Genomic DNA, 115,343 nt, shown 5'->3' with positions numbered 1-115,343 from the left:
GAGAACGGCTACTGGCAGAGCCGTTTCGCGGGGCGATGCACCACCAATTGGAGTCGATCATGCCAGAGCGAAGAACAGTGCAGAAGGCCAGACGGGATAAACGCGCGGGCAAATCGCCAACCACCCAGGCGGGCGAATTTGTGCATGAGGAGATTCGCAAAGTCCGCCGTGGCCAACATGGAGCGAGATCGCCGCAGCAGGCGATTGCAATCGGCCTGTCCAAGGCGAGGCGTGCGGGTGTTCCGCTCCGTCCGCCGGCAAAAGGCAAGGCCAAGGCAAGGACCCGCAGAAGTGCCGAATACGCCTATGAGGCGGGGCAGGGCAAGCGAAAGACCCGACGCCGGCCGCGCGTTTCACGTGCTGTATCGCAGACCCTCAAGCGTGAACCACGCGGCACGGCGTCACGTGCAGCACTGTCGAAACAAGCACGAAGCGCCGCCTCGCGTCGCTCCGCCTCGGCCCGCTCAGCGGCGGCTCGGAAGGCCGTAAAGACCAAAGGCCCGGCGCAGCGATCTGCGGCAGCCAAGAAGGCAGCCCGGACCAGAACGCGTCGTCGGCGATAGCCTTGCGCCGCAGATCAGTTTTACAGCTAGCACAATGGCGAGAAGAACACAGTCACGGAAAAGCAAAGTCGTCAGGACCCGCCCCCCGAGGCAGTCTCAGAACGCACAACGGAATTACGAGCGCTACGTAGAGTTGGCGCGCGCTGAAGCGCTGAAGGGCGATCTGATCGCAGCCGAAAACTATCTTCAGCACGCCGAGCACTATTTGCGGTCGATGCACGAAGAGGCCCACGGCGGGCGCCTGTCGCCGCAGCCGGCAATTTTGCCCAAGCCGCGGCTGAGACACAGCGGATGATGGAGCGATCCTTCAATAATCGCGAAACCTGAGGACGGACGTGCCCTGCTCTCGGCGGGACCGCTCCACTAACCTTTGCGCCCGGAACTAATGCGGGCCGCGCGGAGTTCTTCATTTTGAGCGGCCGCTTTACACGAACCAACTCGCAAGCCCTTTGCTCCACGAGGGGCGCTCATCATGAGGAGGCTGGCCGTGATTCGGGATATTGTCGTCAACTTGGCGACCGGTAACTCTCGCGATCCTGCAGCAGCGTACGCGATATCCGTCGCCAGGACGTTCGACGCCCAGATTGCAGGGATCGCAATGTGTCACTCCCCAGCGATTGTGGCCGGCGGCATGGAGGGTGTTCCGGCCGACGTAATCGAGTCCCTGCGCGAAGAGAGCGCCAGGGCGGCCAACGGGGCCATCGAAAGATTCAAACAGGCGGCGGCGCAGGCTCATCTTCCTGCCGAGGCGCAGATGGTCGAGACCAGCATCGAAGGAATCCCAAGGACGTTTGGACGTATTGCGCGGACGTTCGATCTTGCAATCGTTGCGCAGACCGAGCCGGAAGCGACGACCTCCGCCGGTCCTGCCGCTGAAGCAGTGATGTTTGAATCCGGACGGCCTGTCGTCGTCGTACCCAGTATCCAAAAGGACGGCATCAAGCTCGGCTGCATTCTCGTCTGCTGGGACGGAAGCCGTACCGCCGCGCGGGCGCTCGCGGACTCGATGCCGTTATTGGAGCGCGCAAAATCGATTGAGGTGATCAACGTAGGTAGTGGCCGTCGGGAAGCCGAAGAATCCTTGGCGGCCGTTGGCAGACACTTGGCGCGCCACGGCTTGAATAGTAGCAGCAAAGCGCTTATCGCCGATCGGACCGATGTCGCAAACGTAATCCTGTCACACGCGGCAGATCTATCAGCCGACCTTATCGTAATGGGCGGCTACGGCCATTCGCGGCTGCGCGAGTTCATCCTCGGGGGCGTGACGCGCGGCATTCTGGACACGATGACCGTTCCGGTACTGATGTCGCATTAAAGGCCGACGTGAGAGCTTCTTGCCTTCGGCACTGATGCCCTTGATTTGAGCGAAGTTCCTGCCCCGGAACCTGACGTGCGATCATTCAGCGCGTGAAACACGCGCCGAAAAAAGCGAGGGCTGCTCCGTACAAATCCGAAGTCATCTTAAGCTGAATGTTAATCCCTCGCGCTATCCGTCGCACAGGGGCGGGGTGTGCGGGTGGCAAGCATTTTCGAGGTTCAGGGTTTTGGCGCATTGTCCGAATGGAACGGACAGTTCTCAAGCGTCTCGGCCAGGCAGGCATTTCAAAAGATCGCGTCGCTCGGATCGAATTCGATCGAGCTCACGGCGCGGATATGGACACAGACTGGAACGTCCAACGCGGTCTTTGCCGAACCTACCAAGACCGAAAGCGACGCCAGCCTCTTGTCAGGCTTCAAGGCCGCGCATGATGCCGGCCTATCGGTGCTGTTCAAGGCTGCGCTCTCGACGTTGAACGGAACCAGGGTATCCAACCTGGCGCCGGCGGATGTCGCGGGCTTTTTCGCGTCCTACAAGGCCGAGATCGTGCACCTCGCTACCGTCGCGCAGGCCGGTGGCGTGGAGATGTTCGCGATCGGCAACGAGATGAGCAGCCTGTCTGGCGAGCCGTATCGCGGCTACTGGATCGATCTCATTGCGGCCGTCCGCGAGGTCTATCACGGCGAACTGACCTACGCAGCGGCGACCGACGAGGCCTCGCATGTCAGCTTTTGGGATCAACTCGACACCATCGGCGTCAACACCTATCCGCCGTTGACGGCCAGCGATGCGCCAACAGTGCAGGATCTGGTCGACGCTTGGACTGCCGTTCCGGTCAATCCCTATTACGCGGCAGCGTTCGACTACAAATCACCGGTCGATTTTCTCCACTTGCTCGCGACCAAATACGACAAGCCGCTGCTGATGACCGAGGTCGGCTATCGCAGCATCGATGGCACCGCGATCTCTCCGGGATCGTGGACGAGCAATGGTACGCCCGACGTGCTGGAGCAGGCGGACGCCTTCAATGCCTTCTTCCAGGTCTGGACCGCCCATGGCGGCAGTTGGTTCAAGGGCGTCGAGCTCTGGCAATGGGATCTCAATAATCAATTTTCGGGCACGGGCTATTCCGTCATGGGAAAGCCGGCCGAGGCGATCGTCTCGCAGTATTTTCATGGCGACGGGGCCGTGCCCGATCTTGCGATGAGGGGATCGGCTGTCGCCGACCTGATCGACCTCGGCCGGGGGGATGACACGATCAATGCCGGGCTGGGCGATGACATCATCCATGGCGGTGCCGGCGCGGATGTCATTGTCGGCGGGCCCGCAAGCAGCGGCAAACTGGCGGTAACAACGATTACCCTCGTGGGCTATGGCTCCGCGGTTGGCAGCGTTGGCGCGCAGGCCCAAATCAAGTTCAACGGCGAGCCGGCATCCGGACTAATGGAGTTCAAGCCGGCCGCGGATCCATCTGAATACCAGACCTTCACGATAAGCTTCGTCGATTTCGGCCCGATCGCCTCCATCGACGTCAATCTGGCAAACGCCACACCGGGACGGGCGCTGCATATCAAGGGTTTCCTGATCAACGGCGTCGCGCTGACACCAGCCGACGCCGCCAATGCAAGCTCGCCCGGCACGTTCGATCTCTACGTCCACAATATCCATGTCGACATGACCAACCACCAGGATTGGCTTTCCGGCGCGGCGACGGACAACGACGTGATCGATGGCGGCGCGGGCAACGATCTCATCACAGCGGGCGCCGGCGACGACATCATCGATGGTGGAGAGGGCATCGATACAGCGAACTTTTCCGGCGATGTGCGAGACTACGACATCTCGATTGTCGACGGCCAACTCGTGGTGAACGACCGGATAGCGGGCCGCGACGGCACCGATCATCTCACGCGTCTTGAATTCCTGCAGTTCGCCGATGGCGTCGTCGACGCCAGCGGTCTGTTCGCCAGTCCGGCGCAGAGCTCCGGCAGCACGCTGAAAATGCCCGCGACCGATGGCAACTCCGCCTCTCCGCCACCGGTCGACGGCCATGATACGGTCGAAAGTATCAGCCCTAACGCGGAGGGACGCCTCCTTGGGTGCTTGAGGCCGTTTATCGGTGGCACCCGCGAGCGGCTCACCTTCGACAATCATGACGGCTTACCTATCGGGAACACCGATGAGGCTCGAGTCACATTGACCTCAAGGGTTGTCAGCGACGCGCTGAACAGCGCAAGCCGCGATACGTTCATTTTCAGCGAGATGGTCAGACATGATGTGACAAGGGATTTCAAGGCAGGGGAGTCAATCGGGGACCGCGTGATCCAGATTGATCTCGGTCATGATGTGTCCATGACGCACCTGATATGGGACCACCTGCTCCTCACCTGATCGGGCAGATGCCGGGTTTCGTCGGCTGAGGCCGATCTCGCCAACCAGGCGGCGCGAAACGCGCCGGCTGCAAGGCTTTCGACAAATCCTAAAATTTGGTCGAAACAGCAGGGCGGGTTTGTGCGTTGCGTTCTCGCAAGCCCTCACGGTGGCATCTGGCTGCAGCTTCCTGCGACATCCAATTGCAACCATCCGAATTGTTCCCGGTCCCGCATTGTTGCGCCGTCGTTGCATTCGAAATAGCATCGATTGCGAACCATGACCGGGGCAGGGCAGAAGAAATGACATATGAGGTCCTTCTTTGCAGCTTTCTGCCGTCGATCATTCGGTAGCGAATACGGAACCCGCGCACTGGAAAAGGCGTCTTCGCTGTCCTCGCTGCTCGTCGCCGCTGCGCAACGTGTGGTCACAGCCAACCTGCTCAAACCGTGCCTGCGATTATAGCAGAGCCGGGTTTCCGATGATCGGCGCGCAGCCGGTGCTGATCGATTTCGCAGCCAGCATTTTTGAACGCAGGATGTACGAGGCCGAGAATGGCTCGGCGCTGCAGCGCGACGTCAGTCGCCGTTCCCTTGGATCGCGGCTGCATCGCCTTACCTTTGGAGGCAATCCGGTTGCGGTCACCAACAGCGCAACGTTCATCGAGCTCTTGAAGCGGGAGTCGAGGCGGCCGGTTGTACTCGTTGTCGGAGGCGGGACGATCGGTTTGGGCGCTGATGAACTCTACCGGGACGATTCCATCGAGCTTGTCGGCACCGACGTCTACGCTTCGCCGCACACCATGCTGGTGGCTGACGCCCACAGCCTGCCCTTCGAAGACGGCGTGTTCGACGGCGTCTGGGTGCAGGCGGTGCTGGAACATGTGCTGGAGCCCGCAACGGTCGTTGCCGAACTGCATCGGGTGCTGCGGCTGGAAGGCCTGGTCTATGCTGAGACGCCCTTCATGCAGCAGGTGCACGAGCGGGCCTATGACTTCTCGCGTTTCACGCAGAGCGGTCACCGCTGGCTGTTCAGGCGATTTTCCGAGATCAACGCCGGACCGGTCGGCGGCGCCGGTGTGGCGCTTGAATGGTCGATCCGCTATTTCGCGCGCGCACTCGGCGCGGGCAACAAGCTGTCACGCCTGATCGTGCTGCCGTTTTTCTGGATCAGATATCTCGATGCGTTCGGTCGCGGCCGGGCCGCAGCAGACGCCGCCAGCGGCTTCTTCTTCCTGGGGCGCAGGGCCGAACAGGCGATGGATCCACATGACATGCCGGATTACTACAACCGGCAGAAGTGAGGCGGACTGCGCGCGGCTCTAGGAAACGCCTTTAATCTTCTTGCAGGGCGTGGACGAGGTCGACGACATCCGTGCGACGTCGGTCACGGAGCGGATCGAAAGCCTTTCCTTGCTGGTGATGAAGCGGAGCACGCCGCGCGGGTAGGCGTCGCAGAACTGAGCCAGCGTGGCTGCCGTCGCTGAAACACTGTCCTGTTTGGGGACCACGGCGATGCCGCCATCGCGCAGGATATACGCATCCTTCACGTTGGGCATGGCTGATGCCGCGACGCAGATCTTGAACAGGTCGTTATAGGCCTGCGGCGTCAGGGACAGGTCCCCGCCCGGCGTTCCCAGGAGATACTCGCGGCTCTTGCGGCAGTTCTCGTTGTCCGCCCGCGCTGCACCGCTTGCGAGCGTCAGCAGCATCGCGGTCGCGACCAGCAGCCTCATGCCGTTATTCCGATGGCGCGGTCTGCAGATGCCGGCTTGCCGGTGTAGGGCAGGCCATAGGTCATCGCCGCGCATCGTTCCCATGAAAGGGCGCGGGCATGGGAGGATGCGCCTGCCGCGAGAATGGCGCGCAGGTTCCGATCGGCGGCCAGCTCTGCAATCGCCTGCGATATGCTCTCGGCCGACGGCGGCACGAGAATTCCAGTCTCGTCGGCGAGCACGGCGTCAGGCACGCCGCCGACGTCGGTCGCGACGCTCGGCAGGCCGGCGGCGCCGGCCTCGAGATAGACCAATCCAAATCCCTCCACCCGGCCGGTGGTGTCGGAGAGACCCGTCAGGCAAAAGAAATCCGAGGCCGCATAGAGATCGCGGATGTCTTCGTTCGATTGCGGGCCGAGGAAACGAATGTCGCAGGCCGCCGCTTCGGCGTCGCGCCGCAGAGTATCGACATAATCGGCTTCGCCGTCCGGGCCGATCACGAGCCACGTGATGCGATGGCGCAGATCGTCCGGAACCTGCGACAAGGCGGCCAGCGTCAGATGATGTCCCTTGCGGCGCGTGATGCGCGCGACCGTGATCATCACCAGCCGGTCTTCCGGCAGACGATGGCCTAAGCGAATCTCCCGGCGCGTCCGTCGGCCGCCGAACCAGAACTCCGATACACCGAGACTGATCGCGCTGATCTGGCGCGGGTCGACGGCAAACCGCTCGCGGAACAGCGTCTCGGTAAAACCGCTGTTGGCGACGATCTCCGTCCGCGGTCCGAACACGCCGGCGCCGCGGATCGCCATGCGCTTCAGCGGCGTCTGCGTTTCGTTGATCTCGGTGCCATGCACCGTCATCAATACCCGCGCCTGCGTTCGCCATCTCGAAAGCGCAACCGGAATGAAGAACGGCCAATCGGCGGCATGAACCACGTCATACCGGTCGCCGCGAACGCCGCGGCGTGCCAGCATGATCTTGCGCGGCATGTCGCGCATGGAGTGGAGGCCGCCGCTGTAGCGGACGACCTCGAAGGGCAGGGCGCGGTCGTCGTCCGCAGTCTGCCGTGCGTAGTCCGGCGCCACCACGGTGACCTTGGCGCCGAGCCGGCTCGCCGCCGCCGCAATTTCGCGCGCGTAAGTCCCAATTCCTCCCATCGCGGGGGCGAACTCGCTGGTCAACAGAAGGATGTTCAACCCGGCGCCCTCAGTAAGTCGGCGCCGCGGCGGCAAGTCCGCGGGCATCCTGAATTTCCTGATGATAGCGGAAGACTCGCGCAAGCTGTGTGCCCGGAGTGAACGCGCGGATGGAGTCGGCGACTTGTACCGGGTTCACCGTGCCTGCGTCGATGGCATTCCGGACGTCGACGAACCGCTGCGCGAGCGCATCGGCCATGTCGTCGCGGCTGCCGCTTCGCGCTACCAGATGGCCGCTGACGCCGGAATGAATCACGGGTTCGAGCTGCGGCAGGTGCATGGCGACGACGGGCCGGCCGACCGCAAGGGTCTCGAGCACGCAGCGCGGCATGCCTTCGAACTCCGATGTCAGGATGCCGGCATGCGCGCTTGCCAGCGTCTCCGCCATGCCGGCGGCGTCCTTGAAGCCGTGGCGGACGGTGATGTCTTCGATCGCGGCGAACTCTTCGAACCGGTGCGGGTCGCTGGTGCCGATATAGTGAAACCGTACGTCGCCGTTCAATCGCCGCCGCAGGCGGTCGATGGTGCGAAACATCAGCGGTGGATCCTTGAACTCGTCGAGCCGGCCGGCGAACACGATCTGGAATGGCGACGAGTTCAGCGGCCAGAGTTGCGGCTTGAAGATATCCGTGTTGACCCATGTCCAGAGCGTGTCGATCTTGTCCTTGCGGCGCGGATAGGTCCGCTGCAACCGCTCGGTGATGAACGGATTGACGCAGAGAAATTTCTCGCTCATGGCGACGGCAAACCGCTCGCCGGTATTGTGGACGAAGGCGTATTTCCGCAGCAGCGAATCCATCTGCAATTTCGGCGCGCCCTCGCCGTGAAGCATCTGCACGAACGGCAGCCGCAGGATCGCCGGTAACCAGGAGAATTCCACCCGCCGCAGATCGACCGAGCACCGTCTGGCGCGGATCAGCCTTGCGATCGGGCCGAAGTGGCGAAGCAGTGCCATGAAGAATTGCCCGGTCAGCGAGGTACGGACGCTGCGGGCCGCTTCGCGCGCCTGCTGGTCCGAATAGTGCAGGATCGGCAGGAAGTCGAAGCCGCGACCTCGGAACGTCATCCGATGCAGCCGGCCGAGCTCCAGCTCGCCCGTCGAGTCGACGCCGATGAAGAGAATGTCGGTGTCGGTTGGATGGAACGTAATGAAATCGCGGATGTATGTTTCGAGGCCGCCGACCTTCTCGCCGCGCGGATCGAACGGATGGATCAGGCAGATCTGGTAACGTGGCTTTACCCGGTTGGCATTTCGCGCCCGTAGCGCCAGGGTCAATGTTGAAGTCATGCCGCTTTCCTCATGCGTGCTTCGACGATTTGCGGAATGGTTCGCGCAACGAGGCGCGGAACTACTGTCATGCATCTGATATAGCGGGGGCCGAGCCGGCGCGGCTCGCGCAGCATGCGCCACGCCCATTCCAGCCCGGTTCTGCGCGCGATGGACGGCGCGCGGCTTTGCGTGCCGGCGATGAAGTCGAGTGCGGCTCCGATGCACAACACGCCGGTTCCATCGAGTTCATCGAGGCATCGCGCCGCGAACAGCTCCTGCCGTGGCGCACCCAGCGCGACGAAGCAAATTCTGGCGCCCGAGGCTCGGATGCGTTCGATCGCAGCATCAGCTTCGCTGGAATAGGGATCAAAACCTGCTCCCGGCGCAAAGCATCCCGCGATTTGCAATCCCTTGAATCGTTCCGACAAACGCCGTGCCGTCGTCTTGAGCGTGAGATCGTTCGCCCCTAGCAGAAAGACCGGGAGTCCTTTCTTGCGGGCTTCCGCGCAAACAGGCTCGACGAGATCGGCGCCGGTCGTGCGTTCGATTGGCACGCCCATGAGGCGGCTCAGCACGACAATGGGGAACCCGTCGGCGGTGACAAATCGGGCACGACGATAGGCCGCGCGAAAATTGGCGTGGTGTTGAAGCTGGACAATGTGGTCGAGATTGAGCGTGCAGACGCTGAAGTTGTCGCCATGTTGCGCGGCCGACACGATCGAAGATACGGCTGCCGGAAGCGAGGGAACATTGATCGCTATCCCATCGACAGTGAGGCTGGACTGCAACTGCGTTGGTGGTTCCAACATGTCGACTCCTTGATGATGTAATCGAGAGACGCACTTGTGGGGGACGATCGACAGACGCGTGCTTCGCGGCGGGAACTGCGTGCCGAAAATTTTCTCGACGGACATTCGTCACGAAATCGAACTAATGCGACGCAACGATGGCGATGCCGCGTTGCGAACGACGAGACATCGCGGCGAATCATTCACATGATGGAGATCAGCTATGCAGCAGTGGTCGAGGCGAGATGCGCTTGCTCTCATCGCAGGAGCAAGCGTCGCTTCGTGCGGGAAGGAAGCATTCGCCGCGCAGCCTGCGCAGAGTCTCGGCGTCATCGCAGCTCGTAACGGAATCGTGTTCGGCGCGGCTGCAGGCCCGGTGATCGACAAGGACCTTGCGTATCGCGAGCTGTACCAGACGCAGGTGCGCATCGTTACGACGGACATTGCAATGAAAATGGGAACCATCGCGCCGCAACCGGGGCCGAAGCGTTTCGAGAGTGCAGATCGTCTGCTGCAATTTTGTGCGAGCCACAACATTCCGATGCGCGGTCACTGCCTGATCTGGAACGAATGGGTTCCGCAATGGATCAAGAGCATGAGCGGTGCCGAGCGTGAGAGGTTCTTCGATTCCTATGTCGACGAAGTGGCTGCCCGCTATGTAGGCAAGCTGCATTCATGGGATGTCGTCAACGAGCCGTTCTGGCCCGGGCACAAGGCGCCCGGCGGCTACCGGCTCGGTCCGTGGTACGACACATTCGGTACCGGCTATGTGCGTCGCGCCTTCGAGCGCGTGGCGAGGATCGACCGAAAGACAAAACTGGTTCTCAACGAGGCGCAGAGCGAGCGCGACGACGATGTCGGCCTCGCCGTTCGTCGCGGCCTGCTGCAACTGGTCGACGAACTGAAGCATGCCGGCGTGCCGCTGCATGCCGTTGGATTGCAGAGTCACCTGCAGCCTCGCTACCCGCACGATCCCGGACGGTTTGCCGAATTCCTTCACGCGCTAGCCGGACGTGGCGTCGATATCTATCTGACCGAATTCGACGTGCGCGACGACACGTTTCCGGACGACATCGCAGCGCGCGATGCCATGATCGCCGAGACGGCGGAGAAGTTTCTGACCAACGCGCTACGGGTGCCGGCCGTCAAAATGGTGATCGCGTGGGAACTTGCCGATAACTACTCGTTCTATACCGACGCGGCAAAGAAGAAGGATCCGCTCGCGCGACGGCTGCCTCGGCCGCTTCCGTTCGATTCGTCGATGCAGAAGAAGCCGCTTTGGTTCGCGATGGCGCGCGCGTTCGAGAATGCCAGGAACTCGTAGGCGCCGATCGTCGAATGCGCTCACGCACCTGAATGCTGTGGGCGCGGCCGAAGCATCCGCACCAGCGACGGTGCATAGAGCAGGGCAAGCGCTGCGAAATAGGTGGCAGCGCCTGCCGCAATGTGGGCTCCAAGAATCGGAATCGTTCGGGCCTCCGGAAATATCCGCAGCACGCCCGCCATGGCGATGGTGGCCAATACGATGCGCACGAGATGGCCGACCGGAAGGCGCAGGCCAAATCGTGTGAACCCGATCGAGAAACTCACGGTGGCGGCGGCCAGTGCCGCCAGCACCGTGGCGCCGGCGACGCCGGGCAGTCCCCATCGCGGCAGGAACAAGGCGCTCAACACCACGGTCATCGACGCGTCGATTGCGGCAATGGCCATCATCCAGCGCGTGCGGTTTTGCAGGAGAAAGACCTGGTCGCCGAAATGGGCACGCAGGTTGCGGATTGCGCCGGCGAGCGTGGAAAGCGGCAGGATGGCGAGCGTCACCGTTTGGAACGGCGCTGCGATCAGGAGATGCACGATCTCGTTTCTCAGTATGATGATGCCGGCGAGGCTTGGCGCCAGGATTGCCACAAGGAGAGCGCTGTTGTTGGCGAGCTGGCGCATCCCGGCCTGGTCGCCGTGCTGCTCCATGCTTTTCACCGCCAGCGGGAACGCTGCTGCCGTCACCAGCATGGCCGCGACCGCCGCGGCCCGCTGGCCGAGGCCATAGCCGACGGCGAACAGACCGGCGGCGGCCACTCCGGACATTTCGTTGACGATGAAGCGCGATGCGTTGAGCCCGACCCAGCCGAGCGCGCCGCCGACAATCAGCGGAATGCCGTAGCGCAGGGCGTGGACCACGATCTCCCGGTCGATCGGCCACAAGCGGTGACCCCAGCCGATCCAGGGCAGGACGATGAGCGCGGCCGTCAGTTGCGCGGCCGCGTAACCCGCAAGTGGCCAATCCGGGGACTGGCCAAGCAGTTTGATCAACACCAGGCCCACGACAAATCCGATGGATGGCCCGAACACCTGCTGGATCGTGTAGACCCGGATCTGCTGCCGCGCGCGGGCGCGTTCACCGATATAGAGGTTGAGCGACCGGGTTATCACATAGGCGATTGCCACCAGCAGAAGGCCCGTTCCGGCGCCGGGCGCGATGACCAGATGCAGAATTCCGACGACGGCCGCGCTTTGCAACGCGAGGGACGCCAGCAAGACCACGTTTTCGGTGCGATAGAAGCGCGGCGCGTCATTGACGTCCTGGTACCGTCCGAGGAAACGCAACGCAAATTGCGACCACCAGGCGAGAAAGCCGATCTGCAGCAATTCGTGCGTGGCCGTAATCAGCGTGATGACGCCAAGCGTGTGCTCGTCGACGACATGCGTCCATACGATCATCGCCAGAAGCTGGAACAGCGGTCCGACGAATTGCGCGGGCAGATAGAGCAGAGTGTGCTTGAGGAGCATCGCTCAAGCCCCCAGCCAGCGGCAGATTCGGGGCGAGGCGAGTTGCCGTACGGCGAGCAGCGCCGCGGTAGAGATGAGGGCCGTCAAGACGCAGGAAACGGCAAAGCTCGCGACGCCGCCGAGTTGGCGTAGCGCGGTATGATCGCGCAGCGCCATCACGATGAATATGTGCCAGAGATAGATGAAGTAGCTGCCCGAGCCGATCCACCCGAGTAGCAGGGATTTCGGCTGGATGGCGAACAGCGAAACGCAGAACAGGGCCGCATAGAGGAAGAAGGCGGTCGAATCGTAAGTGGCGGCGTCGCCGAGGCCGAGAATGCGCACGGCGGCATAGAACAAGTAGGCGGCCAGCATGGCGCCAAGGAGCGCGCGGCGCATATCCTGTTCGAGCAGGTCTCTGAACATCGCAGTCAGCGCGCCAAGTGCGGCAAACGAGAACCAGAACGGAATGTCGCGCAGGCGGATCTCGTCGAGCAGCGCTTCCGACGCTCCGAGCCTCGACATGGCGGGATCCAAATAACTGCCGGCAAGCAAACCGCAGCCGATCGTGAGCAGCAGAAGAGTGGTGATCCGTTGCCTTGAAGCGGTTTGTCCGTCCCCGCCGGCCGCAAAGACGAGCCACAGACCGAGCGTGCAGCAGACATAGACGAAGACGTAATAGTAGACGAGCACATATCCCAGCCCGAACCGGGCGAACGTCGTGCCGATGCGATGGTCCATCGCCGGATTATGCAGCGCCATGTAGATGTAGGCGGCGGCGAACGCGATCGCGTAAGGGACCACGGCTGCCCTTAACCGCTTTGCCAGCGGAACCCGGCCGGAAAGCGCCGTGAGATATCCGGAGGCGAACAGGAACACCGGCACGCAGGGCCGTAGCGCTGCATCGAGTGATCTTGCCCAGATGGCGTCGAGCGGCTGTGGCAGCGAATGGATTCCGATCACCATCATAATGGCGATGCCGCGCATGGTGTCGACGACGCTATCGCGGCTCTGGGCCGTTGCGCGCGAGACGCTCAAAGATGGCGGGTTTGCTGATACGCGTTCGACGATCGTCATCATGTGCTCTCCTGCCGCGAGATCGCTGGAGACGGCACATGTTTGAGGGCGCGGCGGTCGTAAGCCTCGGTCAGATATCGCCGCAGCGGCGTTTCGAACGTGCGCAGCGAGACGACGCTCGCAAATGCAAGAACGATGATCGCCACCGGCGCCAGAATCAGTCGTTCATGCTCCGACAAGGGAATCAGGCGCGATCCAAGGGTGATGACGACGGTCGCAACCGGAATATGCAACATGTAACACGAATAGGTCAGCGCCGACCAGCGATCGAAGCCGAGCCGCGACAGCAGCGTCTCACGCCCGGCGCAGTCCACCTGAATCGCAAGCATCGCGATGGCGTAGATCGCAAGCAGCGCGGTCATCGTCGGCAGCAGGGAACCGAGTACGATAAACGCCGCTAGCGACGCCGCCAGCGCGCCCGGCATCGCGGGCCAACGCGCGATCCGGTCGCGAAACAGATAGCAGGCCATACCGAGGTTGAAGGCAGGCAGCGCCCTGAAGGCGCCGCCTTGGTTGATCCAGTCGGCCCACGGCTCCGTTCCGGCAGCCGATGCCCAAAGCGAATTGGCGAGCGCGGCAAGGACCACGAGCGCAATGAGCACCTCCTTGCGACGTTGCGCGATCAGGGCGACCAGCGGGAAAAGCAGATAACAAAACATCTCCGCCGAGAGCGACCAACTCGGGAAGTTGAACGTCAAGCGGTCGCCAATGAACGCGTGAAGCAGCAGGAATTGCGCGGGCAGATCGGAAAGCGGATAACGGGCCGGGTTGTCCGTTCGGGCGGCGCCGAAATGGAGTGCGCCGGCAAGCGCCACATAGAAGGCGAGTGTAGCGAGATGTAGCGGATAGATGCGGGCGAGGCGACGCCAGAGGAAGCGGCCGATTGATGCGACATCGTCGACGCGGCCGAAATATTGACGGGCGATGACAAAGCCGGAGACCACAAAGAACAGGTCCACGAACAGATTGAAATGCCAGGTGTGCGCGACCATGAAACGGCCGATGGGCAAGTCCTTGAAGTAGTCGGAATAGTGAAGGATCACCACGGCGCCGGCCGCGATGATCCGTAATCCATCTTGGTGCCTTGTGGCGCTGGTGTCATGCAAGGCGGCGGCACTCCGAAGTAGCGTTTCCCTGGAGGTGAGCAAGGCGGGCGATCAGGATGATGACGTTCTCGCGGTCGCCGCGGGCCAGATCGTTCCAGCGCGCCAGATTTCGTATTGCCTGCGCCACGTATCGGGCGCGCCAATCCTCGGTCGAGAGCGCAGCCGCGATCCGCGCGGCCGCCGCAGCAGGATCGGCGGTATCGATGTAGATACCGGACTCGCCGAGCACCTCGCGAAAGATGGAGGCATCGGGGGCGATGATCGGCAGGCCGGCGTACTGCGCTTCCAGCAGCGGCAATCCCAGGCCTTCGTCATGGGAGGTGCAGATGAACAGGTCGGCGGCGTCGAGCAATTGATTGAGGCGGTCGGCGGACTGATATCCGTGCAGCGTGACGCCCGGCTGCTTCTCGAGGGCTTGCCAGTCGTTACCCCATCCCGGCCTTCCGACGATATCCAGCGTAGCGTCGGGAAATCCCTGCATGCGCAGAGCGTCGAGGATTTTCGCCGCCGCTGTAAAATTCTTGCGCGGCTCGACCGTGCCCAGCGCGATCAGCCGCAGCGGTTGGGGCCGCGCGCTCCGTTCGCCGCGCGGTCCGGGGTCGAGGCCGAACACATTGCGCACCGCGGGACGATAGAGCGTCACTTCGGCGTCCGACCGGCAATGCGCGGCAAGTTTGCGCCTGGTATCGCCGGAGTTGGCCAGAAAGCGCGGATAGTGGCGCAGCGCGAGCCTGAAGGGGCCGGCCATATAGAGACGCGCCCGCATGTTGAGCTCGGAGCGCCGCGTGATCAGGAAATCATCGTGGATATAGGGTAGCACCCGCGATGCGAACGGCCGGAGCAGCGGACTGGGCGGAAAGCCGGGACAGAGCAGGATCGAGGACGACGCGGCGAGCCGCATCGGCAGGCCCAGGGTCTGCGTCGTCAGCATCTGGCGAAGACCCGTCGCCGTCACCGGCACGACATCGAGCGGCGCAAGCGCCGCGGCGGAGAACAGCTCCAGGGTGATGCGTTCGAGACCGGTGACGTGGCGTCCGAGGTGGGTGTTGTCGACGTAGATGGGCATACGAAAGGGATTCCTGAAGTTATGCCGGAACGGACCGGTAGGTGACAGGCGCGCGGACTTGCGCCGATGCGGCGATGCGCCGCTGCTCGCGCGGCAGCATGACCGAAATGAGGATCACGAATTGCGCGAGCTGAATGTTCTTCGACGAGAAGCTTACTGAACTCGCGGCGATGACGATCATCAGCAGCACGATGGCCCATGCCGCAGGGCTCGAACGGCGCAGCAATTCGACGAAGAAGCAGATCAGTCCGATCGTCAGAACGACGGTATGGATGAGGCCGAACTGGACGATGGCGGCAATCCAGAAGTTCTCGATGCCGTAGTTGAGGCCGAGCTGCGACTGCAGCGCATTCACCCGGACCGGGTTGGGGCCGAGGATCAGTTCGTTCCAATCGAAATGCGAGAGCAGGTCGAACGTGGCGAAGCGCGCGAGCGCGCTGCCCTTATCGGAGGAGAAGCGCAGCAGCATCTTGTCGAAAATGCCGAGGTCGAGCGCGGCGAAGACGATGGCGCCGGTGGCAAACGAGACGCAGATGGCCAGAATGGCTGCGGGAAGCTGCGTTCGCTTTCCCTGTATCAGGCGCACCGCCTCGAAGGCTCCGATCAACCCGAGGACCCCCAGTACCGTGACCAGCGCCGTTCGGCCGCCGAACGCCATCAGTGATCCCAGGCAGAACGCGATCAAGGGCAGCCGCAGCAGGATCGGCGGACAAATCGCCGGACGAAGCGCCAGCGCCAACACGTAGCCGCCGACGATACCGGATGCCGTGAGCGGGTGACCCAGCAGTGCCGCGGAGCGCCATTCGCCCATCACCACGACGTCGCCGAGCGTCAGCGGGATCAGCCGGTGGCCGGAGAAATATTCATAATATCCGAGTACGACGTTCAGCAGGATCGTGAGGTGAATGGCCCAGGCCAGCGGGCGCCTTTGCACCGGCGACAACTGCCACATCACCATCGCGATCAGGATCGGCAGCAGAAACGTGTCGATGATGACTGTGAACGGGCGTCCGAGCACGATCACCTGGACCAGCAGAAACAGCCAGCAGAGCAGATAGGCCAGCAGCAGCTTCGATTCGGAAAACATCCGGTTGATTTCGCCGACCGGTCCGCGGCTGCGCATCAGCAGCAGGGAGAATGCCAGCAACGTGAAATAGGTCGCCGGGTGCAGCTTTTCGTAAAAATTTCCGCCCGCCGTCAAATAGTGGATCTTCCAGTTGGTCAGCACGGAGGACGAAAGCGTGAATGTCGCCATGACGGCCAGCAGCATCAAGCCGGTCGCGATCCGTTCGATGAACGCGTCGGCATTCGCGACGCGCCCGCCGCCAGGGGAAGCTGCCCGCACCGCCGGTGAAGCAGGGTGGCGAGGATGCACCCGTGCGACACCGGACGATCCATTCAGCGGTCCGCGCGCTCTCACCGCGCCGCTCCGGCATGCAGGCCCGCGGTGCCGTATGGCTTCAGGTAGGCCGAACTGCGGTAATAGTCATAGAATTGCAGGCGGCTGAGATCGACGCGGGTCAGCACCGTTCCCATGATCCGGTCACCGACGGGGGACAGCAGGTCCATGGCATGGGACAGCACTTCGCGGGGGGTCTGGTCCCACGCGAGCGCCAGGATGATGCGATCAGCCAGTTCGGCGAGCGCGCGGCCATCGACCAGGGGCACGAGCGGCGGCGAGTCGATCACGATCAATTCGTAGCGGTGGCGGAAATAATCGAGCACGTCGACGATCCGGTCGGAGAACATCAGTTCGGTGATGAACTCGACCTGCTTGATCCTGGTCGACGGCAACACAGAGAGCCCGGTGCTTTGATCCACGAGGACGGCGCGTTCCGGGGCGACGTGTCCGATCGCGACTTCCAGCAGTCCGGCGTCGGCGCGCGGACACAGGGAGCGGGTCACTTGTGGATTGCGGAGGTCCCCATCGATGAGCAGCGTTCGGATGCCAAGGGTCGCCAGCGACTGCGCCAGGTTGATGGCAAGCGTGGTTTTGCCCTCGCTGTCGAGTGCCGAGGTGACCTGCACGACCTTCACCGGCTGCGACCGCATCGTCCGTTGCAGCGACAGGCGGACCGCGCGGATGGCCTCCGCGAAGAACGTGCCAGGCTCGTCGATCGCGTAACGCGTCAAGGGCGGCTGCAACGCTGGCGGCAGCAGTTTCGTGGTCTTCGGATCGTAGCTGTCCAGTTCGCTGCGTCCGCGCCGCGCGAGACGGGCCAGCTCGCGCGTGCCGATCAACGGAACCGCGGCAAGGGCCGGGACACCCGCAATGGATTCGGCCTGTTCGAGTGTCTTGACGCGGCCGTCAAGATAGTCGGTGAGGAAGGCCAGCACGCTGCCCGCCCCGAGCCCGAGCATCAGGGCAAGCCCCAGGATCAGCATCGTCTTGGGTGACGACGGCCTGATCGGGATGCTGGCCTTGGTCACGATCCGGGAATCCGGCATCTCCAGGCTCTCTTGCGCGGTGGTTTCCTTGGAGCGCGCCAGATAGGATTCGTAGAGTGTACGGCTGGCTTCGGCCTCGCGCTGCAGTTCACGTAAACGTACCTGCGCCTGGCCGGAGGACGTGGACACGCCCTGGAGCTGGTCCAGATTCTGCTGCAGCGACACCTCGCGGGAACGCGCGACGTCATAGTCGTGCTTCGTGCTCTCCAGTATCCGCCGGATTTCGTCGTTGATCAGCTTCTGGGTGTCGCGCCGCTGCGCCCGCACATTGGCGACGAGGGGATGACGCGCGCCGTATTTGCTGGACAGATCCGCTTCGTTCTTGGCGATGTCGGCATATTGCGTGCGCAGTTTGGTGATCATTTCCGAGGAAATGGCCGCGTTGATGCCGCCGGGATCGCCGCCTGATTTCGCGATGTCCTGGACCTGCTCGTACTTTGCCCGCGCCTCCGCCGTTTGCACGCGCGCGGCGATCAGCTTGTTGTTGAGGTCGGTGAGCTGCTGGTCGTTGAGGGTTACGCCCTGCGAGACCATCAGGTTGTTGGCCGAACGATAATCCTCGACCGCTTTCTCGGACGCAACGACTCGCGACTTCAACTCGTCGATCTGGCCGTTGAGCCAGTTCGCGGCAATACGCGTGGCGTCGTGTTTGGCGCGGACCTGTTCGTCGAAATAGGCGTCCGCAACCGCATTTGCGATGGTTGCGGCCTTCTGCGGCGATTCCGAATTGACGGCGATGTCGACGAGGAAGGTGGTACCCTGCCTTGTTACTTTCATCCGTCTCTGAAGGATCTCGACCGATCGCGCCCTGGCGGCGTCTTCGGCGCTTGCACCGTCGCTTGGCCCGCTGCCGCTGAACATGCTGAACAGCCGTCTGATCGGATCAAGCAGGCCGGGTTTGGGTTTGAATTCCGCATCCTCGGTCAGCTTCAGCTTGCCGACGACGCGCACCAGGATCGCAACCGACTGAATCAGCAGCGTCTGGCTTTCGATCGTTGCATCGTCGGTGCCGAAATTCGACAGCACGGACTGGTTGGTCTCGACGACATTGGCGCGGCGCGGATCGACCAGCACGGTCGACGTCGCCGTATATAGAGTAGTCGTGAGCGTCAGATAGGTCAGCGCCAACCCGAGCAGGACGGCGACCGGCAATACCACCAGCTTGTAGCGCCGGCGCAGGATGCGGCCCATCTCGCGCAGATCGACGGTCGGATACTGCCAGCTTTCCGCAGGGCGAACCGGAGGTTCGTCGGGGACGACATAGGGCAGGTCAGAATTGCGCTGTAACATTCATTCCTACCAGGTGTTTGTCGAAGCTGAAGACGGGAATGTCGCTGTCGCGCTTGGTGTAGCGGTAGTAGGCGGAAACGGCGCCGAAGCGGTTGACGAGATATTTGACCCGCGTGTCTGATGTCAGCACGTTGTCCTTGCGGACCTGGCCGAAGAACCGGTCGTTCTCGTAACCGCCCGCGAGCGATACGATCACGTTGCGCCGCAGTTCATAGTCGACGCCGAGTTGAACCGCATTCGCGAGCACGCCGGTGGCGCTGGTGTCGGTGGTCTGTGTCACGAGCTGCTCGGCATTGAAATGCACGTCGAGCAGGCGCGTCGGCCGCCATGTCAGCCGCGCGCGGTAGGAGGGGCCTTCGATGTTGCCGATCGACGGATCGTCGAAGCGCTGCTGGACATAACCGGCGCCGAACTCGCCGGTCACCAGATTGCTGAAGCCGATCGTGATGCCGGACAGCGCGCGATACCCCTGCGAGTCCAACGTGTGGCCTGGCGTCCCCCTGATGTCGCGCTGATTGCCTTCCACGCCGCCGAACCAGCCGAGGGTCGAAGAGATCGCATAGTCGATCCGGCTGTGCAGCGCGTAGATCTGTCCGTCGCGGGCGTCCTGGTTGATGACGGTGCCGTCCTGCGCGCGCGTCGATCCGTAGTCGTAGGAATCGGTACGGAAGCCGACTGATGTCGTCAGCCGGTTGAATTCTTTCCGCAGCGTGACGTCGCCGGACATCAGATTGTATGGCGTCGGAGATATGGCGTTGGCGGGGGAAGTGAGCGTGCCGACGCCTTCGTTCAGATGTGCGATCTGAAAGCTGCCCAGCAGCATCGTGTCCTTCGTAATGTCCAACCAGCCATTACCCTTCAGGCTGGCATTGGTCTGGTTCAGGCTCGAATACTGGCTGTAGGCCGTCGACTGTGCATTCAGCTTCAGGTCGACGCCATGCCGCCCCCATAGCGAATGCGCGCGCAGCGTCGGCTCGATCACTGCCGCGATATCGGAGCGCGGCGCGGTGTTCGACGCAAAGACGTTGCTGTCGTAAAAGGTACCGGCGGTCAGCGACGGGTTGAACATCCAGGAGCCGGAGCGAATGCCGACGGGTTCATAACCGGGCTGTTGTCGCTTTTTCACCGGCATGTCCTCGGGTGGTATCTCTTCGCGATTGTCCGGATCGGTCCTGTCCGGCAGCGATGACGGTTCAAAGATCTTCTGCGCGTTCCAGGGTGAAGCGAACTCTCCGCTGGTCCACGGAATGGCTTGTGCGTTCGCGGACGATCCGAGACCGAGCAGGATGGCTGCCGCCGGAGCGGGCAACAGGGCGAAGCGGCATCGGCCGGGCACGCCGATGGAGCGCGATCGCTCTCCGCTTCCCTCAGACGCATTCAGCGATGCAGATTCGAATCCCATCACCCATCCCTTGCGGGAACGCGAAGGCGGCGAACACTTATCGGGCGAGGCCCATCGCTCAAATAATGATCGTCGACTGCGCATAAGAACGGCAGGCCTCTACTCGGTACGCGGGCGCAAGGTTTTTGAGTTGTGAGATTGAAGTGATGCGCTCGCTTGCAACGCGCCTTGCCGGAAAAAGTTTTCCTCGCGTCGCAAAATATTTCGCATGTGCAAAATGCGAACTGTGACAACAGCGCAACATGCGCCGTCATCCGCTCATGAGCGGCATCACCTCATCCGCAATTCCGAAACGCTAGAAGTAGCGCTCCGGAACCCTAATGTTGTCGCCGGGATAGACCGGAACGGGAGCATCGAGAGGGTGGGTCTCTTCTGCGCCGGCACCTGCACGACGGAGAAAGACCTTGTTTTCGTTGGCACGGTACGTGAAGCCGCCGGCGCTTGCGATCGCGTCCATGACCGTCAACCCATTGCGGTATGGATATTCGCCGCTCTTCTTCACTTCGCCGAGAATGTAGTACGGGCGATACTGCGCGATCTCGACGTTGACGCGCGGATCGCGCACGATTCCTTTTGCAAGCGCGGATGCTATCGCTTTTTCAAGCTGCCGCGTCGTGGCGCCCGCAGCCCTGATGTGACCGGCGAGCGGAATCGAAACTTGACCGCCATTGTCGATTTCATACTCGCCGGTGATGTCAGGTTCGCCGTAGACCTTCAGCCTGATTCGATCGTTCGGACCGAGAACGTAACGCTCCGCAGACGATGCGGATGGTGGTGTTTGTGCTGAAGCACGAATCGAAAATCCGGCACTGGTGCCGGCGATTACAAGGACGAAGAGAAGAGAGGGAAGCGTCGGGCCGGCGCTGGACGACCGTTGCTGCATAGCTGCATCTCCATGAATGCACGTAACAGCCGCGGATCATATGGAAGCAAAAACGGCGAAAGAATGTGATGACGAAGTTCCATGTGCCCAATCTGCGCGCATGCGTTAACGAAACATTGCATGCGAGTCACAGGAAGAGGATCGCCGATCCTTCGATCGCAATGCAGGTCAACGTTCCCGTGCGCCACGCGGCAGTATCGATGTTGATTCGATTGTGCCTGATATCCGGATGCGGCACTGGCGTGTGACCGTGCACGATGAATTGTTCGTGATCTAGTGTAGAGTCGAGGAACGCATCGCGAATCCAAATCAGGTCGTTGGGATCCTGATGATCGATCGGGACATCCGGACGAATGCCGGCGTGCACGAACAGGAAATCGCCACACCTGAACTGATTGCGCAAGCACTGCATGAACAGTTCGTGTGCACGCGGAAACGCGTCGAGAAAGCGGCGATGCACCTCGCTCGCCGTGGCGGTTTCGTCATGTAGTTCAACGCCATACGATGCAAGCGTCTGCATGCCGCCTAGTTGCAGCCAATATTGCAGGATGGCCGGATCCTGAAGGAACCCTTCCATCACCGCTTCGTGGTTGCCGCGTAGACACACGGCGTGATTGGCAACGAGTCGGATCGTGAGCAGGTCGATCACCGTCCTGGAGTGCGGTCCGCGATCTACATAATCGCCGAGATAGACTTCGATTGTGTGCGCGATCGGCCTCCGCCTTATGTCCTCGTCGATGCGTGCGATGATCTCGCTCAGCAGATCGGCACAGCCGTGGATGTCGCCGACCGCATAGATGCGTGTATCGGCTGGCGTTGAAGCGTTAACGGAGCGTGAAGCTCCCGCAGACGTTCGGTGCATGGTGCGCGATGTCGATCATGGAACCGCGTGGCGGTCAATCCATGACACCATACGCCGAGACGCAGCCACAAGTAATAGACTAGAAAAAGAGCAGGCAGATCAGGATCACGATCGCAATCCACGCAACCGCGTTCGCGATGATGATGCGGTTCCTCAGCCTGCGGTCGGGCGATAATGTGCTGTGCCGCACCGGCACCAGCGCACGGCTGTGCAGACGTTCGGCCATCATGTGCGCCTCCCTGGAAGCGTTCCGCAAGGTGGACGGCTCGCGAATCGCTGCCGTCTCTGCTTCTTTCCAAATGTTGCGACCACCGCAGCAGCTCCGTGCGCCTTAATCGCTACCAGTCGTCAGGCTGCAAGCGGATCGCTTGGCGTTCGATTAACAAACTCGATCAAAACAACGACGAGACAGGTATTTGTTGCCCGTGCAGCGACGCTACATTCATCGAGAATCGAACAATGGAATTTGTTCCGCACTTTTCGATTATGCATGGCAGCCGCGAGTCACGCGCAGCTCATTAACCGGGCAAATCGAGTCTAAGCATCTCCGAACAAATCGAAATATCGCGTCGCACAAATCTCATTAACGATTCAGTTCCGCGGCGTGCGGCACCGCTTTCGCATTTGCGCCAAACTTCGCTCAAGATTCTGGAAAGTCTTAGCGACCGCGAAGTGCGGGCGTTCGCTGCTGCGAAATCGTCCCACTCGCTGTCGAGTAACTCCACGCGCTCGATTCACAGTCCAGTTTCCGCAGAGAGAGGAGAGTCATGGCCTCCATCGTGACAGCCAACTTCGATCGGAGCAACGTTGCGCCGATTCGAAGAGAGCGAACTGAGATATCAGTCCGTCCTGTCGAGTTTGCCGGCGGCGGTACGCATGGCGCGTATCGAGCCCGCCGGCGGTCGCGCCGAAGGGCGCGAAATGAGCCATCCTCGTCGATTGCAAAGCGTGCGTTCGATATTGCTGCGGCAAGCGGCGCACTACTGTTCTTCGCGCCGGTCCTGATCGTCATCGCAGTTGCGATAAAGCTGACGTCACCGGGCCCGGTGCTGTTCTTTCAATATCGGTACGGGTATCGCAACCGCCGCTTCAAGATCTACAAGTTCCGCACCATGCGCGCGGATGCGGGTGATGTGCGCGGCGTAACGCAGACGGTTCAGGGCGACGCGCGCGTAACGCCTGTGGGGCGAATTCTGCGCAAGACCAGCCTCGACGAAATTCCGCAACTGATCAACGTGATCAAGGGCGATATGTCGCTGGTTGGGCCGCGGCCGCACGTGCCGGGAATGCTGGCCGCAGATCTGCCCTACGAACACCTCGTGCCTTACTATTTTCAGCGGCATACGGCGCGGCCGGGCATTACCGGGCTCGCACAGGTCAGCGGCTGCAGGGGAAGCACGGCCGAGTTCGGTCCTGCAGTTTCGCGGATCGATTACGATCTCGTTTATATCGAGAGGTGGTCGCTGCGCATGGACATCATGATCATCATCCGCACGATCCGCAAAGAGTTCCTGTCGGGAAGCGGATTCTGACCGAGCTCAACGTCGCAACATCGAAGGACCATGCAATGCCGATGATCGAGCCGCGCGGCCGTATCGTACCCGTTCTCCTGTCCGGTGGCGCCGGCTCGCGGCTGTGGCCGCTTTCGCGCGAAACCTATCCCAAGCAACTGCTCTCGCTGCTCGGCGAGAACACCCTGCTGCAGCAAACGGCGCTACGGGTCGACGATCGCTCGCTGTTTACGGACCCGATGGTGGTCGCAAACGCCGAGCATCGTTTTGCGATCGGCGAGCAGTTGCGCGCGGTCGGCGTCGATCGTCCGACCATCGTACTCGAGCCGTTCGGAAGAAACACCGCTCCTGCGGTTGCGGTTGCAGCGCTGCTCGCCAGCGAAGCCGATCCCGATGCGGTGATACTGGCGATGCCGGTCGATCACTGGGTGCGGGATCACGCCGCGTTTCGCGCCGCGATATCGACGGGCGTCACGGCCGCGCGCTACGGCCGTTTCGTCCTGTTCGGCGTGCGGCCTTCATCGGCAGCGACCGGTTTCGGCTATATCCGGATGGGCGACGAACTGGACGCCGCTTCTCCGATTCGTAACGTCGCCAGCTTCGTCGAGAAGCCGGACCTGGTGACGGTCGAGCGCCTCCTGGCCTGCGACGAGCACGTCTGGAACAGCGGGATATTTCTGCTGCCGGCGCGTCAGTTCATCGACGAGTTGGCGCACCGCGCACCCGAGGTCCTGGCCGCCTGTCGCAAGGCGTTGACGGGCGCAACCCGCGACCTTGATTTCCTCCGGCTTGACGAGCGCGCTTTCGAGGCCTGTCCGGCCATCTCGATGGACTATGCGATCATGGAGAAGACCGACAATGCGGTGGTGGTTCCCGCCACGTTCGACTGGAGCGATGTCGGAAGCTGGTCCGCGCTGTGGTCGATGGCGGAGAAGGATTCATCGGGCAATGTCGTGATTGGCGATGCGGTCGTGGAAGATGCTTCGGGTTGCTACGTGCGGGGCGACGGGCAACTGGTCGCGGCGCTCGGCGTCGAGGATCTCGTCATCGCCACGTCGCCGGACGTCGTTCTGGTGACCAGCCGCAAACGCGACCAGGATGTCGGAAAGCTGGTCGAGCGCCTGAAGGCAAACGGCCATCGCTCGGCAACCCAGACCCACAGCGTGCATCGCCCCTGGGGATACTACCAATCGATCCATGCCGGGGAGCGGTTTCAGGTCAAGCGCATCACCGTCAATCCCGGCGCCAAGCTGTCGCTGCAGAAGCATTATCATCGCGCCGAACATTGGGTCGTGGTGAACGGCACCGCAATCGTTACGCGCGACGACGAGGAAATCCTGCTGCGCGAGAACGAGTCGATCTTCGTCCCCTTGGGATGCATGCATCGTCTGGAGAATCCCGGAAAGGTTCCCCTCAACCTGATCGAGGTCCAGTCGGGCGCCTATCTCGGGGAGGACGACATCGTCCGCGTGCAGGACATCTATGACCGCGTTTGAGGTGTGGTGGGGTGGGAGGCAGCATCCGCATCGAGGGCGACGCACGCCGCAACGAGGCGTGCGCGCGCGACACGAAGGGAGGCAGCGATGAACACAAAGCAACACGTCAAGGAACTGGTGAAGGATGCGTTTCCCTCGATATGGCTGCAATGGCATTTCATGAAACGCCCCAAATCGGCGGAGCGGGAACTGTCCTATCTCGACAAGGTCATTCCCGACGACGCGGTGACGGTCGACGTCGGCGCAAACTGCGGCCTCTACACGCGGCGGCTGGCGCGCCTTTCCCGGCAGGTTCATGCCTTCGAGCCCTCGCAGCAGATGGCCAGGTTGTTGCGCCGAACCTCGGCGCGCAACGTAAGCGTTCACGAGATCGCGCTGTCGGATCATGACGGCGACGCCGAACTGTTCATCCCGCAAGGCGAAGATGGGTTGGTGTACGGCCTTGCCTCACTGGAGGCGCGAGCCGATTCATCGGCGCGGCTCGTTTCCGCCCATGTGCCGATCGCGCGGCTCGACGCCGTCATCGACCAGGACGTGGCGTTCGTGAAGATCGACGTCGAAGGCCACGAGTTGAATGTGCTGAACGGTGCCGTCGAGCTTCTGGAGCGCTGCCAGCCGGTATTCCTGGTAGAGGCGGAGGATCGCCATCGCGCCGAGGCGACCCGCCTGGTGTTCGAATTCTTTCGGAACAAATCCTATCGGGGGTTCTTTCTGAAGGACAACGACGTGATTGGAGTGGAACAGTTCGATTCCCGAAGGCTTCAGGACGCCGATGCGCTGCGGCCGGACGGCGGCCGCAAGAACGGACAGTTCTATGTCAACAACTTCTTCTTCTTTCCCCGTCATCTCGACGGCGAATCGATACTGAGCAGCTAGCTCGTCGTTCCATCGCCTTCCCGCCGGCGCGGCCTTTGGGCCGCGCGGCTTATCAGACAGGAACCGTAATGCATATAGCGATGATTGGCGCCGGCTATGTCGGGCTGGTGTCAGGGGCGTGCTTTTCCGATTTTGGCCATCAGGTCGTCTGTATCGACAGCAATGCGGAGAAGGTTGCGAGCCTCAACGACGGGGAGATGCCGATCCACGAACCCGGACTGGCCGAACTGGTGGCGCGAAACGTTGGCCAAGGCCGCCTTTCATTTTCGAGCGATCTGAAATCGGCCATCAGCGGTGCGGAAGTGGTGTTCATCGCGGTAGGCACGCCGTCGCGCCGCGGCGACGGCCATGCCGATCTTTCCTATGTCTATGCGGCGGCGCGCGAGATCGCCGGCGTGCTTCCCGACCAGGCGGTGGTAGTCACCAAGTCGACGGTCCCGGTCGGGACCGGCGATGAAGTCGAGCGCATCATCCGCGAAGAAAATCCCGACGCCAAAGTTGCCATCGTTTCCAATCCCGAATTCCTGCGCGAAGGGGCGGCGATCCGCGACTTCAAGCATCCCGACCGGATCGTGATCGGAACGGACAACCCGCGGGCCCGCAGCGTGATGGCCGAGGTGTACCGGCCGCTTCACCTCAATGCTTCCCCAATCCTCTATACCGATCGCCGCACCGCCGAATTGACGAAATACGCAGCCAACTCCTTTCTCGCCACCAAGATCGCCTTCATCAACGAGATTGCCGATCTCGCCGAGAAGGTCGGCGCCAATGTGCAGGAAGTCGCGCGCGGGATCGGGCTCGACAACCGGATCGGCCAGAAATTCCTGCATGCGGGTCCGGGCTTTGGCGGCTCCTGTTTTCCAAAGGACGCGATGGCGCTGATCAAGACCGGCCAGGACAATGAATCGCCGGTGCGCATCGTCGAAACGGTGGTCGCCGTCAACGACCAGCGCAAGCGGGCGATGGCGCGCAAGGTCGCGAATGCGTTCGGCGGCAGCATCCGGGGCAAATCCATTGCGGTGCTCGGCGTAACGTTCAAACCCGATACCGACGATATGCGCGATGCGCCGTCGATTCCGCTGATCACCGCGCTGCAGGACATGGGAGCCGAGGTGCGCGTTTTCGATCCCGTCGGCATGGAGCAGGCGAAGAAGGTGTTCGAGAACGTTACCTTCTGCGACAGCGCCTATCGTTGCGCGAAAGGATGCCACGCGCTCGTCATCGTCACGGAATGGGAGCAGTTCCGGGCGTTGGATCTCAAGGAGTTGTCCACCATCATGGCCTGTCCCGTGATTGTCGATCTGCGCAACATCTACTCTCCGGAGGAGGTGAGGCGGAACGGCTTTCTGTACTGCGGCGTGGGGCGGCCAAAATCTGTGGCGTACTGACGGCATGAGCCGTCATGACAACGGCTGGTGGGGAGGATGCACGCATGATGCCGGATCAGGCAATTCTGGTAACGGGAGCCGCGGGCTTCATCGGATTCCACGTGGCGCAGCGGTTGCTGCAGTCGGGCCACCGCGTGGTCGGGCTCGACAACCTCAATTCATACTACGATCCGCAACTGAAGGCGGCCCGGCTCGCGATCCTGCGCAACGCTTCGCGTTTTCAATTTGAAGAGTTGGACGTGGCCGATCGCGTCGCGATACCGGCGCTGTTCGCGCGCCATCGGTTTCCCGTCGTCATCCATCTGGCCGCGCAAGCAGGCGTGCGCTACTCGCTGCAGGATCCGCACGCTTATGTCGACGCCAATCTGGTCGGCTTCACCAATGTCCTGGAGGGATGCCGGCACCATGGCTGCCGTCATTTGCTGTTCGCGTCCTCGTCGTCCGTGTACGGGGCCAACAGGAAGCTGCCCTTCTCGGTGCATGACAATGTCGATCATCCGATCAGCCTTTATGCCGCGAGCAAGAAGGCCAACGAGTTGATGGCTCATTCGTACAGCCACCTTTACGGAATTCCGTGCACCGGCTTGCGCTTCTTCACGGTGTACGGTCCGTGGTATCGGCCCGACATGGCGCTGTTCGTGTTTGCGGACGCGATCGTCCGCGGCAATCCGGTCAAGCTGTTCAATGGCGGCCGGATGCTTCGCGACTTCACCTATATTGACGACGTGACAGAGGCTCTGGTCCGCCTGATCGATCGCGCGCCGCAGGTCGGGCAGCCCGGGCCCGGGCTGGACGGAATTCAGGACCCGGGATCGAGCATCGCCCCTTGGCGCATCTACAATGTCGGCAACAACAAGCCGCAGGAATTGATGCTCGTACTCGACATCCTCGAGCGGGAGTTGGGGCGCAAGGCCAACAAGGAACTGCTGCCGATGCAGCCGGGCGACGTGCCGACCACCTATGCCGATGTCGATGACCTCGTGCGCGACGTGGGCTTTCGCCCGGCAACCCCGATCGAGGACGGCATCCAGAGGTTCGCGGCCTGGTATCGCAGCTATTACGAAGCAAACCAGGCGATGGCCGCATCCTAGAACCGAACCGGCATGCCTGCCTAGAACCGAACCGGTACGCTTGCGCGAAAATCCCGCGGCGTGGTGCCATGCTTGTTCTTGAACGCGCGTGCAGCGTGAGCGGCATCGGCAAACCCGCACTGATGCGCCAATCTCGCGATCGAAATGTTGGCAAGCGAAGCCTGCCGCAGCAGGTTGCCTAACAGCTCGACCCGCAGATGAAGGACATGCCGTTCGAACGTGGTGTCGCGGTCGGCGAAGATGCGATGGAAGGTCCGCTCCGAGATGCCGAATTCGGCGGCGAGCGCCGGCACTGGCCGGACAGCGGCGATATTGGCCCTCAGATAGGTATCGATGAGGCGGAACAGGTTGGGACGGGTGAGCTGATGGCTGGCGCCTGCGGCAAGACGCAGCAGAGCCGACAAAAAGGCGACGATGTCTGGCTCATCTCGTCGCCCCGGTGCATCGGGCAACGAAATCGCGTTGCGAACCATCGCGGCAATCGAACGCGCAACAGTTCCGGATAGCGGCACAGGCTTGGCGCATAATCGCTCCGCGCCAGGAACGGACCGCAACAGCGGCGCGGCGGGGACGGTTGCGATCAGCAGTTCCACGCACTGTTCGGGGCCGAACAGCCGATCCTCGAACGGACGCCGCGCGTCATAGAGCACGCCATATCCCGGATCGATCGTGCCCTCGTTGCCGGCTTGCACCATCGCGCTGCGCCCGCGCCGCTGGAAGTCGAACATGAATTCGTCCGAACCGGCCCGGCTCACCAGCCTGGCATCACGGGTGTAGCATTGCGGGCTGCTGTCGAAGCGCACGAGCTTGGCATCGCCGATCTCGACGAACTCGAAGTGGCCGCTGACGAGGGCGGAGCCGAGTGGCTTGGTTTCGATATTGGCGAAAGACCGGCAGATCGCCTCGGTCCAGAAGGCCTGACGCTCCGTCGGACGGATCGGGTCGGTGGAGACGCTGATCGGCATCGCGTGACGACATCCGGTTGATGAACCCCCAGCGTCGCGCAGGATTGGTGGCTCTGGCAAGGGCCGAACCAGCGCCGGACGTGGCAGGTTCATTCAAGACGCGCCGTCTCGGACCGCCGTAACCTGCGGCCAGTCCATGGGAATTCGGTCCGCTATGATACCTACAAAGCCATCTGTCGGCTCAGATGCCGATCACCCGCTCGACCCGCTCAGCGAGGCCGAAGTCGCACTGGCGTCCGAAATACTGAAGAAGGAAAAGAGACTGGGCCCGCACGCGCGATTTACCCAAGTGCAACTCGAAGAGCCCGCCAAGTCCGATGTCCTCGGCTGGGAGCCGGGCGTTGGGCTGCCACGGCGGGCCGCCGCCACCCTGTTCGACAGCAAGACCGGCGCGACGCATGTCGCCACCGTGGACCTTGAATCAAAGTCCGTGACGGCGTGGCGGGAGTATTCGACCAAGGCCCATCCTTACGGCCAGCCGCCGATCACCATCGAGGAGGTGTTCAAGGTCGGCGACATCGTCAAGGCCGACGCGGACTGGCGGCGCGCAATGAAGCGGCGTGGTCTCGATGACAAGGACATCGAACTGGTTCAGGTCGATCCGTTCTCGGCCGGCTATTTCGACCGCGAGGTGGAGAAGGGCCGCAGGCTGGTCAGCGCCGTGTCCTATTGGCGCAGGGATCTCAAGGACAACGGCTATGCGCACCCGATCGAGGGCGTCGTCGCGCTGGTCGACCTGATCGAGAACAGGATCGTCCATCTGGTCGACGAACCCGACATCATCGCGATCCCGAAGACGTCACGCAACTACGACCGGGCGTCGATCCCGCAAACGCGCAAAGACGTCAAGCCGCTCGACGTCGTACAGAAGGACGGCCCGAGCTTTACAGTCGAGGGCTGGAAGGTCGGTTGGCAGAACTGGTCGTTCCGCGTCGGCTGGACCGCGCGCGAGGGCCTCGTGCTGCACCAGATATCGTTCCGCGACGGTGCGCGCGAACGGCCGATCATTTACCGAGCCAGCGTCACCGACATGATCGTGCCCTATGCCGATCCGACCGCGAACCATTTCTGGAAATGCGCCTTCGATGCCGGCGAGTATGGACTGGGCAAGCTCGCCAACGCGCTCGAGCTCGGCTGCGACTGCCTCGGCCATATCAATTATTTCGATGTGCCGGTCGCCGACGATTACGGCAAGCCCAGCATCATGAAGAACGCGATCTGCCTGCATGAAGAGGATTACGGGATCCTCTGGAAGCATTACGAGTTCCGCAACGAGACGTTTGAGGTCCGCCGATCGCGCCGCCTCGTCATCTCCTTCTTCACCACAGTCGGAAACTACGACTACGGCTTCTTCTGGTATTTCTATCAGGACGGCACCATCCAGCTCGAAGTCAAACTGACCGGCATCATCCAGACCGCGGCGATCGCTGCAGGCAAGGACTACCCGTGGGGCGGCATGGTCGCCGAGAATCTCGGCGGCCCGACTCATCAGCACTTCTTCAATGCCCGCCTGCACATGATGCTCGACGGCGAGGGCAACACCGTCACCGAACACGAATTCCGCCCGCGGCCGTGGGGTACGGACAACCCATACGGCAACGTGTTCGATGTCACGGCCCGAACGCTCTCGCGCGAGCGCGACGCGGCCCGAGAAGCCGACGGGCGGACCGGACGGTACTGGAAGATCAGCAACCCCAACAGAACGAACAGCGTCGGCGGTCCGACGGCGTACAAGCTGATAGCGCACAGTGCGCCCGCGATGCTGGCGCAGGAGGGCTGCTACATGACCTCGCGCGGCGGATTTGCGACCAAGCACGTCTGGGTGACGCGCTATGCGCGGGACGAGCGATACGCGAGCGGCGAGTTTCCGAACCAGCATGCCGGCGGCGACGGTCTGCCGAAATATATCGCCCAGAACCGCACCATCGAAAACCAGGATATCGTGGTCTGGCACAGTTTTGGGGCGACGCATGTCTGCCGGCCCGAGGATTTTCCGGTGATGCCGGTCGAATATGTCGGCTTCACGCTGAAGCCGAACGGCTTCTTTGCCGAGAACCCGGCGATGGACCTGCCGCCCGACCGGAACGCTGCGAGCCGGGACAACCGCGACAAGGGTTCATGCTGCGGCTGACGTCCGCGCTGTTTCTTTTCATCAAGCAAGGAGACCGACCACGAATCGCAGGTACATGATCAGGCGGATTCGCGCCTGACGGCTTGGCATATTCGGAGGCTTGAATTGGACATTCGTACCGGCCGGCCGGTGACGCTCGCGTCGAACGGCATGGTGACGTCGCCGCATTCGCTGGCTTCCGCGGCGGGCATCGATGTGCTCCGCGCCGGCGGCTCCGCCATCGATGCCGCGATCGCGACGAGCGCGGTGCTCGCCGTCGTCTATCCGCACATGACCGGTCTCGGTGGCGACGCGTTCTGGCTCGTTCACGACGGCGCCAGCGGCGAGATCCGCTATCTCAATGGCGGCGGTAAGGCGGCCGAGAACGCCACGCTTTCGTCGATCGAGCAGCGAGGGTTGAAGGAAATCCCGCTGCGGGGAATCGTGCCGGCGACGCTCACGGTGCCGGGCGCCGTGGCGAGCTGGATCGAAGCGCACAATGTCCATGGGCGATTGCCTCTGCGGCGCGTGATCGAGAGCGCCATCGGCTATGCGCACGATGGCTTTCCGATCACCGGCCGCCTCGCCAACTTTATCGAGATGATGCGCGATGATCTGCTTGGGGATCGCGAGGTCGCCGCGCTGTTCTTTCCGCAAGGGGCGGCAGCGCGGCCAGGCGCAAAGCTCACCAATGCAAACCTTGCCCGCACGCTTCAATCGATCGCGGATGGTGGATGGTCCGGCTTTTATCACGGGGATGTCGCGGCTGAAATGGCGCGCTTTTCGGAAGAGAAAGGCGGCCTGTTTCGGCTGGCCGATTTCGGCCGGCAAAAGGCGATCTGGGGCGAGCCGCTCGCTGGCCGCTACCGCGACGTCACCGTCTTCAACACGCCACCGCCGACGCAGGGTTTTACCGTGATCGAGATGCTCAACCTCCTCGAGCCCCACGAACTGCACCGAAAGGATTTCCTCGGGCCCGACCATCTGCATCTTATGGTGCAGGCCAAGCAGATTGCCTATCACGACCGCGATCAGATGCTCGCCGATCCTTCCTTTGTCGGGGTGCCGGTCGAGCGGCTGATATCGAAGGAATACGCGCACCTGCGCGGCCGGCTGATCGACGGGAAGTCGGCATTGAAATGGGACATGGTGCCATCCTTCGGCAGCCTCGCCGGCGACACGGTCTATGTCGCCGCTGTCGACCGCGAAGGTAACGCAGCGTCGCTGATTCAAAGCCTGTATGGCGCGTTCGGCGCCTGCGTGGTCGCGGGAAACACCGGGGTCATCCTGCAAAACCGCGGCGCGTATTTCTCGCTGGATAGCAATCATCCCAACCGCCTCGAGCCCGGCAAGATCCCGCTGCATACGCTGATCGCCTCGATGGCCAAACGCGACGGCAAGCTCTGGAGCGTGCTCGGCTGCATGGGCGCGGATGGCCAGCCGCAGATCCAGCTCCAGCTTTATTCCGCCATGGTCGATTTCGGGCTCGACATCCAGGAAGCGATCGAGATGCCGCGATTTCTGTCCGGCCGCTTCGCGCTCGGCGAGGCGCGCGACACGCTGCATATCGAGCGCCGGTTCCCTACAGATACGATCGATGCGCTCGCACAGCGCGGTCACACCATCAACCGCTGGGACGCCTGGAACGAAATGGCGGGCCATGCGCATGGCATCACCATCGACCGGCCGAGCGGCATGCTGAGCGGCGGTTCGGACCCGCGCAGCGACGGCGCGGCGATCGGTTACTAAGTGTTGATCCGCGTCTCGTATTGGCTGGCCCTGCCGTTATGCGTTACCACTCCTTCCAACAGGAGTGATGCCGATGTCGTTATGGACCTGCGAACAATGCGGCGCCCAGTTTCCCGAAAGTGCTGCGCCACCAGCCGCGTGCCCGGTCTGCGAGGACGAACGGCAATTTGTGAACTGGAAGGGACAGGCGTGGCTCACGCGCGAGGAATTGGCGCGGCACCACAAGCTCGTCTGGCGTGACGATCTCGGCATTCCCGGCATCGCGCTCAAGCCGAGTTTTGCGATAGGACAGCGCGCGCTGTTCGTGCGTGAGGCGGATGGCTGCGTGATGTGGGATTGCGTGCCGTTAGCCACGCCCGAGGCGATCGACTACGTCCGTTCGCTCGGCGGCCTGAAGGCGATTGCTGTCTCGCACCCGCACTACTATGGCGCGGTCGCCGACTGGAGCGAGGCGTTCGGCGGCGTGCCGGTCTATCTGCACGGCGACGACCGCGACTTTGTCACGCGGCCGCATCGGACAATCGTGCCATGGACCGGCGACAGCCACCGGCTCTCGGACGATATTCTCTTGGTGCGGACCGGCGGACATTTCGCCGGTGCCACGGTCCTGCATTGGCGCGCCGGCGCACAAGGGCAGGGCGCGTTGCTCACCGGGGATATTGCGATGGTGGCGATGGACCGCCGCTCGCTCAGCTTCATGTACAGCTATCCGAATTACATCCCGCTCAATGCCGCAGCCGTGCGCCGGATCGCACGCGCGGTCGAGCCTCTGGCGTTCGATCGCATCTATGGCGCATGGTGGGGCCGCAACATCGCCGACAATGCAAAGGCGGCGTTCGAAATGTCCGTTCAGCGATATATCGCAGCGATCTCTGGCTGAAAGCGACGGCAATCCCGCAGCCGGCTAGAGCATGATGATTTTTGGTAGATCGATTTGGCCGCAGACGCGCTTCACCTCTCCCGCTTGCGGGGGAGGTCGGCGCGAAGCGCCGGGTGGGGGCTCTCTCCACTCGGGCAGTATTGCCCGCGGAGACACCCCCACCCCAGCCCTCCCCCGCAAGCGGGAGAGGGAGCGCACGTTCTTCGCGGTCGTAATTAAACCAAATTTCATCATGCTTTACCGGTTACCCGCGCCCACCGCGGCTGCGCCTCGCGGCATCGGTGCCTCCCGTTGCGCCGGCTGCAACGGGATGGCGATCTTCGGCTCGCTGAGCCAGCCGGTGAGGCGCGACATCAGGCCGGCCTGCTCCACCGTTCGCGGCTCCTGTACGAAGGGATCGGTGTAGCATCGCGCGCCCGCAGCCTTTGCAATTCGCGCCACCGCATCGGTCATCGCCGGCGCGCCCGCGGTGTAGACCACGTCGTCAGGCGTGAGTTTTGGCAAATGATCGGTCGGCCGACCGCTGCGAACCGCATGCGAGATGTTTTGCGGCTCCGATACCATCGGAATCAGCGTGACGTTGGGAAACAGCGCCAGCCGGCACAGCGCCGCGTGCATGTAGAGCGAACGGATGCTGCGCGCCGCCACCACGAACACCATTTCGCGCTGCGGCTGTTCCATGATCGCGGCGACCGCGACCGACCACATCGGGGCGAAACCGGTGCCGCTAGCGACGAGAACGATGCGGCCCGAATGGCCTTGCCTGAAGAAGGCGCGGCCGTACGGCCCGGTCAGCTTGACGCGATGTCCGGCGCGGATGTCGTGGCCGAGCGCCGAGGATACCAGCCCGTCCGCGACCTTTCGGATATGAAAGTGCAGGATGCGATCGTGGGGCCGGCCTTCCAGCGGATAGGTCGGGCTGTAGGACCTTGCCGGGAATCCCTGAAACTGCAGCTTGGAGTACTGGCCGGGGAGATAATCGAGCGGCTTCGGCAGCTCGATGTCGACACCCACCACATCGGGCGCGAGTTGAACGGTCTGCGCCACTTCCGCCGACAGCGCCACCGGCTCGGGAGCTGCCTCGATCGCAATTTCGAGATCGGAAACGATTCTGGCCTGGCAGGCATGGATCATGTCGTCGCCCCGGCTATGGCCGCCGAATACCTGGCCGTCGACGAGCCGCACGCGGCAGGCGCCGCAAATTCCGGAACGGCAATCATGCGGAAGATCGACCCCGTTCATCAACGCCCAGTCGAGCAGAAGCTCGCCGCGATTGGCCAAATGCGGCTCGTTGTTAACGGTGACTTTGCAAATCCTTGACATTATTCCACCTCGATACGAATAGGACGGACGTGCCGTGTATGTCTGATCTGGCTGTGGTCGAAAGCGGCGACCCGCATGAAGATGCCGGTCTTGATCGGCACGTCGAATTGGCTCGTGGTGTCGAGCCGACGCTTCACCTCGAGCGCCCAGTGGCCGGAAGCCCAGCGGGCTGCGCTTCTGATGTCGGCGCGGTCGCCTGAAAATTCGCCGCCCAGGATGACGCCCGGGATCACGGTCCCCGTTGGGATGCGGGCGTCGACGTTGGTCGAATACGGCACGGAATCCTGCTCGGTCATGAACCATCGCGCGCCGTCGCTTTCGCCGTTGTTGGGATCGAGATCGATATCTCCCATCGCGCTCGTCGTGTCGGCGACGACTTTGGGCAGGCGCAGCGGAGCGATCAGCCGGCTACGGCGCGGACCGGCCGACGTGTCGGCCTCGACGGTGAAATTGTCCCGGTAGTTTGCCGTGCCCGGGTCGGGCGCGAAGCCGCCTTTGTACGGAACGACGTTTGCCGCCTGCATCGGTGTCGGATCGAGCGGCGGCCCGAAATGCGTATCGTCCATCCATCCGGCCGCGCCGCTCGTGGCCTTCCACTGCCAGACATCGGCATAGCCGGATGCCGTGTAATGCAGTCCGCGACCGCTCATGGTGGCCGGCGCGCCGGCGACCGGCTGCGGCCCGGGATGAAAGGTTCGCCCGCCCGCCAGCGTGACATCCGACGTGGTCAGCAGCACCGAAAACTTGTCTTCGTTGTACTGATGCTCGTCGCCAAGCTGAAAGCCGGAATGAAGCAGGTGCCAACCATCGGCCTGCTTGACGAGCGGCAGGTGTTTCAGCGAGCGCGTCGAATCTTCCCAGGTGAAGAGGAAATAGGCATAGGTGCCGTCATGCACTGCGCGAATTTCGATTCTGGTTTCGCCCTTGCCGTCGAAATTTCCGCCTTCTCCCGTCAATAGCGAGAACGGCTTGACGCCGCGCCAGGCCCGATCGGACGTGTCGCCGTCGAGGGCCGGCGCGTCGGCGGGATTGATGCGGCGAATCTGAACACCGTCCACCGCCAGCCGATCGGTAGCCACGAGGAGCGAAGCGCCGGTGATCGCAGCGGCGGCCGCCACGAGGAACGGATTGGCCTGCAGCGTCGGGTTTCGCGATCTCGAAGGCCCGGCATGGGATCGCGGCGCCGGATCCGGCTCACGCGTCCGATCGTGGCGCGCCTCCGCGCGGGGCTGCAGTGAATGCGATGAAACCTCGGGCGGTGGGTCTTCGGATTCCGGCGCGCGCGCCGATCGCTCGGCCAGCAGCCCCAAGAGTTCGACGGCATCGAGCCGCGGCGGCGGCGCCGGCAACGGCGCGGGACGAAAGATACGCAGCAGTTGCGAGATGCCGCCGCTTTTGTATTGGGTCAGGACATGAAGGGCGACAAAGGCGAGGATCACCCAGGTCCCCACCCAATGCAGCATCGCCACGTCGTAGCCGGAGTAGAAGCCGAAATAGAGCGCGCCGCCGCTGACCAGCAAACCGAACATCGTGACGAAGAAAATCCAGTACATCAGGGCAATCACGGCGCTCAATCTGGCCTGTCCGCGGCCGAACAATCCGCGCAGGCGAACCTTGTCGAGCTGGACGCGGCGTCCGAGGCCGGAGCGGAGCATGTAGACGACGTAGCCGATCGCCACGGCGACCAGGACGACGGCCGCCTGCATATGGGCGATCCATACGCTGTCGCGCGGCAGCACGGCGTCGAACCAGTTGATCCAGGTGCGGTCGGGCGTTTCCGTCGCAATGCGTAAGCCGGTGACGAGCGCAACGGCGAATGCGGCCACGAACGTCCAGTGTAGAATGATGGTCCCATAGTCCGTCTTACGCTGCCGCACACATACGCCCCGCTACTGCACTTACCGAACAGCAACTGTTGGCGCCGATCCCGCCAACCGCCGATGTCGCTGCCGTACTAGTGATGGTCCTCAACGCCGTCGGTGAGGCCATCGTCCAAGATCGTTCTTTGCGGGCATTGGCCGGTGAAGAGCTCTTTTGCGCCCGCCGCGTAAGCCGGATCGGCGAACGCGCTTCTTGTTTCATGTATCGGCCTCCAGCGTCCCCGACGTGTCGGGGCCGCTGGAGGTCGCGCCGCGCGCCGCTATCCCCACATATGATGTAAATGATGTGCCAATTCGGGCATGTCCGAATTGGCTTGGTCCGCGCCCCCGGTCTCCACGTCGGCAGTCGCAAACATCACCGGCTCGCCGCTGATGGTGGGGGCTGCGACTTGTTGCACGTCCAGACTAGCCGCCGCGGCCAGCGCCGCCGGCGTTTCGGCTACGGACGTCTGCGCGACCGGCGTCCCCAGCACCTCGGCGACCGTCAAGCCGTCTGGATTGTAGGTGCCGCCGGTAACAGGGATATTGTTGCCGCCGGCATCGGCCGCATTGCCGTGCATCTGGTCCGCGGCAGCGACGACCAGCGTCGCGTTGCCGGTCTGCAATCCCTTGATCATCGCGGCAATCTCGGCGCCGAGGATACCGCCCAGGTCCGCGTCGAAATCGGTGACGCTCTTCTCGAATGTCCTGAGGTCGCCGATCAGCGCGGCGATCGCCTCGCTGTCCTGGCTTCCCACGAGGTCGACGGCTTGCTTTCCAAGCGAATTGGACTGGGCAATGAAATTGGCCACAAACGCCGTCTGCACATCATTGTCGAGATATTTCGGAGCCGGCGAGGTGTCATCCGGAAGCGGCGAAAGGCCGCCGATGCCGTCTTGCGTTGCCATATCAGCCAGATTGGCATCGCTCTGGATGATGTCGATGATGTCGAGGATGTTGTCGACGCTGGCCTGTGCCGCCGTGGGGCTTATCGCAGGGTCGTTGATATAGACGAGCTCAAGTTGGAGTTGCTGCACGATCTCATCGGCATGGACGCCGGTCAGCCCGTCGAACAGTTCCGGGTTGGCGGTCATCAGCGCCTGCATGTCCGATATTACAGCATTGATGTCGTCGGTGATCTGCGCCCGGTTACCGTCATTGACCCCGCCGAGGATCTGGCTGGCCACGTCGTCGAAGATCGCGCCGATCTCCGCGAGATTGTGAGGCGCGGCGGGCGCCGGAGTGCCGGTCGGCAGGGGCGCGGCCGGCGCCGGACTCGCCAGCACGGGATCGGTACTGACGGCATTGATGACGCTGAGTTGGCTGACGCGAAGCGCTTGTTCTGCGCCGGCGGCGTTGCCGAACGAGCCTGCCGCGCTCGCCGAGGCGTTGGCCGCCGAAATGGCGCTGGTGATGTCGGACAGCATCGCCTGAACATGGCCGAGCGCGGCGCCGGAAAACTGGCCTGTATTGAGTTCGGCCAGCAGATTGTTCTGCACCGCGGTGAGATCGTTGGTGTGGTGTGCAATGCTGCCGGCTGCTTGGGCGCCGTTGCCGAGCGCGCTTTGCTGCGCGGCGTCCACCGGCGCCCGAGCCGTGCCGCTGAGGGTTGAGCCGAGGTCGGAGAAATTCGAACCCACAGGCCGTGACGTCGTTTGGCTGGCCGGCGGCGGTTCTTCGACGGCGGACGGAGAAGCCGGAGCGACTGGCGGGCCGGCGACTTCATCGGTCGGGAGATCGAGATCAGCGTCGGGCTGATCCCCGTGAGCCAAGCGAGCCATTGTTCGTCCCCTGCTGTCCAGTCGAATCCATTGATGCATAGGCGCGGCCATCCGCCAGGGGGCGGGACGTCGCGCATGGTGAAGCATCATTTAGCTTCATGGCGTCATTCGGCCGACACAGCGACCAATGAGCGCCGAAGCAAGGTGATAGACGGACGAATCCATGACACACGCCGCGCGGGAAAACGGCGAATGAAGCGCGCGCGAGAAGGGCATCGCGGCCCTTGTCTGACGCGCCGCATCTTCGGTGCCGGCGTCTTGGCCGGAGGTGTGCACGCCGTTGCGGCAACGACCGAGCGTTTGCCACCGTTCGACCCAAGGGCGAACTTGAACAATCGGCATTCGTCGCATTCTTGCCGAAAAATGGTCCGCATCGCGCGTCAAGGAGACCTGCAGGGAGACCCGATCGAGCGGGTCGTAGGGCAGTTCAATGAGTATCGCTCAGGGTCAGACGCAGGACCGAGCGCGGGCAGCGTCGGCGCCCCGCGCAATGTCGGGCCTGCGCTCGACGCTGGCCGCTGACGATCCGGTCACGAATGCGCTGCGCGCCAGTGCGCGCCGCATGATCGGCGTCGCTGTATTCAGCGGCGTCATCAACATCCTGATGCTGTCGGGCCCGCTCTATATGTTGCAGGTGTACGATCGGGTAATTCCGAGCCGTAACCTCGCGACCCTGTTCGGCCTGTCCCTGATGGTGCTGTTCGCCTATCTGGTGCAGGGATATTTCGACGCGATGCGGTCGCGGATGCTGTGCCGGGTCGCAACGCTGTTCGATGCCGGCCTGCAAGGCTCGATCCATTCGGCGCTCGCCACCTTGCCGCTGCGCGGCGTCAAGCCGGTCCTGATGCAGCAGCCGCTGCGCGATCTCGACCAGGTGCGCACCTTCATGTCGGGCATGGGGCCGACGGCATTCCTGGACATGCCGTGGATCCCGGTCTTTCTGATCGGGCTGTTTCTGTTTCACCCCGCGATCGGCTTCACGGCGCTGCTGGGTACTGCGGCGATCATTGCGATGACCTTGCTGACCGAGCGGATCTCGCGCAATTCGGCCAAGGCGGCGATGGACATGAACGCGCAGCGCCAGGTGCTGGCGGATGCGACGCAGCGCAACGCGGAAATCGTCCGCGCGCTCGGCATGACGGACCGGTTGACGGCGCGCTGGTCGCAGGCCAACGAGCGCTACCTGCAGGAAAACATCCGCGCCACCGACGTCTATGCCAATCTCGGCTCGGCCGCGAAGGTGCTGCGCTACATTCTGCAATCGGGAATGCTCGGTATCGGCGCCTATCTCGTCGTGGTCGACAAGGCGTCGGGCGGCGTCATGATCGCGTCGTCGATCCTGATGGGGCGCGCGCTCGCACCGGTTGAAATCGCGCTCGGCACCTGGAAGCAACTGGCCGCGGCCCGCCAGGGCCTCGCCCGTCTGCGCGACATCTGCAAGGCGACCGCGCCGCCTCCGGCGCCGCCGGTCATGCTGCCGCGTCCGTGCCGCGAATTGTCCGTACAAAATCTCGCGGTCGCGGCGCCCGGTTTCGACATGCCGATCGTGTCTGGCGTTACGTTTTCGCTCAAGGCCGGCGCGGGGCTGGCGCTGCTGGGCGCCAGCGCGTCGGGCAAGACTTCGCTTTCCAAGGCGCTGGTTGGAATCTGGCCGGCGCATCGCGGCGCGGTGCGGCTTGACGGCGCCTCCCTCGATCAATGGCGCAACGAGGATCTCGGCCGGCACGTCGGGTATCTGCCGCAGGACGTCGGCTTGTTTGACGGCACGGTAGCGGAGAACATCTGCCGTTTCGACGAACACGCAACTTCCGACGCCATTCTCAAGGCCGCCCAGATCGCCGGCGTCCATGACATCATCCTGCGCCTGCCGGAAGGTTATGCGACGCGAATAGGGGCGGGCGGCATCTCGCTGTCGGCTGGACAGAAGCAGCGCGTTGGCTTGGCGCGGGCGGTATTCGGCGATCCGTTTCTGATCGTTCTCGACGAGCCCAACGCCAATCTGGATGCCGACGGTGAGAACGCCTTGACCCGCGCCATCGCCATCATGCGCCAGAACAAATCCATCGTCGTCGTCATCTCGCACCGCCCGAGCGCGCTTTCCGCGCTTGATATGACGATGGTGCTCTACGAGGGCAAGGCGATCGCGTTCGGCCCGCGCGAAGAAGTCTTTGCGCGCGTCCGCAACGCCAACGGCAAGGGGGCGCCGGGATCGCCGCCAGGCCCGCCGCAGGCGAAGGCAGACCAGCGCCCATCACTTGCCGAGAGTGTTTCTTCATGAAGAATTTCGATCACGTACACACCGATGAAAGAGTGGCGCGACGCCGGGTCGGTGGAGCGGACGACGAGGTCGTGGCGCCTCAGGGCCAGGCGCTGATCCTCGAACTGCAGCGATTGCGGCAGGCGTTCGAGCTCGACAATCTGCCGGACCAGCGGCCACCGCTTCGTCGTCCGGCGAATGACGAGCCACGTCAGGGCGCGCGGCGTTCGCGTCCCGCCCGGCCGAAGCGGTCGAAGAAAAAGGGCAAGATGGGGCGGGTGCTGGATTGGCTCGGCCCCTTTGGATCCCGCTCCGACGTTTTCGATGCCGAACCTCCGGCGGCGCGTGGCGGGCGCGTGACGCGTGAGCCGCAATTCATGACCCCGCCACCGGCGGCCAGCGCGCGCGGCAATCCATGGCCGAACGAACGGCAGGCGCGCGGTCCAATCATCGCGCCGGACGATCCGTCGCTCATGAACATGCCGAGGTCGAGACCGGAGCTTTTGCAGATCGATGACCGGCGGGAGCCGCCTCGCATCGCGGCGCCCCAATTGGCGCCGCCGGCCCTTGCGGGCGCCGTGCCGCGCGAGCGTTCCGTGACGCGGGTCGTCCGCACTGGCCTGACCGCAGGGGTTGCCTTCCTTGCCAACCGCGATGGATCGGCTGACGCAGCGGCAGCGCCCGGCGAGAGCATCGTGCTGCGGGCGGGGCGCGCCTACGAGAACGAATTGCGCATGGGCTTGCGGGTGCTGCTCATCGTCGGCGGGCTGGCGGGCGGCTGGATGGCGTTCGTGCCGTTGTCGGGCGCGGTTGTGGTGCCGGGCAATCTGGTGGTGCAGTCCAACGTCAAGGCGATCCAGCATCCGACCGGCGGTGTGGTCGCGAAGATCGCCGTCAGCAACGGTATGCGGGTCAACGCCGGCGATCTCCTGCTGCGGCTAGATTCGACGCAGGCGCAGGCCAGCCTTCAGGTGGTGAGCAAGCAGCTCGATGAGGTGCGGGCGAAGATCTCGCGCCTGGTCGCCGAGCGCGACGGTCTGCCCAAGCCGGCCATACCGCCCGAACTGTCGACCCGGCTGGACGACGGTAACGTCAAGACAGTGCTGGCCTCCGAAGCCTCGCTGTTCAGGGCGCGGGTGACCGCGCGCGAGAGCCAGAGAGAGCTGCTGCAGAGCAAGGTGTCCCAGCTTGGCGAGGAGATCATCGGCCTCGAGGCGCAGGTCTCGTCCAAGGCCAAGCAACTGGAGCTGATCACCGGCGAGCTCACCGGCGTTCAGGACCTCTTCGACAAGCGTCTGGTGCCGATCGCGCGGCTCACGGCCTTGCAGCGCGAGAGTGCCAGAATCGAAGGCGAACGCGGCCAGTTGCTCTCCACGATCGCCGAGACCAAAACCAAGGTCGACGAGGCGAAGCTTCAGATGGTCAGGCTCGACCAAGATGTCCGCACCGAGGTCGTCAAGGAGCTCGGCGAGGCGCAGGGCAAGGAGGCTGAACTGAGTGAACGCAGCGTCGCCGCGCGCGACGTGCTCGAGCGTATCGAGATGCGCGCGCCGACCTCGGGCGTGATCCACCAGCTCAACGCGCACACCATCGGCGGCGTCATTCGCCCCGGCGACACCATCATGGAGGTGGTGCCGGATTCGGATGATCTGCAGATTGAGGCGCGGTTGCAGCCGAACGACATCGATCAGGTGCGCAAGGGTCAGCAGGCTTTCATCCGCTTCTCGGCCTTCAACCAGCGGGTTACGCCACAGTTGATTGGTCAGGTGTCGTTCGTCTCGCCCGATACCACCCGCGACCAGCAGACCGGCACATCCTATTTCACGGTCCGGATTATGCTGCCGGAAGAGGAGCGCCGACTGCTCGCCGGGCTGCAGCTCGTCTCCGGCATGCCGGCGGAAGTGTTCATGCAGACCGGCAGCCGGACCATGCTCAGCTACCTTTTCAAGCCGATTCTGGATCAGTTCCAGCGCGCTTTCGTCGAGCGGTAAGGGGGCAAACAGGCTTTTGGTGCGTCGTCGCAAATCTTGCCACCCCAGATGGCATCGTTATATCAGGGCTTCCCGTCCTGCCCTGTTTGCATTGCGAGCCCCGTATGACGACCACCACTGCCCCCGAATCCCAGCCGTTCCAGGCCGAGGTCGCCGAGCTTCTGAACCTGATGGTGCACTCGGTCTATTCGGAGACCGATATATTCCTGCGCGAGCTGATCTCGAATGCATCTGACGCCTGCGACAAGCTGCGCTATGAGGCGATCTCGGCGCCCGAGCTGATCGCCGACGGCGCGCCGCCCAGGATCCGTATCGCGCCGGACAAGCAGGCCAATACGCTGAGCGTCGTCGACAGCGGCATCGGCATGGACCGGCAGGAGCTGATCGACAATCTCGGCACCATCGCGCGCTCCGGCACAAAGTCGTTTCTCTCGCGCCTCACCGAGGCCAAGGACGGCGCCAACCTCATCGGCCAGTTCGGTGTCGGCTTCTATGCGGCGTTCATGGTCGCCGAGCGCATCGTCGTTACCAGCCGCCGTGCCGGTTCCGATCGGGTCTTTGTCTGGTCGTCCTCCGGCGGCAGTGGATTTGAGATCGCTCAAGCCAGCGACGAAGACGCCACGCGCGTCACGCGCGGCACCGAGATCGTCCTGCATCTGAAGAAGGAAGCAGCGAAATATCTCGAGACTTACGAGATCGAACGTGTCGTCCGCGCCTGGTCCGACAACATCCAGTTTCCGATCGAACTGGTGCCGGAGGAGGGTGAGCCGCGCCAGATCAACTCGGCCAGCGCGCTATGGCAGCGGCCGAAATCGGAGCTCAAGCCGGAGGACTACAAGCAGGCCTACCAGCAGGTCGCCGGCGCATTCGACGAACCGGCGATGACGCTGCATTATCGCGCCGAGGGCCGGCAGTCCTACGCGGTGCTGCTGTTTGCGCCGTCGACAAAACCGTTCGACCTGTTCGACCAAGCGCGCAAGGGCAAGGTCAAGCTTTATGTCCGCCGCGTCTTCATCGCCGACGACGCCGATCTCTTGCCGGCCTATCTGCGCTTCATCCGCGGCGTGATCGACAGCGAAGACCTGCCGCTCAACATCTCGCGCGAGATGCTGCAGAATAATCCGCAGCTCGCGCAGATCCGAAAGGCCGTTACCGGCCGCGTGATATCTGAGCTGGAAAGCCTCGGCGAAAAGGAGCCGGAAGCGTTCGCAAAAATCTGGGACGCGTTCGGCCCTGTGATCAAGGAAGGCATCTGGGAAGACTTTGAGCGCCGCGAGAAGCTGCTCGAATTGTCGCGATTCACCACGACAAAGGGCGAGGAGCGTTCGCTCAAGCAATATGTCGAGGACCTCAAGCCGAACCAGACCGACATCTATTATCTCACCGGCGAGAGCGTCGAACGGCTGAAGTCGAATCCGAAGCTCGAATCCGCAACCGCCCGCGGCATCGAGGTGCTGCTGCTGACCGATCCGGTCGACGCGTTCTGGACCTCCGCGTCGCTCGATTTCGGCGGCAAGCCGCTGAAATCCTTAAGCCAGGGCGATATCGATTTCGGACTGATCCCGCTGTTGGATGAAAAGGCCGAGGACAACAAAGACGAAGGCGGCGCCGATGAAGCCATGACGATCGCGCTGATCAAGGACGCACTCGGCGAGCGCGTCTCCGACGTGCGGGCCTCGCAGCGGCTGACCTCGAGCGCGTCGTGCCTCGTCGCCGGCGGCGGCGCACAGGACCGCATGCTCGAGCGGCTGCTCGCAATGCAGAACAAGGGGCCGACCACCAAGCCGATCCTCGAGATCAACATGCGCCATCCCCTGGTCGCGGCGATTGCCGGCGACAAGGACGCTGCCAGAGACCTGTCGTTCCTGCTGTTGGAGCAGGCGCAGATCCTCGACGGCGAACTGCCGGACGATCCGGCGGCGTTTGCCAACCGGCTCAACCAGTTGGTGCTGCGGGGGATCGCAAAGGGTTAGGACATTCGGTCGCCTGTTTGAACCGAATTCCAGAACTGGCCGTATCTGCCAGGAAAGGTGCTAACGCGGGGTAGCGCAGATCGCCATGACGACGTCTGACGGCACCGACATTTTCTATGGCGCGATCCCGGTCTTTCGCGGCTTCGGCAGCCTGATGGACCCGGCGCTGTATACGCCGTTGCCGGACGACTGGGCCGTCGGTGTCGCCGACATCGTCGAGTCGACCAGGGCGATCGCCAATCAGCGCTACAAGGCGGTCAACATGGCCGGCGCTGCCGTGATCGCGGCTGTGACCAATGCGCTTGATGGCCGCGAGTTTCCGTTCGTGTTCGGCGGCGATGGTGCGAGCTTTGCGGTGTCGCCGGCCGATCTTTCGCACGCGCGCGAGGCGCTGGCGGCGACCGCGGCCTGGGTCAGGGCCGATCTCGATCTGGTGATGCGGGTGGCGCTGGTGCCGGTGAGGGACATTCGGGCGCAGGGCCTCGATATCAAAGTCGCTCGCTTCGGGCCGTCGTCCAATCTGTCCTATGCGATGTTTTCCGGCGGCGGACTGGGATGGGCGGATGCCGCGATGAAGCGGGGCGAATTCGCGGTCCCGCCGGCGAAGCCGGGAACGCAGCCCGATCTGTCCGGGCTGTCGTGCCGGTTCGAGGAAATTCCTTCCTCCCGCGGGCTCATTCTGTCGGTGCTGGTGGTCCCGGCCAAGGGCGCCGATCCGTTAGCGTTCCGCAAGGTGATCGAGGACGTCATCAAACTGGTCGAGCAGAGCCCGGATGCGGGCCGGCCGGTGCCGCCGGATGGGCCACCGCTGCGCTGGCCGCCAGCCGGCGTCGAATATGAGGCGCGCGCCGCGCGCGGCGGGCCGCTGTTGAAGCGGCGCGCCGTCGTGCTCGCCGTCACGCTCTGGGCCTATGTTGTGATGCGGTTCGGCATCAAGGTCGGCAATTTCGTGCCGAAGAATTACGTGCAGCAGGTGGTGGAGAATTCCGACTTCCGCAAATATGACGATGGCTTGCGGATGATCCTCGATTGCACGGTCGAGCTTGAACGGGCGCTGACGGAGATTCTGGAAAAGGCGGCTTCCAGCAAGGTCGTGCGCTACGGCCTGCACCGGCAGGACGCCGCGATGATGACCTGCTTCGTGCCCTCGGTGATGCGCAGCGATCACGTCCACTTCATCGACGGCGCCCGCGGCGGCTACGCGTCGGCGGCGTCAGCACTGAAAGCGATGGCGGCGTAGAGGAATCGCGCGCGCCATCTGCGATCGAATATGCGGAAGCACCCCCACCCCAACCCTCCCCCGCAAGCGGGAGAGGGGGTCCTGGCAGTTGCTTGGAGAGAGTGTTCGACGCAGAGAGGGTGCATTCCCTCTCCCGCACTTGCGGGGGAGGGCTAGGGTGGGGGCTCGCACCGCATCGGCAGTGGGTCGATGAATCCGGCTTACCGCCCCACGCGCGTCCAGTTCTCGCCGCCGCAGAGCGCGCCGACGCAGCCTTCGACCTTTAGCGTGTCTGCGCCTGTTACCGAGACGCTGCTGGCGTAGGTGCCGCCGTCATCGGCATTGTAGATCTGGCCCGACCATTTGTTGGGGCCGCTGGGGCTCATGCCACTGAACAGGGGAAGGCCGATCATCGGCCGCCGCTTCAAGGCTGGGTTCGGATTTTTGTCATCGACCTGAGGCTTGCCCGTGGCCTGATCGACCGGCTCCTTCAGAGCGACGATCACGCCGCAGATTCCACCGCCGCATTTGCTGATTTTGACCCTGGCATCGCCCGCCTGGGTCAGCCAGACGCCGGTCGGCTCGGCGCCTTGCGCGAAGGCGGATGGCGCGGCCAGCAATGCCGCCGAGATCGCGATGATGAAAGCCGTTCTGCAAACCATGAATCATTCCTTACGAAAAAGCAGGCCTGCATAGCAACAAATCAGATTTGTGCAACGTCGGATTGAGCGCAACTTGCCGTTATCATTTGCCCCAGCGGGTCAGACGGATCGACAGCGCCGTGCCGAGGCCGTAAACGACCATCGCCGTGCCCGCCAGTGCGAACAAGGTCCATGCCGGCGCCCCCACTGAGGCCAGCCACCAGCCGCCGCCGCCGACCATCAGCAACCTTGCGGTGCCGGCCATCACGGGACCGCCGACCTTCGCAGCACCCTGCGAAGAGAAATAGAGGCAGATGCCCATCCCTAAAAAGGCGAACGCCGGTCCTGTCCAGACGAGATAGGAAGAAGCCGCGGCGGTGACGCCGGGATCGTTGGTGAACATCGAAACCCAGAGTGCCGGCATGACTGCAACGATGAGTCCGATGGCGCCGACGGTGATGCCGGCCGCAGCGCCTGCGGTCCACCCCGCCTGCCGCGCGCGTGTCACGAGGCCCGCGCCAATGGCCATGCCGACCATCGGCACCGAGGCGACGCCGAATGCAAAGGCGATCGGCGTCAACAGGAATTCCAACCGCGAGCCCATGCCATAGCCGGCCAGCGTCTCGGTGCCATAGCCGGCCAGGATTTTGGTGAAGATCAACACCGTCAGCACGGTTTGCAGCGGCGAAAGGCAGGACACCGCGCCGACCCTGAGAATGTCGAAGAACATGTCGCGCTGGAATTTGAAGCCGTTGAAGTTCAGCGTCAGCCGGCTGCGGCCGCTGACGAGGTGCCAGACGAGAAAGATAGCCCCCAGCGTAAAGGCGGCGAGTTGGCCTGCGGCAACGCCACGCATGCCGAGCCCGGGCAGTCCGAACAGCCCAAGGCCCAGCGCGCCGCCAACGACGATCTGCACCAGCGCGATGCCGGTCAGCGCTATCGATGGAATCCGCATGTCGCCGGTGCCGCGCACCACGGAGGCCAGCGTGTTGACCAGCCAAATCGCGATCGCGCCGGAGAACAGCACGTTCGAATATTGCATGGCCTGTTCGAGCACGCCGCCGCGCCCGCCGAGCAGGCCATAGAAGTCGCGCCCGAATGCCAGCATCGTTACCGTGAAGAACAGCCCGGCAGAGGCGCCGATCATCGCCGCATGCAGGGCCAATGTCGCCGCGCGGTCGCGGTCGCCGGCGCCGAGCGCGCGGCTGATGGCGGAGGAAACGCCGCCGCCCATCGCGCCCGCCGACATCATCTGCGTCAGCATGACGAAGGGAAACACCAGCGCGATCCCGGCGAGCGGCTCAGTGCCGAGCCGGCCGATATAGGAGGTCTCGGCGACCGCAACCAGCGTAGTGCCGACCATGGCGATCGCATTGGGAAGCGCAAGTGTCAGCAGCGTCAGCAGGATCGGCGAAGTGAGCAGGCCGTTGACCGGCGCGAGCGGAACGGCGGCGGTGGGACGCATGTCGAGCGGGGCGTCAAGGGTCATGCGTTACCGGCGATCCAAATCGAATAGATTATGGATGACATGTTATCCGGCTGGCCGCGTGCAAGCCACCCGCACCCCGCGCAGGGGTCACCACGGCAGGCCGCATAGGTCGATTATTCCATCGCGCGGCTTGCGGGTGAAATCGAACACGTATGGCGCCATCGCCTCAAAGCGAATCCTTCCCTCCGGCTGCTCGGCATAGACCTCGCCGGTGAACGCATGCCAGCCGCGCGCCTGATAGAACGCTTCATTGTGTGGCTCGCAGAACAACATCGCAAACCGCACCGCTTCGTGATCGCGCAGGGTCCTGATCGCGGCGTTGAGCGCCAGCGTGGCATAGCCGCGTCCCCGGCAATCGTCCCGCGTCGAGACGCCGCCGATGCCGCCGATCTGGACCTTGCGACCGTCCCAGGTCGCGGTGCGGAAATAGATGCCGACATGGCAGGCCAGGCCCGGCCTCTCCGCGTCCTCGGGTGCCTCAATCAGCACGCGCAGATCGGCATGGGCCCATTTGACGTGACCCCAGGACAGTTTTTCGACGACATGGCGCGGCCACACCGCCTGCATCAGCGGTTCGGCGCGCGGCCATGAGGAGTCCCCGTTCAGGACGTCGATCTCGATGCTCATTTCATCACCTGACTGCGCCAATGCTTGCGGCTGCCATGCCCGTCATACGCTGGACGCGGGACGCGGCGTTACCGGAAGTCTTCCCGTTCTTGCCAAATTGCGGTGTTTATGCGCAATGGAACCTTCTATAAGGGTTCCCGTTAGACCACGTCTCCCATCAGTTTGGACATCACCCCATGACCTTCACGCTGCCCAATCTCCCCTATTCCCACGACGCCCTTGCGCCCCACATGTCCAAGGAAACGCTGGAGTACCACCACGACAAGCATCACCAGGCTTACGTGACCAACGGAAACAACGCGATCAAGGGGACTGAATTCGAAGGCAAGTCCCTGGAGGAGATCGTCAAGGGTTCGTTCGGCAAGAATCCGGCCGTGTTCAACAATGCCGGCCAGCATTACAACCATCTGCATTTCTGGAACTGGATGAAGCCGAATGGCGGCGGCAGCAAGCTGCCCGGCCGCCTGGAAAAGAAGATCACCGAAGACCTCGGCGGGCTCGAGAAGTTCAAGGCCGATTTCGCCGCCGCCGGCGTTGGCCAGTTCGGCTCCGGCTGGTGCTGGCTGTCCGTGAAGAACGGCAAGCTCGAAATCTCCAAGACCGCGAATGGCGAGAGCCCGCTGGTCTACGGCGCGACGCCGATTCTCGGCTGCGACGTCTGGGAGCACTCCTACTACATCGACTATCGCAACCGCCGTCCCGACTATCTCAAGGCGTTCTGCGATAACCTGATCAACTGGGATTACGTCGACGAGCTGTTCGGCAAGGCCGGAGCGTAAACACGGTCATTCCGGGATGGTCCGAAGGACCAGACCTCAGGTGCGCAATTGCGCAACCGGGGAATCTCGAGATTCCGGGTTCGATGCTTGGCATCGCCCCGGAATGACATCCGAGAGGCGGCAGCATCCCCACTGCCGCCTTTCATTTGGCCGCTCCAATCCTTGCCGCCATCGTTTGCTTGCGGCGCAAGCGGCGTGCCGGAGCGACTTCGCTGACGTAGGAAAATTGCTGCGATGAGCTATCTGCTGGTCTTTCTCGGTGGCGGCCTTGGCGCGACGCTGCGCCATCTCATCAATCTCACCTGCGCCCGCTGCCTCGGCACCGGGTTTCCTTGGGGCACCTTCATCATCAACATATCAGGCTCGACCGTGATGGGGCTGATCGCGGGTTATCTCGCCTTCAAGGGCGAGGCGTCGCAGCCCTGGCGGCTGTTTTTGATGACCGGCGTCCTCGGCGGCTACACCACGTTCTCGGCCTATTCGCTCGATGCGGCGCTGCTCTACGAGCGCGGCGAGCTTGGGCTCGCGGCGCTTTACGTGATTGGCTCCGTCATGCTTTCGATTGCCGGGCTGTTCGGCGGTCTCGCACTGGTGCGGCAGTTCACCTGAACCAACCGCCGTACGAACGGGCCGCGTGATGTCCTCGCATGGGCGTCCCTGAGAAGCGCATGGGTATCGCGCGAGCTTCCGTTTGCTTCGCCACACGCGCGGGACTAAGCAGGATGGACTAGCTTCACCCGCCAAACTCCACAGCCTTGTCAGAACCTCCGCTAACAGACCCGGCGCCAGCCGACGACGGCGAGCCAAAACCCCGGCGTGCCCGCAAGCCGGTCGGCTGGTCGATGATCGTGATCGGTGCGCTCGTCGCGATTTGCGTTGCGCTGGTGTGGCGGCGCGACGGCATCGACGGCGTGCTCAATATTCTCACCCATGACCTCTGGCTGTTCGGCGAAATCATTCCGCGCGTGCTGGCCGGCTGCCTGCTCGGCGGATTCATCGCGGAAATTCTGCCGCACGACAAAGTCTCGCGATCGCTCGGGCCGGAATCGGGCCTGAAAGGACTTTTGATCGGAACGGCATTCGGCGCGATCCTGCCGGGCGGCCCGTTCACCGCCTATCCGGTGGCAGCGGCATTGCTCACGGTCGGCGCCGATTTCGGCGCCACCATCGCGATGGTCGTGAGCTGGACGCTGATCGGCTACGGCCGCGCGGTCGCCTGGGAGCTGCCTATTCTCGGCACCGATTTCACGCTGTGGCGCATCGTGATCTCGCTGCCGATCCCGGTGCTGGCAGGCTGGCTCGGCCGCTTCGTCTTCGTGCGGATGTATCCGAAGGGCGAGCCGTCGTGACGGCGTCGGCGCTGATCATCGACATCACGCTGTGGGGGTCGGTCGCCATTCTCGGCTTCATGGCCTGGCGGCGCGGCCGCGTCGTGCTGGTGTCGTCGGTGCGCGAAGGCTCGATGGACTTCATCAACATCGTGCCGCGCATTGCGCTCGGCGTGATCGGCTCGGGCTACATCGCCGCGGTCATCCCGCCGGAAGTCATCACCGGCTGGCTCGGACCGGACAGCGGCTGGCTCGGCGTGCTGACCGCGGTGATCGCGGGCGCGGCGACGCCCGGAGGCCCGGTGGTCGGTTTTTCGATCGGCGCGGTGGCGCTGAAAGTCGGCGGCGGCCCGCCGCAGGTGATCGCCTATGTCGTCGCCTGGGCGCTGTTCGCCTTTCAGCGCATGATCCTCTGGGAAATTCCCTTCATGCCGGCCCGCTTCGTCTGGTTTCGCGCCGCGGTGTCAGTGCCGTTTCCGTTTCTGGCGGCCGCGATCGCGATGGTGATTGGGAAGCCGTGAGGGGGCTTGCGAGGAGGGCCACAAGGCCATTCGATTTTAACGCGACCGCGAACGGCTGGCCCGGGCGCAATGTGTCACGAGAATGCTGCCTCATACACCCGCTTTCGCCTGTGCGGGGGCACGACGGGCCAAGGCCGTCTAGATACAATTTATAGGCCACGCCCCTCGTGGACTCCCGTAATGTTATATTATAACGTCGACCCATGCCTCACGCTCACTCCCACGACCACGCGCATCACGCTCACGCCCACAGCCACGGCCCGGCGACGCCGCATCCGGCGCAGGCCGCGCCCTGGTCGATTCTGCGGATGACCGTGTCAGCCCGCCTTGCCGCAGCGCTCGCCGTCAGCGTCGCTCTGTGGGCCGTTGTCCTAGTCGCGATGAGGTGAGCATGGCCGCGCAGATCAAATTCCGAAACGTCACGCTCGGCTACGACCGGCATCCGGCGGTGCATCACCTCAACGGCGAGGTCGCGCCGGGCGCGCTGATGGCGGTGATCGGGCCGAACGGCGCCGGCAAGTCGACGCTGTTTCGGGGGGTGGCCGGCATCCTCAAGCCGCTGTCCGGCGCAATCGGTCTCGGCGGTCTCGATAGCAGGGACATCGCCTATCTGCCGCAGAGCGTCGACATCGACCGCAGCTTCCCGATCTCGGTGTTCGATTTCGTCGGCAGCGGCCTGTGGCGTTCGACGGGTCCGTTCGGCGGCATCGGCAAGGCCGCGCGCGAGAAGATCCTGGCGGCGCTCGCCGCGGTCGGGCTCAACGGTTTCGAAAACCGCGCGATCGGCACGCTGTCCGGCGGGCAGATGCAGCGCATGCTGTTTGCGCGGGTGCTGCTGCAGGATTCGCGCCTCATCGTTTTGGATGAGCCGTTCAACGCCATCGACGCCAAAACCTCGGCGGACCTGATCGCGCTGGTCAGGCGCTGGCATGGCGAGGGGCGTACCGTGCTGGCGGCGCTGCACGATCTGGAGATGGTGCGAAGCCACTTCCCCGAAACCCTGCTGCTGGCGCGCGGGCCGGTTGCGTGGGGGCCGACCGCCGAAGTGCTGACACCGGAAAATCTGCTCGTGGCGATGAAGATGTGCGAAGCCTTCGACGACAGCGCCGCAGCTTGCGCCGCCGACATGCCATCACGGGCGGCCTGATGCTGTACGACGCACTGTTCGCGCCCTTCATCGAATTCGAGTTCATGCGCCGCGCGCTCGCCGCCGTGATCGCGCTTGCGCTGGGCGCCGCGCCGATCGGCGTGTTCCTGATGCTGCGGCGGATGAGCCTGGTCGGTGACGCCATGGCGCATGCGATCCTGCCGGGCGCTGCGATCGGTTTTCTGGTCTCGGGGTTGAATCTATTCGCGATGACGACAGGCGGATTGATCGCGGGCTTTACCGTCGCGCTGCTCGCCGGCCTCGTCGCGCGCAACACCGAGCTGAAGGAAGACGCTTCGCTCGCGACCTTCTACCTGGTGTCGCTGGCGCTCGGCGTTACCATCGTTTCCATCAAGGGCACCAATATCGACTTGCTGCACGTGCTGTTCGGCAACATCCTCGCGATGGACGACCAGACGCTGCTGGTGATCGCCTTCAACGCCACGATTACACTCGTGGTGATGGCGGTGATCTACCGTCCCCTCGTGATCGAATGCGTCGATCCGGTGTTCCTGCGCACCGTCTCTCGCGCCGGCGCGCCCGCACATCTGGCGTTCCTGGCGCTGGTCGTCATCAACCTGGTCAACGGCTTTCATGCGCTCGGCACGCTTCTCGGCGTCGGCCTGATGATCCTGCCCGCCGGCATCGCCCGGTTCTGGTCGCGCGACATCACCGGCATGATCTGCATCGCGGTGGCGAGCGCGATTGTCTCGGGCTATGCCGGACTGGTGCTGTCGTTCCAGACCAAAATTCCCTCAGGCCCCGCGGTCATCCTGATCGCGGCGGTGCTGTATGTCGCATCGCTGTTGTTCGGCCCCGTCAGCGGTCTGGTCCGGCAGATGTTTCCCGGCCGTCATCTCGAGGCGTAGTCATGATCCGGTACTGGCTTATCGCTCTCGCCATGCTCGCGGTCGTCGGCCCGGCCCGCGCCGCGGATCGCCTCAACGTCGTTGCGAGCTTCTCGATCATCGGCGATTTCGTCCGCCAGGTCGGCGGCGATCGCGTCGTGGTCACGACGCTGGTCGGGCCCGACGGCGACGCGCATGTTTATGTGCCGGCGCCCTCGGACGCCAAACGGGTTGCGGGTGCAAAGCTTGTGTTCGTCAATGGTCTTGGGTTCGAGGGCTGGTTGTCGCGGCTCGTCAAATCCGCCGGCGGAAAGGCGGCCGTCGTAACCGCGACGACCGGCATTACGCCGCTCAAGCTCGGCTCGGTAGCCGATCCTCATGCCTGGCAATCGGTCGCCAACGCCAAGATCTACGTGGCCAATATCCGCGACGCGCTGGCGACCGCCGATTCCGGCGGTGCCGAAACCTTCAAGTCGAACGCCAGCGCCTATCTGGCGCAACTCGACGCATTGGACCGCGAGGTGCGCGAGACGGTCGCCAAAATTCCGGAAGGGCGCCGCAAGGTGATCTCGACCCACGGCGCGTTCGGTTATTTCGCCGCTGCCTATGGCATCGAATTCATTGCGCCGGTCGGCGTATCGACCGAGTCCGAGGCCAGCGCCCGCGATGTCGCAAAGATCATCAGCCAGATCAGGGCGGCCAAAATACCGGCAGTTTTTCTCGAAAATATCAGTGATCCCCGCCTGATGGGCCGGATATCGGCCGAGACCGGCGCCAGGGTCGGCGGAACGCTCTATTCCGACAGCTTGACCGGCGAAAAGGGCGATTCTCCCACTTACATTGCGATGGTCAGGCACAATATAAAGGCCCTGACCAGCGCGCTGAGCCCATAGGGCAGGGGCCTCCCTGCTGCCGGTGCGCAAAGCCATTTCCGCTCCGGAGCCAATATGTCTGAACTTTCGTCCCAAAAAATTCCAGTGACCGTGCTGACGGGCTATCTCGGCGCCGGCAAGACCACGCTGCTCAACCGCATCCTGTCGGAAAACCACGGCAAGAAGTACGCCGTCATCGTCAACGAATTCGGCGAGATCGGCATCGACAACGACCTCATCATCGGCGCCGATGAGGAAGTATTCGAGATGAACAATGGCTGCATCTGCTGCACCGTGCGCGGCGACCTCGTCCGCATCATGGACGGCCTGATGAAGCGCAAGGGCAAGTTCGACGCCATCATCGTCGAGACCACGGGGCTGGCCGATCCGGCGCCGGTGGCGCAGACCTTCTTCGTCGACGAGGACGTGCAGAAGAACGCCCGGCTCGACGCGGTCGTCACCGTGGCGGACGCCAGATGGCTGAGCGATCGTCTCAAGGATGCGCCGGAAGCCAAGAACCAGATCGCGTTTGCCGACGTCATCGTGCTGAACAAGACCGACCTCGTCTCCAAGCCGGAATTGGCCGAAGTCGAGGCCCGAATTCGTGGCATCAATCCATATGCAAAGCTGCACCGCGCCGAGCGGTGCAAGGTCGCGCTATCGGACGTGCTGGAACGCGGCGCGTTCGATCTCGATCGCATTCTGGAGATCGAGCCGGAATTCCTCGACGCCGGCGACGATCATCACCATCACGATCATGAGCACCATCATGGCCATGACCATCATAACGATCACAGCCACAGCCATGGCGGATTGAAGCACTACCACGACGAGGACATGCAATCGCTGTCGCTGCGGTCGGACAAGCCGCTCGACCCGACCAAATTCATGCCGTGGCTGCAAAACCTCGTCGCCACCGAGGGCCAGAAGATACTGCGCTCGAAGGGCGTCCTCTCCTTCACCGACGACGACGACCGTTATGTGTTCCAGGGGGTTCACATGATGCTGGAAGGCGATCATCAGCGGCAATGGAAGGAAGGCGAGCCGCGCGAAAGCCGCGTCGTCTTCATCGGCCGCGAGTTGCCGGAAAAGACGATCCGCGAAGGTTTCGAAAGCTGTATTGCTGCGTGAGACGGAAATCATGTCTTCCGAACAGCTCACCATTGCATCCCTGACCGACCGCGTGAAATCCGTCGCGGTCGGTGCACCCGTCTCCGCCGTGCATTTCCTCGGCGAGCGCGCTGCCTTCGTGTGTGCCGAGGAAAAAGTCGCAATCGCCGATTCCACCGGCGAAATCTCCCATGTGGTCGTGCACGGCGGCGCCATCCTCTGCACCGCGTCCGATGGCAAGCGCGTCGTCACCGGCGGCGACGACGGCAAGCTCGTTGCATTGGATGCAAAGGGTGAGACGTCGGTGCTTGCGACCGACGCGAAACGGCGCTGGATCGACAATCTCGCGCTGCATCCCGATGGCGCGTTTGCCTGGTCGGCTGGCAAGACGGCGTTCGTCCGCGGCGGCAAGGGCGAGGAGAAGACTTTCGACGCGCCGTCGACGGTCGGCGGCCTCGCCTTCGCGCCTAAAGGCCTGCGCGTGGCGGTCGCCCACTACAATGGCGTGACGCTGTGGTTTCCCAACATGGCGGCGAAGCCGGAATTTTTGGAATGGGCCGGCTCGCACCTGGCCGTCACCTTCAGTCCCGACAACAAATTCCTGGTCACCGCGATGCACGAGCCGGCGCTGCATGGCTGGCGGCTCGCCGATATCAGGCACATGCGGATGAGCGGCTACCCCGGTCGCGTCCGCTCGATGTCGTGGAGCGCGGGCGGCAAGGGGCTCGCCACGTCGGGTGCGGACAGCGTGATCATCTGGCCGTTCGCCAGCAAGGACGGTCCGATGGGCAAGGAGCCTGCGATGCTGGCGCCGCTGCAGGCGCGCGTTTCCATGGTCGCCTGTCATCCGAAGCAGGACATCATGGCCGCAGGCTATAGTGATGGCACCGTGCTGATCGTGCGGCTCGAGGACGGCGCGGAAATTCTGGTGCGCCGCAACGGCAGCGAGCCGGTCTCGGCGCTGGCCTGGAACGCGAAGGGCACGCTGCTGGCCTTCGGCACCGAGGACGGCGACGCCGGGATGCTGGAATTCTAGAGCATGATGATTTTTGGCTAGATCGATTTGGCCGCAGACGCGCTTCACCTCTCCCGCTAGCGGGGGAGGTCGGCGCGAAGCGCCGGGTGGGGGCTCTCTCCACTCGGGCAGTATCGCCCGCGGAGACACCCCCACCCCAGCCCTCCCCCGCAAAGCGGGAGAGGGAGCGCACCTTCTTCGTGGTCGCAACTAAACCTAATTTCATCATGCTTTAGGCGTCTCGGACGGGTGCGAAGCAGGTTCCCCTCGGAACTATGCGCCTTGCCGGCCGTTGAGCCCACGAAACATTTTGTGGGTCGAACGATATGCCTGTCGATGCCCGTCAACGCAAATACCGAAGGGAAATGCTGGGCGCGTCCACGCTGATCGCGGTTGGCCTAATCATTTCGGCGCTGTCGCTGACCGAGATCGTGGCGCGTGATTCACAGCGCGTCGCGCAGGCGACGCCGCCGACGCAATCGACGCCAGACGCGGAAACCAAACCGCCCGCGCCGCCTGAGCCGGGCACGACCGGGCAAAGGCCGTCAGACATTCCGCCGCAGCCTGCCCGTCCCGACCCGGATGCGCAGAAGTCGGGTGCTCAGCCCGCGCTGCCGCCAGCGCCGGCGGAGAAGACCGCGCCGCCGATCCGCGAAAAGGAAAAATGATCCCACTGCCGTTGCGCTGATTGTGCAATCGCAAAATCGTGGGCTGAAGCCCCGCCGCGCTCGTTTGATGCGCAAATGTGTGGGCCATGTGACCTATTCGCCCGTATCAATTCGTAGGAGAGGGCGCAGGCCTCGCCTTCGAACGCCTTGTGTTGATCCCCAACAAGCGGTTAGGCTTGCTGCAAAACAGCCGGCAGGTCGAATAACAGCCGGCAGCTCAGGGAGTGACGCATGCGTGAGTTAACGCCGGAAACGATCACGGACGCCGTGCTCGACCAGATGGCGACGACGCCCGACCCTCGCCTGAAGGAGATCATGGCGTCGGCGGTAAAACATCTCCACGCCTTTGCCCGCGAGGTCAACCTGACGCCCGCGGAATGGATCAAGGGCATCGAATTCATGACCGCCGCCGGCAAGATGTGTTCGCCGGAACGGCAGGAATTCATCCTGCTGTCCGACACGCTTGGACTCTCGGCGCTCGTCAACGGCATGCACGACGCAACCGCGCTCGAGGAAGCCACCCACACCAGCCTGCTCGGCCCGTTCTACCGCGAGGCCACGCCGACGCTTGCAGCCGGCAGTTCGATCGCCAAGAATCCGAAGCCCGGCAGCGAGTGCGTGCTGTATGGCCGCGTCACCGATGCCGCGGGCAAACCGGTCGCGGGCGCCACTGTCTCGATCTGGCAGACCGGCGCCGACGGCCTCTATGACATCCAGGCCAGCGCGACCTCGGTCGACTACCGCGGTGTGTTCGCCACCGATGCCAATGGGTTCTATGTGCTGCGCACCGTCAAGCCGCTCGGCTATTCGATCCCGATGGATGGTCCGGTCGGCGCGATGGTGAAGGCGCAGGCGCGGCATGGCATGCGTCCGGCGCATATTCACTTCCTGGTCGGCGCAGCCGGCTATCGCGAACTGGTCACGGCGCTCTATCTGCGCGACGATCCCCATCTGGCCGATGATGTCGTGTTCGGCTCGTCCGGCGATCTTGCCGTCGACGTCGTGGCCAACGATCCGGACTGCCCGATCAAGGACATGCCGAGCATCCGCTTCGACATGCGGCTGTCGCGCGAAAGCGCCGCCGACAAGACCAGCGGGCGCGTCGGCGCCGATCCGTCGGCGATCATCAAGCAATCGGCCAAGAGTGAAACGGCAGCCGTCGGAGCCGGCTAAACCATGATGAAATTAGGCTTGATTGCGACCACGAAGAAGGTGCGCTCCCTCTCCCGCTTGCGGGGGAGGGTTGGGGTGGGGGTGTCTCCGCGGGCGACACTGCCCGAGTGGAGAGAGCCCCCACCCGGCGCTTCGCCAAAGCCGAGGCTTTGCCTCGGCGTCTCAGAGGCCGGCCACCGAAGGTGGCCTACGCCTCCCCCGCAAGCGGGAGAGGTAAAGCTCATCTGCGGCCAACTCATCCAACCAAGAATCACCATGCTCTAGCCTCGATCCAACCCAGCTATTTCGCGAGCGACCGGGCGGAGATCCGGCAAGCCGAAATGACATAACGATACACAAGGGGGAAGCAATGAAACGCAGAACATTCCTGGGCGGTGCAATGGCCGTCGCGGTGGTAGGGCACGGGTCGAGCGCGCTTGCCCAGCAGCCGCCGATCAAGATCGGCATGTCGATGCCGCAGACCGGCGGCCTCGCCGGCGGCGGCAAGGCGTCGCTGCTCGGCATCGAGATCTGGCGCGACGACGTCAATGCCAAGGGTGGGCTGCTCGGCCGCAAGGTCGAACTGGTCGTCTATGACGACAAGTCGAGCGCATCGGAGACGCCGGCGATCTACGCCAAGCTGGTCGACGTCGACAAGGTCGATCTCCTGTTCGCGCCCTATGCGACGGTGCCAACCGCGCCGATCATGCCGTTCGTCAAGCAGCGCGGCCTCTTGCTGATGGGGAATTTTTCGTTCCAGGTGAACAGCAAGGTCGGCCACGACATGTGGTTCAACAATGCACCCTGGGGGCCGGCCGATAGCTGGGCGGCTTCGTTCCTCGACCTGGCGCAAAAGGCCGGCGGCAAGAACATGGCGCTATTGACGGCGGATCAGGAGTTCGCGCAGAACCTCGCGCTCACCGCGCGGGACGTCGCCAAGAAGCGCAATATTCCGATCGTTTTCGATCAGGTCTACCCGCCGAACACGGTTGAGTTTTCGTCCATCATTCGTGCGCTGAAGGCGGCCAAGCCCGACATCGTCTATGTCGCGTCCTATCCGCCGGATTCGGCCGGCATCCTGCGTGCCGTGAACGAGATCGGGATCGGCGACAGCGTCAAGATTTTCGGCGGCGGCATGGTCGGCCTGCAATTTGCCGCCGTGATGTCGAACCTCGGATCGCTGCTCAACGGCGTCGTGAACTACAATACCTGGCTGCCGGAAAAGAGCATGTATTTCGACGGCACCAAGGAATTTTTTGACAAGTACACCAAGCGCGCCGTCGAGGCCAAGGTCGATCCGCTCGGCTACTATCTGGCGCCGTTCGGCTATGCGATGGGCCAGATGATCGAGGCGGCGGTCGGCGCGACCAAGTCGCTCGACCAGAAGGGCATCGCGAAATACCTGCGCGAGAACGAACACAAGACCATCGTCGGTCCGATCGCTTTTTCAGCCGATGGCGAGCGCAAGGAAACCGCGACGCTGCAGGCCCAGTTCCGCGGTGTGAAGGACAAGGATATCGAACAGTTCCGCTCCTCCGGCAGGCAGGTGATTCTATTTCCTGACAAATTGAAAACCGGAGAACTCATCACTCCCTTCGAGGCTGCCCGAAACTAGGCCTCGTGGCTTTTCCGGCTCAGGGCCAAGGGGGGACTTGAATTGTTTTCGATGGACCTGCTGCTTGGGGCAGTAGTGCTTGGTGTGCTGCTCGGCTGTTTCTATGCAGCCGTCAGCGTCGGCTTGTCCGTCTCGTTCGGCTTGCTCGACGTTCCCCATGTCGCGCATCCGGCGTTCCTGGTGCTGGCGTCCTATGGCGTGTACCAGCTCAACGAGAGCTATGACATCGACCCGTTGCTGGCGGGCCTCGCCATCACGCCGCTGTTCTTCCTGTTCGGCCTGCTGGCCTACCGCGTCTATTACGAAACCTTCGAGCGGCGCGGCAGCGATGCGGCCGTCCGCGGCATCGCGTTCTTCTTTGGCATCGCCTTCATCATCGAGGTGCTGATCATCCTGCAATTCGGCGTCGACCAGCGCTCGGTTTCCGCGACCTATATCGGCAAGTCGTGGCGGTTCGGCGAGTTTCGGATACCGATCCGGCAACTGGTGGCTTTCGCTGTGGCGTTGGCGCTGACGGTGCTGCTTGCCGTGTATCTGTCGAAAACCTTCATGGGCCGCGCGATCCGCGCCGTCGCGCAGGACGAGGAGGCGCTGCGGCTGATGGGCGCCAATCCGGTTCGCATCAAGCAATTTGCCTTCGGCATCGCCACCGCCGTGCTCGGCATCGCCGGCGCGCTCCTGATCATCGTGGCGCCGGTCGAGCCGACGCTCGATCGCGCCTATATCGGGCGGACCTTCTGCGTCGTCGTCATGGCCGGGCTCGGCAGCATCAGCGGCACGCTGATCGCCGCCATCATCCTCGGCGTCGCCGAATCCATCGTGCTGACGTTGTTCGGTGCCTCATGGGCGCCGGCGATCTCGTTCGCAATGCTGCTCGGCGTGCTCGCCGTCCGGCCGCAAGGTCTGCTCGGCCGATGAACAAGCGCAGCCACAGCATCGCATTCTGGGCCGCCGTCGCCGTCTTCCTGGTCGCCGTGTTGTCGATGACGCAGATCGTCCGCAACGAGTATCCGTTTTTTGCCGGTTACGTGATCCTGCAGTTCATCGCGCTTGCGGTTGCCTGGAGCATCCTCGGCGGCTACGCCGGTTACGTCAATTTCGGTACCAACGCCTTTTTCGGCGTCGGCGTCTATACGGCGGTAGCCCTGTTCAAGGCGACAGGTGCGCCGCTCGCGGTGCAGATCGCAGCCGCCGCTGTCGTCGGCATGACGCTCGGTTTTGGCGTTGGCCTCCTCACCTTGCGGATGCGCGGCATCTTCTTCTCGATCGCGACGATTGCGCTGGCGATCATCATCGAGACCTTTGTGATGAACTGGCGGTTCGTCGGCGGCGCGGCCGGCATCCAGATCCAGCGGCCGCCCGTGACGGCGCCGTTCGACAGCTATGTGAAGATGCTGTTTTTCGTGCAGGCCGTCCTGGTCGTCATCGCCGTCGCGATCGCGCGCTACGTCCAAAATTCCCGGATCGGCCGCGGCCTGCAGGCGCTCAGGGACGACGAGCTCGCCGCCGAATGCACGGGCGTGCCGACGCTGAAGTTGAAGCTGATCGCCTGCATGATCTCGGGCGCGCTGATCTCCGCGGCCGGCGCGCCCGCCGCCATGTACCTGCAATATGCCGATCCGTCCTCGGCGTTCAACCTGAGCTACTCGGTCTCGGCGTTGGCGATGGCGCTGATCGGCGGCACTGCGCACTGGATCGGACCTGTGTTAGGGGCCATCCTGCTCGGCTCGACGCAACAGCTTCTCGCCGTGACCATCTCCTCGGAGGTCAACGTGCTGGTGCTCGGCATCATGCTGGTGCTGTTCGTGGTCGGCGCGCCGAAGGGCATCATTGGGCTGTTGCGGCCGCGCTATCGTCTGCGCGCGGGGGGCAAGCAATGAATACAGCCGCCGACGCACCCCTGCTGCAAGTAGGGACCCTGACAAGGACCTTCGGCGGCTTCACCGCGCTCGACAATATCAGCGTCGACATCAGAAAGGGCGAACGGTTCGGCCTGATCGGCCCGAACGGCTCGGGCAAGACCACGCTGATCAACTGCATCTCCGGGGCGTTGAAGCCGCAGGTCGGCAGCGTGGTGTTCTGCGGCGAGAACATCACGCAACTGCCGCCGCACTTACGCGCGCGCCGCGGCATCGCCCGCAGCTTCCAGATTCCGCGGCCGTTCAGGAGCATGACGGTGCTGGAAAACCTCATGGTCGGGCTCGACTTCGCCGCCGCCGGTTCAGCCGCGGCGGAGGAAGAAATCGCGATGTCGATCCTGACGCGGATGGGGCTCGCCTCGAAAGCCGGCGCCGCGAGCGCCACGCTGAGCCAGGTGGAGCTGCGCAAGATGGAGCTCGCCCGCGCGATGGCGGTGCGTCCGAAGCTTTTGATTTCGGACGAGGCGATGGCGGGGCTGTCGTCTTCCGAAGTCGACGAGGTGCTCGACCTCCTGATCAGCCTTGGCGAGGAAGACATCACCATCATCATGATCGAGCACATCATGCAGGCGGTGATGCGCTTTTCGGAACGGGTGATGTGTCTCGACGCCGGAAAAATCATCGCGCTCGGCGCGCCTGGCGAGGTGATGGCCGACAAGCGGGTGCAGGAGGCCTATCTTGGCACTTAGCCTTGCCATCGAAGGCCTCGATGCCGGCTACGGCGCCGTCAAGGCGCTGCGCGGCGTCACGCTGCATGTCGAGGCCGGCGAGACCGTGGCCTTGCTCGGCACCAACGGCAACGGCAAGAGCACGCTGATGAAGTGCGTCATGGGCCTGGTGCGCCCGGATAGCGGCCGGCTTGCGCTGTCGATCGACGGCGCGGCGCATGACCTCACAAAGCTCTCGCCGGAGGCGATCGTCGATCTCGGCGTGGCGCTGGTGCCGGAGGGGCGGCGGCTGTTTCCCAAGCTGACGGTGACGGAAAACCTGATGCTCGGTGCATTCAGGAGAATGGCCCGCAGCGCCATCCAGCAGAATCTCGCGCTCGTCTTCGACACCTTTCCGGTGCTGAAGGAGCGGCGCAGCCAACTCGCAGGCACCATGTCCGGCGGACAGCAGCAGATGCTGGCGATTGCGCGCGCGCTGATGTCGTCGCCGCGGCTATTGCTGATCGATGAGCCGTCGGTCGGGCTGTCGCCGTTACTCGTGTCGCAGACCATTGCCAAGATCGGCGAGCTCAAGCAGCGCGTCGGACTGACGGTGCTGATGGCGGAGCAGAATTTCAACCAGGCGATCCGGATCGCCGACCGCGGCTACATCATCGTTCACGGCGAGATCGCGGTGGCTGCGCAGTCGGTCGATGAATTGAGGGCCAACGATATCGTCAAGCGGCTCTATCTCGGCGGCGTCGCGTAACGGAGATCCGCCGCAGGGGTGCGACTATTGTGCGCCCCTGAGCGTGCAGGCGGTCGAGCAGGTCACTACCACGCCGCGCTCGCAGGCGATGCACACCGCGACGCATTGCTTCTTGTCCTTGGGATTGTACTGGCTGAAAAGCTTGCGGGCGCAATTGTCGATCGAGCCCGTGACGTCGGCATTGCTGCCGCTCTCGGGCGTGCACGACGCCAGTGCCGCCGCCGACAGCACGATGGCAATGATGCTGCGCATGTTGCTCGCTCCATCGAGGGAGCCGCCGCTCAAAAGCTTGGCGACGGCCCAAGGGCCCTCGCAGAAATTCACCCTTCAGGATGGCGCGATTGGATTAATCGACTGTTTACACGGTGCCGGGATCCCGTGCGTAGTTCTACGCCGGTCGAGTCCATGGAAGAACAATGTGCGCTGCAGCGGGAGCTGCAGCGCCTCTGTTGCGGTGTTACCGCACCAGCACGTTCCTGAACTGCCAGGGATCCGACGTGTCGATATCCTCCGGGAACAGGCCGGGCCGGTCCGACAGCGGCGTCCAGTCGGTGTAAAACCCCTTCACCGGGCCGAGATACGGCATCTGGATTTCGAGGCAGCGGCGGAAATCCATCTCGTCGGCCTCGACGATGCCGGCCTCGGGGTTTTCCAGCGCCCACACCATGCCGGCCAGCACCGCCGACGACACCTGCATGCCGGTGGCGTTCTGGTAGGGCGCGACGAGGCGGGTCTCCTCGATCGAGAGCTGCGAGCCGTACCAGTAGGCGTTCCTGGCGTGGCCGTAGAGAAGGACGCCGAGTTCGTCGATGCCGTCGACGATCTCGTGCTCGTCCAAAATGTGCCAGCTCGGCTGCATCTTGCCGGTGGAGCCGAACATCTCGTGCAGCGACAGCACCGCGTCGTTGGCGGGGTGGTAGGCATAGTGGCAGGTCGGGCGATAGACGACCCTGTTTCCGTCATGCAGGGTGAAGTAGTCCGCAATCGAGATCGACTCGTTGTGGGTGACGAGGAAGCCGTATTGCGGCCCCGGCGTCGGGCACCACGAGCGCACGCGGGTGTTGGCGCCGGGCTGCAGCAGATAGATCGCTGCCCCGCAGCCCTCGGTATGCTCGCGGCCGTTGTTTGGCATCCATCTTTCATGCGTGCCCCAGCCGAGCTCGGCCGGCTGCATGCCTTCGGACACAAAACCCTCGACCGACCAGGTGTTGACGAACACGTTCATCGGCTTCGGATTTCTGGAGCGCTGGGTGTCGCGCTCGGCGATATGGATACCCTTCACGCCAAGCTTGTGTGCGAGTTGGCCCCAGCCCTCCCGGCTCTTCGGTTCGTTGAAGGGCGTGTTGGTATCACGGGCGATGTCGAGCAGCGCCTGCTTGACGAACCAGGACACCATGCCGGGGTTGGCGCCGCAGGTGGAGACCGCGGTGGTGCCGCCCGGGCTCTTTCGCTTGGCGGCGAGCAGGGTCTCGCGCAGGGCGTAGTTGGAGCGCTTCTCGGGACCGATGTTCTTGTCGAAATAAAAGCCTGCCCAAGGCTCCACCACGGTATCGATGTAGAGCGCGCCGATCTCTCGGCACATCGTCATGATGTCGACCGAGGAGGTGTCGACGGAGAGATTGACGCAGAATCCTTGGCCGCCGCCGGCGGTGAGCAGCGGAATCAGCAGCTCGCGGTAATTGTCTCGGGTCACAGCCTGTTTGACAAAGCGTACACCGTGCTTGCTGGCGAGCTCGCCGTCATCATGCGGGTCGATGATGACAAGGCGCTCCTTGTCGTAGTCGAAATGGCGCTCGATTAAAGGCAGCGTGCCTTTGCCGATCGAGCCAAAGCCGATCATGACAATCGGGCCAGTGATTTTCGCGTGAATTTTCGCGAGTGCGCTCATCAGTCGGTCTCCAGAAAGCAGAAACTGGCGGGAATGGAAGGATCAGGCGGTGCGCCGTTTGGCCGTCACTTCGATCTCGATCTTCATCTCGGGCTTGTAGAGGCCGGCGACCACCAGCAGGGTCGTGGCCGGACGGATCTCGCCGAAGACTTCGCCGCAGACGGCAAAGAAGGCGTCCGCATCGGCAATGTCGGTGATGTAGTAGGTGGCGCGGACGATGTCGGCCATCGCAAAGCCGCCTTCCTTGAGCGCCGCCTCGATGTTCTTAAAGCAGTTGCGTGCCTGGCTTGTGACATCGGCCGGGATGACCATGGTCGTGTAGTCGTAGCCGGTGGTGCCGGCGACGAAGGCGAAATCGCCGTCGATGACGGCGCGGCTGTAGCCGGCGGTCTTCTCGAACGGCGAGCCGGTGGAAATCAGGCGGCGGGGCATCGGAACCTCGATCTTGGGAACGATCCTGGGAAGGATCCGGCGGGATGGGCGCGGTTTAAGGGCTTTTCCCCGGCGCGCGCAACCCCCGGCGGCGTCACCGGGAATGCCGGGTGAAGTCGGAGGCCGGCGGCGCGCCGGCGCTCCAGCGACGCCCGAGAATGTCCCTGACGATCATGACCGAGATCATGACCAGGAGGACCGTCGTGACGACGCTGCGCCAGCGCGGGCGCACGGCGGCGGGAGGGCTCTCCGACATGGCTTTCAGGCCACGCGCGGCAGGAGCAAGGCCTTCGTCTTCCTGGCCCGCACTGCCTTTGTTTTCGTCAAGCGTGCACCGGTCGGAACGATCATGCCGCAGGCGCCGTCGAGCGCGCCTTCGCAAAACTCCAGGCCGAGCAGGCGGTCGCGCTCGAAGGCGCCCGGCAGCGCCAGCTCGCCGGTCTTCGCGGCCGAGAAGCCGAAGCGGCCGTAGTATGGCGCATCGCCCAGCAGGACTACCGCGCGATGGCCACGCGCCTTCGCCGCCGCGAGCGCGTGGTCCATCAGCGCAGCCCCGACCCCGAGCTGGCGGGAGGAAGCCTCCACCGCCAGCGGGCCGAGCATGAGCGCCGGGATGCCCCCAGCGCTGACGTGCCACAACCGAACGGTCCCGACCAGCCGGCCCTTGCTCACGGCCGAAAGGCTGAGGCCTTCGGCGGGCGTGCGTCCGTCGCGCAGGCGCTGGCAGGCGCGCATATGGCGGTTGTCGCCAAAGCAGGCATCCAGCAGCGCTTCACGCGCCGTGACGTCCGAGGCCCGCTCCGCACGGATCGCGAACGGAGCGGCATCGGAGATGAGGGCTTGAGTGGTCTTCCGCAAAGCAGTCATGGCACGTCAGTCCCCGCTCGCAACGGCAAGCTTGCCGCGCAAAGCGTTGTCAAAAATTCGCAAATGACGGGGAGGGAGCCGTCGCACCGGCTCCCGCTATTCGAGCCTCTAACGAGGCGTCAGATGTGGTACGTCCTGAGCGGCGGGATGCCGTTGAACGCCACCGACGAGTAGGTCGACGTATAGGCACCGGTGCCTTCGATCAGCAGCTTGTCGCCGATCTCGAGCGTCACCGGAAGCGGGTACGGCATCTTCTCGTACAGCACGTCGGCGCTATCGCAGGTCGGTCCTGCGAGCACGCACGGCGTCATCTCCGCGCCGTCATGCGGCGTGCGGATGGCGTAGCGGATCGACTCGTCCATCGTCTCGGCGAGACCGCCGAACTTGCCGATGTCGAGATACACCCAGCGCACCTCATCCTCGTCGCTCTTCCTGGAGATCAGGACGACTTCGGTCTCGATGATGCCGGCGTTGCCGACCATGCCGCGGCCCGGCTCGATGATGGTCTCCGGGATCTGGTTGCCGAAGTGCTTGCGCAGCGCACGGAAGATCGACCGGCCGTATTGCAGGACCGGAGGAACGTCCTTGAGGTACTTGGTCGGGAAGCCACCGCCCATGTTGACCATGGACAGGTTGATCCCGCGCTCTGCGCAGTCCCGGAACACCGTCGAGGCCATCGCCAGCGCGCGGTCCCACGCCTTCACCTTGCGCTGCTGCGAGCCGACATGGAACGAGATGCCGACCGGCTCCAGCCCCAGACGCTTGGCGAGGTCGAGCACCTCGACCGCCATCTCCGGGTCGCAGCCGAACTTCCGCGACAGCGGCCATTCGGCGCCGGCGCAGTCATAGAGGATGCGGCAGAACACTTTTGCGCCGGGAGCGGCACGCGCGATCTTCTCGACTTCGGCGGCGCAGTCGACCGCGAACAGGCGAATGCCGAGCGCGAAGGCGCGCGCGATGTCGCGCTCCTTCTTGATCGTGTTGCCAAAGGAGATGCGGTCCGGCGTCGCACCGGCAGCCATCGCCATTTCGATTTCGGCAACGGTTGCGGTGTCGAAGCAGGAGCCCATGGAGGCGAGCAGCGACAGCACTTCGGGGGCCGGATTGGCCTTCACCGCGTAGAACACGCGGCTGTCGGGCAGCGCCTTGGCAAAGGTCTGGTAATTGTCGCGCACGACTTCGAGGTCGACGACGAGGCACGGCTCGGTGTCCTGGCCCTCGCTGCGGCGGTTACGCAGGAATTCCTGAATACGTTCGGTCATAGCACCCTCCAAACGGCCTTTGCGACAAGGACCCGTTCAAATTTGATCTCGGACGTGAGTGCTCTGGCGTTGCCGCACGATGGAGACGCGACGAAGCCTCGAACTCAAGAACCGAATTGTGCTGCCGTGGATTGGTTGGGAATTTTCCCGCCCGCTCACCTGGCAATGAAGGACAAGCCTTTTCAGTAGCCCGCGCCGGCGGTGGAATGCCGGTAGAGACCAAAAAAGCCCGATCCGTCGTTGCTTTAAGTCGCGTCCCCCGTTGAGAGCGGGGTGCGCCGGTTCGCCTCCGGCTGCCAGTCACGGTTGCAAAGGATGGAGGGACCTTCAACGGCATCTCTTGAGAGAGATGCTGGCCACTCGAACAGGAGCGACCCTCGGTTCTTCATCCCTTGGCGGCTGTCCGGCCTCTTGTCCGGATACCTACCGACTGACACACGACCACAGGCACGTGCGAAATTGGGCAAGGCTGGAAATAAGACTTTTGATTCTGCTGCGCAAGAATTTTTTTAGGCTGGGGACAAATTTCCCCGACGTGTGCTTACGAAAGCGTTCGCAGCGTCACGGCTCACGACAAACATGAATGGAAGTTAAGATTTTCTTGGACAGGCGATGAACGCTTTAGCGCCTGTGCCGCAGCGCTTTCTTGAACGCGCGTCAGGCGCGCTTGAAGAACGGCTCGATGCGCTGTGCGCCGCGGATGAACGCCACCATGATCATCACGCCGATGCCGAACAGCACCGCCTGGAGGATGTGCGCGCTGGTGTCGTCGAGGCCGAACAGGATCGCGAGCGCCCAGCCGCCGGCAAACGCCGCGCCGAACACTTCCGCGCCGATCAGGATCGCTGCCGAAATGACGGTGATGACGCTCGGCCAGACGATCTGGCGGGAGGATGTGGAGGCGGGCTGTGGGCTCATGAAAAAGGTCCTGTTATGGGGGCGCAATCTCTCCGAAAAGGCCCTCGCTATCAAGCGCAAAAGGCCCAAAAATGCCGCATCGCGTGCTATAGATTGCCGCATCTTCTGGAGCGTTTTCGAGCGAAATCGGTACCGGTTTCAGCCCAAGAAAACGAGGCAAAAACGGGAATTGTGATGTCAGAAACCCTGCAGACGGCGGCCCCTTCGGAAGCTGGCGAAAACCCGCTGCTCCGGCCGTGGCAGACGCCGTTCGAGACACCGCCCTTCAGCGAGATCCAGCCGGAACACTTCCTGCCCGCCTTCGAGCAGGCCTTTGCCGATCACGCCGCCGAGATCGCGGCGATCACCCATGATCCCACGGTGCCGGACTTCGCCAACACCATCACGGCGCTGGAGCGCTCGGGCAAGCTGCTCGCGAAGGTCGCTGCCGTGTTCTACGATCTGGTCTCGGCGCATTCCAATCCGGCGATCCTGGAGATCGACAACGAAGTCTCCTTGCGCATGGCGCGGCACTGGAACCCGATCATGATGAACGCGGTGCTGTTCGGCCGTATCGCGCTGCTGCACGAGAACCGCGCCACGCTCGGCCTGACCGGCGAACAGATGCGGCTCCTGGAGCGCACCTACACCAACTTCTACCGCGCCGGCGCCGGCCTCGACGAGGTCGCCAAGAAGCGCCGGGCCGAGATCAACGAGCGGCTGGCCCAGCTCGGCACCTCGTTCAGCCACCATCTGCTCGGCGACGAGCAGGACTGGTTCATGGAGCTCGGCGAGGACGACGATCGTGCCGGCCTTCCCGAGGCCTTCGTCGCCGCGGCCAAGGCCGCCGCTGAAGAGCGCGGCATGGCGGGCAAGGCGATTGTGACGCTGTCGCGCTCCTCGGTCGAGCCGTTCCTGAAGAGCTCCTCCCGCCGCGACCTGCGCGAGAAGGTCTTCAAGGCCTTCACCGCGCGGGGCGACAATGGCAACGCCAACGACAACAACGCCACCATCGTCGAGATCCTCGCGCTCCGCGAGGAGGCCGCCAAGATCATGGGCTTTCCGACCTACGCCGCCTACCGGCTGGAGGATTCCATGGCCAAGACGCCTGAGGCGGTGCGCAGCCTCCTGGAGCGGGTCTGGAAGCCGGCCCGGGAGCGGGCGCTCGCCGACCGCGACGCGCTGCAGGCGCTGATCGCGGAGGAGGGCGGCAACTTCGCGCTCGCCCCGTGGGACTGGCGCTACTACGCCGAAAAGCTGCGGCAGCGGCGGGCCGATTTCGACGACGCGGCGATAAAGCCCTATCTGGTGCTCGATCACATGATCGAGGCCGCCTTCGACTGCGCCACCCGCCTGTTCGGGATCACCTTCTCCGAGCGCAAGGACATTCCGGTCTGGCATCCGGATGTCCGGGTCTGGGAGGTCAAGGACGCCGCCGGCAAGCACAAGGCGCTGTTCTATGGCGATTATTTCGCCAGGCCCTCAAAGCGCTCCGGCGCCTGGATGACCTCGCTGCGCGACCAGCAGAAGCTCGACGTCGACGTCGCCCCGCTGATCATCAATGTCTGCAATTTCGCCAAGGGCGCGGACGGCCAGCCGTCGCTGCTGTCGCCGGACGACGCGCGCACCCTGTTCCACGAGTTCGGCCACGGCCTGCACGGCATGCTGTCCAATGTGACTTATCCCTCGCTGTCGGGGACATCGGTGTTCACCGATTTCGTCGAGCTGCCCTCGCAGCTCTACGAGCATTGGCAGGAGCAGCCGCAGGTGCTGCGGCAGTTCGCCAGGCACTACCAGACCGGCGAGCCGCTGCCGGACGACCTGCTGCAGCGCTTCCTCGCCGCGCGAAAATTCAACCAGGGCTTTGCCACCGTGGAGTTCGTCTCCTCGGCGCTGGTCGATCTCGAATTCCATACCCAGCCGGCCGCCGCCAGCCGCGACGTGGCTGCGTTCGAAAAGGCGGAGCTGGAGAAGATCGGCATGCCCGCCGAAATTGCGCTACGGCACCGGCCGACCCAATTCGGCCACATCTTCTCCGGCGATCACTACGCATCGGGCTACTACAGCTACATGTGGTCGGAAGTGATGGATGCCGACGCCTTCGGCGCGTTCGAGGAGGCCGGCGATATCTTCGATCCCGCGGTGGCAAAACGCCTGCACGACGACATCTATTCGTCGGGCGGCTCGCGCGACCCCGAGGACGCCTATGTCGCCTTCCGCGGCCGCGAGCCGGAGGCCGACGCGCTGCTGCGCCGTCGCGGACTGCTCGAAGCAACGCCGGCGGCTTGAGGATGCGCGCGACCTTCTCCGTCGTCCCTGCGAACGCAGGGACCCATAACCCCGGATATTCGTCGTAAAGGAACAGCCTTTGCCACACTGCCAAAAAGAGAGAGCGCGGCGTATGGGTCCCTGCGTTCGCAGGGACGACATCTTGCGTGTGCTGTTCGGATTGTTGGGCGTGATCGTCGCGTTTTCGCTCAGCACAGCCGCGGCCGAGGCCCATCCCCATGTCTGGATCACCGCCAGGAGCGAGGTGGTCTACGCGCCCGACGGCGCGATGACGGGTGTGCGTCACGCCTGGACGTTCGATGACATGTTCTCGACCTACGCGCTGCAGGGTGTCGCGACCAAGACCAAGGGCGTCTATACCCGCGAGGAACTGGCGCCGCTGGCACAGACCAATGTCGAGTCGCTGAAGGACTTCGCCTATTTCACCTTCGCCAAAGCCGACGGCAAGAAGACGAAATTCGAGGAGCCGGTCGACTATTATCTCGAATACAAGGACAGCGCGCTGACGCTGCATTTCGTGCTGCCGCTGAAGGCGCCGGCGACCTCCAAGCAGGTGGCGCTGGAGGTGTTCGATCCCTCCTACTTCATCGACTTCACGTTCGACGACAAGGACCCCATCAAGCTGATCGGTGCGCCCGCCGCCTGCCAGATGCAATTCCAGCGGCCGAACGACCAGACCGCCAACACCCAGCGCCTGAACGAGCAGAACTTCTTGAACGGCGACAATTCCAACTATGGCGCGATGTTCGCCAACAAGATCACGGTGAACTGTCCGTGAGGCGGATGCTCCCCATGGGCCTCGCGCGGGGTATCGCAATGACGGCCGCGGCGATCACGGCCGTCGTGATTTTCGATGCTGCCTTGCATGCGCTGATGGCGCAGAATCCGTTCGGTGGTCCACGTCCGGCGGCCGAGCCGCAGGTCGGCGGCGTGATCGGATGGATTTTGGCCAAGCAATCCGAATTCTACCGCGAAATGTCCGCCACCATCCGCGCGGCGAAATCGGACGGCAGCGCGGTCTGGACGCTGCTTGGAATCTCCTTTGCTTACGGCATTTTTCATGCCGCCGGCCCCGGCCACGGCAAGGCCGTGATCTCGTCCTATCTTGTCGCCAATGAGGAAACGGCGCGGCGTGGCATCGTGCTGTCGTTCGCCTCGGCGTTCTTGCAGGCGCTGGTGGCGGTCGCGATCGTGGCCGTCTTCGCCTGGCTGCTCTCTTCCACCGCCAAGACGATGTGCTCTGCGGAGAAGGCGATCGAGATCGTCAGCTACGCGCTGATCGCGGCGCTCGGCGCCCGGCTGGTCTGGACCAAGGGCGGCGGCTTTATGCGCGCGCTGCAGGCAAAGCCGGAGCTGGCGATGGCGTCGGCCACGGCCCACGACCACGGCCACGCCCATCATTATCATCATGATCGCGGCGATCATCACGGCGATGGTCATGACCATGATCACGGCCATGCCCATGTTCATGACGAGCATTGCGGCCATTCGCACGGGCCGACACCGGACCAACTCGCCGGTCCCGGCGGCTGGCGGCGCGGCTTGGGGACGATCTTTGCCGTGGGCATGCGGCCGTGCTCGGGTGCTATCCTGGTGCTGGTATTCTCGCTGGCGCAGGGTCTGTTCCTGGCCGGCATCGCCGCGACCTTCGTGATGGGTCTCGGGACCGCGATCACGGTCGCCGCCATCGCCGTGATCGCCGTATCGGCGAAGGGCCTGGCAAAGCGGCTGAGCGCCGGGCGCGAGGGCGGCGGCGCGCTGATCATGCGCGGCATCGAATTCGGCGCCGCCGGCCTGGTGCTGCTGTTCGGCCTCGGCCTGTTGTTCGGCTATCTCGCCGCCGAACGCGCGACGTGTCTCTAACTTCTACGCCGTCATTCCGGGGCGTGCGAAGCACGAACTATGGTGCGCAATTGCGCACCAGAGAATCTCGAGATTCCGGGTCTGGTCCTTCGGACCATCCCGGAATGACGACCGAGAGCACGGAGCCCCGGCTTTATGAAGCCAGCCCGCTGCGCTATGCAGGCGGCTGAACACGCAAAGCCGGGAATCCCATGTCACGCGAGCAATTCTGGTTCTTTCACCCGTTCCGGGTGCGCTATTCCGAAATCGACGGCCAGGGCGTCGTCTTCAACGCGCACTACCTGACCTATTTCGACACCACCATATCAGAATATTTTCGCGCGCTCGGCTATGACCAATATGCCGACGCCAGGAAATCCGGCGTCGATTTCCACGTCGTCAGATCCGTCATCGAATACAAGGCGCCGGTCCGGTTCGACTGGGAGCTCGACGTCGGCGCGCGGGTGGCGCGGATCGGTAATTCGAGCCTCACCTTCGAACTCGCGATTTTTCGGAAAGGTGGCGGTGACGCGCTCGTGACCGGCGAGATCGTCTGGGTCAACACCGATCAGCAAACCCATCGCCCGGTCCCGATATCGAAAGCGATCCGCGACCTGATCGCGACGCGGGAGCGGCATTTGGGCTGATGAGCTGTTCGCTTCCGTCGTATCGAATCTATCCACGTCATTGCGAGGAGCGAAGCGACGAAGCAATCCATGGCGGCGCTTGCTGAAGCATGGATTGCTTCGCTTCGCTTGCAATGACGTGGATAGCACGGGTGCAAATCTCGTAGGGTGGGCAAAGGAGCGCTAGCGACGTGCCCACCCTCTATCATCGAACTCGCTGCTTGATGGTGGGCACGCTTGCGCTTTGTCCACCCTACGAACTGGCAAGGTAACACGATGCGCAAATCACTTCTGATTTTCAGAAATAGTGTCAAGCCCAAGAAACAGAAAGAATCGAAAATATTCCGCTTCACGCGAGAGGCAAATCAGTCGCATATTTCCGCCCGTCTCACCCATTGAGGGGCGCTCGCGATCGTCACGAACGTGCGGTGAGATGCGATGGACGCGGAATGCGCAAGGCGTAGGCGCCTGAAGCGTACGGCGAAGTCGTGTGGTCCTGATGTCGCGGTGCTGGCATTAAGTCCTCAAGAAGCGAAGCTTCTCGGGGGCGACGGTGGCAAAAGAGCCGTTCGCCGGGGAGAGCACGAAGTAAGCCGTAAAGCCATTGCGCAGGGAAGGCCGGGATGCTCCCGCTGTACCTGTATGCTCGTGTGCGCTTTTGCTATGCGCAATTGCACACGAGACCGCGGGTGCGGCAAGCACCCGGTCTTCCCTGCGCCCTCTGATCAAGAGGGCGGGAAGTGGAGAGCAAACCTCGGACGCACTGCGCCGCGAGATCGCGAATTCATATTCGGTCGTCGTCACCCGCGAAGGCGGGTGACCCAGTATCCAGAGACGTCAATGATTGAACCGAGAAGCCGCGGATTACTGGATCCCCGCCGGAGCCTGTCATTCGGGCGCGCATTCGCGCGACCCGTTGGCGGGGATGACAGTCGAGTATTGCGTCGCTATCTCCCCGTCATTGCGAGCGCAGCGAAGCAATCCATCTATCCCCGAGCTGAGGTGTGGATTGCTTCGCTCCGCTCGCAATGACGGTGAAAGCGCACAGCATGACGGCCAGTCCCACCCTACACCGGCAAATATCCCTTGATCGCCGGCAGAAAGAAAATTGCGATGTTGATCGCGAACCCGAGGGTCCAGAGAATCGAGCGCAGCGTTGGGCGGTTGCCGAGATAGGTGAAGACATAGGCGATCCGCACGATCACGAAGAGAATCGCGAGTTCGTCGATCAGGCGCTGCGGCCCGAGCCGAAACTCCGCCAGCAGCACAGCGACTGCAAAGAACGGAAAGGCCTCGATGCCGTTTTGATGCGCGCCAAGTGCGCGGGCGCGGATCGGGTCCTGGTAGAAGGCGGGATCGCGCGGCTTGGCATTGTCGAAACGGCCGTAGGCGGCCCATTTGACCGATGCGATCGTCAGCAGATACAGCAGCAGCGTTCCGAAAACGCACCATTCGGCGATCGTCATGGTTCCTCCCCGCGCACGCGCGCCCAGCCGCCATTTGGGAAGCGTAGCGAACCGGCGGTTATCTTGACAAGGATGGTGCAACGCGCGAAGCCATCGAAATCATGACCGCGGTCGTTCCCCCCAGAAATGCAACGGCACCGGCAATCCAGCCGCAACGCATCGGCGTACTGCTGGTCAATCTCGGCACGCCCGATACCGCCGATGCCCAGGGGGTGCGGGTCTATCTGAAGGAATTCCTCTCCGACCCCCGCGTGATCGAGGATCAGGGCCTCGTCTGGAAAGCGATCCTCAACGGCATCATTCTGCGGGTGCGTCCCAGTCGAAAGGCGCGCGACTACCAGAAGATCTGGAACGCCGAGAGAGGCGAATCCCCGCTCAAGACCATCACACGGTCGCAGGCCGACAAGCTCGCGGCGGCGATCGCCGATCGCGAGCACGTCGTGGTCGATTGGGCGATGCGCTATGGCAATCCGTCGATCCGCTCGCGCATCGATGCCCTGGCTGCGCAAGGCTGCGATCGCCTGCTGGTGGTGCCGCTCTATCCGCAATATTCCGCGGCGACCTCGGCGACGGTCTGCGACGAGGTGTTTCGCGCGCTCGCCGACATGCGCGCGCAGCCGACGCTGCGGGTGAGCCCGCCTTACTATGACAATCCCGATTACATCGAAGCGCTCGCCGTCTCGATGTCAGAACATCTGGCGGCCCTGCCATTCCAGCCCGAACTGATCGTGGCGTCGTTTCACGGCATGCCGCAGAAATATGTCGACAAGGGCGATCCCTATTACACGCAGTGCGTCGCAACGACGGAAAGCTTGCGCAAGCGGTTAGGCCTTGATGCCTCCAAACTGGTCCTGACATTTCAATCGCGCTTCGGCAGCGACGAGTGGCTGCAGCCCTACACCGACAAGACCATCGAAAAATTGGCGAAAGACGGCGTGAAACGCATTGTGGTGGTGACGCCCGGCTTCGCCGCCGATTGCCTGGAGACGCTGGAGGAGATTGCGCAGGAAAACGCCGAGATCTTCAGGCACAATGGCGGCGAGCAGTTTTCCGCAATTCCCTGCCTGAACGACAGCGAGCCCGGCATGGACGTGATCCGCCAACTCGTTTTGCGCGAGCTTCAAGGCTGGATTTAACCACATCAACAACCAACTCGCCGTTCGGGCCCAAGAACATCTGGTGGCCCGCAAACCATTCCCTAGCTATATAACCATAAACTGAGAACAGCCGGCTGAACCGGGCCTACGCCGTTGCAGACAAATGAGAGATCGCGCCGGGCAACGTACCTTGCCGGCCCTGGAGGGACTTTATGAGTGGCTTCGACATTTTCGCGATTGCCTTTGTTCTGCTTGTCATTGCCACATTGTTCGCGGGCGTCAAAACGGTGCCGCAGGGCTATGATTGGACCATCGAGCGGTTCGGCAAATACACCCGCACGCTGTCGCCGGGGTTGAACCTCATCATTCCCTATTTCGACCGCGTCGGCCGCAAGATGAACATGATGGAGCAGGTGATCAACATTCCCGAGCAGGAGGTGATCACCAAGGACAACGCCACCGTGACGGTGGATGGCGTCGCTTTCTTCCAGGTGTTCGACGCCGCGAAAGCGAGCTACGAGGTCGCCAATCTCGAGCAGGCCATCATCGTCTTGACCATGACCAACATCCGCTCGGTGATGGGTTCGATGGATCTCGACCAGGTGCTGTCGCATCGCGACGAGATCAACGAGCGGTTGCTGCGCGTGGTCGACGCGGCCGTCTCGCCATGGGGGCTCAAGGTCAACCGCATCGAGATCAAGGACATCGTGCCGCCGGCCGACCTGGTCGAGGCGATGGGCCGGCAGATGAAGGCCGAGCGCGTCAAGCGCGCCGACATTCTGCAGGCCGAGGGCCAGCGCCAGTCGGAAATTTTGCGCGCGGAAGGCGCCAAGCAGGGTCAGATTTTGCAGGCCGAAGGCCGCCGCGAAGCCGCATTCCGCGACGCCGAAGCGCGCGAGCGCCTGGCGGAGGCGGAAGCCAAGGCGACGCAGATGGTCTCCGAATCGATCGCCAAGGGTGATGTCGCAGCGTTGAACTATTTTATCGCCGACAAGTACATCAAGGCGTTCGGACAGTTCGCGGATTCGCCGAACCAGAAGATCCTGATGATCCCGCTGGAAGCAACCAGCGTGCTGTCCTCGCTCGCCGGCATCGGCGAGATCGCCAAGGCGACGTTCGGCGAAAGTGCCGCTTCCGCTGCGGCCGCCGCACGGCGGACATCGTCGGTGCCGAACACCGGTCCCACCCCGCCGCCGGTTACGCCGCAGCGGTAAGAGCTTGATCTGGAAGATTGATTAGAGGTTCGTGTCATGGCCGAGATATTTTCGACGTTGGGCACCTGGAATTGGCTGATCTTCGGCTTCGTCCTGATGGCGCTGGAATTGCTCGCGCCGGGTGTCTTCATGTTCTGGCTCGGGCTCGCGGCGCTATTGGTCGGGCTCGTGTCGTTTGCGATCAGCCCGTCCTGGCAGACGCAACTCCTGATGTTTGCGGTATTCGCGGTTGCCGCGGTACCGGCGTGGCGGCACTTTGCGCGCAGCGAGGGCAGCCGCAGCCTGAGCAACCCGTTTCTCAACAACCGGACCAAGGCGCTTATCGGCCGCGAGTTCACGCTGGAAAAGCCGATCGTCGACGGCACCGGCACCGTGCGGATCGACGACACGATCTGGCGCGTCGCAGGCCCCGACGCGCCGGCCGGCAGCCGGGTCAAGGTGGTGCAGGCCGATGGCGCCAGCCTGACGGTGGCGGTGGCTTAGCTTCCCGTCACCTCCTTGCATTGTGCTACAAAAAGCGTAGCTTTGCTACTGTATCAGTAGCAAAGGAGTTGGCCCGTGTCACAAACCATGCCGCGCATCGCGCCACTTGAGCCGCCTTATGCACCTGACATTGCCGAGCAGTTCGACCGCATCATGCGCGGCGCGCCGCCGCTCGTGCTGTTTCGCGTCATGGCCGGCAATGCGCGCGCCTGGGAGAAATTCCGCGACGGCAGCCTGCTGGATCGCGGGCCGCTCAGTTTACGGGAACGCGAGATCGTCATCGACCGCACCTGCGCGCGAACAGGCTGCGAGTACGAATGGGGCGTGCATGTCACGACGTTCGCGGAAGCCGCGCATCTGACGGAAGAGCAGGTCCGCGCCACCGTGCTCGGCGCCGCCACCGACGCATGCTGGTCGCCGGCCGAGCAGGCCCTGATCGCCGCGGTCGATGCGCTGCACGAGCGCGCCACGCTTGATGACGCCGAATTCGCGGCGCTGTCGGCGCACTACGACGAGGCGAAAATATTCGAGATCATCCTGCTGTGCGGATTCTATCGCACCGTGTCGTATCTCGCGAACGGACTGGCGCTGCCGCTGGAGGAGAACGCGGCGCGGTTTCCGCTCCGACCGTCATTCCGGGGCGATGCGTAGCATCGAACCCGGAATCTCGAGGTTCCGGGTTCACGCTTCGCGTGCCCCGGAACGACGGGGACCCTACGCCACGCCCGCGCGCAGGAAATCGTGCAGGTGCACGATGCCGATCGGCTTATTGGCGTCGGTCACGATCAGTGTCGTGATCTTCGAGGAGTTGAGGATCTCCAGCGCCTCGCCGGCCAGCACGTCGCGGTCGATCGTCTTCGGATTCCTCGTCATCACCTCGTCGACGGTGGCCGACATGAGCTGCGGCCCCATATGGCGGCGCAAATCGCCGTCGGTGACGATGCCGACGATGTGTCCGCGTGCGTCGACAATACCGACACAGCCAAAGCCCTTGGACGTCATCTCGACCAGCGCCTCGGACATCTTGGTGCCGAGCGGCTTCAGCGGCACCGCGTCGCCGGTATGCATGAGGTCGCGGGTGTATTTGAGGAGCGCGCCGAGCTTGCCGCCGGGATGCAGCACGCTGAAATCGACCGAGGTAAAGCCGCGGCCTTCCAGCAATGCGATCGCCAGCGCGTCGCCGAGCGCCAGCATCATCAGGGAGGAGGTGGTCGGCGCGAGGTTGTGCGGGCAGGCCTCGCGCGCCTTCGGCAGCGTCAGCGCGATGCCGGCCGCCTTGGCGAGGGAAGATTCGCGCTCCGCCGTCATGGCGATCACGGGAATGCGGAAGCGCTTGGCATAGGTGATCAGATTCTTCATCTCCGGCTGCTCGCCGGACCACGATAGCGCCAGGATGACATCGTCCGGCGTGATCATGCCGAGGTCGCCATGGCTCGCTTCGGCCGCATGGACGAAGAAGGCGGGCGTGCCGGTGGAGGCGAAGGTCGCGGCGATCTTGCGGCCGATATGGCCCGACTTGCCGAGCCCGGTGACGATCAGCCGTCCCTTGGCGTTCCGGATCAGATCGACGGCGGCGACAAAGGGTGCGCGAAGGTCGGACTGCAGCGCCGCCGCGATCGCGGCGATGCCGCTGCCCTCGGCATCGAGCGTGCGCAGCGCCGATAGGACGGCGGCATCAGCGGGTTCAGAGCCGGATGATTGTACCATCAGCGGATTCGGATTGGCCATGTCTGCCCCAGGGAAGGAGGGCTTCGCGCCCCGAACCCCTGCATAGCATGGGCTGTCCGGGGAAGCGACGCGGGCTGCCGCCCTCAACGGCTCATTAACCATAATTGTTTTAACTCCATTAACGACGTGTTCCGCGAGCGTTCGGCGTGCGTCCACCAAGTGTCTGTTTTTGTTGGGGTATATTTTATCGTGATGGCGGGGCCTGCATCGGGCCGGAACGGCCGCGCGCGCCTCTTCCGCGCAGCCTTGCCGTGCCTTGCGCTGATCGCCCTGACCGGAACCGCAGCGCGAGCGCAAACCGTCACCCCGGACCTGTTCAGCTCAAGGCGCACCAGTCAGATGCTGCCGCCCGATTCGCCGCTGCGCCGGACGGCGGCAGAGGTGAACGATCCTCTCAACAGCCCGAAGCTGCAAGAGAGCGACAAGCCCGCGCCGTCGCGGATCGGACAGATCCCGAAATACGGTCTGCCGGCCGCGAGCGGCGCAGCCGACATCGGCTACGATTCGCTCAACCGCAAGCGCAAGAAACCGAAATACTATCCGGGGCAGGCGAAGCCGAAGCCGCCGGTCGGACCCGGTAGTCCGCCGCCGCCGATTGCGGCGAACGCGCGGCTTCGGCTGTCGATTCCCCCATCGGAATCAGCGCACAAAACCCCGATCCCGCCGGCGATGGCGGGAGCGGTGGTGGGACAGCCGCCGCGCAAGCGTCTCAGGATCGATGACGATCCGTTCGGCGCGGTCGGCGACTACGCCGGCAGCTTCCTGATCAAATCCGCGGTCGAATTCTCGAGCGGCTACGACACTAATCCCGGCCGGCTCGTCCCAGCGCAAGGCAAGCCGTTCTATGTGATCGCGCCGGAATTTTTGGCGGTCTCCGACTGGGAGCGCCACGCGCTGGTGGCCGATCTCCGCGGCTCCTTCACCGGCTACGGCAGCAATCTCACGCCGAACGCGGACGGCACGCCGCTGTCGGCGCCGCTCGATGTCGACCGGCCCAACTTCATCGGCCATGTCGACGGCCGGCTCGACGTCAGCCGCGACACCAGGCTGACCGCGCAGGGACGCTTGTTCGTCTCGACGGACAATCCCGGCAGCCCGAACGTGCAGGCTGGCCTTGCCAGATATCCGATCTACACCACGCTGGGCACCACTATCGGCGTCGACCAGAGCTTCAACCGGCTGCAGGTTTCCGCCGGCGCCACCGTCGACCGCACCGACTATACCAATTCGAAGCTCACCGATGGCACTTCGACGACCAACGACGACCGCAACTTCAACCAGTACGGCGGCGTCGGCCGCGTCAGCTATGATTTGAAGCCGGGCATAAAGCCGTTCGTGGAAGTGCAGGGCGACAGCCGCGTGCATGACGTCAGGCTCGACCGCAGCGGATTTGCGCGCGATTCCAGTGGCGGCTACGTCAAGGGCGGCACCAGCTTCGAATTCTCGCGGCTATTGACCGGCGAAATCGCCGTCGGCTATGCCGCGCGCGACTACGTCGATCCGAGGCTCGATCGCCTGGAAGGCCTGCTCGTCTCGTCCTCGCTGGTTTGGACCGCAACGCCGCTGACGACGGCAAAATTCTATTCCGACACCACGATCACGGAGACCACGCTGCCAGGCACGTCGGGCGTCCTGACGCATGTCTACACCGTCGAAGTCGACCACGACTTCCGCCGCTGGCTGACCGCGATCGGCAAGTTCACCTGGGGTTCGCTCGACTATCAGGGCAATCCGAGGCGCGACAAGATCTACGCGGTGTCAGGCGAGGCCATCTACAAGATGAACCGTAATGTCTGGCTCAGGGGTACGCTGCGGCGCGACTGGCTGGATTCGAACCTGGCGGGGAACAGCACGGCGTCGACGGTGGTGATGCTGGGGGTGAGATTGCAGAACTGAGGGCTGCTCTCGCACCGCCCTCCACTTGTCATGCCCCGCGCAGGCGGGGCATCCAGTACGCCGCGGCTTTATGTGAATTTCACGGACGTCTCTGGAATACTGGATCACCCGCCTTCGCGGGTGATGACAGCTTGCGTGATGGCCGATGTTACGTCGAGTAACGCGCAGCCTAGCGCGGGAGCGTCGTCGTCCCCATCAGATACTGATCGATCGCTCGCGCGCACAGGCGGCCTTCGCGGATTGCCCACACCACCAGCGATTGCCCGCGGCGCATGTCGCCTGCGGAGAAGACGTTCGGCAGCGAGGTCTTGTAGTCGGCCATGTTGGCGCGGACGTTGCCGCGCTGGTCGAGGTCGACGCCGAGCGTCTTCAGCATGCCTTCGTGTACCGGATGCACGAAGCCCATGGCGAGCAGCACGAGCTGCGCTTCGAGCTCGAATTCGGTGCCCGCAATCGGTTTGAACTTGTCGTCGACTTTCACGCAATGCAGCTTTTGCACCTTGCCGTCGATACCGGAGAATTTTTGCGTCAGCACGGCGAATTCGCGGCTCGCGCCCTCGGCCTGGCTCGACGAGGTCCGCATCTTCAACGGCCAGTTCGGCCAGGTCACACCCTTGTTCTCGTGCTCGGGTGGCGCCGGCATGATTTCGAGCTGAGTTACGGACTTCGCACCCTGCCGGAACGAGGTTCCGATGCAGTCGGAGCCGGTGTCGCCACCGCCGATCACGACGACATGCTTGCCGCCGGCCAGGATATCCTTGACGTCGCCGAGCGGCTCGGAGGAGACGCGGCGGTTTTGCTGCGGCAGGAAGTCCATCGCAAAATGGATGCCGTCGAGATCACGGCCGGGGATCGGCAGATCGCGGCCGGCTTCGGCGCCGCCGGTCAAGGCTACCGCGTCATACTGGTTGAGCAGCTCGCGCGGATCGATCGCGCCTTGTGAAGTGCCGCCGATATGGACGCCGTAATGGAACGTCACGCCCTCGGCCTCCATTTGCGTCACGCGGCGGTCGATGATGTGCTTTTCCATCTTGAAATCGGGAATGCCGTAACGAAGCAATCCGCCGGCCTTGGCGAACTTCTCGTAGACGTGGACGTCGTGGCCGGCGCGCGCGAGCTGCTGCGCGGCCGCAAGGCCTGCAGGTCCGGAGCCGACGACCGCGACCTTCTTGCCGGTCTTGGCCGGCGCGACTTCCGGCTTCAGCCAGCCATTGTCCCAGGCGCGGTCGACGATCGCGCATTCGATCGTCTTGATGGTGACCGGGTTGTCGTCGATGTTCAGCGTGCAGGATGCCTCGCACGGCGCCGGGCAGATGCGGCCGGTGAACTCCGGGAAATTGTTGGTCGAGTGCAAGTTGCGCGAGGCTTCTTCCCAGTTGCCCTGATAAACGAGGTCGTTGAAATCGGGGATCTGGTTATTGACCGGGCAGCCCGGCGTACCCGGCGCCACCGAGCCGGTGCCGTGGCAATAGGGGATGCCGCAGTTCATGCAGCGCGCGGCCTGGTCGCGGGTGTCCTTCTCGCTCAGCGGAATGACGAATTCGCGATAATGCTTCAACCGCTCGGCGACCGGCGCATACTTGCGTTCGTTCCGGTCGATCTCGAGGAAACCTGTGATCTTGCCCATTAAACCCTGATGCCCCTGCATCTCTCGTTCGTCTGTTCGCTCGACCCTCATCCTGAGGAGCGGCATGCGCCGCGTCTCGAAGGATGAAGGCCCGTGTGTTGGCCTCACGGTTCGAGACGGCGCTTCGCGCCTCCTCACCATGAGGGTTTAAGGTTTAAGCCCCGATCGCGATTTTCGGCTCGGCGTCGGCGTCGACCTTCAATTCCTTCAGCGCGCGGCGGTATTCCACCGGCATCACCTTGCGGAATTTCGGCAGCCAGCCCTTCCAGTTCGCGAGGATCTCGGCGGCCCGCTTAGAGCCGGTCAGCTTGGCGTGGCGCGTGATCAGCACGTGCAGCCGCTCCACGTCGGAGTCGAGCAGGTTCTGGAACACGTCGACCCGGCCATGCGCTTCGAGATCGCCGGTGTGGTGATAGGTGTTCTGGTTGATCATCTCTTCCGAGAGCACCGGCTCCAGTTCGACCATCGCCATATTGCAGAGCTTTGCGAAGTCGCCGGCCTCGTCGAGCACATAGGCGATGCCGCCGGACATGCCGGCTGCGAAGTTGCGGCCGGTCTTGCCCAGCACCACGACGATGCCGCCAGTCATGTATTCGCAGCAATGATCGCCGGCGCCTTCGACGACCGCGATCGCGCCGGAGTTGCGCACCGCAAAGCGTTCGCCGGCGATGCCGCGGAAGTAGCATTCGCCCTCGATCGCGCCGTACATCACCGTGTTGCCGACGATGATGGATTCTTCCGGCACGATGCCGGAATTCCGCGGCGGCCTGACGACGATGCGGCCGCCCGACAGGCCCTTGCCGACATAGTCGTTGCCTTCGCCTTCGAGATCGAAGGTGACGCCCTTGGCCAGCCACGCGCCGAACGCCTGGCCTGCCGTGCCCTTCAGGCTGACATGAATGGTGTCATGCGGCAGCCCGGCATGGCCGTAGATCTTCGCTACCGCCCCGGACAGCATCGCGCCGGCGGAGCGGTCGGTGTTGTTGATCTCCTCCTCGATTTTCACCGGCGCGCCACGGTCGAGCGCAGCCTGCGCCTTCTCGATCAGGCGGCGGTCGAGCACCTTCTCCAGATGATGGTTCTGAGCTTCGGCGTGATAGATCTTCTGGCCCTTCTCCTCCTTCTGGCGGACGAAGAGTTTTGAGAAATCGAGCCCCTTGGCCTTCCAGTGCGCCACCAGCGTGGACTGGTCGAGCATCTGGGTCTGGCCGACCATTTCGTCGAACTTCCTGTAGCCGAGCTGCGCCATGATCTCGCGCACTTCCTCGGCGACGAAGAAGAAGTAATTGATGACGTGCTCGGGCTGGCCGGTGAAGCGCTTGCGCAGCACCGGATCCTGGGTCGCGACGCCGACCGGACAGGTGTTGAGATGGCACTTGCGCATCATGATGCAGCCGGCCGCGATCAGTGGCGCGGTGGCGAAGCCGAACTCGTCGGCGCCCAAGAGCGCGCCGATCACGACGTCGCGCCCGGTGCGGAAGCCGCCGTCGACCTGGACCACGATGCGGCTGCGCAGCCGCTCGCGCACCAGCGTCTGATGCGTTTCGGCAAGGCCGATTTCCCAGGGGCTGCCGGCATGCTTGATCGAGGTGAGGGGGGAGGCGCCAGTGCCGCCCTCGAAGCCCGCGATGGTGACATGATCGGCGCGCGCCTTGGCAACGCCCGCGGCCACCGTGCCGACGCCGATTTCGGAGACCAGCTTGACCGAGACCTGGCCGTCCGGATTGACGTTCTTGAGGTCGTAGATGAGCTGCGCCAGATCCTCGATCGAATAGATGTCGTGATGCGGCGGCGGCGAGATCAGGCCGACGCCGGGCGTCGAATGCCGCACGCGCGCGATCGTCGCGTCGACCTTGTGGCCCGGCAACTGGCCACCTTCGCCGGGCTTGGCGCCCTGGGCCATCTTGATCTGCATCATGTCGGAGTTGACGAGATATTCCGTCGTCACGCCGAAGCGGCCCGAGGCGACCTGCTTGATCGCCGAGCGCATTGAATCGCCGTTCGGCATCGGCTTGAAGCGATCGGCCTCTTCGCCACCTTCGCCGGTGTTCGACTTGCCGCCGATCCGGTTCATCGCGATCGCGAGCGTGGTGTGCGCCTCTCGCGAGATCGAGCCGAAGCTCATCGCACCCGTGGCGAAACGCTTGACGATTTCGGAGGCCGGCTCGACCTGGTCGAGCTTCACCGGCTTGCGCTTCTCGTCCTCGGCGGTCTTGATCCGGAACAGGCCGCGCAGCGTCAGCAGCCGCTCCGATTGCTCGTTGAGGATTTTGGCGAACGCGCGATAGCGCTCCTGCGAGTTGCCGCGCACGGCATGCTGCAGCGCGGATACGGATTCAGCGGTCCATGCGTGGTCTTCGCCGCGGGTGCGGTAGGCGTATTCGCCGCCGACATCGAGCGCGGTCTTGTAAACCTGCGCGTCGCCGAACGCGTCCGTATGGCGCCGCACCGTTTCCTCGGCGATTTCGACCAGGCCCACGCCCTCGATGCGGGTGTGGGTGCCGGCAAAATACTTCGCGACGAAATCGGCCTTCAGCCCGACGGCGTCAAAAATCTGCGCGCCGCAATAGGACTGGTAAGTCGAGATGCCCATCTTGGACATCACCTTCAACAGGCCCTTGCCGATCGACTTGATGTAGCGCTTGACGATTTCATAGTCGTCGAGCGCGCCGGGCAGGCGATCCTTCATCGCGATGATGGTTTCGAACGCCAGATACGGATTGATCGCCTCGGCGCCGTAGCCGGCGAGGCACGCGAAATGATGCACCTCGCGCGGCTCGCCGGATTCGACGACGATGCCGACAGAGGTGCGCAAGCCGGTGCGGATCAGATGATGATGCACGGCGGCGCAGGCGAGCAGCGAGGGGATCGGAATCCGGTCCGTGCCCGCCATGCGGTCGGACAGGATGATGATGTTGACGCCTTCGCGTACCGCGCCTTCGGCGCGCGCGCAGAGTTCGTCGAGCACCTGTTCCATTCCCGCGGCGCCGAAGCCGGCATGGAAGGTGGTGTCGAGCGTGCGCGACTTGAAATGGGTATCAGCGACGTCGGTGATCGAGCGGATCTTCTCCAGGTCCGCATCGGTCAGGATCGGCTGGCGCACCTCGAGCCGCTTGGTCGAGGCCATGCCCTGCAGGTCGAACAGGTTCGGCCGCGGCCCGATGATCGAGACGAGGCTCATGACGAGTTCCTCGCGGATCGGGTCGATCGGCGGGTTGGTGACCTGCGCGAAATTCTGCTTGAAATAGGTGAACAGCGGCTTCGGCCGGTCCGACAGAGCCGAGATTGGCGTGTCGTTGCCCATCGAGCCGGCGGCTTCCTCGCCGGTCGCGGCCATCGGCGTCATCAGGATGTTGATGTCTTCCTGCGAATAGCCGAACGCCTGCTGCCGGTCGAGCAGCGGCAGGTTCGAACGCATGCCCTTGACGGGCGCATCGGGCAATTCCTCCAGCACGAGCTGGGTGCGATGCAGCCAGTCGCTGTAGGGGTGGCTCTTGGCCAGCGTCGCCTTGATCTCGTCGTCGGGAATGAGGCGCCCCTGTTCGAGGTCGACCAGCAGCATCTTGCCCGGCTGCAGCCGCCACTTGGTGACGATCTCATCCTCGGGGATCTTCAGCACGCCCATTTCGGACGCCATCACGATGCGGTCGTCCTTGGTGACGAGATAGCGCGCCGGACGGAGCCCGTTGCGGTCGAGCGTGGCGCCGATCTGGCGGCCGTCGGTAAAGGCGATCGCGGCAGGGCCGTCCCACGGCTCCATCAGCGCGGCGTGATATTCGTAGAAAGCGCGGCGCTGCTCATCCATCAGGGGATTGCCGGCCCAAGCTTCCGGAATCATCATCATCACCGCGTGCGGCAGCGAGTAGCCGCCCTGCACCAGGAATTCGAGTGCGTTGTCGAAGCAGGCGGTGTCGCTCTGGCCTTCGTAGGAGATCGGCCAGAGGCGGCTGATGTCCTTGCCGTAGAGCTCCGAGTGAACGGAAGCCTGCCGCGCCGCCATCCAGTTGACGTTGCCGCGCAGCGTGTTGATTTCGCCGTTATGGGCGATCATCCGGTACGGATGCGCCAGCGACCAGGTCGGGAAGGTGTTGGTCGAGAAGCGTTGATGCACCAGCGCCAGCGCGCTCTCGAAATCCTCTTGGTGCAGGTCGGGATAGTACTTGCCGAGCTGGTCGGCGAGGAACATGCCTTTATAGATCACGGTGCGGCAGGACAGCGAGACCGGGTAATAGCCGGCGAGCCCGCGGTCGCGACGCTGGTAGATCGCCTGCGAGATCGACTTGCGCAGGATGTAGAGCCTGCGCTCGAACTCGTCCTCGGTCTTCGCCGTGCCGTTGCGGCCGATGAAGACCTGCATGTGGTAGGGTTCGGTCGGCTTGACGGTGGCGCCGAGCGAGGCGTTGTCGGACGGCACATCGCGCCAGCCGAGCAGCACGAGGCCCTCTTCCTTGATCTGTTCGGCGATGATGCTCTGGATCACCTTTCGCCACGCCGTCTCCTTCGGCATGAACAGCGCGCCGATCGCGTAGTGGCCGGGCTCCGGCAGCTTGAAGCCGAGCTCGGCGGCCTTGCGTGAGAAGAACGCGTGCGGGATCTGCACCAGAATGCCGGCACCGTCGCCGGCGCGCGGATCGGCGCCGACTGCGCCGCGATGTTCGAGGTTGCAGAGAATGCTGATCGCGTCGGAGACGATCTGATGCGACTTCCGGCCCTTGATGTTGGCGATGAAGCCGACGCCGCAGGAATCCTTCTCCATGCCGAGGTCGTACAGGCCCTCGGCCGGCGGGCGCCAGTCATGCTCGCGCACAATGTCGGCCGGTTTCGAAGCCGCGGTCGCCGACAGGGTTTCTGTCACGATGTTTTCGCGCTCGAATTCCGACCCGCTCATCTCATTCCTCTCAAAAAGGCTAAGGGCCTCACCGCATCGTCGGCGCACCTTGGACGCTTGCGGCACCCCCCGGGCCACCGCTCGTCCGCCGCGAGCCGCAATTTCTTAAATTCAGGCTTGGGCGTTCAACGTCCCTGAGGAACGGCCTTGCCTGCACTGCCCTGGAGCTCGTGTCGCCACGGTTTCGTTGCAATCCCTGTGCCGGGACGGCTCCGCAATTGAGACAGTGATACTGTCCTAACTTCGACCATGCCAAATTTTTCTTTATCACACAAGCGCGTGAAAGTCCTCGCTCGCATGCGGATCGACGCCTGCTAGCCTGGGGGAAAAGCCGCCCGCTGGAGGTTTGCGGCAGCGGCGCCCCGATCCGGCCCAAGGACCGCCGGATTTCGCAATGAAATTCGCCCCGGGCCGTCGACGAGTGAGCAAAATGCTCCGGCTACGGTCCGGAGGCTGCGGGGCTTACAGGAGCTTTCGGTGATGAAGTTGTTCACGGGATCTTTGGCGGCGGGACTGGTCCTTCTTGCGGGCGGCGCGCAGGCGCAGGTGCCCGGGCCTTATGAGATCGGGCGCTCGCCATACAGGGCGGCATCGGATTTCGACGCTCCCTATGCGGTGGCACCGCAACCGGTTCCCGGGCCGTACTACGAGCCTGGGCCGCGCTACGGAGCCGTGCCGCAGTATGGAGACGGTCCGGGACTGTTGCCGTCGACCGAAGTCTATTCCGTGCTGCGCGATAACGGATTCTCGCCGCTCGGTATCCCGAGGCTGCGCGGCTTGGTCTACACGATTGCGGCGCTCGACCGCGGCGGCGAGGACGGCCGGCTGGTAATCGACGCACGCAACGGCCGGATCATCCGTTTCGTGCCGTCCCATCGGATGGGCGATAATTTCTACGAGGAGCACAGCGCGCTTCCGGCAACTCCGGGGGCTCCGCCGCCGCAGGCCCATGCGCCGGCCACCCCGGCCAACGTCCAGGCCGCGACGCGGCCGCAGCGGCCAGCCCCCCATGTCGCGAGCCGCGCGGTGCCGATGCCGAAGGCCAGTCCGGTCGCCGCCAAACCTGCACCGGCGCCGGTCAAGCAGGCTGCAGCGCCTGCGCCGAAGCCGACCGAAGTTCAGGCCGCAGCGTCGCCGGCGGTGACGGGTTCGGTCCCGGCCAAGCCCGCCCCGCAGATTGCGCCGACGCAGGCGATGCCTGACGTGCAGGGGCTGGAGTAACTCTACCGTCATCCCTGGGTTCGCAGGGACGACAGCCACAAGAACGCCCCGGTCTCCCCGGGGCGTTTTTCATTGCGAAGAGCTATTCGTGCTGGCCGGCGGCGGCCAGGATCAGGTCGGCGACCTTGTCGGCCTGAGAGACCAGTGACAGGTGGCCGGCCTCCAGCTCGACCGTCGTGGCATTCATCCGCTTGGCGAGATACCGCTCGAGATCGGGATTGATGGTGTAGTCCTGTTTCGACACGGCGTACCAGCTCGGCTTGCTGCGCCAGGCGGCAGCGGTGGTGCGGCCGGCGAACAGGGATGCCGCGGTCGGCTCCTGCACGGCGTAGAGGACTTCCGCCGTCTTCCGGTCGACGCCATTGGCAAAGTATTTCAGGAACGCGTCCTCCGACAATTTGGTGAAGCCGTCATGTTCCTGAACGCCCGCGCGCGCCGGGCCGGCCGGAAACTTCTGCGAGAGCGCGACAAAATCCTCGCCCGCATCGGGCGCGCGCGCCGCGATATAGACCAGCCCCGTGACCTTCGGGTCGGTGCCTACTTCGCTGATCACGGTGCCGCCCCAGGAATGCGCCACCAGCACGGTCGGACCGTCCTGTTGCGCCAGCGCGCGGCGTGTGGCGGCTACGGAATCTTCCAGCGACGTCAGCGGATTCTGGACCGCCGTGACGTGAAGTCCCGCTGCCTGCAGCCGCGGAATGACTTTCGACCAGCTCGATCCGTCGGCCCAGGCGCCGTGCACCAGCACGACATTTTTCACTTTGACCGGTGCCGCGGCCTGTGCCGGCGTGGTGAGTACGCCAAACGATCCTGCAAATACACTGGCGGCGAGCGCCGCAACGATCCGTAACCTTGTCATCGATCTCTCCTGATTTGATAGGTCTGTTGAAGCGCTGGGTGCGAAGGTGAATACGTCGTCGAACTGCAAACGTTACGCGTCTCGGCGCCGCCGGTGCCGAGGCACGCGGTCAAATAGTCGTTGCAGGAGCGCACATCATTTAAATTCGCTGTTAATGAGCGGAGCCGGATTGCGCCGTCTTCGTGATGCGCGCACAAAAAAACGCCCCGGTCTCCCCGGGGCGTTTTCGTGTTCAGCCAATACCGGCTGAACCTACCGTGTTACGCGGCGACCGAAGCGTCGACCACCTGCGGGGCCTGCGCGCCCGAATTGATCGGAATGCTGCGCGGCTTCTTGGCCTCGGGGATCTCGCGGACGAGATCGACGTGGAGCAGGCCGTTCTCGAGCGAGGCGTTCTTCACCTGCACGAAATCGGCAAGCTGGAAGACGCGCTCGAAGGCGCGTGCGGCGATGCCGCGGTAGAGCACTTCGGATTTGTCCTTGCCGTTCTCGTTGGCGGTTTTCTCGCCCTTGATCGTCAGCGTGTTTTCCTTCGCGACGATCGAAAGCTCGCCCTGCGAGAAGCCGGAAACCGCAACGCTGATGCGGTAGGCGTTCTCACCGGTGCGCTCGATGTTGTAGGGCGGATAACCGGGGCTGCCGTCGGAGGTCACCTGATCGAGCAAGTTAAAGAAGCGGTCGAAGCCGACGGTGGAACGATAAAACGGGGTAAGATCGTAGGTACGCATAGGATAGTCCTCCATTGAGCGACTGTTGCAATTACCCGCCCGCCATCGGGCCGGGCTTTAGTCCCGTGCAGCCTCAGTTTTTGGAGCCTTGGTTTTTGAAGCCTTGGTTTTTGAAGCCTTGGTTTTTGAAGCCTTGGCTTCGGTTCCGAAACACTGGTAGTGGCCTGCACAGAAGTGATATGGGAGGGGTGAAACGGCGTTCAAGAGGGGGCAAAACAGGCCCTTTTTTACGCTCCCGCCTTGATTTTCAGCCCTGTTCACCTAGCCGGTTCCTCCTCATGACGCTCGTCTCCATCCCCGCCAATCCGGTTCCGGAGGACGTCGTCTCGGGCACCATCAAGACGCCCGACGGCGCGGAACTGAGGTTTGCACGCTGGGCGCCGCCGGCGGGGCGCAAGGGCACGGTTTGCGTCTTCACCGGGCGCAGTGAGCAGATCGAAAAATATTTCGAGACTGTGCGCGACTTGCGCGATCGCGGTTTTGCGGTGGCGATGATCGACTGGCGCGGCCAGGGGCATTCCTCGCGCCGCCTGCGCGATCCGCGCAAGGGGTACGTCCGCGACTTCTCCGATTTCGAGGTCGACGTCGAGACCTTCGTGCAGCAGGTCGTGCTGCCGGATTGTCCGCCGCCTTATTTCGCGCTGGCGCATTCGATGGGCGGCGCGGTCATGCTGCGGGTGGCGCATGCGGGAAAACGCTGGTTCGACCGCATGGTGCTGTCGGCGCCGATGATCGACCTGCCGGGGCGCACGACATCGTTTCCGACGCGGGCGCTGCTTCGGATCATGCGGCTGATGGGGCAGGGCGGCCGCTACGTGCCCGGCGGCAGCGATGCGCTGACCGGAACGGAATCCTTCATCAACAACCCCTTCACCAGCGATCCCGTGCGCTACGCCCGCAACGCCGCGATCCTGGAAGAAGACCCGACGCTGGGCATCGGCTCGCCGACGGTGGCGTGGGCCGATACCGCGTTCAGGGCAATGAATACCTTTCGCGGCTTGAACTACCCGTCCGAAATCCGCCAGCCGATCCTGATGCTGGCCGCCAGCAACGACACCATCGTTTCGACGGCGGCGATCGAGGAATTCGCCTATCACTTACGCGCCGGCTCGCATCTGGTGATCGCAGGCTCCAAGCACGAGATCCTGCAGGAGCAGGACCGCTACCGCGCGCAATTCTGGGCGGCGTTCGATGCGTTCGTGCCGGGGACGCCGCTGTTCAAATAGTTGATTGCTGCGGCTCGAGCCGGTTCAATCGACACAAACCGCTTCGGCTATATTCCGGGTCTGGAGAATGCGATCATGATTCGTGGAAGCTGCCTGTGCGGCGCGGTCAGGTTCGAAGTCGACAAGGTTCGATCGATCACGCACTGTCATTGCGCCAATTGCCGCAAGCTAACCGGCGCAGCATTCGCAACATACGCTCACGTCGAAGTTGACAAGTTTCGATTTTCGGCAGGCGAGGACATGACAGTGCGCTATGAATCCGCGCCCGGCAGTTTCCGTTATCGTTGCAAGGTGTGCGGCTGCCTGACGCCAGGCAAGGCAAGTTATCTTGAGACAGTCAGCATCCCCGCCGGCTTGTTCGACGATGATCCCGAGGTTCGGCCGCGCTTGCACGTATTTACGTCGTCGCGCGCGCCCTGGTGGACGATTCAGGACGACTTGCCTCAGCACGAAAGATGGGTCCCAGGCTACGGGCCGAAGCCAGAGTGAATGCGTGGCCGGCCGCGCCCGCCCTGCGGCAATTATCTTCCAGCCGCCGGCTTCGGCAGCCGTGCCGTAATTCGTTCCGGCAAACGCCGCTCGACGAACAGCGTCCTGACCTCGGCCACGCTAAGGTAGCGCGCCTCGCCTTCGCCCTTGCCGAGGATTTTCAATAGGACCGGCCATTCGCCCTTCATCAGGATCGGGAAGTACCAGCGCGCTGCATCGCCGTCGCGCTTGATATTGTCTGCCATGAAGGCCTCGATCTCCTTCGCCGTCAGCCCGATCTCGATGCCTCCGGCGGGATCTTTGCAGTCCTTGCCGAAGCTGGCGAGCCGTTCGATTTGACCTTCATGGACGTTTGCTTCGGCGTCGAGAATGCGTGAACCGCCGCCATGCTTGTCGAGCGGGCCGTTGCGCAGCTCGTCGAGCACGGCGCCTGACGTTGCGCTCTTGAATACGCGCAGTGGCCCGAGGCCGTTGGCAATGACGGCGACCATCCAGGCTTTCCGCCGCACTTCCTTTTGCTCTGAGCCCGTTTCGCCGCTTGCCAATCCGATCATCTCGGACAGCCGCGAGAGCGGCACGACATGGCCGCCGACATAGCCGTTGGCGACTAATGCGCGCAGGAAGGGGCAGGGGTTGTTGGGCGAAACGGGTAACTGCCCGGCGGGCGCAGCGCCCGGGGCGGTGGCAATGCGTTGGTCCGACATGACTCAAATCCTCAAAGGCGCCGAATATGAAAATGGCCGTTCCCGACGCGGAGGGATGACGGTTCTGAAAATGGAATTCGGCGGCGCGCTACTTCAGGGTGTGGGTAAGTTTGGCGGAATTCGACGCCGTGTCAACCGATAGGCTTACACACGCTCAGGAATCCGCGGCGAGCTTCGGAGCGGAGTCGACGACGGTCAATCTGCTGAAGGGGATGCCGGCCTTCACGAGGCCGTCGCGATAATGGGCGATGTCGGCCGGCAGCTTCCAGTGGAAATTGCGCAAATACCGGTCGACGGTCAGGTTTGGATAGTTGCTCAGGAGAACCTCGGCCGCGCTCTTGGCTTCCGCGGTTCGTCCCAATTGCGCGAGCGCCGCCGCCCGTATCGCCAGCGCCTGGAGATGATTGGGATTGACATAAAGCTCTTCGCGCGCCCAGGACAGCGAAGCGTCGTATTGCCCGAGCAGGTAATGGCTGAACGCGTTCACGGCGGCCCACTGATATCGAGGGTCGTTGTTGCCTTGCTGGGCTGCCATCGTAAACAGTTCGATGGCTTGCCGGTGTTCGCCACTCATCAGATGACAAAAGCCGAGCACGCCGCGGGCACCCATGTCGTACGGATTGAGCCCGACTGCGCGCTTTGCGGCATCCATTGCCGCTTCATAGTGTCCTTCCACCGCGTGCAGATAGGCCAGAATTTGAAACGCGAAAGACGAACGGGGATCGAGCCGGACGCTGCTCTCCGCGAGACACATCGCGGAGTCCCACAATTCGCGCGTGCTCTTGATCCATCCGAACTGAATGCCCTGGATCTGGATGGTGGCGAGATAGGCGCGCGCGATCGACAGCGTCGGATCGAGCGCGATGGCTTCCTTGAACAGGCTGATCGAGGTTTCGTAGTCCGCCTTGGTGTGCAGGTAGTAGTAGGACAGCCCCTTGAGGAAGCGATCCCAGGCGCTGATGTCGTTCGAAGAGGAGCGGGGCGGGGCAGATGCCTCCGCCCGGTAGATTTCAGCCGCGATCGCCGCCGACAGGCTGGTGGTGAGCTCGTCCTGCATCGCAAACAGGTCGCCCATGTCGCGGTCGAACCGGCCGGTCCATAATTGCTCGCCGGTTTCGGGTGCGATCAAGTCGGCGGTGACGCGGATCTTGTTGGCGGCGCGGCGCACCGAGCCCTGGATCAAATAGGTGGCATCGATCTCGCGCGCGATCAGGCGCGTGCTCACGTTCTTGCCCTTGAACGAGAACGTCGAGTTGCGGCTCAGTACCCGATAGAACGACTGCAGCGATAGCGCGTGGATAAGGTCCTCGGTCAGCCCGTCGGAAAAATACTCGTCCGCGCTTTCGCTCAAATTCGTGAACGGCAGCACGCCCACGATCGCGGTGCGATATTGGGCGGGCAGGTTGGTAGCCGATATCTCGGACGCGGCCTTGGGTGCCGGGCCGACGGCATCGACACCCCCGGGCTGCCAGGTCCAGACATGGATCGGCTCCTCGATGTTCTTGAACCGGTAGGGACCGGCGTCGACGAATGTGACGCTGAGGCGCTTGCCCGCTTCATGACAGGCCTTGCCCGAAACCGCCACGCCGCCGGGGGCGGCGACCGATTCGAGGCGGACCGCGATGTTGACGTCGTCGCCGAACACCTCGTCCTCGTCGGCCATCACGTCGCCCATGTGGATGCCCATGCGAAACTGCATGGCGCGATCGGCGGGCAGGTGCTCGTTACGTTCCGCCATCACCATCTGCATCGCGACCGCGGCCTCGATGGCACCGACGATAGAGGGAAACTCCAGGAGGAAGCCGTCGCCGGTGTTCTTCACCAGGCGGCCGCCGTGATTGAGGATGATCGGATAGATCGCGCTTCGATGGGCCTTGAACGTGGCATGCGTCCCCGCCTCGTCGGCTCCCATCATTCGGGAGTAGCCGGCGACGTCAGCGCAGACGATGGCTGCCAGGCGTCTTTCCATATCCCCACTATATCCCCAACGGCCCCGGAATGGGCAGGATAACCACTACGCGGTCAGCCAACCAATTCCAATGTTTATAAAATAAGCACAATCTGGTGGAAGCCTGATTTCCCCATGATAGTACTGCAATCCCTCGGGGATTGGCATCTGCGCGCAATAAGGCTGAGGGCGCCCAAGGAACCATCAAACGATGACAGAGATGCTCGGCATTCACCAACTCTGGCTATTCATTCTGTCGGGCCTGCTGCTCAATATCACCCCGGGGCCGGACACGGCCTACATTATCGGCCGCAGCATCCAGTTCGGATGGCGCGGCGGGGCGGCTGCGGCGACCGGGATCAGCGCCGGCTGCCTCGTTCACGTGTTCGGCGCCGCCATCGGCCTCTCGGCGCTGTTGATGGCGTCATCTGCGGCCTTTGCGGTCCTGAAATGGGTCGGAGCTGCCTATCTGCTGTTTACGGGTGTCCAGATGCTGCTGTCGCGTTCGCGCCCGCTGGCGGAGACTGGAGTGTCAGGCAATGGTTCGGCAGGCAGCGAGACATCGCTTGCCCGCGTGTTCTGGCAGGGCGCCCTGACCAATGTGCTCAATCCGAAGGTGGCGCTGTTCTTTCTGGCGTTCCTGCCGCAATTCGTGGCGGCGGAGTCTGCCCACAAGACGCTGGCCTTCCTGGTGCTCGGCCTGATCTTCATCACCAGCGGCACGTTGTGGTGCTTTTGCATCGCCGCCTTCGCAGCCCGGGCCGCGGGCCGTATCCGCCAATCGGCCGGCGCGGTGGCCTGGATCAACCGCGCGCTCGGGGGACTGTTCGTCTATCTCGGTATCCGCGTGGCGATGCTGGAGGCGCGCTGATGCTTCAGCCGTGGATTTTCACGAAGGCGCTGCCGGCGAGATAGAGGCCGAGCAAGATCATCGCGATCAGGAACCAGCGGCGGAACACGTCCGGCTGCATGCGATTCCGCACCGCCTGTCCGATGAACATGCCGGTAAAGGACGCCACCATCGCGATTGCGCCGGGCAGCGCCGTCGCCGCCGTCAGCAGGCCCGCGGTGGTGAGATTGAAGGCGAGCGCCACCGTGGCGACGGTAAAGAACACGCCGAGCGCCTGCACCAGCTCGTCCTTCTCCATCCCGATCGCCTGCAGATAAGGCATCGACGGGATCACCTGAACGCCGGTCGCGGCCGACACCACGCCGGTGATCAGGCCGACGATGCCGCCGATCCATTTCTCGTCGCGGCGCGCAACCTTGAAGTGGAGCTTGCTGAGACCGAGGATCGCGTAGATCACCAGCAGCGTGCCGAGCACGACGGTGCCATAGGGCGCGTAGGGGCCGGTCAAAAGCCCCGCGTTCAGCCAGATGCCGGCGACGGTGCCGGCCATCAGCGGCCACAGCCGCCGCATGATGTCGCGCAAATACGGGCCGCCAAAAGTCTGCCAGACATTGGTGACGATCGCCGGCACGATCATGATCGCAATCGCTTGCGCCGGCGACATCGTCACCGCGAGCAGGCCCATCGATACCGTCGGCAGGCCGAGCCCGATCACGCCCTTGATGAAACCGGCCAGCAGGAACGCCGCGGCGATGAGAATGAGCAGGGAATCGAACATGGGCGGACATTGACCTATCGGCGTATCGGGCACAATCTGGAGATTACGGAGACAGCCTTCGGGGAAGGCGAAGGCTATCGGCACGCACGTTGGTCCTCATCCTGAGGAGCGCGCATGGCGCGCGTCTCGAAGGATGGCCGCGGGCGGCAGCCGGGCCGCATGGTTCGCCCGGCGATGCGTAGCATCGTCCGGAGATGCGCCGTCGGCGCTCCTCACCATGAGGGTTAGGAAATTCCCATGCGTTTCGATCTGGTCGATCTTCAGCTCTTCGTCGCGGTCGCCGAGACCCGCAGCATCACCAATGGCGCGCAGCGGGTCCATCTCGCGTTGGCGTCGGCGAGTGAGCGGATCAAGGGCCTGGAAGAGGCGCTCGGTGTTTCGCTGCTGAGGCGCGGCCGCCGCGGCGTCGAGTTGACGCCAGCCGGCGAAAGCCTGCTCGACCATGCCAGGATCGTGCTCCACAACATCGAGACCATGCGTGGCGATCTCGCTGACTTTGCCCGCGGTATGAAAGCCACCGTCCGTTTCCTCGCCAACACGTCGGGGCTTTCGGAATATCTGCCGAAGACGTTGGCTGCCTTTCTGGCTGCACATTCTCACATTTCGATCGACGTCGAGGAACGCGAAAGCAGCGAGATTGCACGCGCCATCGTCATCGGTGCCGCCGATCTCGGGCTTGCCGCCGAACACGCGCTTGCAGACAGTATCGAGCGGATGCCGTTCAGCGAGGATCGGTTGGTGCTGGTTGCCGCGCGGAACGACGAACTGGCTAATCGGCGGCAGGTCGATTTCGCCGAAATAGTGGAGCGCGATTTCGTCGGCTTGATCAGCTCGATCGCGCTGCACGCCCATGTTAGCGGACACGCCGCGCGTCTCGGCGCGCGGCTGCGCTTTCGTGCGCGGCTGAACAATTTCGATGCGATTGGTCAGATGGTCGCCGCCGGCATCGGGATTGGCGTGATGCCTGAAGTCGCGGCAAAGCGATGCGCGCGATCGATGAAGATCAATGTCATCAGGATCCGGGACTCCTGGGCCAACCGGCGGCTCGTGATCTGCGCGCGGAGCTTTCGGGCACTGCCCAAGCCCGCGCAGCAATTGGCCGAGCACCTGCGCAAATCTGCGCCACGTTGAACGTGTGAGGGAGCGCGAATGCTGACGGTCTGGGAAAGCCCGGCGTTACTTGCCGGTGGCAAGCCCCGCAGCCTTGATGACGCGCGCCCACCTTTGGGCCTCGGTTCCGATGTAGTCGCGAAAATGCCCGGGCGTGTTGCCGGCGACCGTCAGGCCTTGATCTGCAAGCTTCTGCTTCACCTGCGGATCGTTCATCGCCTCGTTCGCGACGCGGTTCAGGGTGGCGACGATCGCCTCGGGCACACCGGCCGGCGCGATCATGCCGTACCAGTTTTCGATCAGCAGGTCGGGCATGCCGACTTCCGCGGTGGTCGGCACGTCAGGTGAGGTGGATGCACGTTTCGGCGCGCCAAGGGCAATCGGGCGCAGGCTGCCTGACTTGATATGCGGCAACAGCACCGGCAGATCGAGGAACGCCATCTGCACCTGCTGGCCGAGCAGATCGTTGATGGCGGGCGCGGCGCCCCGGTAGGGCACGTGCACGATGTCGATTCCCGCCGTCAGCTTGAGCAGTTCACCGGCAAGGTGCGGCATGCCGCCGACACCGGCGGATGCAAAATTGAGTTTCCCAGGCTGAGCCTTGGCGAGCGCGATCAGTTCCTTCATGTCGCCGGCGGGCACGTTGCTGGCGACGACCAGCATCTCCGGCACTGTCGTGACCAGCGTGACCGGCGCAAAATCCCTCGCCACGTCGTAGGGCACCTTTTCCATCGTTGGGTTGATGACAAGCGAACTCGCGCTGACGATCCCGATCGTGTAGCCGTCTGGTGCCGCCTTTGCGACCGCATCCGTGCCGAGCACACCGCCCTGGCCGCCGCGATTGTCGATCACGACCGGTTGCTTGAAGATCTCCGACATGCGCTGGCCGACCAGCCGCGCGATGATGTCGTTGGGACCGCCGGCCGGGAACGGCACGATCAGCTTGATCGGTTTTGCGGGAAAATCCTGTGCCGAGGCCAGCGCTGGCGATAGCAGCAGCATCAGTCCCGTCAGCAGTCTGCCGAGAAATCGCATGAATGCCTCCCCGTGGTCCCGCGTCTATGCGCGCGTTCGCGTGCGATCCTAGGGGATGGATCGGTCGATGCATAGTTCCGACGAGGTGGTCGAATGAGGCGGGTTGTCTTCGTTAACGCAAGAGTTCGTCCGTACGTGCGAGCCTGACCGATCGCTGCGTGATCAAGTGGTTCCAGACCCAGTTATGGTGACGAATGACGCTCGCCGCGTCGAGGTGGGGCCGGTCGTTCAAGGTGTGTCCGTCGGTTACCACCACGACGTCGTAATGATTTGAAACGGCCGATCGGACAGTCGCATCGACGCAAAGGTCGGTTGCCCATCCCGTGATGAGGATCCGGTCGGGCGCGATTTCCTTCAGGCGCGCCGCGAGATCGGTCTCGACGAAGGGATCGTTCAGGGTCTTGCGAATGACGATGTCGGCAGGAACGCGATTGAGCTCCGGCAGAAGCGCCCAGCCCGGCGTGCCCGGCACGAAATCGTCTTCCGCGCCGCTGCAATGCTGCACGAAAATCACCAGGCCTGAACGTTCGCGGATGCTGGCGGCGAGCCGGTTGATGCGCTCGACGACACCGGTCAGATCGTGCTTCGGTTTCCCATTGAGAAGCCCGACCTGCATATCGACGATCAATGCATCCATCGGGTTCTCTGGCCTTGCCTCTAGCTATTCAGCAATTTCAGCGTGGCCTCGTGCACCCGGGCATCGCCGGCGGCGACGATGCGGCCGCCGCTCTGAGCCGGCCCGCCCTCCCAATTGGTGACGACGCCGCCGGCGCCGGTGACGATCGGGATCAATGCCGCGATGTCATAGGGCTTGAGTTCGGTCTCGACGACGAGGTCGAGATGGCCGGCCGCCAGCATGCAGTAGGAATAGCAGTCGCCGCCATAGCGCGACAGCTTCACTGCATGTTCGACCCGACCGAAGATCTCGCGGTCGGCGGCGTTCATCAGCAGTGGACTGGTGGTGAAGGAGGTCGCCTCCTTCAGCGATGCGCAGCGGCGCACCGTCAGCCGGCGCTCGCCGGATGGCCCGGAATAGTGCGCCGAGCCGCTATCGCCGGAGAAGCGCTCGCCGATATAGGGCTGGTGCATCATCCCGAACACCGGCATGCCCTTGTGCAAGAGCGCGATCAGGGTGCCCCAGATCGGAAAGCCCGCGATGAAGGATTTGGTGCCGTCGATCGGGTCGAGCACCCAGACATATTCGGCATCCTCGCGCTCGTTGCCGAATTCCTCGCCGACAATGCCGTGCTGGGGGAAATTGGCCTTGATCAGGCGTCGCATGACGGCTTCGGCGGCGCGGTCGGCCTCGGTGACCGGATCGAAGTCGCTGGCGCTCTTGTTGTCGATCGAGAGTGAGGTTCGGAAGAACGGCAGGATGGTCTCGCCCGAAGCGGTAGCAAGGCGCCCGATAAACGCTGTAAAATCGATGACCGTCACGGCTGTCCCTTACCGCACTAGAAATGCCGCCTCTTGCCCATAGCGTTTTCGAGCGAAGTGGATACCGGTTCGCGTGAAGAAAACGCGTCAAAACAAGAAGCTAGAGCTTCGGCTGATTCAATCAGAACCGAAGCTCTAGCCCAATCCGGGCTGCCGCGCATCGCCAACGGCACGTTATTCCCATTCCTCTTGCGAACGGACTTTCGAATCGCTTTCGAAAAGGCTTCGTTTCAGGCGTGGATTTTTGGTTAGCCCGGCCATCACGAAGTCGCGAGTTTTGGCATACCAGCACTGCAGTAAGCTCGGAACTGACGCGGCTACGTCTATAAGCCTTTGATATAATTGAACTAAAAGATCATAACCACCGGTGTTGCCGATTTGCCGGACTGACCCGGTTTGCACCGGAAGTGATCCGAAAACTCTTGCCTTTTGTGCAGCGCGGTCGCATATTGTTGCGGTGCGGTAGCGCCTCGCGCTATCGCTGCCCTCCTTGGGCGTTTCCTCCCTAGACTTGGGCCGCTTGTTCATTCAAGCGGCCCTTTTTTCTTTTGTGCCGTCTTTAATCTTCAGCCGTCATTCCGGACGTCGCGCAGCGGCGATCCGCAATCTCGAGATTCTCAGGTGCGCAATTGCGCACCATAGTTCGCTTCGCGACGTCCGGAATGACGAAGCGTCACTCCGCCGCCGCCTGGAACGGGCCGAGGTCGCCGAGCGGCACCTGTGCCAGCGCCTCCGCCAGCATTGCGAAATCGGTGACCACCTGGGCAAAGCGGGGGCTGCGCTCCCTGCGCCGCTCATCCATGTAGATCGCGCGGTTGAGTTCGAGCTGCACGGTGTGCAGGCCGCTCGCAGGGTTGCCGTAGTGCTCGGTAATGAAGCCGCCGGCATAGGGCTTGTTGCGGCCGATCGAATAGCCCAGCCCGCTCATGATGTGCTCGACGACATCGGGCAAAAGGCTCGCGCAACTGGTGCCGTAGCGATCGCCGATCACGATATCGGGCCGCCGTGGCTCGTCTCTGGATACGCCGACCGACGGCATCGAGTGGCAATCGACTAGGATCACGGTCCCGAATGCCTGATGGGCCTTGTTGATCAGCCGCCGCAGCGCACGGTGGTACGGCTTGTAGAGCGCCTCGATCCGCCCCAGCGCGTCATCGACGGAAAGCCGCTCGCGATAGATTTCCTGCCCATCGCCGACTACGCGCGGGATGGTGCCGAGGCCGCCGGCCACCCGCATCGAGCGGGTATTGGCAAAGCTCGGGAGGCGGCCGGTGAACATCCGCGGATCGAGTTCATAGGGCTCGCGGTTCACGTCGACATAGGAGCGGGGGAAATTGACCCGCACCGTCGGAAAGCCCTGGTCGCTCAGACCACCGATCAATTCGTCCATGAACGAATCCTCGGAGCGGCGCAGCGCGGCGAGGTCGATCCGGGAGGCGTTGAGGAATTCGGACGGGTAGACGGAGCCGGAATGGGGCGAGTTGAAGATGATCGGCGCCCGCCAATGCTGCGGCTCCACGATCTCGAAGGGAGGCGACAGTTCGCCATCAAGCTGGGTCATCGTCGGGCGCCGTCCCTTGAATGTCCGCATTTCCCTTCGGCCGGCCGGTCATGCGACCGATTCCACCGGAAGGGCGGGTATTGTAAGGATGCATTGTCCGTAATCGTAATCATTCTGCCAAGCGAAAAAAGCCACGGTTTTCCTGGAAGGTGTCGTAAACGCCTGAAAAGCGCCGCCTTGATCGATCCTGATGCGCGCCGCTACAAAAATAGCGCTGCCCGCTGCCGCCAAGAAGCCGTTACCTTTCACCCGAAATTTACCCTCTGTCGGGCTTAGTGGGCGCAATGATCCTCCAAGCCAGGTTCAACGACTGACCGCCATGCACAAGATCCTCCTCGCCGAAGACGACAACGACATGCGACGTTTCCTGGTCAAGGCGCTGGAAAACGCCGGGTTTCAGGTCTCGCCCCACGACAATGGCATGTCGGCCTATCAGCGGCTGCGCGAGGAGCCGTTCGAGATGCTGCTGACCGATATCGTGATGCCCGAAATGGACGGCATCGAGCTGGCGCGCCGCGCCTCGGAACTCGACCCCGACATCAAAATCATGTTCATCACCGGCTTTGCCGCGGTCGCCCTGAATTCCGATTCGGAGGCACCCAAGAACGCCAAGGTGCTGGCCAAGCCCGTTCACCTCCGCGAACTGGTCAGCGAAGTGAACAAGATGCTGGCGGCCTGATTCGGCGGCTGTTTCGTTCGAAAAGGCAGCAGAAATTAGTGCCGAGCATCCTTGCCCGGGCGCTTTGGAGCCGATATACGGACCCCACCCAATACGAATAAAGCTGGAGCGGGATGACAGGTCATCCCATTCCGGGGCGCGTAGCTCAGCGGGAGAGCACTACCTTGACATGGTAGGGGTCACAGGTTCGATCCCTGTCGCGCCCACCACGCTTCGCCCTGACGGGCTACGCGTGGCGCAGCCACGCGGAGACTGTCAGGTCGGAGCGTGTCCGGCGTAGCTTGAACGAAGTGAAAGCGAAGACGGACTGCCAACCGCAAGCAAGCAGTCGTCGGTTTCTCGATAGCACCGCCATCACATTGTGACCTGACCGTTGCCAATCTCACGCCGGTAACCCCGCCTTGAGCAGGCCGGCCTCGTGACGCGCCCGATCGGCTTCCTGCTTGTAGTGCTGGGTTGCGAGATAGCCGGCCACCGAGAAACCCGGTTCAAGCTTGATGACCTCTGCGGCATGCGCGCCGGCCGCAACGGCGTCGCCCATCTGCGCGAAGATGGCGGCGAGGAAGGCGTGATGGGTGAAGTCGGGCCGCGTGATCCGCGCGAACGCCTCTGCGGCTTCGGCAAATTTCTCCGCGCAATAATACGCGCGACCGAGGTGGCTCCAGAAGCGCTCGGGGTGGAACGGGTTGAGGCGCATTGCCTTCCTGATCCAGTCGATCCCTTCTTCCGGCCGCCCCAGCCAGGTCAGAAACTCGCCCTGCTGCACTACGACGATATCGTAGTTGGGATTGAGCGCGAGTGCCCGCTCCTGATGGTAGGCCGCCCTGTCATGATCGTCGCGCGTCAGGTTCACCGCGGCCAGGATGCGGTGAACGTCGCTGTCATTGTCATCGAGCGCCAGCGCAATCTGCAACTCGTCAGCCACCTGCTGGAAGGTGGCGTCGCGATCTTCGCACCATCCGTAGACCCAGGTCTGGCCCAGCACGCACGCCTTCCAGGCGTGGGCATGCGCATAATTCGGATCGAGCGCGATGGCGCGATCGAGCAGGATCTGGGCCTGCGCATTGTCTTCACGCCGTGAGCGGTGGTGCAGGACTTTGGCGGCGAGTACGCATTCATAGGCTGCCATGTTGTCCGGCCGCTTGCGCTTCGCCCGTTCCTGCGTGGCGGCCTCGACGCGGCCGGGAAGCGTGGCAACGATCGCCCCGGTCACCTCGTCCTGGATGGCGAAGATATCCTCGAGCTTGCGATCATAGCGTTCGGCCCAGACATGCCGGTCGGTTTGCGCGTCGATCAACTGCACGGTGACACGGACGCGATCGCCGACCTTGCGTACGCTGCCCTCCAGGACATATTCGACGCCGAGTTCGCGTGCGACCTCCTGCACCTTTACGGCTTTGCCCTTGTGCACGAAGGTCGAGTTCCGCGAGATGACGAGAAGGTCGCGGAAGCGCGACAGTTCGGTGATGATGTCCTCGGTGAGGCCGTCGGCAAAGAATTCCTGCTCCGGATCACCGCTCATGTTGACCAGCGGCAGCACAGCGATGGACGGCTTTCTGGTAACGGACGTCGCCGCCGAGCTATCCTTGCCACTCTCGGCCGCTGCGGTTGCTGGCTCAAGCCGCACCCGAAAGACGTGGATCGGGCGGCTGATATTCTTGACGCTCTGCTCGCCGAGATCCTCAAATGCGATCTCGTCGAGCCGATCACCGACTTGATCGCGCACCGCCCCCGAGACGCATATGCCGCCCGGCTCGGCGAGCACCTCGAGCCGCGCCGCGACATTGACGCCGTCGCCAAAAATGTCGTTTTCCTCGATGATGACGTCGCCCAGATTGATGCCGATGCGGAACTGAATCCATCGCGCCGGCGACACGTCGGCATTGCGCCGCATCATCCTGCGCTGGACTTCGGCGGCGCACAGCACTGCGTCGGCAACACTGTGGAATTCGACCAGCAGGCCATCGCCGGTAGTCTTGATAATGCGACCGCGATTCTTGGCGATGGCCGGATCAATGAGTTCAAGCCGATGGGTCTTCAGGCGTGCGAGCGTCCCTGCCTCGTCGACCTCCATCAGCCGGCTAAAACCGACCATATCGGCGGCAAGGATTGCTGCGAGCCTTCGCTCGGGTCCGGGCGCTTCCATTTTTTCGCCTCGCTGGCAGGCAGTCTAGCAGATTTGCAGTGCCGGCCAAGACGGGACGGCCGCCAGCCTCATCCCAGTCGATCACCCACTCTGGATTGCAAAGATGAGGTAAATTTCGAGGGAGTTCGTCTCACGCTCGATGATCGGGCAACGCCAACAGGCCGGTAAGAACCGCCGGCGCATTGAGCACTGCGAACTTCTCGCGCGGGCTCAGAAACCCCGCGGCCTCCTCGAACGTTTCGGCATCTTCGATCTTCGCGCGCGCGATCGCGAGATGCGGATCGACGTCGCCGCGCTTCCGCAGCTTTTGTCCGGAGAGGTTGTTCAGGTGTGCTTCGAGCAGGCGAGCATCGTCGAGCAATTCGCGCAGCGGGCAGGGGAGCGACGAATGCGGCGCGCTCGCGAGCTGGTTGGCGCGTGCCAGCACCGGCGGCGGCGCCGTCTGCTCGGGGGTCCTGAACAATCCGGACCTGCGGTTCGCACCCGGCGACGACGACAGCATCGCGATCGGAACGGAGAGCAACAGACCGAGGATCACCGGCGTCATCCACAGCAGCAACGACAGCGAGACGGCGTAGGCGCTGATGGCCATGGCGATGCCAATCAATGTCGGCACCGAATAGGTGCTGACGATGTCGCGCTGCGCGACCGCGCCATCGTCCCGGCGCTGAACCTGCCATCCTGCGTCGCGCCCGAACAGGATTTCGCCGACAGCGGACGACTGGAAGATCATCATGACAGGCGCGGTCAAACCGGAAAGGATTGTCTCGGCACCGATGCCGCCAAGCACCAGCAGGCCGCCGCCGAACTTCCTGCGCGTGTCGCGATCGGCAAGGAGCACGATGAAGGCCAGCAGCTTCGGCACGATCAGCATTCCCATCGTGCCTGCAAATACCCATGCTGCCAGGACCGGATCCTGCGCCGGCCATTGCGGAAACAACGAATATCCTTTCGGAAAATATTCGGGCCGTACGAACTGTGCTTGCAACGAGACCAGGATTCCGAAAACAAGAAAGATCAGCCAGAGCGGCGCGGTGAGATATGACCCGATCCCCGTCAGCAGATGAAGCCGCGAGACCCAGTGAAAGCCGCGGGTCGGCAGCAGCGCCAGATGCTGCAGATTGCCCTGGCACCAGCGACGGTCACGCGCGGCAAAATCTGAAAGCGTGGGCGGAGATTCCTCGTAACTGCCGCGGAGCGCCGGCGCCATGTGGATGGCCCAGCCGCCGCGCCGCATCAGCGCCGCTTCGATGAAGTCATGGCTCATGATATGCCCGCCGAACGGCTTGCGTCCGCTGAGTTCGGGGAGGCCTGCATGTTGTGCAAAGGCGCGGACGCGAATGATGGCGTTGTGGCCCCAATAATTGCCTTCCGAGCCATGCCACCATGCGATCCCCGCGGCCAGCATCGGACCGTACAGGCGGCCTGCGAACTGCTGCCAGCGCGCGAACAGCGATCTTGCATTGACGATGACCGGTAGCGTCTGAATCAGCGCGGCCTTCGGATGCGCCTCCATCGCGGCAACGAGCCGAACGATGCTGTCGCCCGTCATCAAGCTGTCGGCGTCCAGGATCAGCATGCATTCATACTTGGAGCCGAATCGCCTGACCCACTCCTCGATATTGCCCGACTTGCGCGCGGTGTTCTGAGGGCGGTGGCGATAGAAGATTGCTGCGGTGCTGCCGACGTCCTGCCGGAGCTTGAGAAAACATTTTTCCTCGGCGATCCAGATCGCGGTGTCGGTGGTGTCGCTCAGCACGAACCAGTCGAACTGCGCGCCGTGTCCGGTCTGCTCCACCGATTCGTAGATCGCGCGCAATCTCGCCAGCACGCGATAGGGGTCCTCATTATAGGTCGGCAGCAGCATCGCGGTGCGGCTGTGGATCGCGGGCAGAGGCGCACTGGCGTCGATGCCGAGCTCATCCTTCCTTCTCATCAGCAGCACGAAGAAACCGCCAAGGGCCGACATAAAGGAGAAGGCGATCCATGCAAACAGCAGCACGAACAGCGCAAGGATGATGGACTCCAGCACCGTGACACCACCGACCCGGAGCACCCGGTGCATCTCATAACAGCCTGCCGCAGTCAGGATCGCGGTGCCGGTCAGAACGAAGGCGCGCCGGATCCACATCGGCGCAAAATCGGGCGCTGGCGGCGGCTCGAACCGCCGCAACGCCTGCACCGTCATATCCGTCGGCGATTCCGGAGGAAGGAAATCGGTCGGAGGAATATCCCGCCTTCCGGGCGAGCCGCCGGCTTTCGTCAAGGTGTCCATCGATAAACCCAGACCTCCGATACCGCCTCTTCGTTCTGCATGAGCGATGCGCGGAGTTCGACCGGGGTCTTTTCCTTCAACAACTCGAAGCTCAATCGCCAGCCGCCTGTCGCCGGGTTTGGCTGGGTAACGATGTTCTGGATCTTCGCCTTCTCGGCCGTCACGACACCGCGCAAGCTTTTCGGATCGACCGATTTCAGCCGCTCGCCGGTCACGTCGAGCACGAAGAGCGTAGCGTTGTCGCCTCGTGTGCCGATCCCGGTCCGGGAAAATCGCGCCAGTGAGGCTGGCTTTGGAGTATCCGGCCCCCAGTGCAAACGATAGGTGTAGGTGTGTTCGCCCTTGGCCGGCAACGCCGCTTTGGGGCGCCAGAACAATGCGATGTTGTCGTGAATCTCTTCCTTGGTCGGGATTTCCAGCAGCTTCACCTCGCCTTCGCCCCAATCGCCGATCGGCTCCGCCCACAGGCTTGGCCGGCGCTCGAAATTCGATTCCAGGTCCTGGTAGGCGGAAAAATCCTTCTGGCGCTGCATCAGGCCGAAGCCGCGTGGGTTGAGGTCACCAAACGAGGACACTTGCAGATCCCTCGGATTATGCAATGGCCGCCAAAGCTCCTCGCCCCGGCCGTTGAAAATCGCAAGCCCGTCCGAATCGTGAACCGAGGGGCGGAAATCCTCGACATCCTTGCGGTCGTTCGGTCCGAAGAAGAACATGCTGGTCATCGGCGCAAGGCCGGCATGAGTCAGATCGACGCGCGGATAGATCGCCATGTCAACATCGAACACGGTGGTGTCGCCCGGGCGGATGGTGAAACGATAGGCTGCTGCCGCGCTCTCGCTGTCGAGCAGCGCATGCACGACGATGGAATTGGCGTCGGCCGACGGCTTCTCGAGCCAGAACGTCTTGAAGAATGGAAACTCCTCGCCCTTGGCTTCGCCGGTGTTGATCGACAGGCCGCGTGCCGAAAGGCCGAAGAGTTGCCCTTTGGCTAATGCGCGGAAATAACTTGCGCCGAGAAAGACGCAGACCTCGTCATAATAGTCGGGCTTGTTGATCGGCGCATGAAGCCGAAAGCCGGCAAAGCCGAGATCGACCGCAGGGCCGGGCGGCGCCAGATCGCCGAACGAAAACAGGTCGGGCTGGTAGGGGATGATCGACGCCTGGCCGTTCTTCACCTCGAAGATGTCGACGCGGTTCTTGTAGTTGAATCCGCGATGGAAGAACTGCGCCTCGAAGGGCAGTTTTTCGCCGCGCCATAGCGCGCGGTTCGGCAAGAACCGGATCGCCCGATACTGGTCGTAATTGAGATTTGCGAGATTGTCGGGCAGCTTCTCGCTTGGCGCCTTGTAGGGTTTGCCTGCGAGGTCGCGCGCCATTTGCCGGACGATGGATCGATCGAACGGCGCAGGCTGGGCGTGGGCGGCGGGCAAAAGCCCGGGCGCTATGCCGGTTGCCAATGGTAATGCGGAAACAGCGAGGAAATCCCTGCGATTCACGAAACAACCTCGCGGTTACTGATGCGGACCATCGGCAACGCAGTGCGTATCGGACGGTTCCCCGCGCCGGAATAGAACTGCTGTTTTTTCCCGATTGCTTAAGATGCGGTCACGAGCGCGTTAGCTTCGCAGCGTATGGCTTATCCGCGTGACTACGTTGTCCCACTGGCGTTTTTCGGAGACGGGATAATTGATCAGCACGCAGTTCAGGGTGCCGTTGCCGCGGTTGCAACGGTTGTACCAGATCCGGTCCTTGCGAATGCTGGACACCGCGAAGAAATCAGGCGTGATCCGTTTATAGGTGATGCCCGCAGGCGGTCGCATCTTGGCCAGGAACGTGGCGGGCGAATCGTTCTGCGGATTGGGAACGGACTGCACCGTCAGGTCGGCGCGGCGGTCATCGGTGAAAAAGCGTCGTCCTGTACCGCCTTCCGGCGGTCCGGCGTCGATGGTGAAAATCGAGACCGGCATGTCGATGCTGGTCCCGGTGCTCGCGATCACGTATCGCCGCCATTCGGCGTCGCCGGCGAAAGCGAGGACGGGAGCAAAGATTGCGGCGATGGCGAGGGCGGCGGCGAGGAGCTGCGCGCGCATGGAACGATCTCCGGTTGGATCAGAACACAATCGAATCGATCGACGTTCGTTCCACCGCATCGCCGGCTGGTCCAAATCTCGCCTGCGATATCCCGTTCCGCTGTGTGGCCAAACCTCGGGTTCTGACACCGGCGCAGCCGGAACGGTGTTAGCCGCCAGCTTCATCACTCGGGCCGTGGTGGGCGGGTCAATTGGCCAGCGCCGGCCAGGAAGCCGCTAGCGGATCGCCCAGGTCGATAATATGCGGCTTCTTTTTGTCGACAATCCTGAGTTTCCCCTTGAACTGTGGATTGGCATCGAAAAGCGCCAGCAGACCGTGATCTTGCGCCGACCATTCCTCGCGCACCGTACCTTTTCCGCTCTTCTTCTTGCGCGCGATCTGCTTGTTGCGCTCCTTGTTCCAATCCTCCTCGCGCAGCTGGTCTATTTCCTTCAATGGATACGTCAGGTGTATCTGGTAGTCGCCATCCTTGCGCGCCTTCAGCAGCATCTCGAGGCTTTCGCGTTCGGGATTGCCGTGTTCGCCGTCGCCCGAGAACACATAATGCTTCGCGATGATGCGCTCGAAGAAATCCTTGTCGAGATTATTGGAACTTCCGTGATGCGGCACCTTGAGAAGATCGACTTCGATCTTTGTGCCGTCGTCCTTGTCGAGCTTGCCCGCCAGTTGCAGCCCTTTGAGAATCTTGTCGCCCCTCGCATCCCCGGTCAGCAACATTCGCCTCTTGTCTACCTCCACGAGCACCACGATGCTCGACAAATTGGGAACGGATTTGTCGACATAGGCCGCGAGAGCCTCTTCGGGCGTCTTTCCTTGCTTCTTGAGATCCTCAAGCCATTTCTGATGGTCCTTGTGCAGCGCCTCAATCTCTTCAAGCATGGGACCGATGACGGTGACGTCCAGCGAATTGGCTATCCTGGTCGGCGCCTTGCCTTGTGGCGCGGCGATGAGCTTCCCCCCGAACTCGGCGTTGCGCCCATAGCCGAGCCGATCGGCATCCCTTCTCAGCCGAAAGCCCTGCGCGATGCTGGCGAGCACCTTCAGGGAACTTCCAACCACTTCCGCGTCCGCGGCGTCATTGCCTCCGGGATTCTGGTCGATGAAGATATCTTCCACGCTTTCGACCTTTTCGTCGGACAGCTCGACTGCTCCGGTGCTGGCCTCCGTCTTGAATGTCGCGTTCACTTTCGCCGTCAATTCCGCTGGCTGACCGCCGATAATATCGTCAAAGCTGTTGTGCCACAGGCTGAACACATTCAGCAGACGCGGCTTGTGCGCCTCCACATTGGCGATTTCTTCCCTGGTGAAATCCAGAATTCCCTGGATATGATCGTCGTCCACATGACTGACCATCAGCACGTCGATCGGTAGCGGATCGTTCTTCTTGATTTTGCGCGCCTCGCGGATTTCCATCAATCTCGGCTTGAGATGCGGCGCATAGACGGACCTGGGTCCGCCGTCGATCATGATGAGCCCGGGCTCCTGCTTGGTGCCGAAGTGCAGCAGCAGGCAATCGCCCTTGCGTGCCCGCCGGACGTCCAGACTGAAAATCATGGGTAGCCTCCTCAAATACTCTGAAAAGCCCTGAGCACATCCAATAGCCCGCTGCCCTGGAAGCTGCGCTCGCGGCCGAGGTCGGTCGCGGTTTCGCACAATATCTTCTTGACCTTGCGCGGCTGCTTGATGAATTCCGGATATCGCGCCATCAGCATCGCCGCAGCGCCGCTGACATGCGGAGCGGCCATGCTCGTTCCGTCGAGGTCGCCCCAGCCGTCCCGGAACGGACCATGGATGCGCTCGCCCGGCGCGACCAGATCGGGCTTCAATCTTCCATCCCCGGTCGGACCACGGCTCGAGAAAAAGCTGACACCGTAGGTATGCGGCAGCGATCGATGCGTCGATCCGACCGTAATCACGCCGTCCGCATTTCCGGGATCGGTGATGCTGAACGCGGCATAGCTTTCGAACGCACCATCGGTAGTCGTAAAGCTCTGAAATCCGTAGTTTCCGGCGGCCGCGACCACTACCACGCCACTTTCGACCAGATGCTCGCACTCCTCGCAAATCGGCGTTCGGCCGCAGGCGTAGTTCCGCACATCGTGCTTGATCGAAAGACTGAGGTTTGCGCCGTGAATTGAAATATAGTCGTGGCGCTCGTTCAGATGCCTGATGTACTGCAAGGCGGCGATAATCGCGAATTCGGTGTCTTTCTCGTCGCTGTTTCGCGAAAGGACCCTGAAGTCGTAGAGCCGGATATCGGGACACATCCCGTCGATCCTGTCGTCTTCCGCAATGGCCTTGGTTCGCTTTTGAGGTGCCCTGGCGCCAATGATGCCGGCGACGTGCGTGCCGTGATCGCTTACCGATGGGCGCGTGTCGATTTTGATTTCGATGAACGGTTCGACCAGCTCCCAATGAATCGGGCGTTGCGCCCTTGCATCCCTGGACAATTGAACGAGGTTCGAGATCAGCTTGGCGCCGGCCTGCTTCAGTTTCTGCCCTTCGGGCAGTTTGTGCCCGTCCGGCAGAAGCTGCTTGAGCTTGCCCTCCTGTACTTCCGGATCTTCGTTTTCGTTGAAGATCCTGAGGTTGTCGAGGTTGACGATCTTGCGAAAGTTGCTGAAATCGAAACTGGCAACGACCCTGGATTCCTTCCCGGTCGCATCCTTGAAGCATGGGTGATCGCCCTGAATCCCGGAATCGATGACGGCCCACGCGATCTCTGCGCAATTGACCGTGAAGAGCAGGCGGGCGGCGTCCGCCTTGACTGAAGGCACGGATCGAGCGACGGCCATATCGGCGCGCCGATTGAGTGAAACCTGATAGACGAGCGAATCTTTCCATTGCTTGCGCCGGTTTGCGTCGTTCTGTTCTTGGCGATCGAGAATTTCGGAGAACAAATCGGTCAGCAGGCGCGCAATGTCGCCTTTTCCTGCCTTGATCGCGGCAGCCAGTTCCGCTGGTTTTGCATCTGGTCCGATCGTGGTGGTTTGGGCCGCCCAGAGAATAATGCCGGCGAGCGCGGCGTAGCGATCGAGTGCCGTCAGCATTCCGGCCGATTTCTTGATTGTCTTGGGATCGCTCCAGTGTGCCGCCATTTCCTGAACTGTATCCAGAACGGCGTTGATGCGTTGACTGCCGCTTGCGGCCTGCAGATAGACCGCCATATCGCCTTGAATGCGCGCGCTGCTCCACCAGCTCGTCGTCGGTACGATGACGCGCAGCACCTCGTCGAAGTACAGCCGTGCGGCGATTACACCCTGCAGATAGGCAATTTCTCGAGGCTCGCGACCACTCGCGTTATGCATCAGCCGATCGTGATCGACTTCGCCATCGATCCAGTTTGCGACGAGGCCTGCTGTATTCGTCTTGTACGGTGTGATCAGCAGCTCCTGCGGTCCAGCCTCGCTCGCATATGCAATCCAGACATCGCCCAAAATCGGCGAGTCCTGGAGCTGACGGCGATCACCGGTCGGTCCAAGCAGGATGTATTCGGCCAAGGTTCTCGGAATGAGCACCGTCATGGCTCAGACCTTTGATGCTGGAAAGGGAAATTTGTCAGGTTTTGGCAACGCAGGCTGGTAATGTTTCCGGATCGCGGCATCGCATACTGCATAGCCCCAATTGATCAATCGCTCCTGCAATTGATCGTCCATAGCTTGCAACCGGGTGGGCGTTTCGGCAAGCCGCATGGTCGCGTCGAACGGACAAGTCAGGGCGTCTGCCAGTCCGTAATCGAGAATGTTGGTCCGAATTCCCCAATAGGCTCCTGACCGAATATGTTGTTTGAAGGAATCGATCACCTGACGTTTCCGCAGGGATCGCACCTGGTTATCGACGAGATCGAACACGCGATAGGCGTGATTGCCCCAATCGGCTTTCGGGCTTTCTTCGGCCTGAAGCTTTCCGCCAGCGTCGCTCACCAGGATGGTGCGGTAGCGCTTCCAGGCGGTCTCCAGACCCAGGTTGTCGTAGACGCCGCCGTCCGAGAGAACGACGTTCGTTGTGAACGGAGGCCGCTGCAGGTCGGATCCCGACTTCGGCGTGAATGCGCTATCGTTCAGCTTGATCTCGACGGGAGACAGCACGGGCGGAAACGCGGAGGAAGCTGCAACAGCTTTCGACAGGCTGATGGTGGGCTTCAGGACCTCGCCGACCCGGTAGTCGCGCATGTACGGCTTCGTGAAGCGCCACAACGCGCCGGACTGCACGCTGGTCGCGTTGATGACAAAACTCGGCTTGTCCGGAAGATCCTGCAGCGTGGCCGAACCGAACAGGTGCTTCTCATACGCTGCAACGACACGGTCGCTCACGCGCCCGGGCAGGAGCAGGCCCAGGATGACGGCCTTGACGTCGATGGTCGTTCGCCCGAGCGCGCGCAGCGGCCCGACGAATTCCTGACGAAAGAGTTGCATGTCCGGGGTTTGGCTCCCGGTAAGCCTGTTCCATTTGAGGGCGAGCAGCCCCGCGGTGATCGAGCCGCCGGAGACGCTCGATATGCGTTTCACCTTCTGAAGGATACCTGTCTCATAGAGGCGCCAAAGCACGCCGATATGAAAAATCATCGCGCGATAGCCTCCGCCCGAAAGGCAGAGTGCAGTGCCGTCCTGCGGGCCACCCTCGGCCGCTTCACCGCCAATGGATTGTACGGGTTCGTCTACCATCGAAGCCTGCCCTTCGGGTTTTCGGGTCGCTAAAGTTTGATGCTATCGAAATGACGGCGCCGCGGGTGGTTGCCGCCTGCCATGCACTGCGATTCAATGTTGCATCGCCTGAATCACAAAGCGGGCAACGTGGCGCGGAATTCCGCGCGCGCATGCCCGATCGCTTGCCGGATGAGACCGCATGGCTGTGTGTACGTGGAAGGAGCATGAATTGCCTGCCACACTACCAACTGAAATGGTACGCGGTTGTATCTATAAAGAATAATTCTTTTAATTGAGCGCCATGAAATGTTGATTGTCAATGTGGTGTCGCACACATTCGTCCGGAATTTTTTTGCCGACACATGGAGCCGGCGCGTCCGACGTGTGCTGCAGCTCTGCTGCTGCGGGGGCTTCGATTGTCGCTGTGCCTTTTCTCATCAGACCCCGCCGGCAGGGCCGTTCATCGCGTGGCGGTCTCGGAAGCATTCGCCGCGATATGCTTGCCTGCGATGTATCCAAACGTCAGCGCGGGGCCCAGCGTGATACCGGCGCCGGGATAGTTGCCGCCCATGATGCTCGCCATGTCGTTGCCGGCGGCGTAGAGGCCGGTGATCGGCTGGCCGTGTTCGTCGAGCGCGCGGGCATGCGCATCGGTCTTGATGGCAGCATAGGTGCCGAGATCGCCGACCACCAGCTTGATCGCATAATACGGTCCGTCCTTGATCGGCGCGACGCAGGGGTTCGGCCCGTGCAGCGCATCGCCCTGGTAGCGGTTATAGGCGCGCGATCCCTTGCCGAAGGCAGGATCGCGCCCCTCCGCGGCCGAGGCGTTGAACTCGGCGACCGTCGCTTCGAGCCCCTGTCGATCGATGCCGGTTCTATCAGCCAGTTCTGCCAGCGTTGCGCCGCGCTTGAGGTAGCCGGTGGCGAGATGATGACGCAGCGGCATCGGAAACGGTGGCACGCAGCCGAGCCCGTATTTTCGCAGCGCGCGGTGATCGCACAGCAGGAACGCGGTGATCTCCTCGCCGGGCTTTGCAGCCTTCACCATCGCCTGCACGAAGTCATGATAGGAATTGCCTTCATTGGCAAAACGCCTGCCGTCGCGCATCACCGCAATGACGCCGGGTTTCGCGCGGTCGATGAAATGCGGCATCACGCCCTTGGAGCCGTCCTTGCGCTCGGTGATGGAGACCGGCACCCAGGCAGCCGCATTCGGCAGCGTTTCCTCGATGCGGCCGCCGGCGGTCTCCGCCAGCCGCAATCCGTCGCCGGTGTTGCCGACGGGGCCCGGCGAAAAATGCTCGGCGCCGGTGGGCGCGT

Annotated in this window: 98 protein-coding genes and 1 tRNA gene (1 of these 99 cut by a window edge); 50 read left to right on the top strand and 49 right to left on the bottom strand. The window is 63.1% G+C overall.

The features are described 5' to 3' along the window. The first annotated feature begins 597 nt into the window (after positions 1–597). The 4 genes from LMTR3_RS39745 (at position 598) to LMTR3_RS03925 (ending at position 5,554) form a co-directional block, all read left to right on the top strand. A complete protein-coding gene (locus LMTR3_RS39745) occupies positions 598–858 on the top strand; it encodes a DUF4167 domain-containing protein (RefSeq protein WP_084029412.1) in 261 nt (86 codons plus the stop codon). Positions 859–1,035: 177 nt separating this feature from the next. Next, complete coding sequence (locus LMTR3_RS03935; protein WP_084029410.1) at positions 1,036–1,878, top strand: universal stress protein; 843 nt, start codon at positions 1,036–1,038, stop codon at positions 1,876–1,878. Positions 1,879–2,079: 201 nt separating this feature from the next. After that, positions 2,080–4,272 (top strand): glycoside hydrolase family 113, encoded by a 2,193-nt coding sequence (locus LMTR3_RS03930; protein WP_065743779.1) that lies wholly within the window; start codon positions 2,080–2,082, stop codon positions 4,270–4,272. Between the two features lie 460 nt (positions 4,273–4,732). After that, positions 4,733–5,554, top strand: a complete 822-nt coding sequence (locus tag LMTR3_RS03925) for a class I SAM-dependent methyltransferase (RefSeq protein WP_141686458.1) — start codon at positions 4,733–4,735, stop codon at positions 5,552–5,554. A gap of 18 nt (positions 5,555–5,572) precedes the next feature. Here LMTR3_RS03925 and LMTR3_RS03920 read toward each other — a convergent pair whose 3' ends face one another. From LMTR3_RS03920 to LMTR3_RS03905, 4 genes are read right to left on the bottom strand one after another with little or no spacing between them, the layout of a single operon-like run. Next, positions 5,573–5,986: a hypothetical protein gene (locus LMTR3_RS03920; protein WP_245319737.1), complete on the bottom strand. Its 414-nt coding sequence runs from the start codon at positions 5,984–5,986 to the stop codon at positions 5,573–5,575. Next, positions 5,983–7,212, bottom strand: a complete 1,230-nt coding sequence (locus LMTR3_RS03915) for a glycosyltransferase family 4 protein (protein WP_245319735.1) — start codon at positions 7,210–7,212, stop codon at positions 5,983–5,985. Before LMTR3_RS03915 ends, LMTR3_RS03920 begins: the two co-directional genes overlap by 4 nt. Next, positions 7,175–8,452, bottom strand: a complete 1,278-nt coding sequence (locus tag LMTR3_RS03910; RefSeq protein WP_065743777.1) for a glycosyltransferase family 4 protein — start codon at positions 8,450–8,452, stop codon at positions 7,175–7,177. Before LMTR3_RS03910 ends, LMTR3_RS03915 begins: the two co-directional genes overlap by 38 nt. After that, on the bottom strand, positions 8,449–9,243 hold the full coding sequence (locus LMTR3_RS03905) for a WecB/TagA/CpsF family glycosyltransferase (RefSeq protein WP_065743841.1): 795 nt from the start codon (positions 9,241–9,243) through the stop codon (positions 8,449–8,451). The genes LMTR3_RS03910 and LMTR3_RS03905 overlap by 4 nt, the downstream gene beginning before the upstream one ends. Before the next feature lie 202 nt (positions 9,244–9,445). Here LMTR3_RS03905 and LMTR3_RS03900 point away from each other — a divergent pair, with 202 nt between their 5' ends. Further along, a complete protein-coding gene (locus LMTR3_RS03900; RefSeq protein WP_065743776.1) occupies positions 9,446–10,546 on the top strand; it encodes an endo-1,4-beta-xylanase in 1,101 nt (366 codons plus the stop codon). Between the two features lie 20 nt (positions 10,547–10,566). Here LMTR3_RS03900 and LMTR3_RS03895 read toward each other — a convergent pair whose 3' ends face one another. From LMTR3_RS03895 to LMTR3_RS38325, 10 genes are all read right to left on the bottom strand, one after another. After that, positions 10,567–12,006 (bottom strand): lipopolysaccharide biosynthesis protein, encoded by a 1,440-nt coding sequence (locus LMTR3_RS03895; protein ID WP_065743775.1) that lies wholly within the window; start codon positions 12,004–12,006, stop codon positions 10,567–10,569. Positions 12,007–12,009: 3 nt separating this feature from the next. Beyond that, positions 12,010–13,065: an acyltransferase family protein gene (locus LMTR3_RS03890; protein WP_245319733.1), complete on the bottom strand. Its 1,056-nt coding sequence runs from the start codon at positions 13,063–13,065 to the stop codon at positions 12,010–12,012. Continuing rightward, complete coding sequence (locus LMTR3_RS03885) at positions 13,062–14,168, bottom strand: acyltransferase family protein (protein ID WP_065743774.1); 1,107 nt, start codon at positions 14,166–14,168, stop codon at positions 13,062–13,064. Before LMTR3_RS03885 ends, LMTR3_RS03890 begins: the two co-directional genes overlap by 4 nt. Then, positions 14,161–15,234, bottom strand: a complete 1,074-nt coding sequence (locus LMTR3_RS03880; protein WP_065743773.1) for a glycosyltransferase — start codon at positions 15,232–15,234, stop codon at positions 14,161–14,163. The genes LMTR3_RS03885 and LMTR3_RS03880 overlap by 8 nt, the downstream gene beginning before the upstream one ends. 19 nt (positions 15,235–15,253) lie before the next feature. Continuing rightward, positions 15,254–16,654, bottom strand: a complete 1,401-nt coding sequence (locus tag LMTR3_RS38330; protein ID WP_176721816.1) for a VpsF family polysaccharide biosynthesis protein — start codon at positions 16,652–16,654, stop codon at positions 15,254–15,256. Then, positions 16,651–18,972: an AAA family ATPase gene (locus LMTR3_RS03870; RefSeq protein WP_065743771.1), complete on the bottom strand. Its 2,322-nt coding sequence runs from the start codon at positions 18,970–18,972 to the stop codon at positions 16,651–16,653. The genes LMTR3_RS38330 and LMTR3_RS03870 overlap by 4 nt, the downstream gene beginning before the upstream one ends. Next, positions 18,953–20,374, bottom strand: coding sequence for an outer membrane beta-barrel protein (locus LMTR3_RS03865; RefSeq protein ID WP_065743770.1), 1,422 nt, complete (start codon positions 20,372–20,374; stop codon positions 18,953–18,955). The genes LMTR3_RS03870 and LMTR3_RS03865 overlap by 20 nt, the downstream gene beginning before the upstream one ends. A gap of 295 nt (positions 20,375–20,669) precedes the next feature. Continuing rightward, a complete protein-coding gene (locus LMTR3_RS03860) occupies positions 20,670–21,257 on the bottom strand; it encodes a polysaccharide biosynthesis/export family protein (RefSeq protein ID WP_065743769.1) in 588 nt (195 codons plus the stop codon). A gap of 127 nt (positions 21,258–21,384) precedes the next feature. Next, complete coding sequence (locus LMTR3_RS03855; RefSeq protein WP_065743768.1) at positions 21,385–22,119, bottom strand: metallophosphoesterase family protein; 735 nt, start codon at positions 22,117–22,119, stop codon at positions 21,385–21,387. Positions 22,120–22,198: 79 nt separating this feature from the next. After that, on the bottom strand, positions 22,199–22,348 hold the full coding sequence (locus LMTR3_RS38325; protein WP_176721815.1) for a hypothetical protein: 150 nt from the start codon (positions 22,346–22,348) through the stop codon (positions 22,199–22,201). Between the two features lie 538 nt (positions 22,349–22,886). Between LMTR3_RS38325 and LMTR3_RS03850 the strand changes: the two genes are divergently transcribed. From LMTR3_RS03850 to LMTR3_RS03830, 5 genes are all read left to right on the top strand, one after another. Further along, entirely contained in the window at positions 22,887–23,651 is a 765-nt protein-coding gene (locus LMTR3_RS03850) for a sugar transferase (protein ID WP_065743767.1), read from the top strand. Between the two features lie 41 nt (positions 23,652–23,692). Then, the gene (locus LMTR3_RS03845) at positions 23,693–25,126 is read left to right on the top strand and encodes a mannose-1-phosphate guanylyltransferase/mannose-6-phosphate isomerase (RefSeq protein WP_084029418.1); all 1,434 of its coding nucleotides are present in this window, start codon (positions 23,693–23,695) and stop codon (positions 25,124–25,126) included. A gap of 87 nt (positions 25,127–25,213) precedes the next feature. Beyond that, positions 25,214–26,002, top strand: a complete 789-nt coding sequence (locus LMTR3_RS03840; RefSeq protein WP_065743765.1) for an FkbM family methyltransferase — start codon at positions 25,214–25,216, stop codon at positions 26,000–26,002. Positions 26,003–26,070: 68 nt separating this feature from the next. Beyond that, complete coding sequence (locus LMTR3_RS03835) at positions 26,071–27,390, top strand: UDP-glucose dehydrogenase family protein (RefSeq protein ID WP_065743764.1); 1,320 nt, start codon at positions 26,071–26,073, stop codon at positions 27,388–27,390. 47 nt (positions 27,391–27,437) lie between these two features. Further along, complete coding sequence (locus tag LMTR3_RS03830) at positions 27,438–28,481, top strand: NAD-dependent epimerase (RefSeq protein WP_065743839.1); 1,044 nt, start codon at positions 27,438–27,440, stop codon at positions 28,479–28,481. Between the two features lie 20 nt (positions 28,482–28,501). On the opposite strand, the gene LMTR3_RS03825 is transcribed toward LMTR3_RS03830, so the two are convergent. Beyond that, positions 28,502–29,446 carry a helix-turn-helix domain-containing protein gene (locus LMTR3_RS03825; protein WP_065743763.1) on the bottom strand — a complete coding sequence of 315 codons (945 nt, stop codon included), beginning with the start codon at positions 29,444–29,446 and terminating at the stop codon, positions 28,502–28,504. Positions 29,447–29,600: 154 nt separating this feature from the next. On the opposite strand from LMTR3_RS03825, the gene LMTR3_RS03820 reads away from it, so the two are divergent. The 3 genes from LMTR3_RS03820 (at position 29,601) to LMTR3_RS03810 (ending at position 34,185) form a co-directional block, all read left to right on the top strand. After that, positions 29,601–31,577, top strand: a complete 1,977-nt coding sequence (locus LMTR3_RS03820) for a primary-amine oxidase (RefSeq protein WP_065743762.1) — start codon at positions 29,601–29,603, stop codon at positions 31,575–31,577. 105 nt (positions 31,578–31,682) lie between these two features. Beyond that, positions 31,683–33,305: a gamma-glutamyltransferase gene (ggt, locus tag LMTR3_RS03815; protein ID WP_084029404.1), complete on the top strand. Its 1,623-nt coding sequence runs from the start codon at positions 31,683–31,685 to the stop codon at positions 33,303–33,305. Positions 33,306–33,378: 73 nt separating this feature from the next. Continuing rightward, positions 33,379–34,185 carry an MBL fold metallo-hydrolase gene (locus LMTR3_RS03810; protein WP_065743761.1) on the top strand — a complete coding sequence of 269 codons (807 nt, stop codon included), beginning with the start codon at positions 33,379–33,381 and terminating at the stop codon, positions 34,183–34,185. A gap of 237 nt (positions 34,186–34,422) precedes the next feature. On the opposite strand, the gene LMTR3_RS03805 is transcribed toward LMTR3_RS03810, so the two are convergent. The 3 genes from LMTR3_RS03805 to LMTR3_RS03795 form a co-directional block, all read right to left on the bottom strand. After that, entirely contained in the window at positions 34,423–35,508 is a 1,086-nt protein-coding gene (locus LMTR3_RS03805) for a 2Fe-2S iron-sulfur cluster-binding protein (RefSeq protein WP_084029402.1), read from the bottom strand. Next, a complete protein-coding gene (locus LMTR3_RS03800) occupies positions 35,508–37,385 on the bottom strand; it encodes an ethylbenzene dehydrogenase-related protein (RefSeq protein WP_065743759.1) in 1,878 nt (625 codons plus the stop codon). The genes LMTR3_RS03805 and LMTR3_RS03800 overlap by 1 nt, the downstream gene beginning before the upstream one ends. Before the next feature lie 263 nt (positions 37,386–37,648). Continuing rightward, the gene (locus tag LMTR3_RS03795; protein ID WP_065743758.1) at positions 37,649–39,148 is read right to left on the bottom strand and encodes a hypothetical protein; all 1,500 of its coding nucleotides are present in this window, start codon (positions 39,146–39,148) and stop codon (positions 37,649–37,651) included. Between the two features lie 562 nt (positions 39,149–39,710). On the opposite strand from LMTR3_RS03795, the gene LMTR3_RS03785 reads away from it, so the two are divergent. From LMTR3_RS03785 to LMTR3_RS03770, 4 genes are all read left to right on the top strand, one after another. After that, positions 39,711–41,426 carry a type I secretion system permease/ATPase gene (locus tag LMTR3_RS03785; RefSeq protein WP_065743837.1) on the top strand — a complete coding sequence of 572 codons (1,716 nt, stop codon included), beginning with the start codon at positions 39,711–39,713 and terminating at the stop codon, positions 41,424–41,426. After that, positions 41,423–43,396 carry an HlyD family type I secretion periplasmic adaptor subunit gene (locus LMTR3_RS03780; protein WP_065743756.1) on the top strand — a complete coding sequence of 658 codons (1,974 nt, stop codon included), beginning with the start codon at positions 41,423–41,425 and terminating at the stop codon, positions 43,394–43,396. Before LMTR3_RS03785 ends, LMTR3_RS03780 begins: the two co-directional genes overlap by 4 nt. Positions 43,397–43,500: 104 nt before the next feature. Beyond that, positions 43,501–45,369 (top strand): molecular chaperone HtpG, encoded by a 1,869-nt coding sequence (gene htpG, locus LMTR3_RS03775; RefSeq protein ID WP_065743755.1) that lies wholly within the window; start codon positions 43,501–43,503, stop codon positions 45,367–45,369. 85 nt (positions 45,370–45,454) lie between these two features. Next, positions 45,455–46,609: a DUF3095 domain-containing protein gene (locus LMTR3_RS03770; RefSeq protein WP_065743754.1), complete on the top strand. Its 1,155-nt coding sequence runs from the start codon at positions 45,455–45,457 to the stop codon at positions 46,607–46,609. Positions 46,610–46,809: 200 nt separating this feature from the next. Here LMTR3_RS03770 and LMTR3_RS03765 read toward each other — a convergent pair whose 3' ends face one another. From LMTR3_RS03765 to LMTR3_RS03755, 3 genes are all read right to left on the bottom strand, one after another. Beyond that, on the bottom strand, positions 46,810–47,250 hold the full coding sequence (locus tag LMTR3_RS03765) for a DUF2147 domain-containing protein (RefSeq protein ID WP_065743753.1): 441 nt from the start codon (positions 47,248–47,250) through the stop codon (positions 46,810–46,812). 82 nt (positions 47,251–47,332) lie between these two features. Continuing rightward, the gene (locus tag LMTR3_RS03760; RefSeq protein ID WP_065743752.1) at positions 47,333–48,718 is read right to left on the bottom strand and encodes an MATE family efflux transporter; all 1,386 of its coding nucleotides are present in this window, start codon (positions 48,716–48,718) and stop codon (positions 47,333–47,335) included. 87 nt (positions 48,719–48,805) lie between these two features. Continuing rightward, positions 48,806–49,345, bottom strand: a complete 540-nt coding sequence (locus tag LMTR3_RS03755; protein WP_065743751.1) for a GNAT family N-acetyltransferase — start codon at positions 49,343–49,345, stop codon at positions 48,806–48,808. Positions 49,346–49,521: 176 nt separating this feature from the next. Between LMTR3_RS03755 and LMTR3_RS03750 the strand changes: the two genes are divergently transcribed. The 17 genes from LMTR3_RS03750 (at position 49,522) to LMTR3_RS03665 (ending at position 63,735) form a co-directional block, all read left to right on the top strand. Beyond that, positions 49,522–50,124, top strand: a complete 603-nt coding sequence (locus LMTR3_RS03750; protein ID WP_065743750.1) for a superoxide dismutase — start codon at positions 49,522–49,524, stop codon at positions 50,122–50,124. A 234-nt stretch (positions 50,125–50,358) separates the two neighbouring features. Further along, entirely contained in the window at positions 50,359–50,733 is a 375-nt protein-coding gene (gene crcB, locus LMTR3_RS03745) for a fluoride efflux transporter CrcB (RefSeq protein ID WP_065743749.1), read from the top strand. 146 nt (positions 50,734–50,879) lie between these two features. After that, positions 50,880–51,473 (top strand): permease, encoded by a 594-nt coding sequence (locus LMTR3_RS03740; protein WP_065743748.1) that lies wholly within the window; start codon positions 50,880–50,882, stop codon positions 51,471–51,473. 59 nt (positions 51,474–51,532) lie between these two features. Beyond that, a complete protein-coding gene (locus LMTR3_RS03735) occupies positions 51,533–51,973 on the top strand; it encodes a hypothetical protein (RefSeq protein ID WP_065743836.1) in 441 nt (146 codons plus the stop codon). Between the two features lie 203 nt (positions 51,974–52,176). Further along, the gene (locus tag LMTR3_RS39040; protein WP_065743747.1) at positions 52,177–52,362 is read left to right on the top strand and encodes a hypothetical protein; all 186 of its coding nucleotides are present in this window, start codon (positions 52,177–52,179) and stop codon (positions 52,360–52,362) included. Positions 52,363–52,364: 2 nt separating this feature from the next. Beyond that, positions 52,365–53,120: a metal ABC transporter ATP-binding protein gene (locus LMTR3_RS03725; protein WP_065743746.1), complete on the top strand. Its 756-nt coding sequence runs from the start codon at positions 52,365–52,367 to the stop codon at positions 53,118–53,120. After that, positions 53,120–53,989: a metal ABC transporter permease gene (locus tag LMTR3_RS03720; RefSeq protein ID WP_065743835.1), complete on the top strand. Its 870-nt coding sequence runs from the start codon at positions 53,120–53,122 to the stop codon at positions 53,987–53,989. Before LMTR3_RS03725 ends, LMTR3_RS03720 begins: the two co-directional genes overlap by 1 nt. Positions 53,990–53,991: 2 nt before the next feature. After that, positions 53,992–54,861, top strand: coding sequence for a metal ABC transporter substrate-binding protein (locus tag LMTR3_RS03715; protein WP_065743745.1), 870 nt, complete (start codon positions 53,992–53,994; stop codon positions 54,859–54,861). A gap of 54 nt (positions 54,862–54,915) precedes the next feature. Beyond that, positions 54,916–55,971 carry a CobW family GTP-binding protein gene (locus LMTR3_RS03710; RefSeq protein WP_065743744.1) on the top strand — a complete coding sequence of 352 codons (1,056 nt, stop codon included), beginning with the start codon at positions 54,916–54,918 and terminating at the stop codon, positions 55,969–55,971. A 10-nt stretch (positions 55,972–55,981) separates the two neighbouring features. Next, positions 55,982–56,986 carry a WD40 repeat domain-containing protein gene (locus tag LMTR3_RS03705; RefSeq protein ID WP_065743834.1) on the top strand — a complete coding sequence of 335 codons (1,005 nt, stop codon included), beginning with the start codon at positions 55,982–55,984 and terminating at the stop codon, positions 56,984–56,986. Between the two features lie 344 nt (positions 56,987–57,330). Next, positions 57,331–57,633 carry a hypothetical protein gene (locus LMTR3_RS03700; RefSeq protein WP_245319732.1) on the top strand — a complete coding sequence of 101 codons (303 nt, stop codon included), beginning with the start codon at positions 57,331–57,333 and terminating at the stop codon, positions 57,631–57,633. Positions 57,634–57,864: 231 nt separating this feature from the next. Beyond that, on the top strand, positions 57,865–58,806 hold the full coding sequence (locus tag LMTR3_RS03695; protein WP_065743742.1) for a dioxygenase family protein: 942 nt from the start codon (positions 57,865–57,867) through the stop codon (positions 58,804–58,806). Between the two features lie 349 nt (positions 58,807–59,155). Continuing rightward, positions 59,156–60,400 (top strand): amino acid ABC transporter substrate-binding protein, encoded by a 1,245-nt coding sequence (locus tag LMTR3_RS03685; RefSeq protein WP_084029400.1) that lies wholly within the window; start codon positions 59,156–59,158, stop codon positions 60,398–60,400. Between the two features lie 51 nt (positions 60,401–60,451). After that, positions 60,452–61,318, top strand: a complete 867-nt coding sequence (locus tag LMTR3_RS03680) for a branched-chain amino acid ABC transporter permease (protein ID WP_245319730.1) — start codon at positions 60,452–60,454, stop codon at positions 61,316–61,318. Next, complete coding sequence (locus LMTR3_RS03675; protein ID WP_065743738.1) at positions 61,315–62,280, top strand: branched-chain amino acid ABC transporter permease; 966 nt, start codon at positions 61,315–61,317, stop codon at positions 62,278–62,280. The genes LMTR3_RS03680 and LMTR3_RS03675 overlap by 4 nt, the downstream gene beginning before the upstream one ends. Continuing rightward, positions 62,277–63,008, top strand: coding sequence for an ABC transporter ATP-binding protein (locus LMTR3_RS03670; RefSeq protein ID WP_065743737.1), 732 nt, complete (start codon positions 62,277–62,279; stop codon positions 63,006–63,008). The genes LMTR3_RS03675 and LMTR3_RS03670 overlap by 4 nt, the downstream gene beginning before the upstream one ends. Next, positions 62,998–63,735, top strand: a complete 738-nt coding sequence (locus LMTR3_RS03665) for an ABC transporter ATP-binding protein (RefSeq protein ID WP_065743736.1) — start codon at positions 62,998–63,000, stop codon at positions 63,733–63,735. The genes LMTR3_RS03670 and LMTR3_RS03665 overlap by 11 nt, the downstream gene beginning before the upstream one ends. Positions 63,736–63,759: 24 nt before the next feature. Here LMTR3_RS03665 and LMTR3_RS03660 read toward each other — a convergent pair whose 3' ends face one another. From LMTR3_RS03660 to LMTR3_RS03635, 7 genes are all read right to left on the bottom strand, one after another. Next, positions 63,760–63,987: a hypothetical protein gene (locus LMTR3_RS03660; protein ID WP_065743833.1), complete on the bottom strand. Its 228-nt coding sequence runs from the start codon at positions 63,985–63,987 to the stop codon at positions 63,760–63,762. 205 nt (positions 63,988–64,192) lie between these two features. Beyond that, complete coding sequence (locus tag LMTR3_RS03655) at positions 64,193–65,623, bottom strand: homospermidine synthase (protein WP_065743735.1); 1,431 nt, start codon at positions 65,621–65,623, stop codon at positions 64,193–64,195. Positions 65,624–65,665: 42 nt separating this feature from the next. Next, positions 65,666–66,055, bottom strand: coding sequence for a RidA family protein (locus LMTR3_RS03650; RefSeq protein ID WP_065743734.1), 390 nt, complete (start codon positions 66,053–66,055; stop codon positions 65,666–65,668). 94 nt (positions 66,056–66,149) lie between these two features. Further along, positions 66,150–66,311: a hypothetical protein gene (locus tag LMTR3_RS38320; RefSeq protein WP_176721814.1), complete on the bottom strand. Its 162-nt coding sequence runs from the start codon at positions 66,309–66,311 to the stop codon at positions 66,150–66,152. A gap of 5 nt (positions 66,312–66,316) precedes the next feature. Continuing rightward, positions 66,317–66,922 carry a GNAT family N-acetyltransferase gene (locus tag LMTR3_RS03645; RefSeq protein ID WP_065743733.1) on the bottom strand — a complete coding sequence of 202 codons (606 nt, stop codon included), beginning with the start codon at positions 66,920–66,922 and terminating at the stop codon, positions 66,317–66,319. A 119-nt stretch (positions 66,923–67,041) separates the two neighbouring features. Further along, a complete protein-coding gene (locus LMTR3_RS03640) occupies positions 67,042–68,184 on the bottom strand; it encodes a type III PLP-dependent enzyme (RefSeq protein WP_065743732.1) in 1,143 nt (380 codons plus the stop codon). Positions 68,185–68,841: 657 nt separating this feature from the next. Continuing rightward, on the bottom strand, positions 68,842–69,102 hold the full coding sequence (locus LMTR3_RS03635) for a hypothetical protein (RefSeq protein ID WP_065743731.1): 261 nt from the start codon (positions 69,100–69,102) through the stop codon (positions 68,842–68,844). A gap of 174 nt (positions 69,103–69,276) precedes the next feature. Between LMTR3_RS03635 and LMTR3_RS03630 the strand changes: the two genes are divergently transcribed. The 4 genes from LMTR3_RS03630 (at position 69,277) to LMTR3_RS03615 (ending at position 73,859) form a co-directional block, all read left to right on the top strand. After that, entirely contained in the window at positions 69,277–71,370 is a 2,094-nt protein-coding gene (locus tag LMTR3_RS03630; protein ID WP_065743730.1) for a M3 family metallopeptidase, read from the top strand. A 112-nt stretch (positions 71,371–71,482) separates the two neighbouring features. Then, positions 71,483–72,148 carry a DUF1007 family protein gene (locus LMTR3_RS03625; protein WP_065743729.1) on the top strand — a complete coding sequence of 222 codons (666 nt, stop codon included), beginning with the start codon at positions 71,483–71,485 and terminating at the stop codon, positions 72,146–72,148. A gap of 14 nt (positions 72,149–72,162) precedes the next feature. After that, positions 72,163–73,233, top strand: a complete 1,071-nt coding sequence (locus LMTR3_RS03620; protein WP_245319728.1) for a nickel/cobalt transporter — start codon at positions 72,163–72,165, stop codon at positions 73,231–73,233. A 191-nt stretch (positions 73,234–73,424) separates the two neighbouring features. Next, positions 73,425–73,859 (top strand): acyl-CoA thioesterase, encoded by a 435-nt coding sequence (locus LMTR3_RS03615; RefSeq protein ID WP_065743727.1) that lies wholly within the window; start codon positions 73,425–73,427, stop codon positions 73,857–73,859. A gap of 1,046 nt (positions 73,860–74,905) precedes the next feature. Here the strand turns inward: LMTR3_RS03615 and LMTR3_RS03610 are convergent. After that, positions 74,906–75,304 carry an MAPEG family protein gene (locus LMTR3_RS03610; RefSeq protein ID WP_065743726.1) on the bottom strand — a complete coding sequence of 133 codons (399 nt, stop codon included), beginning with the start codon at positions 75,302–75,304 and terminating at the stop codon, positions 74,906–74,908. Positions 75,305–75,405: 101 nt separating this feature from the next. Here LMTR3_RS03610 and hemH point away from each other — a divergent pair, with 101 nt between their 5' ends. From hemH to LMTR3_RS03590, 4 genes are all read left to right on the top strand, one after another. Beyond that, positions 75,406–76,440: a ferrochelatase gene (gene hemH / locus LMTR3_RS03605; RefSeq protein ID WP_065743725.1), complete on the top strand. Its 1,035-nt coding sequence runs from the start codon at positions 75,406–75,408 to the stop codon at positions 76,438–76,440. 173 nt (positions 76,441–76,613) lie between these two features. Continuing rightward, positions 76,614–77,615, top strand: a complete 1,002-nt coding sequence (locus LMTR3_RS03600) for an SPFH domain-containing protein (protein WP_065743724.1) — start codon at positions 76,614–76,616, stop codon at positions 77,613–77,615. A gap of 36 nt (positions 77,616–77,651) precedes the next feature. After that, a complete protein-coding gene (locus tag LMTR3_RS03595; RefSeq protein WP_065743723.1) occupies positions 77,652–78,098 on the top strand; it encodes an NfeD family protein in 447 nt (148 codons plus the stop codon). 75 nt (positions 78,099–78,173) lie between these two features. Continuing rightward, a complete protein-coding gene (locus tag LMTR3_RS03590) occupies positions 78,174–78,749 on the top strand; it encodes a carboxymuconolactone decarboxylase family protein (protein WP_141686455.1) in 576 nt (191 codons plus the stop codon). A gap of 63 nt (positions 78,750–78,812) precedes the next feature. On the opposite strand, the gene LMTR3_RS03585 is transcribed toward LMTR3_RS03590, so the two are convergent. Next, a complete protein-coding gene (locus LMTR3_RS03585; protein ID WP_065743721.1) occupies positions 78,813–79,826 on the bottom strand; it encodes a KpsF/GutQ family sugar-phosphate isomerase in 1,014 nt (337 codons plus the stop codon). A gap of 192 nt (positions 79,827–80,018) precedes the next feature. On the opposite strand from LMTR3_RS03585, the gene LMTR3_RS03580 reads away from it, so the two are divergent. After that, entirely contained in the window at positions 80,019–81,722 is a 1,704-nt protein-coding gene (locus LMTR3_RS03580; protein ID WP_065743720.1) for an outer membrane beta-barrel protein, read from the top strand. Between the two features lie 169 nt (positions 81,723–81,891). On the opposite strand, the gene LMTR3_RS03575 is transcribed toward LMTR3_RS03580, so the two are convergent. Next, positions 81,892–83,349 carry a glutamate synthase subunit beta gene (locus LMTR3_RS03575; protein ID WP_065743719.1) on the bottom strand — a complete coding sequence of 486 codons (1,458 nt, stop codon included), beginning with the start codon at positions 83,347–83,349 and terminating at the stop codon, positions 81,892–81,894. A 154-nt stretch (positions 83,350–83,503) separates the two neighbouring features. Next, positions 83,504–88,237: a glutamate synthase large subunit gene (gltB, locus tag LMTR3_RS03570; protein WP_065743718.1), complete on the bottom strand. Its 4,734-nt coding sequence runs from the start codon at positions 88,235–88,237 to the stop codon at positions 83,504–83,506. Positions 88,238–88,717: 480 nt separating this feature from the next. Between gltB and LMTR3_RS03565 the strand changes: the two genes are divergently transcribed. Beyond that, a complete protein-coding gene (locus LMTR3_RS03565; protein ID WP_065743717.1) occupies positions 88,718–89,458 on the top strand; it encodes a hypothetical protein in 741 nt (246 codons plus the stop codon). An 82-nt stretch (positions 89,459–89,540) separates the two neighbouring features. Here LMTR3_RS03565 and LMTR3_RS03560 read toward each other — a convergent pair whose 3' ends face one another. Together LMTR3_RS03560 and LMTR3_RS03555 are read right to left on the bottom strand one after the other, a co-directional pair. Continuing rightward, positions 89,541–90,317 carry an alpha/beta fold hydrolase gene (locus LMTR3_RS03560; protein ID WP_065743716.1) on the bottom strand — a complete coding sequence of 259 codons (777 nt, stop codon included), beginning with the start codon at positions 90,315–90,317 and terminating at the stop codon, positions 89,541–89,543. A gap of 260 nt (positions 90,318–90,577) precedes the next feature. Then, positions 90,578–91,045, bottom strand: a complete 468-nt coding sequence (locus LMTR3_RS03555; RefSeq protein ID WP_028350462.1) for an Hsp20 family protein — start codon at positions 91,043–91,045, stop codon at positions 90,578–90,580. Between the two features lie 278 nt (positions 91,046–91,323). Here LMTR3_RS03555 and LMTR3_RS03550 point away from each other — a divergent pair, with 278 nt between their 5' ends. Next, the gene (locus LMTR3_RS03550; RefSeq protein WP_065743715.1) at positions 91,324–92,271 is read left to right on the top strand and encodes an alpha/beta fold hydrolase; all 948 of its coding nucleotides are present in this window, start codon (positions 91,324–91,326) and stop codon (positions 92,269–92,271) included. After that, positions 92,272–92,760: a GFA family protein gene (locus LMTR3_RS03545; RefSeq protein WP_245319726.1), complete on the top strand. Its 489-nt coding sequence runs from the start codon at positions 92,272–92,274 to the stop codon at positions 92,758–92,760. A gap of 32 nt (positions 92,761–92,792) precedes the next feature. Here LMTR3_RS03545 and LMTR3_RS03540 read toward each other — a convergent pair whose 3' ends face one another. After that, positions 92,793–93,464, bottom strand: a complete 672-nt coding sequence (locus LMTR3_RS03540) for a hypothetical protein (protein ID WP_065743714.1) — start codon at positions 93,462–93,464, stop codon at positions 92,793–92,795. Positions 93,465–93,618: 154 nt separating this feature from the next. Then, on the bottom strand, positions 93,619–95,433 hold the full coding sequence (locus tag LMTR3_RS03535) for a tetratricopeptide repeat protein (RefSeq protein ID WP_065743713.1): 1,815 nt from the start codon (positions 95,431–95,433) through the stop codon (positions 93,619–93,621). A 199-nt stretch (positions 95,434–95,632) separates the two neighbouring features. Between LMTR3_RS03535 and LMTR3_RS03530 the strand changes: the two genes are divergently transcribed. Further along, positions 95,633–96,283 carry a LysE family translocator gene (locus LMTR3_RS03530; protein WP_065743831.1) on the top strand — a complete coding sequence of 217 codons (651 nt, stop codon included), beginning with the start codon at positions 95,633–95,635 and terminating at the stop codon, positions 96,281–96,283. A gap of 4 nt (positions 96,284–96,287) precedes the next feature. On the opposite strand, the gene LMTR3_RS03525 is transcribed toward LMTR3_RS03530, so the two are convergent. Next, the gene (locus LMTR3_RS03525; RefSeq protein ID WP_065743712.1) at positions 96,288–97,040 is read right to left on the bottom strand and encodes a sulfite exporter TauE/SafE family protein; all 753 of its coding nucleotides are present in this window, start codon (positions 97,038–97,040) and stop codon (positions 96,288–96,290) included. 237 nt (positions 97,041–97,277) lie between these two features. On the opposite strand from LMTR3_RS03525, the gene LMTR3_RS03520 reads away from it, so the two are divergent. Further along, a complete protein-coding gene (locus LMTR3_RS03520) occupies positions 97,278–98,171 on the top strand; it encodes a LysR family transcriptional regulator (protein ID WP_065743711.1) in 894 nt (297 codons plus the stop codon). A 45-nt stretch (positions 98,172–98,216) separates the two neighbouring features. On the opposite strand, the gene LMTR3_RS03515 is transcribed toward LMTR3_RS03520, so the two are convergent. The 4 genes from LMTR3_RS03515 to LMTR3_RS03500 all read right to left on the bottom strand — a co-directional run bounded on the left by LMTR3_RS03515 (position 98,217) and on the right by LMTR3_RS03500 (position 102,183). After that, positions 98,217–99,185, bottom strand: a complete 969-nt coding sequence (locus LMTR3_RS03515) for a Bug family tripartite tricarboxylate transporter substrate binding protein (protein ID WP_065743710.1) — start codon at positions 99,183–99,185, stop codon at positions 98,217–98,219. A gap of 112 nt (positions 99,186–99,297) precedes the next feature. Further along, the gene (locus tag LMTR3_RS03510; RefSeq protein ID WP_065743709.1) at positions 99,298–99,822 is read right to left on the bottom strand and encodes an isochorismatase family protein; all 525 of its coding nucleotides are present in this window, start codon (positions 99,820–99,822) and stop codon (positions 99,298–99,300) included. Between the two features lie 20 nt (positions 99,823–99,842). Then, a complete protein-coding gene (hisN, locus tag LMTR3_RS03505; protein WP_065743708.1) occupies positions 99,843–100,622 on the bottom strand; it encodes a histidinol-phosphatase in 780 nt (259 codons plus the stop codon). A 673-nt stretch (positions 100,623–101,295) separates the two neighbouring features. Further along, entirely contained in the window at positions 101,296–102,183 is an 888-nt protein-coding gene (locus tag LMTR3_RS03500; RefSeq protein WP_065743830.1) for an N-formylglutamate amidohydrolase, read from the bottom strand. A 319-nt stretch (positions 102,184–102,502) separates the two neighbouring features. Here LMTR3_RS03500 and cpdR point away from each other — a divergent pair, with 319 nt between their 5' ends. Then, on the top strand, positions 102,503–102,862 hold the full coding sequence (cpdR, locus tag LMTR3_RS03495) for a cell cycle two-component system response regulator CpdR (RefSeq protein ID WP_027539837.1): 360 nt from the start codon (positions 102,503–102,505) through the stop codon (positions 102,860–102,862). Between the two features lie 134 nt (positions 102,863–102,996). Continuing rightward, a tRNA-Val gene (locus LMTR3_RS03490) sits at positions 102,997–103,071 on the top strand. 173 nt (positions 103,072–103,244) lie between these two features. Here LMTR3_RS03490 and LMTR3_RS03485 read toward each other — a convergent pair. The 8 genes from LMTR3_RS03485 to LMTR3_RS03450 all read right to left on the bottom strand — a co-directional run. Continuing rightward, positions 103,245–105,008, bottom strand: a complete 1,764-nt coding sequence (locus tag LMTR3_RS03485; RefSeq protein WP_065743707.1) for an adenylate/guanylate cyclase domain-containing protein — start codon at positions 105,006–105,008, stop codon at positions 103,245–103,247. Positions 105,009–105,138: 130 nt separating this feature from the next. Beyond that, on the bottom strand, positions 105,139–107,283 hold the full coding sequence (mdoH, locus tag LMTR3_RS03480) for a glucans biosynthesis glucosyltransferase MdoH (RefSeq protein WP_065743706.1): 2,145 nt from the start codon (positions 107,281–107,283) through the stop codon (positions 105,139–105,141). Further along, a complete protein-coding gene (locus tag LMTR3_RS03475; RefSeq protein WP_065743705.1) occupies positions 107,271–108,779 on the bottom strand; it encodes a glucan biosynthesis protein G in 1,509 nt (502 codons plus the stop codon). Before LMTR3_RS03475 ends, mdoH begins: the two co-directional genes overlap by 13 nt. A gap of 120 nt (positions 108,780–108,899) precedes the next feature. Next, the gene (locus LMTR3_RS03470) at positions 108,900–109,373 is read right to left on the bottom strand and encodes a hypothetical protein (protein WP_065743704.1); all 474 of its coding nucleotides are present in this window, start codon (positions 109,371–109,373) and stop codon (positions 108,900–108,902) included. A 187-nt stretch (positions 109,374–109,560) separates the two neighbouring features. Next, complete coding sequence (locus tag LMTR3_RS03465; RefSeq protein WP_245319724.1) at positions 109,561–111,027, bottom strand: MBL fold metallo-hydrolase; 1,467 nt, start codon at positions 111,025–111,027, stop codon at positions 109,561–109,563. After that, complete coding sequence (locus LMTR3_RS03460) at positions 110,940–112,898, bottom strand: S8 family peptidase (protein ID WP_065743702.1); 1,959 nt, start codon at positions 112,896–112,898, stop codon at positions 110,940–110,942. The genes LMTR3_RS03465 and LMTR3_RS03460 overlap by 88 nt, the downstream gene beginning before the upstream one ends. A gap of 3 nt (positions 112,899–112,901) precedes the next feature. Then, positions 112,902–114,038 (bottom strand): patatin-like phospholipase family protein, encoded by a 1,137-nt coding sequence (locus LMTR3_RS03455; protein WP_065743701.1) that lies wholly within the window; start codon positions 114,036–114,038, stop codon positions 112,902–112,904. Between the two features lie 442 nt (positions 114,039–114,480). Further along, a protein-coding gene (locus tag LMTR3_RS03450) for an FAD-dependent oxidoreductase (protein ID WP_065743700.1) crosses the window boundary here: on the bottom strand, positions 114,481–115,343 show its 3' portion. It continues 862 nt past the right edge of the window; the window shows 863 of its 1,725 coding nt (coding positions 863–1,725); its start codon lies off the right edge, out of view; it ends in the stop codon at positions 114,481–114,483.

Origin of the sequence: Bradyrhizobium sp. LMTR 3, assembly GCF_001693485.1 — a bacterium.
GTDB lineage: Bacteria > Pseudomonadota > Alphaproteobacteria > Rhizobiales > Xanthobacteraceae > Bradyrhizobium.
Note: the sequence above shows the minus strand (reverse complement) of the source record. Positions and strands in the feature narration are given on the sequence as shown.

Excerpts from the sequence above, each read along its gene's own strand:
- LMTR3_RS39745 (WP_084029412.1), top strand. The coding sequence starts at position 598 with ATGGCGAGAAGAACACAGTCACGGAAAAGCAAAGTCGTCAGGACCCGC.
- LMTR3_RS03935 (WP_084029410.1), top strand. The coding sequence starts at position 1,036 with ATGAGGAGGCTGGCCGTGATTCGGGATATTGTCGTCAACTTGGCGACC.
- LMTR3_RS03925 (WP_141686458.1), top strand. The coding sequence starts at position 4,733 with ATGATCGGCGCGCAGCCGGTGCTGATCGATTTCGCAGCCAGCATTTTT.
- LMTR3_RS03920 (WP_245319737.1), bottom strand. The coding sequence starts at position 5,986 with ATGAGGCTGCTGGTCGCGACCGCGATGCTGCTGACGCTCGCAAGCGGT.
- LMTR3_RS03915 (WP_245319735.1), bottom strand. The coding sequence starts at position 7,212 with ATGCCCGCGGACTTGCCGCCGCGGCGCCGACTTACTGAGGGCGCCGGG.
- LMTR3_RS03910 (WP_065743777.1), bottom strand. The coding sequence starts at position 8,452 with ATGACTTCAACATTGACCCTGGCGCTACGGGCGCGAAATGCCAACCGG.
- LMTR3_RS03905 (WP_065743841.1), bottom strand. The coding sequence starts at position 9,243 with ATGTTGGAACCACCAACGCAGTTGCAGTCCAGCCTCACTGTCGATGGG.
- LMTR3_RS03900 (WP_065743776.1), top strand. The coding sequence starts at position 9,446 with ATGCAGCAGTGGTCGAGGCGAGATGCGCTTGCTCTCATCGCAGGAGCA.
- LMTR3_RS03895 (WP_065743775.1), bottom strand. The coding sequence starts at position 12,006 with ATGCTCCTCAAGCACACTCTGCTCTATCTGCCCGCGCAATTCGTCGGA.
- LMTR3_RS03890 (WP_245319733.1), bottom strand. The coding sequence starts at position 13,065 with ATGATGACGATCGTCGAACGCGTATCAGCAAACCCGCCATCTTTGAGC.
- LMTR3_RS03880 (WP_065743773.1), bottom strand. The coding sequence starts at position 15,234 with ATGCCCATCTACGTCGACAACACCCACCTCGGACGCCACGTCACCGGT.
- LMTR3_RS03870 (WP_065743771.1), bottom strand. The coding sequence starts at position 18,972 with ATGTTACAGCGCAATTCTGACCTGCCCTATGTCGTCCCCGACGAACCT.
- LMTR3_RS03865 (WP_065743770.1), bottom strand. The coding sequence starts at position 20,374 with ATGGGATTCGAATCTGCATCGCTGAATGCGTCTGAGGGAAGCGGAGAG.
- LMTR3_RS03860 (WP_065743769.1), bottom strand. The coding sequence starts at position 21,257 with ATGCAGCAACGGTCGTCCAGCGCCGGCCCGACGCTTCCCTCTCTTCTC.
- LMTR3_RS03855 (WP_065743768.1), bottom strand. The coding sequence starts at position 22,119 with ATGCACCGAACGTCTGCGGGAGCTTCACGCTCCGTTAACGCTTCAACG.
- LMTR3_RS38325 (WP_176721815.1), bottom strand. The coding sequence starts at position 22,348 with ATGATGGCCGAACGTCTGCACAGCCGTGCGCTGGTGCCGGTGCGGCAC.
- LMTR3_RS03850 (WP_065743767.1), top strand. The coding sequence starts at position 22,887 with ATGGCCTCCATCGTGACAGCCAACTTCGATCGGAGCAACGTTGCGCCG.
- LMTR3_RS03845 (WP_084029418.1), top strand. The coding sequence starts at position 23,693 with ATGATCGAGCCGCGCGGCCGTATCGTACCCGTTCTCCTGTCCGGTGGC.
- LMTR3_RS03840 (WP_065743765.1), top strand. The coding sequence starts at position 25,214 with ATGAACACAAAGCAACACGTCAAGGAACTGGTGAAGGATGCGTTTCCC.
- LMTR3_RS03835 (WP_065743764.1), top strand. The coding sequence starts at position 26,071 with ATGCATATAGCGATGATTGGCGCCGGCTATGTCGGGCTGGTGTCAGGG.
- LMTR3_RS03830 (WP_065743839.1), top strand. The coding sequence starts at position 27,438 with ATGCCGGATCAGGCAATTCTGGTAACGGGAGCCGCGGGCTTCATCGGA.
- LMTR3_RS03825 (WP_065743763.1), bottom strand. The coding sequence starts at position 29,446 with ATGCCGATCAGCGTCTCCACCGACCCGATCCGTCCGACGGAGCGTCAG.
- LMTR3_RS03820 (WP_065743762.1), top strand. The coding sequence starts at position 29,601 with ATGATACCTACAAAGCCATCTGTCGGCTCAGATGCCGATCACCCGCTC.
- LMTR3_RS03810 (WP_065743761.1), top strand. The coding sequence starts at position 33,379 with ATGTCGTTATGGACCTGCGAACAATGCGGCGCCCAGTTTCCCGAAAGT.
- LMTR3_RS03805 (WP_084029402.1), bottom strand. The coding sequence starts at position 35,508 with ATGTCAAGGATTTGCAAAGTCACCGTTAACAACGAGCCGCATTTGGCC.
- LMTR3_RS03795 (WP_065743758.1), bottom strand. The coding sequence starts at position 39,148 with ATGGCTCGCTTGGCTCACGGGGATCAGCCCGACGCTGATCTCGATCTC.
- LMTR3_RS03785 (WP_065743837.1), top strand. The coding sequence starts at position 39,711 with ATGATCGGCGTCGCTGTATTCAGCGGCGTCATCAACATCCTGATGCTG.
- LMTR3_RS03780 (WP_065743756.1), top strand. The coding sequence starts at position 41,423 with ATGAAGAATTTCGATCACGTACACACCGATGAAAGAGTGGCGCGACGC.
- htpG (WP_065743755.1), top strand. The coding sequence starts at position 43,501 with ATGACGACCACCACTGCCCCCGAATCCCAGCCGTTCCAGGCCGAGGTC.
- LMTR3_RS03770 (WP_065743754.1), top strand. The coding sequence starts at position 45,455 with ATGACGACGTCTGACGGCACCGACATTTTCTATGGCGCGATCCCGGTC.
- LMTR3_RS03765 (WP_065743753.1), bottom strand. The coding sequence starts at position 47,250 with ATGGTTTGCAGAACGGCTTTCATCATCGCGATCTCGGCGGCATTGCTG.
- LMTR3_RS03760 (WP_065743752.1), bottom strand. The coding sequence starts at position 48,718 with ATGACCCTTGACGCCCCGCTCGACATGCGTCCCACCGCCGCCGTTCCG.
- LMTR3_RS03755 (WP_065743751.1), bottom strand. The coding sequence starts at position 49,345 with ATGAGCATCGAGATCGACGTCCTGAACGGGGACTCCTCATGGCCGCGC.
- LMTR3_RS03750 (WP_065743750.1), top strand. The coding sequence starts at position 49,522 with ATGACCTTCACGCTGCCCAATCTCCCCTATTCCCACGACGCCCTTGCG.
- crcB (WP_065743749.1), top strand. The coding sequence starts at position 50,359 with ATGAGCTATCTGCTGGTCTTTCTCGGTGGCGGCCTTGGCGCGACGCTG.
- LMTR3_RS03735 (WP_065743836.1), top strand. The coding sequence starts at position 51,533 with ATGGCCTGGCGGCGCGGCCGCGTCGTGCTGGTGTCGTCGGTGCGCGAA.
- LMTR3_RS39040 (WP_065743747.1), top strand. The coding sequence starts at position 52,177 with ATGCCTCACGCTCACTCCCACGACCACGCGCATCACGCTCACGCCCAC.
- LMTR3_RS03725 (WP_065743746.1), top strand. The coding sequence starts at position 52,365 with ATGGCCGCGCAGATCAAATTCCGAAACGTCACGCTCGGCTACGACCGG.
- LMTR3_RS03720 (WP_065743835.1), top strand. The coding sequence starts at position 53,120 with ATGCTGTACGACGCACTGTTCGCGCCCTTCATCGAATTCGAGTTCATG.
- LMTR3_RS03715 (WP_065743745.1), top strand. The coding sequence starts at position 53,992 with ATGATCCGGTACTGGCTTATCGCTCTCGCCATGCTCGCGGTCGTCGGC.
- LMTR3_RS03710 (WP_065743744.1), top strand. The coding sequence starts at position 54,916 with ATGTCTGAACTTTCGTCCCAAAAAATTCCAGTGACCGTGCTGACGGGC.
- LMTR3_RS03705 (WP_065743834.1), top strand. The coding sequence starts at position 55,982 with ATGTCTTCCGAACAGCTCACCATTGCATCCCTGACCGACCGCGTGAAA.
- LMTR3_RS03700 (WP_245319732.1), top strand. The coding sequence starts at position 57,331 with ATGCTGGGCGCGTCCACGCTGATCGCGGTTGGCCTAATCATTTCGGCG.
- LMTR3_RS03695 (WP_065743742.1), top strand. The coding sequence starts at position 57,865 with ATGCGTGAGTTAACGCCGGAAACGATCACGGACGCCGTGCTCGACCAG.
- LMTR3_RS03685 (WP_084029400.1), top strand. The coding sequence starts at position 59,156 with ATGAAACGCAGAACATTCCTGGGCGGTGCAATGGCCGTCGCGGTGGTA.
- LMTR3_RS03680 (WP_245319730.1), top strand. The coding sequence starts at position 60,452 with ATGGACCTGCTGCTTGGGGCAGTAGTGCTTGGTGTGCTGCTCGGCTGT.
- LMTR3_RS03675 (WP_065743738.1), top strand. The coding sequence starts at position 61,315 with ATGAACAAGCGCAGCCACAGCATCGCATTCTGGGCCGCCGTCGCCGTC.
- LMTR3_RS03670 (WP_065743737.1), top strand. The coding sequence starts at position 62,277 with ATGAATACAGCCGCCGACGCACCCCTGCTGCAAGTAGGGACCCTGACA.
- LMTR3_RS03660 (WP_065743833.1), bottom strand. The coding sequence starts at position 63,987 with ATGCGCAGCATCATTGCCATCGTGCTGTCGGCGGCGGCACTGGCGTCG.
- LMTR3_RS03655 (WP_065743735.1), bottom strand. The coding sequence starts at position 65,623 with ATGAGCGCACTCGCGAAAATTCACGCGAAAATCACTGGCCCGATTGTC.
- LMTR3_RS03650 (WP_065743734.1), bottom strand. The coding sequence starts at position 66,055 with ATGCCCCGCCGCCTGATTTCCACCGGCTCGCCGTTCGAGAAGACCGCC.
- LMTR3_RS38320 (WP_176721814.1), bottom strand. The coding sequence starts at position 66,311 with ATGTCGGAGAGCCCTCCCGCCGCCGTGCGCCCGCGCTGGCGCAGCGTC.
- LMTR3_RS03645 (WP_065743733.1), bottom strand. The coding sequence starts at position 66,922 with ATGACTGCTTTGCGGAAGACCACTCAAGCCCTCATCTCCGATGCCGCT.
- LMTR3_RS03640 (WP_065743732.1), bottom strand. The coding sequence starts at position 68,184 with ATGACCGAACGTATTCAGGAATTCCTGCGTAACCGCCGCAGCGAGGGC.
- LMTR3_RS03635 (WP_065743731.1), bottom strand. The coding sequence starts at position 69,102 with ATGAGCCCACAGCCCGCCTCCACATCCTCCCGCCAGATCGTCTGGCCG.
- LMTR3_RS03630 (WP_065743730.1), top strand. The coding sequence starts at position 69,277 with ATGTCAGAAACCCTGCAGACGGCGGCCCCTTCGGAAGCTGGCGAAAAC.
- LMTR3_RS03625 (WP_065743729.1), top strand. The coding sequence starts at position 71,483 with ATGGGTCCCTGCGTTCGCAGGGACGACATCTTGCGTGTGCTGTTCGGA.
- LMTR3_RS03620 (WP_245319728.1), top strand. The coding sequence starts at position 72,163 with ATGGGCCTCGCGCGGGGTATCGCAATGACGGCCGCGGCGATCACGGCC.
- LMTR3_RS03615 (WP_065743727.1), top strand. The coding sequence starts at position 73,425 with ATGTCACGCGAGCAATTCTGGTTCTTTCACCCGTTCCGGGTGCGCTAT.
- LMTR3_RS03610 (WP_065743726.1), bottom strand. The coding sequence starts at position 75,304 with ATGACGATCGCCGAATGGTGCGTTTTCGGAACGCTGCTGCTGTATCTG.
- hemH (WP_065743725.1), top strand. The coding sequence starts at position 75,406 with ATGACCGCGGTCGTTCCCCCCAGAAATGCAACGGCACCGGCAATCCAG.
- LMTR3_RS03600 (WP_065743724.1), top strand. The coding sequence starts at position 76,614 with ATGAGTGGCTTCGACATTTTCGCGATTGCCTTTGTTCTGCTTGTCATT.
- LMTR3_RS03595 (WP_065743723.1), top strand. The coding sequence starts at position 77,652 with ATGGCCGAGATATTTTCGACGTTGGGCACCTGGAATTGGCTGATCTTC.
- LMTR3_RS03585 (WP_065743721.1), bottom strand. The coding sequence starts at position 79,826 with ATGGCCAATCCGAATCCGCTGATGGTACAATCATCCGGCTCTGAACCC.
- LMTR3_RS03580 (WP_065743720.1), top strand. The coding sequence starts at position 80,019 with ATGGCGGGGCCTGCATCGGGCCGGAACGGCCGCGCGCGCCTCTTCCGC.
- LMTR3_RS03575 (WP_065743719.1), bottom strand. The coding sequence starts at position 83,349 with ATGGGCAAGATCACAGGTTTCCTCGAGATCGACCGGAACGAACGCAAG.
- gltB (WP_065743718.1), bottom strand. The coding sequence starts at position 88,237 with ATGAGCGGGTCGGAATTCGAGCGCGAAAACATCGTGACAGAAACCCTG.
- LMTR3_RS03565 (WP_065743717.1), top strand. The coding sequence starts at position 88,718 with ATGAAGTTGTTCACGGGATCTTTGGCGGCGGGACTGGTCCTTCTTGCG.
- LMTR3_RS03560 (WP_065743716.1), bottom strand. The coding sequence starts at position 90,317 with ATGACAAGGTTACGGATCGTTGCGGCGCTCGCCGCCAGTGTATTTGCA.
- LMTR3_RS03555 (WP_028350462.1), bottom strand. The coding sequence starts at position 91,045 with ATGCGTACCTACGATCTTACCCCGTTTTATCGTTCCACCGTCGGCTTC.
- LMTR3_RS03550 (WP_065743715.1), top strand. The coding sequence starts at position 91,324 with ATGACGCTCGTCTCCATCCCCGCCAATCCGGTTCCGGAGGACGTCGTC.
- LMTR3_RS03540 (WP_065743714.1), bottom strand. The coding sequence starts at position 93,464 with ATGTCGGACCAACGCATTGCCACCGCCCCGGGCGCTGCGCCCGCCGGG.
- LMTR3_RS03535 (WP_065743713.1), bottom strand. The coding sequence starts at position 95,433 with ATGGAAAGACGCCTGGCAGCCATCGTCTGCGCTGACGTCGCCGGCTAC.
- LMTR3_RS03530 (WP_065743831.1), top strand. The coding sequence starts at position 95,633 with ATGCTCGGCATTCACCAACTCTGGCTATTCATTCTGTCGGGCCTGCTG.
- LMTR3_RS03525 (WP_065743712.1), bottom strand. The coding sequence starts at position 97,040 with ATGTTCGATTCCCTGCTCATTCTCATCGCCGCGGCGTTCCTGCTGGCC.
- LMTR3_RS03520 (WP_065743711.1), top strand. The coding sequence starts at position 97,278 with ATGCGTTTCGATCTGGTCGATCTTCAGCTCTTCGTCGCGGTCGCCGAG.
- LMTR3_RS03515 (WP_065743710.1), bottom strand. The coding sequence starts at position 99,185 with ATGCGATTTCTCGGCAGACTGCTGACGGGACTGATGCTGCTGCTATCG.
- LMTR3_RS03510 (WP_065743709.1), bottom strand. The coding sequence starts at position 99,822 with ATGGATGCATTGATCGTCGATATGCAGGTCGGGCTTCTCAATGGGAAA.
- LMTR3_RS03500 (WP_065743830.1), bottom strand. The coding sequence starts at position 102,183 with ATGACCCAGCTTGATGGCGAACTGTCGCCTCCCTTCGAGATCGTGGAG.
- cpdR (WP_027539837.1), top strand. The coding sequence starts at position 102,503 with ATGCACAAGATCCTCCTCGCCGAAGACGACAACGACATGCGACGTTTC.
- LMTR3_RS03485 (WP_065743707.1), bottom strand. The coding sequence starts at position 105,008 with ATGGAAGCGCCCGGACCCGAGCGAAGGCTCGCAGCAATCCTTGCCGCC.
- mdoH (WP_065743706.1), bottom strand. The coding sequence starts at position 107,283 with ATGGACACCTTGACGAAAGCCGGCGGCTCGCCCGGAAGGCGGGATATT.
- LMTR3_RS03470 (WP_065743704.1), bottom strand. The coding sequence starts at position 109,373 with ATGCGCGCGCAGCTCCTCGCCGCCGCCCTCGCCATCGCCGCAATCTTT.
- LMTR3_RS03460 (WP_065743702.1), bottom strand. The coding sequence starts at position 112,898 with ATGACGGTGCTCATTCCGAGAACCTTGGCCGAATACATCCTGCTTGGA.
- LMTR3_RS03455 (WP_065743701.1), bottom strand. The coding sequence starts at position 114,038 with ATGGTAGACGAACCCGTACAATCCATTGGCGGTGAAGCGGCCGAGGGT.